Source organism: Pseudomonas nitroreducens TX1, assembly GCF_000313755.1.
GTDB lineage: Bacteria > Pseudomonadota > Gammaproteobacteria > Pseudomonadales > Pseudomonadaceae > Pseudomonas > Pseudomonas nitroreducens_A.
Genome location: NZ_AMZB01000108.1, coordinates 1 through 114,245, shown reverse-complemented (window position 1 = coordinate 114,245; position 114,245 = coordinate 1). Strand labels below are relative to the sequence as shown.

The window sequence follows — 114,245 nt, the reverse complement described above, 5'->3', positions numbered from 1 at the left end:
AGAGACAGCTACCGACCCACATCTGCCCTCATGCAATAGCGCCAGTCCCAGCACCAGCAACTGATGGCCGAAGCACAACCTTGAACAGGCTAATCTACCTGTCACAAGCGTTGGCGTTTGGAAGGGCTATATTTCACCCACTCATCCTCAACTGCGACACGAATGAAGGCTTGCCAGGCGAAGGCAGGCGAGGTGATTTTATGGGCTGTCCCCAGGTCTGTAGCGGCGCGATACTACAGTGCAGTTTCGGAATCACTCCGTCGGTATTCAACGTGCTGCCTGTCAACCGCACCCTCACCAACGCCATGCCGGCGGCCAACCTACAGGACCACATCCCCCTTCTAAATATCTTGCCCTTCGGCATGTGTACCAGCCCATCTAACCCAACGGTGGCCGCCGCTACTGCTGCCGCCCTCGGGGTACTGACGCCAATGCCCTGCATACCGGCCACCGCAGCGCCGTGGGTACCCGGCGGTCCGCCTACGATGCTGCTGGGCGGGATGCCGGCGCTGGACGCCAACGGAACGCTAATATGCACCTGGGGCGGGGTGATCAAGGTGGTATTTCCCGGCCAGGTGCAGATGCTGATTCCCTGATTCCGCTCAGGCCTCGCTGGCCTCGCCACGGCCGCCCAGCCACCAGCGCAGGCGCGAGATCGGCTTGCCGTTGTGGTCCAGCGGACGACCATCCTCGGCATAGGCGCGCGGTTGATCCTGCGGCGCACCTTTCGCATAGCGAGCTTCCTGCGCCAGTTGGCCGTTACCGTGGAAGCGACGGAACAGTCCTTCCAGAACGCCTTCGCGGTAGAAGGCCTGCTCGGCAAGCGTGCCATCGGCGAGATAGCTACACGCCTCGCCGTGCATCAGCCCGTCGCGGTAACTCACCTTGCGTTGCAGCCAGCCTTCGGTCGAGAAGAAGCGGGCCTCGCCCTGCAGGCGTCCGCGTACGTAGGGCAACTGCGCACTGACCTGGCCGTTGGGGTGATAGAGCGTGCTGGTGCCGTGCAGTTCGCCTTCGCGGTAGTCCAGGCTGGCCTGCGGGCGGCCTCGCTCGCTGATGCGCAGCGGGCCTTCCAGCCCGCCGTCTTGCAGGCGGCCCTGCAGGGTGCTGTCGCCGCGCTTGAGGTCGAGGCTTCCACTGTTGGCCATGTCGTCGTCCTCAGTTGACCTTCACCAGGCCGCCCTTGAGGGTCAGCATGCCGCCGCCGTCCACCGTCTGTTCGGCGCTGGCCTTGTTGGTAAGGCTGACGCCGGCGTCGTTGGTCAGGGTGGTGCCGGCCTTGTTGGTCAGGGAAGTTCCCGCCTGGTTGGTCAGGGACGTGCCCGCCTTGCTGGTCACCGAGGTTCCGGCCTGGGCGGCGAGATCGGCGTCGGTCTTCAGCGTCAGGCTGCCGCCGCTCTGCAGGGTGAGGGTGCCGCTGACCTTGATGGTGAGGTTGCCGTCCACCGTCAGCTCGAAGTTGCCGCTGACCTGATGGCTGTAGTTGCCGCCAGTGCTGTGGGTCTGGTCGGCGCCGACCTTCACCGTGCGCGTGTCCTTCACGTCCAGCGTGTCGCTGCCGGTCTGGATGGTCACGCTGCGCTTGCCCTTTTCCAGGGTGACCGTCTCGTCGCCTTCCTTCACCGTACGCGTGCGGGCGTTCTGCACGGTGAGCGTCTCGTCGTGACCGATGGTGGCGCTGCTGTCGTTGAGCACGTTCACCCTCATGTCCTTCTGCGCCTGCAGGAAGACTTCCTCGGCGTCCTTCTTGTCCTCGAAACGCAGTTCGTTGAAGCCGCCGCCCCCCTTGGACGATTGGGTCTTGATACCGGACTGCGTCTGGTTATCCGGCAGCGCATAGGGCAGGGCGTTGTCGCCGTTGTAGACGCAGCCGGTCACCAGCGGGCGGTCCGGGTCGCCGTCGATGAAGGTGACTATCACCTCCTGGCCGATGCGCGGGATGAACTGCATGCCGAAGCCCTTGCCGCTCCACGGCAGCACCACGCGCACCCAGCAGGAGGACGCCTCGTCGTTCTTCCCCTCAAGGTCCCAGGGGAACTGGATCTTGATGCGGCCGTACTGGTCGGTCCAGATTTCCTCGCCGGCCTTGCCCACCACCTTGGCGGTCTGGGTGTGCATGCGTGGCTTGGGCGTGGTACGGGGAGGGCGGTAGGCGGTGGCCTTGGGGATGGCCTCGAATCGGTTGCGATAGTGCTCATGGTCGGCCTCGTGGGTCACCGAGGTGAGCACCCAGTCGATGTTCAGCGCGGCGTCGTCATGCCCGGTCAGGGTGAACCAGTGCCCCGGTACCAGCCAGCGGCAGTCGCTCTCGCCGATCAGCCGCTTGTCCTGGCTGCGCAGGCCGTCCACGCGCTGCTTGGTCAGCGCATCACCCCGTGCCTTGGCGGTGTAGCCGCCGGGGTGCTCGTACTGCGCACGCGGCCCGGCCTCGGCCTGCGCCTGGGAAAAGAGTGAGGTGGCGGGAGTGGTGAACTCATAGTCGGTGGCGCTGTAGGTCCCTGCGACCGCCTGCAGGCAATATTGCGCCGAACGGATGCCGTGCAGTTCGCGCACGCCGATCTCCTGGCCGAGGTACGCCACCTTCGGCCCGTTGGGGATGGGCGGGAAGGCATCGTTGTTGTCCGCCAGCACCAGCCTGTGCTTGCCCTCTTCGTGGGTGAAGAACCAGAAGATGCCTTCCTCCTCCAGCAGCCGCGAGACGAAGGCGAAATCGCTTTCGCCGTACTGCACGCAATACTCGCGGGGCTCGTAGCTGCCGCTCAGCGACAGCTTGAAGTCGGTGAAGCCGTGGGCCTTGAAGATGGTGGTAACGATGTCGCTGGTGGCGAGGTTCTGGAATACGCGGTTGTTGCTGGCCAGGGTCAGCCACCAGAGCCAAGGGCGCAGGACGAGTTGGTAGCGCTCGGCGGTGGCGTCGGCAGGGAGTTGTTGGATTTCAGCGACCAGGGCGTCGAGGGGGCGCTGGCTGGCGTCGTTGTGGAAAGCAATAGTCACCTGGGATGCCACGGCGCTGGATAGCATCAGCGGGCCCACACTGATGCCCTCTAGGGACAGACGGATTAGCTCGTTCATGGATTCCTGACCGGAAACTGCTTGCGGATAGAAATCCAACAGCGCCGATGCCTTGATGGAAAGGCTGGTCGTGATGTCGGCGGGGCGGGGCATTTAGATTGCTCCCCTTACCATCATGGTTTCGCTACTCCTATAGTGGTCCATGGAGAACTGAATGACTGCTGAAGTGGATTTTTATGGTTTCATATTTACTGTTTCTTTTGGTATTCAGTGAACCTCAAGATATGAGCTGTTAATTCTATCTAGCTGGGTCTTTCAGATTTATATTTGGCTTGGCATTCCTTCGACAGGGCCCGCCCAGCGGCATTCGTGTACCGTAAACGGAACGTTGGTTAATTGATTTTTGTTCCCTCCAATTCGTTTGGCGCAAATTTTATCGGGTTCGCCAACTTTCTTTACCTGAAGTTGGACGTCATCCCTATTCACGCTGTCGTTTACTTTGCTCATCTTTTTTTGAACAACCCATGGGAGGTCAAAGATTAATACATATACCTCCGAGAGCTTACTGATGCCTAGCTTCTCCTTTTTTCCTGAAATTTCAGCTGGGGGGATTGTTGTTAAATAAAAGCCCTCTTCATGCTGACGGGTAAACCAAGCCCATTTTTGGGGCTGGTTCATTTGGCAGTTCCATTCTTCCTGAGTTACTTGCTCAAGTTGGTTGTTCGTGATTGATTGTGCCGCTTTTTTTGTTGTATAATGATAGAATCTCATGTTGTTTTCCTTATTGATTTTGGTTCTTTTTCTGAGTTTTGTTCTTGCTGAAACTCGCTCGAGTTACACACCCATAACCCACTCCGCCAACTTCCCCGTCACTTCCGCCATCAACACATTCTCGATATCCCGCGCCCCCGCCGAACTGCACTTGGCGAGCACTGCCTTGACGATCACCGGGTCGAAATCGAACTGCTTGCCGGTCGCCGCCTTGTAGCGCTCCCGAAGTTTTTCCAGCTTGGCAATAACGATGCCCTCCAGCGTCGCTTCCTCCAATGGCCGGTACGGCACCACGGTCATGCGTGCGAGGAAAGCGGCGCGGAAGGCTTGCAGCAGCACCTTGCGCAGGCGCTCGTCGAAGACGGGCGTGGCGATCTGTTCGGGCGGGGTGTCGAGCAGCAGTTCCGCGCCGACGTTGCTGGTGGCGAGGATCACGGTGTTCTTGAAGTCCACCACCAGGCCGGTGCCGTCCTCCATCACGCCCTTGTCGAAGACGTTGTAGAAGGCCTCCAGCACATCCGGATGGGCCTTTTCGATTTCGTCCAGCAGCACCACCGAGTAGGGGCGGCGGCGCACGGCTTCGGTGAGTACGCCGCCGGTGCCATAGCCAACGTAGCCGGGCGGGGCGCCCTTGAGTTGGCTGACGGTATGGGCTTCCTGGTACTCGGAAAGGTTGATGCTGATGAGGTTGCGCTCGCCACCGTAGAGGGCGTCGGCCAGGGCGTAGGCGGTCTCGGTCTTGCCCACGCCGGTGGGGCCAAGCAGGAGGAATACGCCCACCGGCTTGGCCGGGTCGGTGAGACCGGCGCGGTAGGCCTGGATGCGCTGGGCGATGGTGCCCAGCGCGGCTTCCTGGCCCATCACCCGCTGGCCCATGCGCTGCGCCAGGGTACGGATGGCGTGGGCCTCGTCGGCGAGCATCTTGCCCACCGGGATGCCGGTCCAGCCTGCGATCACCGCGGCCACGGTCTTGGAGTCGACCTGTTCGGGCACCAGCGGATCGTCCTCGCGGATGGCGTCGAGGCCGGCTTCCAGACGTGCGAGTTCGGCGGCCAGGTGATCAATGCGGCCGTCGAGTTCTTCGTCGGGCTTGGCGGCGTCGGCGCTCTCGCTCAGGGTGAGCAGTTCGCGGCGTGACTGCAGCAGTTCGCGTACCGCCTCGCGTTCTTCGCCCCAACGTTTTTCCAGGGCGCGGATGGCCGACAGGTTGCCCACCGATTCCTGCTCCAGGCCGGTGATGCGTGCGCTGTGGTCCAGGCCGGTGGCTTGTTCGCGGCGCAGGCGTTGCAGCTCTTCCTCCACCGCGAGTTCACGGTGGCGCAGGTTCTCCAGGGCCGGCGGCACGTCGTGCTGGGCCAGGGCGACGCGGGCGCAGGCAGTGTCCAGCACGCTGATGGCCTTGTCCGGCAGTTGGCGGCCGGAGATGTAGCGGTGCGAGAGCTTCACCGCGTCCTGGATGGCGACGTCCAGCACCTGGACGCCGTGGTGCTGTTCGAGCTTGGCGGCGACGCCGCGCAGCATGTCCACGGCGGTGGCCTCGTCGGGCTCCTCGACCTGAACCAGTTGGAAGCGCCGGGCCAGGGCCGGGTCCTTCTCGAAGTACTTCTTGTATTCCAGCCAGGTGGTGGCGGCCAGGGTGCGCAGCTCGCCACGGGCCAGGGCCGGCTTGAGCAGGTTGGCGGCATCGCTGCCGCCTTCCGTGCCACCGGCACCGATCAGGGTGTGGGCCTCGTCGATGAACAGGATGATCGGCTGTTCGCTGCTGCGCACTGCGTCGATCACCCCTTTCAGGCGCTGTTCGAACTCGCCCTTGACCCCGGCGCCGGCCTGCAGCAGGCCAAGGTCGAGCACGCGCAGGATCACGCCTTGCAGCGGAGGCGGCACTTCTCCGGCGGCGATGCGTAGGGCCAGGCCTTCCACCACGGCGGTCTTGCCGACGCCGGGGGCGCCGACCAGGATCGGGTTGTTCTGCCGGCGGCGCAGGAGGATGTCCACGCACTGGCGGATCTCGCCGTCGCGCCCGACTATGGGGTCGATGCGCCCGGCGTGGGCGTCGGCGGTGAGGTCCTGGGTGTATTGGTCAAGCAGGCTGTCCTGGGCCGGTGCGCTGGCGGCTGCGGCCTTCGCGGATGCTCTCGCGCCGGGGGACTGTTCGCGGGAACCTTCGGTCCATTCCAGAAGCTTTTCCCGCAGCGTTTCGTGGGGAATGCGCAGCAGCGACGAGGCGCTGTTGAGCAGCAGGGCGCGGCGTTCCTCGCGGTCGAGCAGGGCGAGCAGCAGCAGTCCCGAGCGGATCGCCGGTTGGCCGAGCACGCTGGCTTGTACCACTGCGTCCTCCAGCAGGCCGATGGTCTGTGGCGAGAGCGCCGGAGTGCGCGTGCTGCCGATGCGGAACAGCTCCAGCGCGGTGTTGATCTCGCCCACCAGTTGGTCGCGCTCGAGGCCGAAGCGCGGCAGCAGGCGGGCGAGGTCGCCGCCGTCGATGTCCAGCAGTTCCAGCAGCAGGTGTTCGATTTCGACGTAGTGGTGGGTACGTTGCAGGCAGCGCTGCGCGGCGCGTTCCAGGGCGCGGCGGGATTCCGGGTTGAGGCGGCCGATCAGGCTGGCGAGGTCCATCAGGGCATCTCCGCGTGGCGCAGGGTCAGGTCGATGGGTTGCACGGCACCGCCGCTGCGGCGCAGGCCGGTGTTCCAGTTCAGTCGTGGGGCGTTACCGCGTCCCAGGGCCAACGGCCCGCTGACACGTACCAGCAGGCGCAGCCGGCAGTCGAGGTCGGGACCGAAGTACAGCGCGCAGAGATGGGTCAGCAGCGGATGGGCGATGCCGTCCGGGAAAAAGTGTCGCGCCGTGGCTTCGTCCAGCGGGCCGAGGCGCAGGTGGAAGCCGGCGTGTTCGTCCCACACGCGAGTGCCTGCGATGGCGTCTCGGCCAAGACCGAGGTTGGCGCCGCCGCGTTGCAGCACGCTGCGTCGGGCCGGCGGAATCTCGCGCCAGGCGCCGGCATAGGCTTCGCACTCGGCGGGGATGCCGAACTGTTCGCGGAGCAGGGCGGCGAAGCCGGCCAGCGAGCGGCGACTGCCGGAGAAGTGCGCGCTGCGGGCGAGCACGCTGGCATCGGGCAGCGCACCGCGCTCATGCAGGCCTGCTGGCAGCAGGCCCACCAGGGCCCGCAACGGGCGGCGCAGGGGCGCGGCGGCAGGGGGCTGGAAGCCCACGGCCAGCCGGTGTTTGCGCAACACCCGGTAGAGCAGACTGAGCAGGCGGTGCTGGAAAAGGTCGAGGAATTCGGCGGGGGCGTGGTCCTTCTGCCGCGCGCGCTGCTGCAGCCATTCCTGGTAGGCGTAGGGAAGGGCGCCGTCGGCGCCGCCCAGGCCGAAGATGGAGGTGCTCAGCAGCGGCCGGCCTTCCTCGTCATCCAGAGCATCGATCTGGCTCGGGGCGAACACCGGTGTCAGCGGGCCGCGCAGGCGCAGCGCTTCGGCGTCCGGGCGGCTGCCGTGGCCCAGCGGCGTGGCCTGGGGCCGCTCGTGCTCGAGCAGCAGCAGGGCCTGCAGCCATTCGAAGCGGTGAGGCTCGGCGCGCAGGCGCCGGCTCAGAGAGTGATGGGCTGGCCGGCCTGGGGTTGCCATCGGCAGATCTCCTGGTCCGATTGCACCAGCACCGTACGCACGAAGCGGTTGGCATTGGCGTAGAGCGAAAAGAACTGCGCGAGCACGGCGCCGAACAGCACCGCACTGGCACCGACGAAGGCCTGACGCTCCAGGTGCACGCGAACCTCCAGGCCGTTGCGCCAGCCGCGCCAGGCATCGCTGCCGACATGGTCGACCACGCGGGCGCAGTCCAGCCGGACCAGCCCTTCGATCTGCCGGGCGGCCAGCTTGTCTTCACTGAAGTCGTGCAGCGCGAGGATTTCCCGCAGGGCATCGAGGGCCTGCGGGCCCTCCACCAGCGACAGGTGGTTGAGCGTGAGCTGCGAAACCAGTTGCCAGCGTGAAGGGCCATCCAACCCCGGCTGGCATTGCCGGCTTGGTGCGCGCAGCACGCTGGCGCGGGCCACCGGGCCGGGACGTTCGAAGGCCAGCTCGGTGCCGGCCGGCAGGTACTCGGCCAGGCTCCGATTGGTGCACAGGAGTTCGGCGCTGAGGCTGTACTGGGGCGTTTCCTCCAGCGGTTGCAGGCCGGCGTCGACCAGGGTCAGCAGCAGGTCGCTGCCGCGCCGGTTGGGCGTCATGCCTTCGACCCGGCGCGCGTGCCAGTAGAGACCGAACGCACCGGGACGGTGCTGGGTGCCGTGGTAGGGCGCGACCTCGAACACCCCCAACGGAGTGCTGGCACGCAGGGACCGGATGCTGTGAATTTCCACCGAGTTCTCGCGGTGGGCGTCGGCGATCAGGCGGTACTCGCTGCGCGTGCCGTCCGGCCGCAGTGGCTCGGAGGTACGCGGGAACAGGTTGATCGCCGGAACGCAGCCCAACGCCAGGTCGCTGGCCTGCAGGGTCAGGCGGGCGGGCGCGGGGCGGTCGAAGAGGATGTAGAGGTAGAGCTGTTCGCCACTGGCGCGCAGCCCCTGGAGCGGCAGATCGAAGAACGCGAACTTGTCGGGGAAAGCGAAGTACTCGGCGAGCAGGCGCAAGCCGGGATGTACGCGCTCATCCTCCGGCAGCAGGGCCTGTTCGGCGGCGAAGCCGACCCGTTGCGGCAGGCCGGGGAGGCGTTGCGGTTCGGCGCCCTCGGCCTCGGCGATGAGGCCGCAGGCATGGGCGCCGAGCAGGTCGTAAAGGGCGGCCTTGGCGATGGGGTTGGCGGCCAGGTGGATACGCAGGCTATCGATGTCCAGTGAGGCCCAGCCGTCCTTGTCGAGGCAGCGCAGGTCCAGGCGCAGGGCGCCACGCACGCCAGCGCTGCCCGTGGCGGCCTGGGCCTCCTCGGCGCCGAGCAGCACCGCTTGCTCGATGCGCAATGGCCACAGGGTGGCTTCGTCGGTGGTCCGCCAGTGCAGCGTCTGGCCGCGCAGTTCTTCGGGCAGATCGATGCGCTCCTGGCCCTGCACGCTGACGAACAACGGAGTGCCGCGCGGAAGGTGGAAGCCGGCGCTCAGCTTGCCCTTGGCCGGGTCCGGCTCGAAGCGCACCACGGCGCAGGAAGGCAGGGGCCGCAGGGCCAGGGGATAGAGTTGCTCCAGCAGTGCGTCGCTGAACTGCGCATAGTCGTCGTCCAGGCGTCGCTGCAGCCGTGCGGCAAGCAGGGCAAAGCCTTCCAGCAGACGCTCGACGTGGGGGTCGCCGCACTCTCCGGGGCCGAGTTCCAGGCGGCGCGCCACCTTGGGGTAGCGCGCGGCGAAACCGGCGCCGGCATGGCGCAGCCAGGTCAGTTCGCGCTGGTAGTAGTCCAGCAGTTCGGCGTCAATCGAGTCGCTCATGGCGTACTTCCAGTGTTCCGCCAACGGGGATGAGTTCGAACAGCAATGGCGCCTGGTCGACGCCCTGGCGCAGGTTGCCGAGCAGGCGCACGCGCAGGCGCTGCGGCTGCTGCGGATCGGCGTCGACCACCACTTCGCTCAGCCCCAGGCGCGGCTCGAAACGGGTCGCCGCGCGGCGGATCTCCCGAGCCAGATGCAGGCGGTCGGCCTCGCGGCGGGCCTGCAGGGCAGTCCAGTCGGCAATGCCGTAGGCCAGGATGCCAACACCATTGCCGGCAGGGCTGCGACTGTTGAGCAGGCGTGACAGTTCCTGCGCGACCGAAGCCGCCAGGGCGCGCTGGTCGAAGACTGGCTCCGCCTCTCCGGCGTTGGAGAGACGGTCCAGCAACGGTTGCCGTGCGATGCCGTGCAAGGCCGGGCTGCCTTAGCTGGCCAGCTTGTTGGCGGCCAGGTCCCAGGTCGACGCGGCGGTGCCTTCCTTGCTGCCGTCGTCCTTCTGCGCGGTGAGCTCCCATTTGATCTTGGTGAAGTTCAGCGACAGGGTTTCCACCGGCTTGCCACCGGCGCCGCCGCTGACGCTGACGTTCGATAGCACGACGTTGTCCAGGGTGTAGGTAATGAACGGCATGATCTTGCCGTCGCCCTCGGCGGCGTTGCGGCCGATGGTCAGGGTCGCGGAGGGGATGGCCTTGCCGGAGCAGCAGTATTCGTTGAGCGTCGGGGTCGAGGTGTCGACGAACTTGGTCAGGGTGAATTCGCCGATGTGCGGCTTGCCGGAGGTGCGCTCCGAGTTGCTGACATCGTTGGTCACCTGCATGGCGACGTTGTGGCTGTACGACATGATTTCGATCTTGTTTTCGAAGCCGGCCAGCAGGCTGTCGCCCTTGATGTCGTCGCCCAGGTCGAGAAGTATCGCGTCCATGTTGGAAAACTCCGCAGCTTGAAAGAGGTGGAATCTGGTGAAGGGGCCGCCGCTCGGGCGGCCCCCCGGCTCAGGCGGCGACCGGCGGCGGCAGGCTGGCGACCAGGCGGATCGAGGCGGTCAGCTCCTCGAGTTGGAAGTGCGGGCGCAGGAACACCGTCGCGCGGTACACGCCGGGCTTGCCGGCCACCTCGCTGACGTCCACGCGGGCCTCGCGCAGCGGGTACTGCGCCTTGATCTCCTGCGGGGCGTTGTCGTTGATCAGCACGTAGTCGGCGATCCAGTTGTTGAGGTAGGTCTGCACGTTGTCGCGGGTCATGAAGCTGCCCACCTTGTCGCGCATGATCACCTTCAGGTAGTGGGCGAAGCGCGATGCCGCCAGCACGTATGGCAGCATCGCCGAGAGCCGCGCGTTGGCGTTGGCCTCGTTGGTGTTGTACTGGCGCGGCTTGTTGGTGGACTGGCCGCCGAAGAACACGGCAAGGTCGGTGTTCTTCTTGTGGCACAGGGCGATGAAGCCCAGGTCGTTGAGCTCTTTCTCGCGGCGGTCGGTGATCGCCACTTCGGTGGGGCACTTGAGCGACAGGTCGCCCGCCTGGGTGCGGAAGGTATGCGCCGGCAGGCCTTCGACGGCGCCGCCGCCTTCGCTGCCGCGGATCGCCGCGCACCAGCCGTACTTGCTGAAGGCTTCGGTGATGCGCTGGGCCAGGACCCACGCGGCGTTGCCCCAGAGGTACTTGGCGTGGTCGGTGCCGTCCACGTCCTCGATGAAGTTCATGCCTTCCACCGGCAGGGTTTCCGGGCCGTAGGGCAGGCGCACCAGGAAGCGCGGCAGGGCCAGGGAGACGTAGCGCGAATCCTCGCTCTCGCGGAACGAGCGCCACTTGATCAGCTCCAGGCTCTCGAAGACCTTGCTCAGGTCACGGGGCACCGCCAGCTCGGTGAAGCTGCCCATGTCGAACAGGCGCGGGCTGGCCGCAGCGATGAAGGGCGCGTGGGCCGCGGCGGCGACGTTGGAGAGTTTTTCCAGCAGGGCGATGTCCTGCGGGTGGCGGCCGAAGGAGTAGTCGCCTACCAGCAGGCTGAAGGGGTGCCCGCCGAAGGTGCCGTATTCCTCTTCATAGATCTTCTTGAACAGCGCGCTCTGGTCGAACTCGACGGCCTTCTCCAGGTCGTTCTGCAGGTCCTGCTGGCTGACATTGAGCAGGCGCAGCTTGAGACGCGAGCCGGTCTCGCTGTTCTGCACCAGCTGGTGCAGGCCGCGCCAGGAGGATTCGAGCTGCTGTAGCTCGGGATGGTGGAGGATCTGGTTGAGCTGGGCGCTGATCAGTTCATCGATGCGACCGATGCGCTCGTTGATCATGGCCACGGTGTCCTTGCTGACGGCCATGCCTTCGTCGAGGACCTGGGTGGCGAACTCCGCGAGCATGTCGCGGGCGTATTCCTGCTGGCTGTCGTCATGGGCCATGCGGCCGTCGGCGATGATGCGATCGAGCAGGTCGAGGGTCTGGGTACTGCCTTCGGCGCCTTGCGCCGCGGCGGAGCTGGGTTTGGCCATTGCTGTGCTCTCCTGGCGGCGGGATCAGGCTTGCGGTTCGGCAGGCGCTTCGCCTTCGTCGGCGGCGGCCTGGGCGGTGTCGTTGGCGGCACCGGCATCGGCGGTCACCGGATGGGTTGCGCGGATTTCCTGCAGGCCTTCGGTGTTGCTCACCACGTCCTGCAGCAGCTGGTCCAGCTCATCGTTGCCGTCGAGCTTGGTGAGCAGGTCGCGCAGGCGCTGGCGAGCTTCGAACAGACGGCGCAAGGGCACGACCTGATTGACGATGCTGACCGGGTCGAAGTCGTCGATGTGCTTGAAGTTGAGCTCGACATTGAGCCGGCTTCCATCGTTGCTCAGCGTGTTGTCGACCTGAAGCGCCACGCGCGGTCCGATGGACGAGAGCACGGCATTGAAGTTATCGCGGTCGATCTCGGTGAAGCGGCGCTCGCCGAGTTTTGGAAGGGGAGTGACCGGCTTGCCGGAGAGGTCGGCGAGGATCCCCACGACCAGCGGCAATTCCTTCTTCTCGATGGCGTTGCCGATTTCCACATCGTAGGTGATCTGGACCCGGGGAGGGCGCACCCGGTCCAGTTTGTGCTGCGTACTTTCTGCCATGCTGGCGAACTCCACTGCGTAGGAGACGGGCACGCCGCAGCGGGGCTCGCTGTCGTCGCGCTCCTTGGCTGGACCACACGACAGGAAGGGGAAATGCGATACAGGCCTGTCCTTGGCGATCCCATCTGAGCTCGTTTGTCGACGAGCTAACCAAGCACGCTAGATCAGGTTGGTGAAAACGCAAATCCGAAACTAATCTCTGACAGCCATCTCACAAGGACGTTTCATGAAGTCGACGAAAGCCTGCCTCTGTGCTGTGCTCCTGGCAGTTCTCGGAGGCTGTTCCTGGTTCGGTCCGAAGGTCGATGTCGACCGTCTGACCCTCGATGTCGCAAGCAAGGCCAATGGCGATTCGCCTATCGCTGTGGACTTCGTCGCGGTGCAGGATGCGGATCTGCTCAAACTGCTCTCGGCAATGAGCGCCAGGCAGTGGTTCAGCGACCGCGAACAGTATCGCCGCGACTACCAGAAGCAGCTCTCGGTGTGGAGCCTCGAGCTGGTGCCGGGGCAGTTCATGGAGGCCAGGGACTTCCCCCTGGCCGGCAAGCCGGCTTCTGGACTTTTGGTCTTTGCCGGCTATAACACTCCCGGCGCCCATCGCATGCGCCTGGATCAACAGCCCAAGGTGTGGCTGCGTTTCGACAGCAGGGAGATGCGCCTGCTGAGTGCCGAGGAGCACTGAACCACCGCCTTGCAAGGCGGGCCCATGACAATCCAGGACGTCGAAGGGGGAGTGGTGTGAGAGTTCTGCCTGACGCAGTTTGTTGGCACGAAGGGATGCAACTGCTTCCCCAGCACTTCCAGCTCCAGGGGTTGCGCGCCGAAGTACTGTCTGCGCGTTTGGCACATGCAGCCAACCCCTTTTTCTGGGGGCTCGAGCACCTCGAGCTTGACCCCTCCGCCCTGAGCACCGGCGTGGTGCGTATCCTCGCACTGGAAGCGGTCCTGCCCGATGGCCTGCCGGTCAGCCTGAGCCAGGGCGAGACCCTGGTGTTCGACGCCACGGCAGCCATCGCGACGGCCCCCGATGCCAGCATCACCCTCTACCTCGCACTCAGCCCGCTCGCCCGTGGTGGCCAGGTGTTGCCGCTCAAGGGCCGCTTGCAATCGTTGAGCGGGCCGGCCGTGCCGGACCTGGCCAGTGGCGAAAATCCCGAACCCGTTGTCGTCTGGCGACCGGCCCCGCGCCTGGTGACCGAGGCCCAGCGCGCCGACTCGGTGTGCTTGCCGCTGCTGCGTGTCGGCAGGGACGCCGGTGGTTTCGTCGGGTTGCCCTATGTGGCGCCCACTCCGCGAATCGCACCGGCGTCGATGCTGGGGCAGACGCTGGTGGCGCTGTGCGCCCATGCGCGGGAGAAATGCGTGTTTCTCGCTGGCCGTCTGCGCCAGGCGCAGCAGTCGGAGAACACCGAGGACAGCCAGGAAATCCGCCGCCAGCTGGCGGCGCTGTGGGCGCGCCTGCCGGAGCTGGAGGCCGCGCTCTACAGCGGCACAGCGAACCCGGCACAGCTGCATGGCCTGCTGTGCGGTATGGCCGGCAGCTGGAGCGTGCTCGATCCGCTGGGCGGCGTTCCAGCCTTCCCAGCCTTCGATTTCAACGAATTGCTGCGGACCTTCAACCCGGTGATCGAGTGGCTGGAAGTTACCCTTGGCAGGGTGCGCGCCGGCTATCGTAGTCTGGCATTTGAACGGGTCGGCAATGACTTCGCGCTGGCCCTGCCGGACCTGCGATCGCCGGTACAGCGTCTGGTCGTTGGCTTGCGCATGCCGCCCGGTTGCGGTGAGGAACAGGCCCATGAGTGGCTGTCACGCTGCATCGTGGCCTCCGAGGCGAGCCTGGCAATATTGGGGCGCCAACGCATGTCGGGCCTGGAGCACCTGCCCATGAGTCGCGCCGAACAGATCGCCTACAGCGTTGGGGAAGACACTCACCTGTTCGTGGTGCAGGCCGAGGGCGACTGGTTCGATCCCGCCCAGCGCCTGTGCCTGCGGGCTGCCGCGGCAGGCAGCGGCGGTGGCAGTCCCTGGCAGGTGGTGCTGTTCATCGTGGACGGCGCCAGCGGCGCCTGAGGCAGGGAAGCGAAGATGCTTGAAGGGAATCAGGCGATCTACCCGCCGTCGTTCGGCGAAGCGCCCTTGAGTGGCGCTTTCCAGGCTGGGTGGCTGGAGTGGTGCAGGCGCTGGGAAGAACTGCGCGTATCCACCGGCGAAGACCATGCGGCCCTCGAGCGGGTCGCCGACGAAGCCCAGGCGGTGGTGCGTCGCCTTTGGCGCAGCGCCAATGCCCGCGTCGGTGATGCCGCCGGCGAACAGGTGAAGGCCATGGTCTATGCCTTTGTCGCACTGCTCGACGAAAGCCTGCTGTTCGATCCCTGGAATGGCCAGCCCGCGTGGCAGGAGCGGCCGCTGGAATCCCGCTTGTACGGCACGCGCAATGCCGGGGAACGTGTGCCCCAGGCCATTCATCGGCTGCTGGACACCCGTGCGCCGGGTACCCGGGATCTGGCCAACGTCTACCTGCAGTGCCTGCTGCTGGGTTTCCATGGCAAGCTGCGCGGCCCGAAGGGCGAGGCGCTCCATGAGAAGTGGCGGCACGCGCTGTTTGCCCATGCCTGGCAGCGTGACGCCGAGGTGCCAGCGCTGCTGGAGACCCTGGCGCGCCCGGCCGCTGCTGCGCCCCTGCGACTGCCACTGCGACGCGCCTTGCCCGACGGCCTGCGCCTGACACTGATGGTTATCGCCGGCGTCCTCCTGCTCATCGTCCTCGGCCATTGGCTGTGGAGCGACGTGCGCGGTGAACTGGCGCCCCTGCTCGACCTGGCCTGGGCAGCTGCCTTCCCGGAGCTGGCGACTTGAGCGGCTGGCTGGTGCTGGCCCTGCTGTTGCTGCTGGTGGTGGCGCTGGCGGTAGCGGGATTCCTCTGGCTGCGCAGCAAGGGCGGCGAAGCGGTACGCGCCTTCTACCTGACCGTGCGGCAGATGGAGCAGGACCACGATGTCGCTGATCGCTACGACGTGCCCTGGTACCTCCTGCTGGGCGATCCGCTGCTGGGCGAGCGTCTGGCCTCCGGCTGGAGCCTGGCGCCAGTGAACCGCCCGGCCTGGTTCGGCCGCTGGTGGGCCGATCAGGACGGCGCCGTGCTGGCGGTGCCGCAGCCGCTGTTCATGCCGGAAGAGGGTGTACCGTCGTCACTGCACCCCTGGCGGCGGCTGCTCGGCCTGCTGCTGCGGATGCGCCCGCGGCGTGCGCTGGATGGCGTGATCTGGGCGGTGCCGGCGGAGCGTCTGCTGGACCCGGCCAGCCTTGCCCAGGAGGGCATCCAGTTGCGGCGGCGCTTCAACGACCTGCTGCAACGGCTGGGCCTGAGCCTGCCGGTCTATGTGGTGGTCACCGGGCTGGAGGAGCTCGATGGATTCGCTGAACTGCGCGCGGCGCTACCTGCCGAGGTTCGCGAGCGGTCGTTGGGCTGGGCCTCACCTTTGCAGGCGGATGCGGCCTGGCAGGGCGAGCACCTAGAGCGTGGCTTCGATCAGGTATTGCAGGCGTTGCAGGCGTCGATTCTCGAAGCGGGTGTACTCAAGGGGCAATTGAGCGAGGAGCTGTATCGCTTCCCGCAAGCGCTGGACAGCCTGCGCGAAGGCCTGCGTCAGCGGCTGGAACCGGTCTTCCAGGGAAATGCGCTGGGTGAGGCGCCGCGTTTGCGCGGCCTGTACTTCAGCGGCGCGTTCCGCATGGCGGCCGCTGGTGAGCAAGGGGCAATCTCGGCGCGGGAGGAGACACCTGCGCAACTGGTGTTCACGCAGCATCTCTGGCAATCGCGCCTGCTCGCCGAGCGCGGGCTGGCCCAGGCCGTGCCGCGCGTCCTGCGCCTGCGCCAGCGCTCGCAGCGCATGCTGGGCACGCTGGCCGGTGTGATCGGCATCTGCTGGCTGTTGGGAATGCTCTGGGTCTGGCACGTGGATTCCCGCGAGGCGCAGGCGCTGGGGCAGCGCATTCTGTCCATGCAGCGCGGACAGGGCGAAAGCAATCCGGTCGGCGCATCGCCTGAGGAGGCCGCCCGAAAACGCCTGCAGGCCTACTGGGCGCTTCTGCAAGCCGCGCCGCGCTGGCACTTCAGCTCACTGGTGTATCCGAGTTCGTGGTTCTCCGGTTTCGACGACCACATGGACGACCTGCTCCTGGAGCTTACCCGCCGCGAGGTGCTGATACCCCTGCAGCAGGCACAGTTCGCCGAGCTGACCCGGCTGCGCGCCATCCGCAGCAGCGAGCGCCGCGCCAACGTGCAGAGCGACAGCCCGGAGCAGTGGCCGAACTTTGTTGCCGCTCGCGATCTGGCGCAAGGCGTGCTGGCCTTCGAGCAGCGCAACCGCTGGTACACCGAGCTGCGCGCCGGCACCTCGAAGAACGCTCTGGAAAGCCTTGGCAAACTGGGTGAGCAGGCTTACGGCCTGACCCTGGAACCGGGCTCCCTGCGCAATGCCGGCTACCTGCAGTCAGTGCTCGGGCGAGGCATTCCCGATGCACCGGCACCCGTCGACCCCGGTCCGCGCGAGGGCCAGTTGGCGCGCAACTTCGACGACCTGATGAGCCTCTGGCTCGACCAATTCTTCCTCGCCGACAACTTCGTGCGCCCGGCCGGCTTCCTGCGCCTGCACCTGAACGAACTCAAGGCACGCCAGGGCAACAGCCTCGAGGAGCTGGAAGAAACCGCCGCGCAGATCGACGCCCTACGCAACATGGTGGCCCTGACCAACGCCGCCTGGAGTCATGGCAATGCCCAGGAGATCGTGCCGGGCTTTCGCGCGATGCTCGATGACGTACGCCAGTCCTACCTGCTCGGCCCCTCGGCGGAGGCCAGGGTGACCAGCCAGGCCAGCAAGCTGCAGCGCGCCTTCCACGACCAATGGATTTCCGCTGCCGGTTCCCGCGACAACCTGCTGCAACTGCAGCCCGGAGGTACTCTCGCGTTACAGGAGCATGTGGTGGCGCTGGGCAGTACCATCGATTCGTTGTTGCGCCAGGACTTCGCCGGCACTGCTCTGAGCAAGGGCGCGCAGGATATCGACCCGCGCAGCCTGGGCAATCTGGACGCCCATTCGCTGAACGCTGCCCTGGCGTACTACGCCAGCTATCGCAAGTACAGCGATCAGGAGCAGGCGCGGATTCCCGCAGAATACCGCGACGCCCTCGCCGAAAGCGCCGCCGCTGCGGCTGCCAGCGCGATGTGGAGCAGCCTGACGCAATCCATTTCGGTCAGTGGCGCGCCGATGAAGAACACCTTCGATGTTCCGCTGGAGCAAGCCGAACAAGTGCGTTCGGCACTCGAGACCGTGCAGCGGGGCGATCTGGCGAATGCGCTGGATATCCATCTGACCCGAGGTGCTCTGGCCGACGTCGACGAAGTATTGACGTCTATCGACGCGTTGCCACTGTTCCGGGTTCGTTCTGAACCTTCCGGTTGGGATGGCACACGTAAATTCGGCTTGCAGCTGTATCGCTCCACCGACACCCAGGACCTCAAGCGCAATCTCGCCCAGCAATTCGAGACCATGCTCGCGCTGAGCGAAGAGCATGCACCGGCGCTGACTTGGCTGCGTGACCGGGGCAATCTCGGCTTCTCGGACCAGGACAAAGTACGGCGCTTCACCGACCTCAGTGATGAATTGGCCAAGTACAAGGCGCAGAACCCGACCAGCTCACCGATGCTGCTCGATCAGTTGGTGACCCGCGACTTCGTGGAAATGGATGCCGCCACCTGCGGCAACATCCTGCGTACTTCGGCATTGGGGGCCGGGCAGGGCGACGTGGCGCGCTTCGCCCGTGGCCTGCACGCCCAGGCGCAGCAGCGCTGCCTTGAGCTGCAGCAAAAGGAAGCCGCCCAAGCCTGGGCGGCCATCGCCGACTACTTCAACCAATACCTGGCCAACCGTTTCCCCTTCGCCTACAGCCTGCAGGCGGAGGATGCTGACCCGGCGCGGGTGCAACACCTGGTGGAGCTGCTCGACCAGAATCTGGATCGGGCCCAGGAAGGCCTCAAGCTCAGCCAGTCGGTGGACCGGGCAGCTGCCGCGGACTTCCTCCATCGCCTGCAGCTGGCCAGGGCCTGGATGGCGCCGCTGTTCCAGCGCGACAAGGGCGGATCGCAAGGGGTCGACCTCGACGTGCGCTGGCGGACGGATCGCGAGGTCGAGCGCGGCGCTGACCAGGTGATCGCCTGGACGCTCTACGCGGCTGACCGTCCGCTGAGCTTCCCCGGCAGCGACAGCCAGCGTCTGCACTGGAATGTCGGCGAACCGATGAAGCTGATGTTGCGCTGGGCCAAGGACAGTCCGCAGCGGCCGGACATCGACCCGCAGCAGGCGAGCATGGCGGTAGCGGACCTGGAGGTGGGGTGGGAGTACGGAGGGCCCTGGGCGCTGATGCGCCTGCTGCGTTCGCACCTGATCCTGCAGCGCCAGCCCAGCACCGACTACACCGATTTTCCGCTCGCGCTGCAGGTACCGGTCAGGGTGCCGAACAGCCGCGAACCCGAGGCACGGATGTTCCTGCGCATCTCGTTGATGACCCAGGACGCCAAACAGCCCTTGTCTGTCCAGCCCTTGCCCGTACGCGCGCCGCGCACGCCCTTCAGCGGTATCGGCGTAACGACTTTTGCCGACGTTCAGGAGTTGCCATGATTTCAGACGAGGCGCTGCAGGCGCTCCTGCAACCGCTGCCCGGTGAGTTGCCGTGCGGAGAGTCGCTGCGCCATGACCCGGTGATGGATCGCCTGCGCGAGCTGCGGCGTGAGGAGGATACCGAGCTTCCAGCCGGCGTTTGGAAAGCAGAGCCTAAACGCGCGGACTGGCTGGCCCTGGCTGCGCTGGCCGAAGAGGTACTGGTGCAGCGAAGCAAGGACCTGACCATTGCAGGTTTTCTGGGTGAGGCCTGGATCGTCACCCAAGGCCCAGCGGGTCTCGCCGCTGCACTGGGGCTGCTGGCCGACCTTTGCGATGCATTTCCCGAACAACTGCACCCGCAGGCCACCGATGGCGACCAGGAGTGGCGCGCTGCACCGCTTGCCTGGATGGCTCGGCGCTATGACGAACTCCTGCTCACTCGCGTGCCGCTGTGCAGTGGCTTGCCGCAAACCACACTGCATGGCTGGCAGGAGCTTCAGCGGCGGCAGGTGCAGGTCAGCGACAACAAGGTCGACAAGGTGGCCGCGGAGAACGCGCGCCAGGAGCAGAAACGACTGAACGAATCGATCCGCAGCGGTGCGGTGAAGGGCTGGGCGGCGATACTGGCCCAGCTGGACGGCGCGGCCGGTCACCTGCGACGTCTGGATGCCTGGTGCGACCGCCAGCTCGGTGACGCCGCGCCGAGCCTGCATCGACTCGCCGCGTCCATCGACGCTTTCAGCAACGTCATCCAGGGATGCAAGGCCATGGCCCCACAAGAGCTCTTACCCACCGACGCGGCAGTCACTCCCCCAGAACCCGAGTCGGCTCTTGCCTCCTCAGCCAGTTCGCTACCCACAGGCGGCGCTTTGCAGAGTCGCGAGGAGGCCTACCGGCAGCTCTCCGCCATCGCCGAGCACCTGGCGCGAACCGAACCTCACAGCCCGGTGCCTTACATCATTCGCCGGGCGGTGGAGTGGGGCGGTATGCCGTTGAGTGCGCTGATGGACGAACTGGTGCACGCTGATCCGGAGGCTCGCAGGGTGTGGGTCATGCTGGGGGTGCTGCGTTAGGCACAATCAAGGCGCTGACCTGCGTCGAGGATATAGCGCGCCGCGATTGCTTGGCCGGATCATTGGGATTCCTGCGGGAGTGGGACGCTCCAAGCGGCGCGAAACGGAATGATCGACGGTCGGGCGACCGCCGGAACGATGGTCGCGGCCAGCAAATACAGCTCATCACAACGAGCAGGCTGTAGCTCGCTCGTCACTGGCGACATATGTCGAGGGCCAATTCCTCCACGACGTGGACGGCTCAGTTGCTCAATCTGCATCTCGAATTGCCGGGGCACGGATTTTTTGGTCGTTGGCTACGTATCAATTGAAGGTGGCTTTTGATGACGTCAGTGCTCTCAACAGCGCATCGAGCAACAGGAGAACGAGCAAGAGCGAGCGGCGTTTCGTGCGGCAAGCTCGGCCACGTGGTTCTCGACGTGGATTTACGGCATAACATATGATTTAACATAATATACATTATGCGAAGTCACGGATAGGAACGCCTGCGGCGAGACTCACAGAAACGGTTGTCGGCCAGCTTTAAAAAGTGGACTCGCACACTGGCACGATTTTTCTGCTTATAAATCATCAAATTAGACCTCAATTCTTGGTTTCGGCGAGCAGTTTGGCTTGCTTCGATAACCCTAGCCCGTCGAGATTTAAATCTCGGTTTATCATGGGCTTAATGCCTTTCAAGCCCAGGCGTGCGCAGTCGCACTAATTAGTGGATTGGTCGCAGTAATCAGTAGACTGGGCCTACCCCTAGAGCCCATTTTTCTAAGATCTAGTGGCCTTACTGATGCGTTTCTTTCTATAAACCAATCAGTTAACGAGTAAAAAATAGACTTCCTGTGCGCAATAAAAAGTGGACTGGGATGACGCATCTCTGGATGCGTATCGCGTGGCATGAAGGACACTCCTGGAGGCGCGATTTAACTGGACGTCCGCTCACCGTTCACGCTGCTTCCGATCAGCTATCCTCGGCGGACTGTCTGTTCGTTCCCGAGACCGATCTGACTTGCAATGAGTCCTGCCAAGCTGTGGAAGATCGTATCGAGGCACAACGGAGAAGTCGTTTTGCGCTCAATCTTTCACCAATGCATGCCATTGGACTGCACTCTGCTACGGCAAGTCCCGGGTACTCACTTCTACTGAGGACACCATGTGCAGGAATGTAATATCCGATAATCATCAGACCCGGATATTGCGTAACCTACTGAAAACCACCATCCTAGATGGCATAGCACAGTCGCAACGTATGCCATGCCTCAAACACCTCAGCCCTTGTTCGACACCTTCGAACGATTTCACGAACTCAATTTCCTGGGCTTAAGCGCTGAGCTTCCAGTGGTGCTCGGCTACCTGCGAGCCTTGCCAGAGGGAAGCATGGCCATCGATAGCTACGTGGCTGTGCGTGGATTTCTCAAGTCGTATGCCGGCAACCACGCCACGTACAACTCATACCGTACCCATGTGGAGCGCTTGCTTCTATGGTCTGCCTTGATCGCAGAAAAGCCGCTCATCGAGCTCCGACGCCGGGATGCTGAGGCCTTCATGGAGTTCTGCCTCCATCCGCCCGCTGAATGGATTGGCCCGATCGTTAAGTCTCGCTTCGTGCGAGTTGGCGGAAGGAAACGGTCTGAAAGTGACACGTATGGCGTGAATGAGGATTGGCGTCCTTTTGCTACTACTGCTCCGAAACGAGATCGGAAAATCGCTTCGGAAACGCTGACCGCCCTCCCCTCGAGCGTCTACAAAATGTCCCAGGGATCTGTGGCTCAGGTATTTGCCGTGTGCGGCAGCTTCTTTCAGCACGCGATAGACGAAGGGTTCACCGAGGTGAATCCATTCCGGGCAGTCAAACAGAAGTCGGTCTACAAGCAGCGTAACACCCTGGATGTGGCTTCTCGGTCACTGACCCAGCTGCAGTGGAGCTTTGTCATTGAAACTGCCGAGTTCATGGCGGCAGCTGACCCTGCTCATGAGCGCACTCTGTTTATAGTCGCCACTCTGTTCTCTATGTATCTGCGTGTCTCTGACCTTGTGGGGCGTGATAACTGGCAGCCCGTCATGGGGGATTTCCGTCGAGATACGACAGGGAACTGGTGGTTCCACGTTGTTGGTAAAGGGAACAAGGCGGCGAAAATTAGCGTGCGCGACGAGTTCATAGAGTCCTACCTGACCCGGTACCGTAGGCATCTACAGCTGCCTCCCCTTCCCTCTGCGCATGAAAAGCGGCCGTTGCTCAGCACGCTAAAGGGGCGAGGCGGTCTTTCTGATCGTCACATCAGGCTTTTGCTTCAGAAGGTATTTGATCAAGCCCTTCAGAGGATGCGAGAGGAAGGCTGGAGCGATGACGAGGTAGATCAACTTCGTTCGGCTTCACTGCATTGGCTCCGCCACACATCCGCCACCTTCGACGCACCACATCGTGACATGAAGGATCTGCAGGCAGACTTGCGCCATAACAGCTTAAGCACTACGCAAAACACGTATTACAACTCTCTGGATGAACAGCGTGCGCACTCTGTGAAAAAGATGAAAATTAAGAATTGACAATGCACCTGCCGGGCGGGCGGAGCTCTAGGCATCCCTGCCCTCATCATCTGGGGCTAGCCTATGCTGGCAGTTCGTGAAGTGCAGCCGGATCGCTGCTCGAGCAGCCACCAACCTGCGTTTGAACCACCGGTAAGGCCGCTCTCAACTATGCCATGGCGTCCTCCACCGGCATCTGAAAATCGGTACTAGCTCGCCTCCCCTTGCGCCCGCACGGCTCAGCCCTAAGCAAAGGGAGTGCTGGCAACCTGAATCAAGCGATCGTGATTAGTCGGAGAACACGCTCGGCAGGGCGATACTCCAACGCTACGGTTACGCGTTCGGGATATCCGCTAGCTCTGGAAAACTCCAGCAGAATATTGAATTTGCTCAATTGGTAGGTCGGCGTCTCAACCCACTCTAGGTTGTAGAGATAATTCATCCGCAGCTTGCTTCGGATTGCCGCCTCCAGCTCAACCTTCGACAGGTCGGCCAAGCCAGCCCTTTGAAGCTTCCCCAGCTTGGCTGTTTGTAGGTAGTTTTGGAATTTTGCGTCCTCGATAACGACGTCGAATTCCGTCAGAGGTGCGGCAACTGCTGACATTGCCCTGACCGCAATCTCTAGATCATCGTCCGTCTCATTGAGCAGCATTTGCTCAGGCTTGTACGCGAGGAAGGTATTGAAGTACAGGGACTGGACGCTCTTGAGCTGAAAGCCCTGCGCGCAGTAGTCATGCATATGCAAATTGTGATTCTCGGTGTTCGGCCGGTCATCCTCGTGCCCCATGATGACTGTCCTTCCCTGCTTGATAACTAGATTCATCAGGTGCATCGAAGCGAAAGTTTTTGCCAAGCTCGCGTATGTGCATGGCAGATAACCCATGTAAGCCCTGTGGCTTCGTAGCTTAGCGTCGATCTCTGCAACTGCTCCTTCGGAAAGGTTGTTCACATACAGGACGAAACAGTAACTTGGATGACTGAAGGTTAACCCTGACTCACTCACCACAGCAGGGCTTAAGAGCTTGCGGGCGATCTCATCCCGATCATCGACAAGCTCCCCACTCAAAATGCTGTGAGTCGTCTTGGCATCCAGCGCATCGAAGAGTGCCTCAGCACACTCTACCCCTGGGATGAACGTGTTGGAGCAGCGTTGCTCGTCAAACAGAAAAGCCGCTTCGTGTTTCGTTGACTGTGGGGTCAGCGCACTTCTGAGCGAAGCGTAATCAATCCCCTTGTCCCGAAGAACATCCAATAGATCTCGATGGAATAGCTGGATCTCGGAAAATGTGCGCGCATCGCTATAGGCGAAGTACTTACGCATCACCGGAAGCAGCCCGTTACCCCGCGCGTTCAATGTATGGATTGCAGGCATCGGCACCTCGATTCAAGGAGGATGGAACTCCCCCTCGCCTTGCTTAAAGCGCTACTTTTACAAGTTCCTCCATTGTTTGTGCAATCGGCGCCTGCCGAGCACGTGCTCACTTGCTATTTAAGCCATGTGCTTCGTCAGAAGCCTCTTTTGGCCACTCGCCATCATGCCCCCTACTCGATAGGATGGCGCTATGCATGGAAGCGCGCGTCGGGGGATGGCCCGGCTCGAGAGCCTTCCGCCGTCTGGCCATGTTGCCAGGTCTGGATAAGGAGAGCGGCATGAGTGATGAGGTTATTGAGCAGCCTGACAGCGAGCTGCCCCAGGACACGCGAGCAATCGTTCAGGCTGTTGAGCCTGCTCCAATAAAGACAGTCCGCATTCAGACCACACTGATTGCAAAACTTAACCTGGCCGACTTCCAGAACTCGGTACCGGTAATTCGAGAGCTACGCCTGGTCAACGACACCAACCAGAAGCTCAGCAACCTGGAGCTCAAGCTCCTGTCTGACCCTCTTGTCTTCAAGCTGAAGACTTGGCATATCGACGCTCTGGGCCCGGGGACATTCCTCCCCATTCCGGGCCTCGACTTACAGATCGACGGCGCTCTGCTGACCAAGCTGACAGAAGCTGAGCAGGCCACTGCCACCTTTATTCTGACAGCCCAAGGCGCGGACGATGAAGAGCGTTCAGAGGTCGCTCGTTTAGATCTCAGTCTGGAGCTGCTACCCCGTAATCACTGGGGCGGATTATCGCACCTGCCTGAAATGACAGCAGCGTTTGTTCAACCCAACGATATTGCCGTCGAGCGATTGCTTAAGAAGGCAGCCGAGCTACTTCGTGCGCAGGGTAAGGATCCAGCTCTAAACGGATACTCTGGTGGTTCCGCACATGCATGGGAGATTGCATCAGCCATCTGGGCGGCAGTTGCATCGTTCAAGCTGGACTATGCTCTACCGCCAGCCAGTTTCGAGCAGTTTGGCCAGAAAGTCCGTAGCCCGAGCCACATCTTGGAGAGTGGCTTGGCAACCTGTTTTGATCTGTCATTGTTGTTCTGTGCGGCGTTGGAACAGGCCGGCCTGAACCCCTTGTTGATTTTCACCCGGGGCCACGCGTTTTCGGGTTTCTGGCTCAAAGCCGAAGAGTTCTCTAATAGCGCTATCGACGACATAACCGCTCTGCGCAAACGCATAAAGCTTAACGAGCTGAAGCTGTTCGAGACCACGCTGATCACTCAGCCAAACATTCCCTCTCTTTCCTACGCTATTGAACGCGGTGCTCAGCATCTTGCTGAGGGGCAGGAGCACGATTTCGAGCTTGCGCTGGACATCCGTCGCGCCCGTCTGCAGAGGGTCAAACCCTTGGCCAGCGCGGAAGCTGCTCCGGCCCCGAGCGGAGCAAGCCAGGAGCTGAGCCCAGATGGTCAGGATCTCCTTATCGACCTGCCGCCAGAGCTTCCTGATGTCGCCCCCGTAGAAGTCGATATTGCTTCGCTGGATCCGAAAGACCGCCTTGCGCGCTGGCAAAGAAAACTGCTCGATCTCTCTTTGCGCAACAACCTGCTGAACTTTAAAGCAGGGAAAAAGGCTGTGCGGCTGGAGGCCCCTGATGCTGCCGCGCTTGAGGACATCCTCGCTAGCGGACAACACCTGAAGCTGCAGACGCGACCAGACCTCATGGATGGCGCTGATCCTCGCGACCAGGCCTTGCATGAAGAGCGCGAGCGCGAAAACCTACGACGTCAGCACGCCCTGGATGCATTGAAACGCAATGAGGTGTTCGTTGGGCTGCCGGTCGTAGAGCTCGACACCCGACTCACAGAACTGTATCGCGGCGCCCGGACAAATCTACAAGAGGGTGGTTCTAACACGCTGTTCCTGGCACTGGGCTTCCTAACCTGGACGCGCGAAGATAGAGAAAGCCAGCGCTACCGTGCCCCACTGATCCTTGTGCCGGTCACGCTAGAGCGAAAAAGCGCCCGTTCAGGCTTTACTCTGGTAATTCATGACGACGAACCCCGCTTCAACCCAACCCTGCAAGAAATGCTTCGCCAGGATTTTGAGCTGAATCTGGGTATCGGGGAAGGCGAGCTTCCGAAAGACGACTCCGGCCTGGATGTTGCACTGATCTGGAGAACGGTTGCTCACGCAGTCAAGGACATTAAAGGCTGGGAGGTCAGCGAGGACATCGTACTGTCGATGTTCTCGTTCGCAAAATACCTGATGTGGAAAGACCTCTCTGAGCGCTCTGAAGCTCTCCGCCAGAGCCCGGTGGTCAAGCATCTGCTAGATACGCCCCGTGACGCGTTTATCGGGGGCGGTGGCGGGGCATTCCCTGAGGAGCGAAAGCTCGATTCCCAATACAACCCGCAGCAGGTCTTCTGCCCTCTCCCATCGGACTCTTCACAACTCTCAGCAGTGCTGTCGGCCGCTCAAGGGCACGATTTCGTGCTCATCGGGCCGCCTGGCACCGGCAAGAGCCAGACGATCGTGAACATGATCGCCCAATTCATTGCACAGCAGAAACGGGTGCTCTTCGTCTCGGAAAAGATCGCCGCACTGGATGTGGTGTACCGACGGCTGCGCGAGGTAGGGCTTGGCGAATTTTGCCTCGAGGTTCACTCGAACAAGTCGAAGAAAACCGAAGTCCTCTCCCAGTTGAACTCAGCGTGGGAGGCTCGCGGTACCGCTGATGCAACGACTTGGCAAATCGAGGCCAAACGCCTGCAAGGACATCGCGATGCTCTGAACCTGTATGTCGAACGGCTGCATGAGTGCTACCCCAACGGATACACGATCTATAACGCTATCGGCATCGTCAGCACCAACCTGGATCTCGCCACGATAAACCTCGCGTGGCCATCGCATTCACAGCACCAGTCCTCCGACATGCTCGCAATGCGAGAGATCGCTGATCGCTTGGAGGTAAACGCGCAATCTGTCGGTTTCAATACGCTGAACCAGCACCCGCTACACCTGATTGGAAACAATGACTGGTCTCCAACCTGGCAGCACCAGATTATCGAAGCCGCACGCGAGCTGGCCCCAGCCATACATGCAGTGCATAAGGCAAGTGAGCGCTACACCCAGATGTCCGGCTTGCCCTCGTTGCCGGCTAATAGCAGGACACTCAAGGGACTGGGGGCTTTGGCAAAGATTCTTCCCGCTGCGGCAGGACAGAATTGGAGCTTCGTGCTCCGCCCGGACGCACGAGCTATTGGACAGCGCCTAGAAGCGGGCGTGAAACTCCTCGAGCAACACCGCACGATCAATAAAACGCTCCCTGCATTCTGGACATCCAGCACGCTGGAAGACTGTCAACGTGGGCTAGGCCTGTTAGCCCGGTATGCTGAGCTCCGATCCGGCCTTCCTCAACCATGGCCAGTGGCAAACATGATTTTGCTCAACCAAGGATTGGAAGCTCTCTCTGAGGTCGAGCGGGTCAAGCAGTCACTATCTGTTGGCTACAACGAAACGATCGAGGCCTTGGATGTCCAAGCCTTACTGAAAGAATGGGAGCTAGCCGGCAAGTCATTCTGGCCGAAGTCCTGGTTCGTCCAGCGTAGAATTCGTGGCCAGTTAGCGAGCACGCAGACGTCCCCTTCCCTCACGTCCGTCGCTGAAGATCTTCAACGCTGGATTGCCATTCGCGAACTCCGTGCTCGATTGGACGCAATCGATCCGGGGCAATCGGGTAGCCCCGTCTGGAAGGGTTCCCAAACCGATCCAGCCCTGCTCGCTGTGACTATGCGTGTACAAGCCGCACTCGCAGCATCTGCCGAAGGGCGCCCATGGTCGGATGAGGGTTTTGAACTCATTAGTCAGGGGCAAGCAGGCATCGCGATCAAAGAGACACTTGAGCGCATACGAGAGATTCGGATTGTCGAGGGCGAGATTTCTACGCTTGAGCCACTCACTAAAGCCACCGGATCAATCTGGGCCGGCCTGCAGACTCAAGCTAAAACGCTCAATGCTGCTGTGGCATTCCAACGCGCGCGGCGAGCCATTCAGCAGGAAGGTCGTCTGGAGGACGAACATGAACTCGTCGGCAGTGGCGCTTGTGGCGAATGGCTCCAGGGCGAGCTGAAGATTCTCAAGCAACGTGAAGCAATCGAACGAGAACTGGGCGATCTGACCGACCTGCGTGAACTGACATCAGGTCTGTGGTTGGGGCTGCACACGAAAGAGGACGCTGTCTCCCGTGTGCTGAAGTTCCATGCTCATTTGGCAGGAGCAATCTCAGCACTTGTCCAAACACCTGAGCATGTCGAAGGCGTGAAGTCTGCTCTGGCGCGCTTGCTAGGTGACGCAAATGCTCTCCTCGAGCCAGAAGGCCAGTTGGCTCAAGCGGGGCGAGAGCTGTTGGAGTCGATCGAACGCTACATAGCCCAGACACACAAGCTCGTCGAGGCTGGGCATTTTCTGGCCGAGGACGCTGCAGGATTCACCGAGCAGGAACTCAGCCAGCAGAGCCTCCAGTGCGAACAAATTGTGCAAGCCGGAAATGGATTACACGCCTGGTGCGCCTGGAAGAAAGCATGCGATGAAGCATCAGCGCTTGGCCTACTTCCGTTAGTCGATTCCCTGAAAGCTGGCCATATTCCGCAAGGATTGGTACGCAAGACGTTCGAAACGAACTATGCCCGCTGGTGGTTGAATACAGCTGTTGATCACGAGCCGGTCATACGTACATTCGTAAGTGTCGAACACGAGCAGCGTATTCGCGATTTCCGTGCGTTGGACGACCGTTTCACCTCTCTGACACGTGACCTATTGCGTGCACGCCTTTGCGCCGAGCTTCCCACCCAGGACTCCGTGAGCAAGAACTCGGAATGGGGTGTGCTTCGACATGAGATCACGAAGAAGACACGCCACCTTCCATTGCGCGAGCTGATGTCGAAGATCCCCGACGCGCTCACCAAACTGACGCCGTGCTTGTTGATGAGCCCCCTCTCCATCGCCCAGTATTTGGCGGCGAACTCGAGCGTCTTCGACGTAGTGATCTTCGACGAGGCGTCGCAGATTCCCGTATGGGACGCGATCGGCGCAATCGCTCGTGGCAAGCAAGTGGTGATGGTCGGCGACCCCAAACAGCTTCCGCCGACCTCATTCTTCGATCGAGCCGAGTCCACTCAGGATGACGCTGATGTCGAGGCTGATCTCGAGAGCATCCTGGACGAGTGCATCAGCGCGAACCTGCCGATTCGGAACCTGAACTGGCACTACCGTAGCCGGCATGAAAGCCTGATCGCGTTCTCGAACCAGAGGTACTACGAATCCAAGCTGGTGACCTTCCCTTCCCCCGTTACCAGCGATCGAGCAGTGAGTTTGCACATTGTTAACGGGGTGTACGAGAAAGGCTCTGCGCGAACAAATCCGGCCGAGGCAAAAGCCTTGGTCAACGACTTGATCAGTCGGCTGCGCAGTCCTGGATTCAAAGAGAGCAAGCTGACTATCGGTGTCGTGACGTTCAACGGCGAACAGCAGAAGCTGATTGAGGATCTCCTCGACACTGAACGTAGGAAAGATCCAGCCCTGGAAAGCTACTTCTCGGAGAATGAGCTCGAGCCAGTCTTCGTGAAGAACCTGGAAAGTGTGCAGGGCGACGAACGAGACATCATGTATTTCTCGATCACCTACGGCCCAGATGCAGCTGGCAACGTCGCGATGAACTTCGGCCCACTCAACCGTACTGGCGGCGAACGCAGGCTCAACGTGGCCGTAACCAGAGCCCGCCACGAGCTCCGCGTCTTCAGCACACTTCGGGCCGAAAAGATCGACCTGGCACGCACCCAGGCACTAGGCGTACGCGACCTGAAGCACTTCCTCGAATTTGCTGATAGAGGCGCCCGCGCGCTTGCAGAAGTAGACGCAGGAAGTCTGGGCGGGTACGACAGCCCATTCGAAGAAACCGTCGCGAACTCGCTGCGCCTGAAGGGATGGCAAGTTGTTACCCAGGTCGGCGTGTCTTCATTCCGAATCGACCTCGCGGTTGTAGATCCTGATGCTCCTGGGCGGTATCTCGCTGGCGTGGAGTGCGATGGGGCGACTTATCACCGCAGCGCGACAGCTCGCGATCGGGACAAGCTCCGCGAGCAGGTTCTCAGGGGATTGGGATGGGAAATTCTGCGCATCTGGTCGACAGACTGGTGGATCGACGCCATGGGTACCGCTAAGAGGATCCATGAGCGCCTTGAGGCATTGCTCATCGAAAGCCGCCAGCAACGCTCTGCACGTGAAGTACAGGAACAATTGGCGGCCATTGCAGCTGAAAGCGTAGCTCCCGTCGAAGACAACGTCGTTGAACTGCCAGTCGACCGATCCCATTTCAAAGTACTTGGTGACTTTGCAGAATCTGAATCGGAGCTCGAGGAAGCCGAAATGCCGATCGTGCGCTACGCACGTAGTCAGACTAACGCAGAACGCCCTCTGGCTGCCTTCGCCCACTACCGTGAAAGCGATCCGTTAAGCGCAGTGGAAGGCGTAGATCCAGACGCCTTCTTTGACGCTAGCTACGACAGCGTCCTGGACATGATGATCAAGCACGTGATCGAAGAGGAAGGCCCTATTCTCGACACCACGCTCGCGCGCCGAATCGCACGTGTTCACGGATGGACACGAACCGGAGCGAGAATTCGTGATCGAGTAGCGACCGTGGCAGATCGCGAGCACACCAAGGTTGAAGACGAGCCTGGGCAGTTCTACTGGCCCCGACGCTTACCGAATCACGAAGCCATTGCGTACAGGCAACCTGCAGATGCCGACAACATTCGACCAGTTGATGAGATCTGCAGCTTGGAGCTGCTTGCACTCGCTCGCACTCTTGCCGACCAAAGCCTGGTTGGCGATGACTTGCTTTACGCTATGGCCCGCGAGATCGGACTAAGCAAAGTATCTGCGTCAACCAGAGCCAGGATCCAAGGAGTGATCGATAAGCTGTTCTCCTGAACAGCTTGATGCCTCATCAAACTCGAATATCGCGCACAGCTGGGCCTAAGTGGCCCAGCCAGGCGCCCTACTCGCTCATTGGCGATAGACGTCTTCGTACGCCAGATGAGCTCATGTATTCGACGCGTAAGTCCTGCCGCCCAACGATCGTAGCGAGCATCGGGCGGCCGTCCCGGCGCCCTTTTGCAAGCCTTTGCCATTCGCTAATGTCGAGCCCTGAGGGTGTGGGGATGTCTTCAGGGTGCGTATGCCACTCACCGAGATACCGGATCAATCTGTTGCTGTCCTTCCATCGTATCTCTGCAATCCGCTGATGGCCATGAAGCATCCGTTCAAAGAAGTATTTTAGCCGTTGATCCCTGGGGGTGGGTACGGTGACCTCGAGAACCTCTACGTGAATACCTCGAACATGGCCAAGCAAGATGCCCCCGGCCTCCGCATCCTGCTCTCCTTGAATGTATCGCTCGAATACTTCGAGTACAGCAGGAGCAAAATAGACCAGGCCATCACCGCTGACGTCTCCCCAAACACTCAAGAAGCGCATGCAGGGCATCCCGGTCTTGGAAGGATGGTGACATCACCAGTCATGGGGTCGTGCTCGCGACTAATAATCCGTGTGGAAAGCGACGTCCACGGTTTCTCATTGGCCCAGGCCAAGGCGGTGTCCAATCCCAATGCTGCGGCCTGAACCGATACCGATGCGGGATATGCCACGTATTGCCCCTCACACCCCCCGCCGGCGAGCACCGGACGAATGCCGCCAAGCACCGACAAGAACTGCCCCTCAGCTTCATAGTCGCACAAGCACCGGTAGCATCCTTCTGAGGGCCGTTGTCGTATGAGCGACCTGACAGCCTCGCCCGCCCCCTCAATCCAGACATGGAGTAACGGCGTAGTGGACTCTTCCCCCCTCATACCCATCATGCGCCCTGCGGCTTGCTCACCTGCAAGCCATTGACTTAGCGGCTGCTCTCCAGTGGCATCGATGACCAAGTCAAACCCATTCAAGCTCAGCGAGTAAGCATCGACGGCAAGGGCACTGACATTCGAAGAAGGCATCCCTGTCTTAATCTCTGCCACCAGCCCTACGGCCTTATTAATGTCCAGCCGATTTATTCCTAGACGGTGGCGGCCGATGTTCCCAGCGGCAAGCCGCTGATTGTCGACGAGCCGGAGCTCCCCTCCATCGGTGCCTGCACCCGCCTTCACAAGCATATCTGCCAGGTAACCACCGATAGTTCCGCACCCAATCAGCAGAAGTCGTTTACCTGAGAGCGTCTGTTGACCTGGAATATTGCGACTCACAATGTAGCGATCGTCCACCCGGGCCAGTGGCATCAAGACTATCGGGGCATCGTAGACCGGCGTGCTCTGGTCGATTTTGTCCTTCCGGCGATACTTCTGAAGGTCATAAATCAAGGCCCCGATCTGGCCGACTGGCGTTTCGAGTACAACAACATATCCGTTAGCGCCGCTCCGGTAGCCCTGAACGATGCGTTTGAGAATCTTCTTCCGACAGCTAGGATCCAAAGCACCTTGCCAGTCCAGCAGGGCTTTCACCGTTGTAGGGGGCCAAGCGTCAATGAGAGGCCTGGGCGGAACCCTGGTGGTAACCTTGGCAGAGAGTCCAACCCTTTCGTCCACACTGCTGAAGAGATGGCCGATCTTGGCTTGAGTCCTTTCCGAATCATCGGAAAACGCCAGCCCCCTCTCGCCGTCTTTGCCCAACGTCAGGGCGAGTATTTCTGTGGAGTGCGCGATTTCGATGTCGGTATAGCAACTGGTGCCACGCCAATACGCGTAAAACTCCTCCTGCAAGTCATCGACGAGCTCATGCGCCATGAGCTGATCGAGCACTTCTGCGGCTCTTCGCAATGCAGCAATCGTCTGAGTCACCGGCTTATAAATGTCGAAGACTGCAGTCGACGAAGACACGTAGCACAACATTCCTGACGGCCCAACATGTGGAGCGATCGGAAGCAAGCTCGGTGGCAACGGCTGCTTCAGATACACCTCTGGGAATGAGCGAAGCTCACGGTCGACATATACATCGCATGGTATAGAGCCAAAGCGGCCAGTTCTCAGAGCGCCTTCCAAGTGAAGGAAGCCCGAGGTGGTTTGGCGCGGTAAGCGGCGGAACCCCATCGGCTCTAGTGACCTGAGCAGTTGTGGGATCACCATGTCTGCTAACCCGACTTCGAGCGTTTCAGGATTTCCAGCTCACCAGGCTCTGGCTCAACCGCCGCAAGCGCAGCGGGCAAACCAGCAGACGTCTCCTCGACCAGATCCGGACGGTTCGGGAAACGGCCCCCCAACATCTCACGCATCCAGTGGCACGCTTGCTCTTTTGCGGCTGTACTGGCGGACATCGCGGCTTCCAAGTACTTTGCGAAGGTTTCGAATTTCTCTGCTGCCACTTCGACCTCTTCTTTCGAGAGTGCCGCCGTGAGGTAAACGTCTTGGTCAATCGGGCTCAGGACACCCCCGCGCAGAGCTGCCGGAATCCCCTTCACAACGGTCAAAAGCGCCTCGTCATCGCGCTTGTACTCGAACTCAAAGAGGGGGCTGGCCGCTGCCATGAGAAGAATAGAGCTCGGCCCTTTTTCGTCCCACTGTTGATCACGGAATCCCTTGATGTAGCGGATGATCCGACGCAATTGCTGCCCTTTGTCTTGCACCTCCTGCTCAAACCACTCTTTCATGGAAAGGGGGTCGGATTTGATCCAACCACGGTCACACGCAAGGAGAATCTGGTCGGAGGGCAGCTTCTTCCAGGTTTGGGTGGCAGCAGTAGCATTGATGCTATCGAGCGCCCTAGCATTCCGATCCTCCATCGCAGCCTTGAGAAGCAAGTACTGCTCATCCGGGATTGCATAGAGCGGTAGATCGATATGCGCGTACTGCGAAATGACAATCCGCATGCAATTGGCTTTGCGCTCCAATTTCCAGCCGTTATCAGTGCAGAGTGGCTGCAGCACCTCCGTCACTGCCTCGAAGAAGTCATCTATCGCGAGGTGAGGCTTCGCCTCCTCTTTCATGATGCTCAAGGGTAGGTAGACGCCATCATCAACGTCCGACTGTTGCGGTGGGGTCTGACACGGGCGATTCAGCGTTTTATACGCCCAAGAGCCCTGGATATAGAATTTCGGCTCACACATCCCACCCGTATAGCCCTTCTCACGCAGAGCCGTCGGGAGATCGGCGCGAAGCGCGTCGCGGATTTCCTTTCGGGCTGTATCAATGCTCTGTTTCTCCTCTGCAGTGAGATCAAGAGCTTTCAGGAAGGTCGGGTGGTCGACACTACGGCCGTCCTGATCAGGACGATCCTTAGTGGTGTACAGTAGGGGGCTCAGGTTAAGCATGAAGATTCTCCAGTCGATGGCTAACGAGCACCGTGCCTGGCTTCATGCTGAGTCTTGCAATGAGAGTTGGCTCAACTCCAACCCCTTCCGTAGGCCAGTTCCCAATACTCGATCTGGCTAACGACGCATACCTGTAGCGAAGCGGACACAAGCTGGACTGGATACTGGCACATTCCTAGATGTAGATCAATCTATAGAAGAAAACACTACATGTAGTGGATTTATGTGCCATCACGCCATAGCCACGCCCTTCAACACAGCCTGATCTGAGCAAAGCGCAGGCCTGCTTTACTGTCGCTCGAACGTAATCAAGCCAGCTGTATTCAGGCCCTTGTTCCAATTGCGATTCGTCCAGTACTCCCCTTCAAGAGAGACCAGACCATTCTCGTCGTGCACCTCTACCCTGGCTGCTCCATAGTGGCAGCCGCTATCCGTCGCCTCCGGGTTTCGAGTGACATTGTGGTAGCAGTAGTTGAGCTCGATTGTTCCGTACTCTGGATCTCGACGAACCCCTACGATCGTCGTCGTCGACTTCGAGTATTTGTCGTTGGACTGAAACGTCATTCGCACACTAAATAGGCGCGATGTGATGGTTACCTTCCCTTCTTTGGAGAACAGCGCCTCCCCCTTGGCCTCACCCACTAGCTGCTGCAGGACATTCCAGTTTGACTGAAGCGCGACCTGCCATTTGCCATCGATTGGCGGGAAGTAACTCCTCACCCAAGGGAGCTGGCAGATCCAAGGAAACAGAGGGGTCTGGCCCAGCACGAACAAGATCACAGTCGTTATGGTCACAGAGAGCTTGACCAGTGACCAATAGTCTCCAAGTTCACTTGGCGGAAAGTAGAAAGCTAGCCCCGCGAAAACGAATAGACACAGGAAAAGTAGAGAGGTCAGGCACCTCTGAAAACCTAACACCTGGTACATGGAGCCACCTTTTTTAATGGTCTCTAACAGCATTACTGTGTTATGTGCGACCAGCGCATCACACCGATCACCCAAGCAGGCAGCGTCGCTGGTCGCACCCATCTCGACGCACACAGGACTTCATACTCGTCATCTGTGTCGCCGCGAGCCGCTTGTGAGCCCATGCAAGGTGAAAGGCAGAGTCGCCGGGTATCTACGCCTGGGGCCAGCCGATACATGACCAAGAGCTTCACCTACGACAATGACCTTATATGCGCTGAATTGCTAGGCGCATCGGGGCAGGCTTGGTTCATCGAGCCAACTCGGCGAACTGATTCAGTGAGCAGGTTCGGTGGTGCGCTGGTACGGCGGGTCGATGTGCGGGAAGCAATCTTCGAACTCGCTGTAGATTGCGGTCATCTTGCCCGCTTCGGCGGGGATGCCAGCGATGATCAGCAGTAGGTTGCTCGCGAGCCCCAATAGCCCGTTGGAGTGCCGAACCTGCATGTAGGCGAGTTCCAGAGGGAAACCTCTCCCATGCCGGTTCACAGCATGGAGGCCGCCATGGACAAATGAGCTCAGTGGTTTCCAAGAGTAGTGCTTGAATTCTTTCAGATGACTCACCGGGACGTGAGGGGCCTTCTCTTCAATCTCCAGCAACATTTGGCTGAGCATGGGAATCTTGCTGGCCTGCTTAGCAGTCTCACGGGTCAGTTCCGCAAGCATCAGATCCACGTCTTTATCCGATGCGCAGTGGTGCGTCCAGATCGCCCGGACGAGCGATTCGTACTGCACACGCAGCAGTGCCGCTGCTGAAGTACCGAGTCCTGCGGCTGTTAGCAGCTTGAGGCTTCGGGCGTGCTCGAAGCCCAAACTTGCCATCGCACGAACTGCCTTGAGGCGGTTCGTGTCGTCGAACAGCGGCAGTCCGAGGAAGCTGGCTAGGTGTTCTTCCAGTAGTGCTGAGCGCACGAGTAGTTGGTCTAAATCCATGACGGCCTTAGTGGGTTACCTGTTGGTATGATGAGGAGGCTGGGACGTCCTCTTCACCCTGTTCGCCTATTCTCCCTTTTCCGTTCTCGGGCTTGGTAGGACAAGCCTTCTAAGAGTCCGTAGATCTGATCGTCTTTAAGGGCAAATTGGGTACGAACTCCATCCCTGGTGGCAAGTTGTTCAGAGCGCACATCAGTGCGCCTTTTCCTGCACCGAAGTGTCGTGTGATAAACGCTTTGAGGTTGCTCGGTTGCTGAGGGGCATAGGCACTCCGGAAGATCGACAAGTCGCAGATTACATCACCCAGGCGTGGCCGTCCCAGGTCGCATTTACGACCTCGCCATCATAGGTCACGCCTGGGAGGTTGCCTCGACCCTGGAAGGCATAGTTGCCCTCGCCGCCTCGAACGTGAAGCACAACGCAACGTCGAGTTGACCACCCATTTCCTCACCAAGACGCTCAACCGCGTAAGCACGGAAATGAGCCTGCATGTGCCCGCCTACAACTTCAAACGGGTGCTGAACCTGCTGGGCAATAGTGCACTGATAACGGCAATGAAGGCCTGAAACCCCATTGGCAGCCCTCCGAACGCGTCGCACAGAATCGTGGAAGCAGCACTTGCCGAATCAACTGAATGCCTAGGATGGACACACCACGCGTCCAGGAGGCCGCTGGATATCGTTAAAACCAATCCATATCCGGCTACCCAGCGCTCGCTGTGTTTTTACACGGCCTGGGCCAGAAGCCGCCACTCTGCTCATTCCACTTTCGATCCAATTCAATCTTTCGGCGTGCCGAGGAAGGCCGTTCGCCTAGCCCATGTTGTGTAAACCGCTGGTGTGCAGCTCTGAAGTAGGTACCTTAGGTTGCGCGTCTCGTCTCGGTTAGCTCAACATCCAGGTGTATCAAGCTTGTTGCTCGAGTCTGCGTGGACTGCCTACAGGATGGCCATAGGTGACCTCGACACTGGACTTACCACCAAGCTCCTCGTAACTAATTTTCAGGCATGCAATGGAATCCTTTCTTAACGCGACACTAGGCTCGTTTCTAACTCCCCGAATGGAAATGCGCCTCTTCGACAAGACCGAGAAATTCACAGCAGATGCTGCAACGATCGGGAATGTGCTGACCTACTTCCATGAACACGTCCACTACTTCCAAACGCTGTTCACAGGTTATGGCCACATTCAATGGAGTAGCTATAGGCAGGCTTCAGGCTTCATTCGAAGTAAGTGGGATGAGATGCGGCCGGTCATGGGAGGGCCGAGGATTCCGCTAGCTAACTGCAATACGCGAAAGGACGTTCACCAGTACGCCCATTACCTTTACCAGGTGTTCTCAGAACAGAACAGAATCAACCAAGCTCGATTCGTCACTATCCCCGGTGCCAAGACGATTGACGCCCTGAAACTCAAGCTCATGAAGCAGCCTTGGCAGATCAACCCTGAGATCGCAACAGCCCAGGGCCCACGAGAGTTGTGCACCAAGGATATCTTGGAAGGCCATGCTTTTTTTCTTGAGCGCTCGTTCGGAACGCAGATCCTCGCAATGCCGCAAGACGCCGCATGGGATAGAGCAGGAATTTCTGATGTCTACACCGCAGCATACGATTGGTTTGTGGAGCGGTGCGGAGAGTCCGCTCGTGAGCTGTTCCCTGTCCTGTGCGATCTTTCTTTGCAGACAAGCTGGGTGCCTGTGATCCCGACCACAGTTGATGAATGGCAGGCGTCGAACCCATCATGGCGTTTCTATTCGCTCACCGAAGCGCTCGCAGCAGCGCCTGAGTTAGCCATGAATATGAAGGGAGCTTGGCAAGAACGTTATGTAGCGTTCTGCGATCGGTTGCTTGATTCCTGCCAATTTAAAGGACTCAATCAGATTCTGACCGAACGATTGCAGGCACTGGTCGATCTTGAGCGCCATCCGGGAATCACGCCAATGCAGCGCATCATGAAAAAAGCCCTGGAGCACAGGGTCGAGCAGCCATGGCTATCGGTCTACCCCACCTGCTCCCCAGTTGAGGTCATGAAGCTCTTCGATGAATTTCGCGTTCCGGCTGTGATAGTTGAAGGGCGTTATCAGGCTCAGTCACTGTTAAGCGACGACATCGTCACAGAGCTGATCGCAGAGCTTCACTATCAAGCGTTCAATGATCAGCTACTCGGCAACCCATCTGCACTCGCACGCGACACCAACAGTATCGAATGTGGGTTCTTGAGATTTGGGGTTCCCAACGGATGCCCCTTCCAAGTGAGCGGAGAATGTATCGGGCGGTTTGATCCCAAAGAGGGCCTACCGATACCTCTGTCACATGATCCCACGGGGAAAATTGAAGGATGTACGTTTGGAGCATATTTCCAATACTCGGGTATCAACGTTGAGGATCTGATGGTGGACTATGGAGCCCGATTTGGGGCTTGAATGCGAGACCTGTGGCGACGATCTTCTAGGCTAAGGGTTCAGACAATCTGATTTTCCTTTTCGCTAGCAATCACTTCTGAAGAGCGAAGGCGAGCGATAGCCGAATTGTCGTCCTCACGCGGAGTCCGTCAGTTCGTGCGATGCACACCTGTCCGCCTCTAGCGCTCACCTGCTATCGGCCGATTGCTACCTGAGCATGGGCAACGTCGCAGTGACGGAGAAGGTTGTGCACTACCTCGGTGACCTCTTCCCCAAGAAACTGGCTTCGGTAGATGCAGGCATCCACCTCCTGCCCTCCCCGAAGCCAGCTAGGGCTTGGAGCGTGGAGCACCGCGCACCTGCTCGCATCCTAGGACAGGAATCGCTCCGCATGCTGGAAAGAATCGACCGCCTGAAACTGCCCTAGAGTGTGCATTAGGCTCAAAGCCGCTACCGAACTTTCGACTTTCGCTCATGGCCAGCAACCGCTGAGGCTCTCTAGATCGGTGATTTCGTAGGGGTTGTAAGCTCATTTACTCCTATGTAAACCCGAGACGTTTACATGGACAAAAACTGGTTTACATGCGCTCTTCAGATCCGCCAACTGTGTCCCTGACAGGTGTGGAAAATCTAGGAACTGGGCCGAATGTCCGAGCGCTGCCCCCAAGTAGCTCTACGCAACGTTGCCACTCCATTGCTGACCTCAAAAGGCCTCTTGCCATCACTTAATGTAGTGCTATCATCATTAAGTAAGCACTACATATTGTGTCTTTCAGCAAGGGGGGACATATGGAAAACTCTGAAGAGTTTGAGGCTGCGGACTGGCTACAGCACCAGCTTTGGAACGCTCGCAAGGTGATTTGGCCCAACAGGCAGCCATCCCTGAAGGAGCTCCTGGATCCCGGTGTCGCTGCTGAGATGCTGGGCATCGACTTCCGTGTGGTTCCCAATCTTGGGCAAACACGTTTCAATCGAAGCTCAGTGCCGTTCCGCACCGCTGGGATTCTCGACAGGCAACGACGCCTGATCGCGATCTCGCAAGAGTTTTCCCCAGAGATTCAACGGTTCACTGCAGCGCACGAGCTTGGGCATTGGCTCCTTCATGATGATCATATTATGCATCGTGACCGCCCTATGGATGGAGCAGCACTCCATACCTCTCGCCCCAAGGAGGAGCTTGAGGCTGATCGCTTCGCCACCTTCTTCCTGATGCCAGCGAAAGCGGTTCGCACGCATTTTCAACGAATTTTCCGTGTGCCCGGCGCCTTGCACTTTACGGACGTGACCTGTTTCCATTTGAGTCCCCGCGATCCCAATACGCTTCTCTACGCCGAGGAAAGCTCGCTCGAGCGCGAGCTGGCAGTGGCAGGGTGCTCGCGCTATGCCGATCGGCGCTTCAACTCCTTGGCCAGTGAATTTGGAGTATCCGTCACAGCAATGGCCATACGTATAAAAGAGCTTGGACTCACCCGCTGGCCTTGAGCAATGTGAAAAATCATCTTCAAAGCTAACTAGCCTGGAGGTCACCGGTGACGGGCCGCCCCCACGACGAATACTTGAGCTGGATTAGACCGGCCACCCCATTGCTATTTGGCATTCTTTCGCTGGCAATAACAACGCTAGCTATTTTCGTTTTCGACCCTAATGAAAAGCACGCCACTTGGTGGATTAGCTTGTCCATGCAGGTACTTGGATTATCACTAAGTGCTGGTGCACTCTGTTTTTCGGCCATCGAAAACGCGGTTGCAGCGCCTTGGAAAATACTCGGGGAATGGCTATCTAAATTCCCCGCCTGGAGAAAAAAGCCTATTCAAATCGTAGGTTCGGCGGGGATCGTAGCGCCAGGTGTGAGCCTATTTGCTCGCGGAACCACTACGCCGCCCCCATCAGCCACGACAGAGGAAAAGTTTGTTTGGCTGAATGAGGTAGTGAATGGCTTGCACAAAGCGTTAGCCGAGTCCGTCACCAGCACAAATGGCAGATTAGCCTCTGTGGAAGCTCAGCTAATAACGGTCTCTGACCGAGTAGATCAATCATCAGCTCAGATTGAGGCAAAGATCCGAAGCATAAGTGTCGCTAACTTCTATCAAGTATTCGCGGGGCTGACCCTTCTCTCGCTTGGATCCATTATTAGCTTGTTTGTGCCATAACCATGGGGCTCTAGCTGTCGATATGCGTCCGTACTTTTCCATCTCGAGCTTTTCCTGACGAGATGAATACGCTATCTAACCGGGCCCCTCTAAACTCGCTTTCATAGGATGCAGCAATCCCTGTCCCACGGTGACGGGGCTGACCCCGGCGACACCTACGGGTCTTTGCCCCGCGCGTCAGATTGGTCATCAGTGCGTGTTCGCGGCAAAGTCATCTGAAAATTATCCCTTGTCTTTAATCGCTCGGGATCGCTGGGGTTTCGCCGCCCAAGCGTCAGATACAAGCCAAATTTCTTGAATATCGATTCCAGCGTTCGCACGGTTGGATTTCCGGTTCCTGATTCGATGTGTACCAAGGTTCGTTGAGAAATCTTGCAGATCCTCGCGAACTCGCGCTGGGTGACGTCGAGCGTATCTACCCGCAATACCCGCACTGCCTCGCCCAAGGTGATAGATCTCTCAGCGATGTCGCCCTGGATCTGCTGTAGCACTGCAAGGCGCTCGCAGATGCCGGTCTCGCGTCTACGTAGACGATCCGCCGTAGGCTTAGATCCATCGTTACTCATCGAACGATGCTCTAACGGCCGAGATCGTTATTCTCTCTATGTTCTTCATTAACGGATGCTGTTCACAGTGCCCATCGATGTTGTTCTCCTAGCCCCGCGCCCCATCAGCACGTACCGAGTGTTGCGGGTCTCGAAGATGAACTCCTCCGCCAGCCTCACAAGCAGGGTACTCCTCACCCAGCTCCCCGGAGGAAATCGGTGGCGACTATCGAACAGCACATTGCCTGCATAGAGGAGCGCAGGACGGCCATCAGAATCTAGACATAGATGCTGAGAGTCGACAGGAACTTGAATATCTAACCAACACCAACTGGCAACCAGACAGAAAGGGCGGTACGGTTCCATCAAGCTAAGCCAGGCTTTGGCTTCCTCAACCGACAGTGAGCAACCGGCCATCGGCTCGCCTTCTGCGTGAATGATCGAGGTGAATTCATTAAGCGTTTCAGACAGCTGCATCAGGGGCTTCCATTAGTGGCAGGAGCTTTACAGCGCCTTGAGAAATAGGTCGCATTGAGTTCGATGCTAAGCGTGGGCGCGCTCCGAGCGGGCTCCCATCAAGCTAGAGCGCGCACGTCTCTCAATGCATACGCTCTACTTTGCAGAACTCTTGCAGTCGCTGTTGAGCTTCTAGGTCTTCAGCTACTAGGTGGATCGCAGACAGGTAGATCTCCTTACGCTGCTTTGGATTGGCCAACAGAATTGCCGCTCGAGCTACCTCATCAGTCAGACGCTCTTCACACTCGATTGGGCCAGCCCTACGCTCTCCCTCATGAGCAAGAATCTCATCCACAATTCGACTGAGCAGCGAGGAACAGATCAGGGCCATGCGGCGATCCGTCGACAGCAGTTGCGCAATATCCCAAGCGTTCAGTTTCATGAGCTGCAGGAATCGGATCTCGATGGTTGAGATAGTCAGCGGCACGTTCATGCTATGCATGCTCAATGCACCTTAAGGCTACGGGCCGCTGTAACCGGATAGATCTGTATGAGGTTCTGAAGGTCAGACTCATCTTCTCCTTCGTCAGCGTGATAGACATAGGTTTCGCCTGTTTTCAGGCGCAAAACATAGGCGTTACGGCCCAGTCTGCTTTGCCCTACCCAGAGCGTGTCTAGCGGGGACATGACGCACAGCCCTTGCTGGTTCATCCACCCCGGCGTAACGGCTTGAACGTTCTCGATACGCATCCCGGAGCTCTGCTCGCCGAGCAGTTGCTTAAAAATCGCAACATCTCCCGCCATCATTCCTCTCCGGCGAATTCTTCCGTCTTCCTTCGTTACCAAGGTCATTTGGAACCAAAGGTCATCAAGGTGGAATGCAACGTGCCAGCGGCGAAAGTTCCCAGCGCCAACCTCGGGGAAAAAAACTTCGGCGGTGAGTGGTGTTTTGAACATTCGGAGCAACCTCAAGAACAAGCAAAAGCGACAAGCGCAAAGGGGTCACTCAGCTCGACCTGACGAGTCGCGCGATCAGAAAAAAACGAGCGCACGACCCACCAGGCAGCATCTGTAACCGATGAAGGAATTAGGTATGTATTGACAATTTGGGGGCCGGCTAAGGCTAGGTAGCGATGGTCGCTTCGATTTTTTTGGACTCGTCCTGTAGGGCAGGAGCGCGTCATAGCCGGCTTAACCTCGATTGCGGAGGGCGGCAGAAGAATAGGCGCCCCAGGGGTATATGACCGATCGATCATAGCATTTTTTGGGGCAAAGTGGATTTATCGTTATCTTTGCGTGAAGAGAAGATGCGATGGAGTTGAGAACTGCCTTCGGGAACGTCCTGCGAGATCTACGAGTGCGAAACGGCATGGCGCAAGATGAGTTGGGGCCTCAAGCCCATATAAGCCGGATGGAAGCAGGGAAGAAGGATGCAACGCTCAGCAGCATTGAGAACCTAGCCAGGGCGCTGGGCATGCACCCGGTCGAACTGCTAGCTAGGGCCGCCTGCTGGCAAGCCGATCAGGATCCTGTTGATTTCCTGCTAAAGTTGGCAGCCGAAATTCGGTGCAGAAATGGCGAGCTGCCAGCTCCCATCAGGCCGATCACAAGCCCTCCCTTATGACATAATCCGATGCTGCGAAAGGATTTATGTTATCGACATACCAATCAGGCTGCGACGGCCACGCAGCCCTAGCTGTTACACTGAACAGAACGACTCGCAGGCCAGGCACGACATGATGTAGTGTAACGTGCTCATGGCTACCCCTAGAGAAAATGATGATAGAAAGAGAAAAGCGGATGAAAATTGTCGAGTACGTTTTGTCAACAAATCGACTATCGGCACGCGAGCCAAGTGAACATGTAATGCGCCTCCTTGCCCTATATGAGAACGGCTTAATTACTTCTGAAGGATTGTTAGCAGAAGTAAAAGAAAAATATAGTAGTAATGGGAAGCAGTGAGCCCCATAAGGATTTTATTAGAGAGTTCTTATGTAAAAGTATTCTTTATGCCGCAAAGCAGGGGATCCAGCCTTTCTCGTACAAATTCGCTTAGCATCGGCATACGCAAGATACTTAAAAGATTTTGATACTCCCCTCTTCCGACCGTGGGCGCGATCCAGGCACCAAGTTCATACAAGGATGCCGGCCATTCGATATCGTCTTCAAGCGCACATCTCTGGATCGCCGCAAGATCTTGCTCAGTTAAAGCATCAAAAATCCAGGCGGTCAGGATCATCGCCATCATGCGTTGATACGGGGTGCTATTTCTCGCTCCGTACCTAAGACGATCTATAAAGCGAAGATTCACCCTTACAAAAAAACGGCGCCTTTGACCGCCAAAAGAATATCTGGCGATCCCGCAGTCAACCTGCAAGAGAAGCGCGAACAGAACTTGAGCGGCGACCGCCGAAGCTATAGATTCCTGATTACTGCCCCCTTGGGTGCTGGAGACCTCCAAAATCTTCAACAGCCAGCGCTGTGACTTTATGCCTACTTCATTGCGCACCTCACTAGAATGCAACATCCATTTAGTAGGATACTGAAATACTCCATCGTCTTCAGCACACTCCCAATTATACTCGATTCGGTGAGCCCAGAAAGCTCTCTCAAAATTTCGAGAAGAGGTCGAGATAAGCAGTAATTTACTATGCTTCAGACAAAATGGGCACTCAACAAAACACCATGACTTCCTCCAGGCAGGTCGAATCCCATTGGCAAAATCTTCTGACAGACAAAGATCGCAGTAAGAAAAACGAAACCTAGGGTCGAGCGGAGTATGAAAGGCTGGGCCAAAAATAGACTCAGCTTTTTCCGGTGGGATTTTTATTTGTGCCAGAAGCACCTTGGTATTGGGCGAGTAGAAGTCAAAATCATAGTCCTCATACTCGCTACGGCCTGTGCATTTAAGAGGGATTTTCTCATACATGTGCATAACGTGCTCTTGGCGCACGGGTGAACGTAAGTCATGAAGCCCCCTGTATATCCACGATGAAAAAAGCTCGTCATAGATAGGTTCTATCATTTTTGCCATAGCAGCGAATAAAATTCTTTTGCAGCCAAGTCATTTTTCTCATCGACCTCTTTTCGATACAGAGACCGTGCAATAACCGCCTCAAAAGAATTATCCTCATCGTAAGGTTCCAATATCTGCGGCCACACCACGCCGCGCCTACGCATATCCACCTTAAGCCATTCGACTTCCTTCGAACTGAAGAAATCAAAAACAACCCCTACAATCAATAACGCAGCTAAACGCTGCAGCGGAGAGCTGTTCCTTACCCCCATCAGCATTGCATTAAGACAGCTTCTCTCTTCCCCCAGTGATACATAGCCATCTTTAATCAAGGCAGATCTAGCCACCCCTTCGGCACTGGTGCTTTTCACTCTTAAGAACCAAGAGTATATATAAAGCATACGAAAGAACCCGGCTCGTGAGGCGAGCCCTTCGCCAGACTCCATTGAGAGCATCGATCTTTGCACCTTTACTCCCAATCGATTTCTGATCTGCTCACGAACTGTACGAGCTCCAGGGAATCCGCCTGCGCTACTAACTACAAGAGCCTGCCATCTAGCAGCCAAAAAATCCTGACCAGAAACGGTTAAAAGAGGCCGTTTATGCTGAAAGCAACATGCCGAATAAATTCGATTCCAATGCTTCCGCCAAGCAATCCCCCTGCCAGCCTTGTCGTCAGCAAGCACGCACTCAGGACAGAAATAGCGCCAATTAAATACACTATCGACGCTCGAGTTATGATCTAAAATTGCGAATTGGACAAGATCCAGCAAGCTGGACTGAGAATTACGACAGATAATATCAGAGACAACCAATAGTACAGAGTCGAGAGAAACTTCTTGGGAATGAAAAATACCCGAAATATCAGACCATTTTATTTTCGAGCAAAATTTCGACTCTGCACACCTAACAAGCCAAGATGAGATATTCTCATCCAGCAGAGGGCGTATATAGCCTTTAATCTTCATTTGCCTGATAGTACCATCTATTTTCCCAGCCTCGATCAATCATCTCTATGGTTATTCTCTCCTCTCCTGTTACAATTGCCTGAATGGCAGCCCATCGAATTGCCTTTACTACCAAATCCATTTGGCCCTTTGTTATCTTTAAGATGTGCTTGGAAATTTTTGGAGTATCCAGCTTGGAATCTAGAGCGAGAGGAATGTTTGCATTCCAAGAATTAAGAAATGATCGAAATTCGTTGCCAAATGTCCAGCGTTCCAAGCGCACGACCTCATATCGCCGCGCAAGCTGCATATCGAAGCCTAGAGCTTGGCCGGCCTCCTCAGTCCCAACCGCCATGACTGCCAGGGAGTATGGCGGGGCCGCCAACATTTTTAAGAACTCCATTGAAATATCCTGCTCTCGCCGACCGTCCTTAATCCCGGCGTGGATTTCATCAATTATTATTAGACGGACATCTCTCTGAGATATTATTTTCGCCAAATCCAGTGGCAAAACACTTGGGCGAGCATGTTTTAAATCGTGCGGGAGGCCAAGCTCATGGAATACCAGCTGTTTGAATTTCAAGCCAGCAGGATTATCACCCATTGACAGGGATGCAACCTTTCCAGGCCATTTAATTGACTCTAAAACTATTCTCTTGATAAGAGCCGTCTTTCCAGATCCGCCCTCCCCTATAATCAGCAGGCATGGCGCAGGATTCATACCTTTAGCACATACCATGTTCTTAGCGATAACCAGAATTCTGTCAGTGCTCGGGCAGTCAAACCATATATCTTTTAATATTGCCGAAATCCTATGCTTCCTGTCTTTTCCAAGCAGGGCTCGGCCTCTTGGGGTTAAATGCTCGCCGGCCATCCAAATCACTCCTCCATGTTGTAGACAACTGGACGGTAGAAATCATCATCAGATGAGTTTGCATCAACCTCTCGACTAAAGTCCTCCCCTTTACCAATGATCGCGGCTACACTTTGAGAATAGCCACTAATCTCATTTCTTTTTTTTGCCTCCCTTTTAGTTTCATCAATGGCCTTAGTCACAATTAACTTGGACTCTTGATTTAATCCATCCATCCGCCCTATATCATCCCAAGGCAGGGTAGGCCGACCGTTTCGAGACTGCCTAATTTGTTCAAGCGACATTTCCTTCCGCTCAATTTCGTAGCTAGCGCAAATATATTCACCACCTACTTTTACCCATATCTTTTTCATAAAATATGGGTCATACTTTACTACAACATTCTTGGTGCCAACCCAGTATATTAAATTTGGCGAGCTATAAAAATTTCCCTCCAACTGAACCCCTTTCCTCCCAATCGTACGCCTAGTCTCAGGCATGAAATCGAGACGAAATTGCGCTGCATCTTTAACCTCATCAGTCTTATAAGACTGATCGGGATTCGCTGCAAAATACTCAGTCCAGGCTCGTGACGGCGACTTCCCCAGCCCCTTGTGATGCTTATTGTGATAGAGTTCAATTTGAATGACGAACCAGCGCTGGAACTCATCAAAGGTAAGTGCAGCCTTGCCTTCGCTATCATAATCGCCTCGCTGTTTAACATTTGAATAAGTTGAGCCCGGCAGGAAGTGAACCGTGGACATCATAGTCCCAACAAGCCGCTCAACATGCCCACCGTAGTGCTTCTTACCTATCGGCCTCCACTCCACTGAAATTCCGTTAGCAGCGCAAGCTGACACAAATGCTGGAGACCTAAATTCTGCCGCATTATCCATATGAATCAGTTTTATCTGCCCATGGTATGGATATTGGACGCTACTAACACCCATGCACTCCAGATATTTATCTTTGGGGAATGTAGCCATAGTTAACGCAGAGGCAACGGATAGTGCACTGGGCGCATGCATGGAAATATAGAACCCCAAGATAATCCTAGAATACACATCCAATACGAAAGTGACCCAAGGGCGCCCAATTGGCTTTCTGGTAATTTCATCCACTAGAATTACATCAACTCGGGTATGATCCATCTGCACGCGTTCAAATGGAGTATTTAGCTTGATATACCCGGGCTTCAGGCCAAACTTATCAGCCGCATCGGCCGAGCCATGTTTTGCCTTATGAAGCTCCTTTGGAGGGATGAGCTTTATTCTCCTTAATACAGTGTCGTAGCTTGGCGATTCAAGTCCTTCCCGACTGCATAAAAAAACCACCTCGCGATAAACATGTGCACATGTTGTTGACTTCCCGGAGTATTCCTTCTGAACAGCTGAACTAATAATCTCCTCCACCTGCGTTGAAATAACTTTAGTGCCAGCTTTCCTTCCGCGCACAGCCCTTGAAGCCGAAGATATGCTATGATCTGGATTATATTTTCTGTACGCACGGAAGAATCCACTACGACTTAGTCCGAGGAGACCTAGAGCCTGCTGCAATGTAATCTCATTGGCGCGATAACTTTCGAAAACATTGGCTCGATTATTTGCGATCAGATTTTCCGATATACTTCCACCTCTTCCATCCATGAAGCTATATCGATCTAGGGACTGAGCGGTCGCATCCAACTGGAGTGGCTTTTTGAGTTCAGAGGACTCGACATCCTCATATATACTCCTGCCATCAACCAGCGACCGGAGGTGCAATAGCCGACCATGCCGTATTGAGCTTACGACAAAATGCTCTCCGCCCAACACAACAATATCCTCAATATTATAGTCAGTCATAGAGTGCCACCGCCAACTTATGATATTGACTATATAGTCCTCATTGCGTGCATCGGCAAGTCTTGCGACACATTAGTCTATGAAGATGATTATTCGCAAAATGCTAAAACAGCCGACACGCAGGATTGAGATAGACAATATTTGCATTAATCACTTTCTGCGAATTACACATATATTGACTTGGCATTGGTCGCATTAAAAGATGGAAAAAAATTAACACCCAGGGAGAAAGTCCAATCTTTACTGCGAGATTCAAGAAAACATACAGAATATCAATAAGATGCGGAGGTTCACTTTTTAAAGCTTACTGACAACGGTCGACGTTTCCCAGAAAAATGCACGTTCGTTTTTTGGTAAATGGACTTCCTCCTTTCGGAGACCTCTGCGTGATTTCGCCACTGAAACCTTGCCAGTGAGCTACAGGAATCCGTACCTCGATCATTTGGGATACACCCGAGAAAACCACTGTCGTGGAGTGGATCGCCATCGATGCATCTGGTTGGGAGCTTTCATCGCTGCCGAGTGCATGTGGGTCACGAATGCATCGGAGTAATAGACGATCCTCAGCGCATGGCGCTACCCATCAGCATCCCATCGCCGTATCAGGTGATGTGGTCCTGGCGGGGTCGTACCATCGTTTCCATAACTGGTAACGCGTTACCATTCATGGCGCTTATTTCTGGTAACGCGTTACGAAAAACAAATATCGCTTGTCCTGTCAGCCGGCAGCGTCTAGTCGGTCAGCTCAGCCAGCACGCCCTGCAAACGCTCCAGTGTTGTGGACGTGCAGGCCTGCATCGGTTCGCGAACTTCATCGGCAATCAGTCCCTGCAAGGCCAGCGCTCCCTTCACGGCGGCCGGGTTCGGCTCGGCGAAAGCCGCTTGCATCCAGGGCAGCAGTCGATGGAAAGTCTGGCGCGCAGAGTTCACGTCACCCTCCTCCATCTGTTGGTACATCTGCATATACAGGTCAGCGCGGATATGGGCCGAAGCCGAGATCGCGCCCGCGCCGCCCAGGCACAGGTGGGTGAATATCTGCAGGTCTTCCCCGGTCAGGACCTGAACTTCTCCATCGCCAATGAGCGCCAGGGTGGTTTCCAGGTCGCCGGCGCAATCCTTGATGGCGAGGATGTTCGGATGGCGCACGATGCGGCGCAGCGTTGCGCGCTCGATGCGCACACCGGTGCGATAGGGAATGTCGTAGAGCACCACCGGCACACTGGCGGCGTCGGCGACGGTACGGAAGAAGACTTCCAGCGCGGCCTGCGACGGGCGGATGTAATAAGGCGCCGGCACCAGCACGCCCGCCACCGGGCGACGCTGGATATCCTCCAGGCAGGCCAGCAGTTCGCGCTGATTGTTTCCCGCCAAGCCCATGATGACTTGCTGCGGCGGCAGCCATTGCAGCACGGCATCCAGCACTTCGAGCTGTTCGTCATGGCTCAGCGCGGCGGCCTCGCCAGTGGTGCCGCAGACCACCAGGCCGGTGACGCCCTGTTCGAGCAGATGACTGACCAGCGCTTGCAGCGCCGGGTAATCCACTACGCCATCACGAAAGGGAGTGACCAGCGCCACCCAGATCCCACGAAAATTCGACATGCAAAACTCCTGTTGGCTGACCGTCAGGTCGCCGTCAGGGAGGGGGGCGGGAATCAAGCGAGGGAGGTTCGACCTTGCGCCATGTGTCCTGTCAGCCCATCTGACGGGACAGCGCCCCGGTCAAATGAGCGACTGTTTCTTCGATTTCTTGGCGACGACAACGCACGCGCAGGCCTGGGCAAGGAAGCCCGAAGCGGAGAGCGAGTGGTTGAAGATGGAGAACATGAACTCTCTTGCCCCAAGATAGGATTGCGTGAAACTCCTGACGGATACTGCTGAAGGAGCGGGAGAACTGTCAACTCCCCCGCTTCGCTTTGCGTGTCCGCAGGCAGTCAGGATCAGTCCTTTGCGCAGCGGCTCTCATCGTGTTGCAGGCTGGCCTGGCTGACCTGACTGCCCGGCAGCACGCTGCGGGTCAGCCAGACGTTGCCGCCGATGGTCGAACCCTTGCCAATGGTCACGCGGCCGAGAATGGTCGCGCCGGCGTAGATCACCACATCGTCTTCGACTATCGGGTGGCGCGGCTCGCCCTTGTGCAACTGGCCGGTTTCGTCCGAGGTGAAGCGCTTGGCGCCCAGGGTAACGGCCTGGTAGATGCGCACCTGCTTGCCAATGATCGCGGTTTCGCCGATGACCACGCCGGTGCCGTGGTCGATGAAGAAGCTGCTGCCGATCTGCGCGCCGGGGTGGATATCGATGCCGGTGGCCGAGTGCGCCAGCTCCGAGATCATCCGTGCCAGCAGCGGCAGGCCGGCGTTGTACAGGTGGTGCGCCAGACGATGGTGAATGATCGCCACCACGCCCGGATAGCACAGCAACACCTCGTCGACACTGCGCGCCGCCGGGTCGCCCTGGTAGGCGGCGAGCACGTCGGCATCGAGCAGCTTGCGCATCTCCGGTAGCGCGCGGGCGAAGTCACGCACCAGCGCCACGGCGTGCTCGTCGATCCGACTATCCACCACGTCGCCGCGCTGCCGCGCGCTGTAACGCAACTCCAGGCGGGCCTGCACCAGCAGCGCGTTCAGCGCGGCATCGAGGGTATGGCCTACGAAGAAGTCCTCGCTCTCCTCGCGCAGGTCGTTGGGCCCCAGGCGCATCGGGAACAGTGCGCTTGCCAGGCGCTCCACCACTTCCTCGATGGATTGGCGCGAGGGCAGCTCCCGGCCACCCTGTTCCGGATGGCGGCCTGTGCGCGCGCGCCATTCGCTGCGTGCACTGCGCAGGTCTTCGACGATTTGCGCCAGTTGCCAGTTCACCGGGCCGTTTTCGTTCAGTCGCTTGGCGTCGTTCATCGCTTGCTGTGTTCCTTGGTAGGCAGGGGCTTTCACGTCGCCCTATCCTGATCGGTCGCGCTTCGTAGGACAAATCGCCGGAAGGCATAACCTAATGCTTTTTTTGCAGGACGACTGATGAGTGAGCGGCCAGCCAATCACCCTGTATTGCTGGCAAACAGCGCGCCCGCCTCGGACATCGCGTCATTCGTCGCTGGCGGCCTGCCGTAGCGCGGATCCTTCCCTGCTCGCCCGCCTCTCTGCCCTGAACAGAGCAACGGCAAGGCGGAATCCGCTGCAGAAAACCGTGCAACCTGCGCATCGCTGGGCGACCGTTCATGCAACCTGCATGGTCGCATTGCCTGCTCGCTGTGTAAGTCATTGAAATTGAAGCTGTAAATATTTTGAAATGGCTGGCACGTCAGGTGCAAAAACAGCCTCGGACCCCTCCGAGGAGCAACACCATGATTTCCAGCACTGACGCTACTGCCACTGCCCTCGCCTCCGGGCACGACCGTTCCGGCGTGTCCTGGGCGGCGATTCTCGCCGGCGCCGCTGCCGCCGCGGCGCTATCGCTCATCCTCATCGTTCTAGGGTTTGGTCTGGGCTTTTCGGCCGTATCGCCCTGGCCCGGTGACGGCGGCACCTTCAAGCAGATGAGCATTTCGACCTTCATCTGGTTGGCGATCACGCAAATCCTGGCCTCGGGCCTGGGCGGCTACCTCGCTGGCCGCTTGCGGGTGAAATGGGCCAGCCTGCATGGCGACGAGGTGTATTTCCGCGACACCGCCCATGGCTTCCTCGCCTGGGCCATCGCTACGCTGGTCACCGCCACCCTGGTGATCGGGTCGGTCAGCACTCTGGTGGGTGGCGGCTTGCAGGCCGGCGCCACAGTGGCTGCCGGGGCAGCGGCCAGTGCTGCCGACAGCGCGTCTTCAAGCAACGATAATGACTCGGCGTACTTCATCGACACCCTGTTCCGCGACGACCGCCCGGTGTCGGTCAGCGACGATGCGGCCCACGCCGTGGCTTCGCGCATTTTCCTGCGCGGCCTGGCCGATGGGCAGCTCAACGCGCAAGACCGGACCTACCTGGCGCGGGTGATTGCCCAGCGCACCGAGATCAGCCAGACCGAAGCCGAGCAGCGCGTCGATGCGGTGTTCGCCCAGGCCCAACACGCCAGGCAGCAGGCGCTGCAAGCCGCCGACACGGCGCGCAAGGTGGCCGCGGGCTCGGCGCTGTGGATGTTCGCAGCGCTGCTGTGCGGCGCCTTCTTCGCCAGCTTCATGGCTATCCACGGCGGTCGCCGTCGCGATGCCGACCTGCTGCCGGTCCACACCACTGCCGGCGTCTACGCCACTACCCATTCCATCCGCTGACAGGAGATTCACCATGCGCTCGATCCTCCTTTACTTCCTCGGCGTACCGATCCCGATCATCATCCTGATCGCGCTGTTCTGGCACTGATCGCCACCTGCAGGAGGGCGGGCCGCCCCGCTCTCCTGTGCCGTCACCCCTGAGCTGCCCGCGCCGCTCGCACAGCTCAACTGAACTTCCACCCGCCCTTCGCCCCAAAACCTACTCCTTTCACCGTCGATAAGGAGACCCCATGGCGTCGCTCAATTCCTGGCTGGACCTGACCCAGCTCGGCCAACTGGCCCTGGTAGTACTGGCCGCTGCCGCCGGATTCGCCATCCTGCGCTTTCTGATCGGTTCGGCGCGCAAGCGCCTGGAGGGCCGCACCAGCCACTGGGCGCGCTACGCCTCGGCGATCACCGCGCGCACCAGCAACCTGCTGATCTTCGTCTTCGCCCTGATGCTCGCGCTCAAGCTGACCCGCCTGCCGGACAACTGGAGCGCAGCGCTGTCCCACGCCTGGTTCGTGGTGCTCGCACTGCAGGTCGCCTGGTGGATGGACGCCTGCGTGCGGCTCTGGACGCGCGACCTGTCACTGGTGCGCTTCGGCGGCATGCACAACCCGGTGATGGCGTCGATCATCTCGGTGGTCGTACTGGTGGTGGTCTGGGCGGTGATGCTGCTGTCGATTCTCGCCAACCTGGGCGTGGACATCACCGCGCTGATCGCCAGCCTCGGTGTCGGCGGCATCGCCGTGGCACTGGCCGTGCAGACCGTCCTCAGCGATATCTTTGCCTCGTTGTCGATCGGCTTCGACAAGCCTTTCGAGATCGGCGATTTCGTGGTGTTCGGCGACGTCGCCGGGACCATCGAGCACATCGGCCTGAAAACCACGCGCATCCGCAGCCTGAGCGGCGAGCAGATCGTCTGCTCCAACGCCGAACTGCTCAAGCAGACGCTGCACAACTACAAACGCATGAACACCCGGCGCATCGTCTTCCAGTTCGGCATCAGTTACCGCACCCCGGCCGAGAAGGCCAAGGCGGTGGCGGACCTGGTGAAGCAGATCGTCGACGACATCGAGGAAGCCAGGTTCGACCGCGCGCACTTCCTCTCCTTCGACGAAAGCCGCCTGCTGTACGAGGTCGTCTACATCATGCAAACCGCTGACTTCAATCGCTACATGGACGTGCAGCAGCAGATCAACCTGCGGCTGCTGGCCGGGGTGAAGGAGATGGGCGTCGACTTCGCCTTCCCGGTGCGCGAGCTGGTCAATCGGGAGGAAGCACTGCGTACGCCGCGCGGTGAGCCCTACACCCTGGCGCCTCAACGGGGCGCGCACGGCTCGGCCAGCCATTGACCAGGCGTCAGTCCTCGGGCGCGGAGCGCTCGTAGCGCGCATTGAACGCCTGGATGAAGGCGTTGCGCAGAATGCCAAGGAAGGCCTCGAAAGCGCTGATGTCCTGGCGGTGGACATTACCGCTCAGCTCGACGCGCGTGGCGAACTGGTCCCTGCGCTGGTTCTTCAGCACGGTCTCGCCGCCGCCGACCAGCGCCTCCCAGATGGAGCGGAACAGGCTCTTGTCCTTCTCTTCCACATCCTGCTGCCAGTTGAACACGTCCACGTCGTGCAGCAGCGGCTTGATGTAGCCGCTGAGCTGGCCCTTGTCCGCGCGGGCCTCGATGACCACGGTGCCGCTGCCCCGGTTGAAATCGAACTTGCCATAGGCTGCGGCGAAGTCGTTGACCCGCCGCAGTTCCACATCACGTGCCCGCAGGCGCAACTCGAAGTCCTCGAAGTTGCTGAAGGGATCAAAGGTGGCCTCCGCTTCCAGCGGCGCCTGATCGAACAGCCGGGCGCGGCCCTCGAAGCGGGCGACCCGATCCCCCTTTTCATCCGCCACGTTGGTGAGGTTGTAGAGGCTGGCGTTTACCGCGCTGGCGGCCAGGTGCACCGGTGGTTTGGACTGGTAGTTATGGAAGCGGATGCTCCCGTCGGCGATGCGCAGTTCGTCCAGGGTGATCGGTAGCAGCTTGTCCAACTGCTCGCGCCAGTCCGTGCCGGCGCCGCTCTGGGACTCCTGGCGGCCACCGCCGTCGACGAAGTTCAGCTCCGGGCGGAGGAACAGCACACGCGCCACGATGCCGTGTTCGTACCAGAGGGCGTGCCAGCTCACGGAAAGGTCGATTACCGGCGCGTCCAGCAGCGGCACCGGCACCTTGCCGTTGACCTTGACGATCTTCAGGCCATTGATCCGATACGCGCCGCGCCAGAGCGCCAGGTCCACGTCAGTGATCTGGCCGTGGTAGTCGCCCATGCGATCCAGCTTGCCGTTGAGGTAATCGCGGATCACATAGGGCAACGCGATATGCGCCACCAGCAACACCAGTGCTATCGCCACGAGGGTCGCCATGGGCAGGCTATAGCGTCTTTTCATCCTGGCCTCCGAAGCCTTCTCTGGCAGTGGACTGGCGCAGCTGCGCGCGAGTTCAGGCGAGATATCCGCCGGCACATGCGATGGCAAGCAGCATGGCGAGCGATATCCAAATGCCATTATTTTGTGCTTTAGTCGTGCTTCCCCGGTTCGGGAAGGAGGCGCCGTGGCCCCGCTCTACAGCAAAGGCAGTTATGAGGTTTACACCACCGGTGGGGTGGGCAGGCACATCGGCGTGCTGCGCAATGGCCGCATCGAATTGCACAACAGCCCGGACCGCTTCCGCGTCTATGCCAATCACCTGTTCATCGAACTGAACGACCAGGACCTGGGCCAATGCATCGGCGAGATCGACGCTCTTGGCAGCGCCCGATGGCTGGACGGCCGCGCCATGTTTCGCCTTACGCCCAGTTCCCTCTGAGCGCTACCCAGCGCCTACCCCTCCGCAATCCGGCGTTTCGCCGTAGATAGGCTCCGGTTCGCCGCGCCGCCTCGAACAATTGCTTGGAACATTTTTCCCCGCCTCCCACTCACAGTTCGTATCGCGCTGCGCTTGCCCGCGCCCGCGCAGGATCCGGACGATGGGGGAATGGATGACGACGAGAGCGCCGGGGCTGGCCTTCTTGGTGATGATGACGCTGACCGGTTGCGGCCAGGAAAAGCCGGCCGAGCACCTGCCGCGCGTGCTGGTGCGCGAAGCGACCACCACCGATTACGCTGCGCGGCCCAGCGTGGTGGGCGACATCCAGGCGCGCGTCGAGGCGCAGCAGGCCTTTCGCGTGGGTGGCAAGATCATCGAGCGCAACGCCGAGGTAGGCGATGCGGTGAAAGCCGGCCAGGTGCTGGCCCGTCTCGACCCGCAGGACCTGCGCACCCAGGTGCAGAACGCCCGCGCCGCCGTCAGCGCAGAGCAGGCACGGTTGCGCCTGGCCCAGGTCGGCTTCGAGCGCCAGGCGCAATTATTGCCCAAGGGCTACACCAGCCGCAGCGAATATGACCGCGCCCAGGCCGAACTGCGTTCCGCGCAGAGCTCGCTGGGGGCAGCACGTGCGCAGCTCGCCTCGGCCAATGACCAGCTTTCCTACACCGAACTCAAGGCCTCGGCCGATGGCGTGATCACCCAGCGCAGCGGCGAAGTGGGCCAGGTGGTGCAGGCGACCATGCCGATCTTCACCCTCGCCCGCGACGGCGAACGCGACGCCGTTTTCAACGTCTACGAATCGCTCTTCCAGAACTCCCAGGGCGATCAGGTGGTAAGCGTTTATCTGCTGTCGAACCCCAAGGTGAGGGTCGACGGCCGCGTGCGCGAAGTGACACCCACGGTGGACTCGCGCAGCGGCACGCTGAAGGTCAAGGTCGGCCTCGACCAGGTTCCGCCGGCAATGGGCCTGGGCGCCGTGGTCGGTGCCGAGCTGCCGCAGGCGGCCCAGCCCCGCGTGGTATTGCCCTGGTCCGCCTTGTTCAAGCAGGGCAAATCCCCCGCCGTGTGGGTGCTGGATGACCAGGGCCGCGCGCAGCTCAAGCCGGTCGGCCAGGTCAGCTTCGCCCGCGAGCAGGTGATGATCGGCGAAGGCCTGCAGGCTGGACAGCGGGTGATCGTCGCGGGCGGTCAGTTGCTGCACCCGAACCAGAAAGTCGAGGTTGCCCCAGCCGAACAGGCTGCCGAACCGGTAGACAGCAGCGCCCAGGCAGAACCCCGCGCCCGCGTACGACCGCAGGTGCAGCCATGAAACCCGCATGGCTCGCCCTCGCCCTCCTCGCCTTGGCCGGCTGCTCCAAGGAGCCGCAAGCGCCGCCGCCGCGCCCGGTGCTGTTCGTCACAGTGAAAGCCGATGAGGTGCGCCAGGTCGGCCGCTTCGCCGGCAGCATCCAGGCGCGCTACGAGACCACCCTGGGTTTCCGTACCAATGGGCGTATCGCCGCGCGTAACCAGGATGTCGGTGACAGCGTGGAGAAGAACACCCTGCTCGCCACCCTCGACCCCACCGACCAGCAGAACGCCGTGCTCAGCGCCCAGGGCGATGCCTCGCGCGCGCAAGCCGAATGGATCGACGCCCAGGCCGACGAGCGCCGGCAGAGCGAACTGCTCGCCCGCGGCGTAGGCGCCCAGGCCAATCTCGACCGCGCCCGCACGCGCCTGAAAACCAGCCGCGCCACGCTGGAGCAGGCGCGCTCAGCCACCCAGCGCGCGAAGGATCAGTTGGGCTACACCGAGCTGCGCAGTGATTTCGCCGGCGTCATAACTCAGTGGCACGCCGAGGCCGGCCAGGTGGTGCAGGCCGGGCAGGAGGTGGTGACGCTGGTGCGCCCGGACGTGAAGGAAGCCGTGGTCGACCTGCCGGACGAGTTGGTGCACCGCCTGCCGGCTGACGCGCATTTCGAAGTCAGCGCCCAGCTTGCCCCGCAGGACCGCACCACTGGCACCGTGCGCGAACTCGCGCCCCAGGCCGACGCCTCCACCCGCACCCGGCGCATCCGCCTGACTCTGGCCGACGCGCCCGCCAGCTTCCACCTGGGCACCACGGTCAGCGTGCTGCTGACCAGCCAGGTGGCGCCACGCAGCAGCTTGCCGGCCACCGCGCTGATTGGCGACACCACGGTCACCGGCAAGGCATTCGTCTGGGTAATCGACCCGCAGAGCCGCCAGGTGCATCGGCGCGAGGTGGAGGTGCTGCGCAACCGCGACGGCAAGCTGACCATCGGCCAGGGGCTGGCGGACGGCGAACGGGTGGTCAGCGCCGGGGTGAACAGCCTGAAGGAGGGCCAGGTGGTCAGGATCGACGAGGGGACACAACCGTGAGCGAACAGGACAAGGCAAAGAGCAGGTTCAACCTGTCCGAATGGGCGCTGCGGCACCAGTCCTTCGTCTGGTACCTGATGGCCGTCTCGCTGGTGATGGGCGTCTTCTCCTACTTCAACCTGGGGCGCGAGGAAGACCCGTCGTTCACCATCAAGACCATGGTGATCCAGGCCCGCTGGCCGGGCGCGACGGTGGACGACACCCTGCTGCAGGTCACCGACCGCATCGAGAAGAAGCTCGAGGAACTGGACAGCCTCGATTACGTGAAAAGCTACACCCGTCCCGGCGAGGCGACGGTCTACGTCTATCTGAAGGACACCACCAGCGGCAAGGCGATCCCGGACATCTGGTACCAGGTGCGCAAGAAGATCACCGATATCAAGGGCGACTTCCCCCAGGGCCTGCAGGGCCCGGCGTTCAACGACGAATTCGGCGACGTGTTCGGCAGCGTCTACGCCTTTACCGCCGACGGCCTGAGCTTCCGCCAGTTGCGCGACTACGTGGAGAAGGCGCGGCTGGACATCCGCAGCGTAGACAACCTGGGCAAGGTCGAGCTGATCGGCGCCCAGGACGAGGTCATTTACCTGAACTTCTCAACCCGCAAGCTGGCGGCCTTGGGCATCGACCAGCGCCAGGTGCTGGAGAGCCTGCAGCAGCAGAACGCGGTGACGCCCTCCGGCGTGATCGAGGCCGGCCCGGAGCGCATCTCGGTACGCACCAGCAGTGAGTTTCGCTCGGAGGCGGACCTGGCCGCGGTCAACCTGCGGGTGAACGATCGCTTCTACCGCCTCTCGGATCTGGCGGACATCCAGCGCACCTATGTCGACCCGCCCAGCACCCAGTTCCGCTACAACGGGCAACCCGCCATCGGTCTGGCCGTGGCCATGCGCAAGGGTGGCAATATCCAGGAGTTCGGTGAGGCGCTGCGCCAGCGCATGGACCAGATCACCAGCGAGCTGCCAGTGGGCGTTGGCGTACACACGGTGTCGAACCAGGCCGAGGTGGTGGAGAAGGCAGTGGGCGGCTTCACCAGCGCGCTGTTCGAGGCCATCGTCATCGTGCTGGTGGTGAGCTTCATCAGCCTCGGCGTGCGCGCCGGGCTGGTGGTGGCCTGTTCGATTCCCCTGGTGCTGGCGATGGTCTTCGTGTTCATGGAGTACACCGATATCACCATGCAGCGGATTTCCCTCGGCGCGCTGATCATCGCCCTCGGCCTGCTGGTGGACGACGCCATGATCACCGTGGAGATGATGGTGACCCGGCTCGAACTGGGCGACTCGCTGCACGAGGCGGCGACCTTCGCCTATACCTCCACGGCCTTCCCCATGCTCACCGGCACCCTGGTGACCATCGCCGGGTTCGTGCCCATCGGGCTGAACGCCAGCTCGGCCGGCGAATACACCTTCACACTGTTCGCGGTGATCGCCGTGGCGCTGATCCTTTCCTGGATAGTTGCCGTGCTGTTCGCCCCGGTGATCGCCCTGCACGTGCTGCCGAAAACCCTGAAACGGCACGAGGAGAAGAAGAGCCGGCTGTTCGACGTCTTCGACACGTGGCTGCAACGGGCCATGCGGCGCAACCTGTTGACCATCGTCTTCACCGTGGCGCTGCTGGGCGTTTCGCTGTACCTGATGCAGTTCGTCCAGCAGCAATTCTTCCCCTCCTCCGACCGCCCCGAACTGCTGGTGGACCTCAACCTGCCGCAGAACAGCAGCATCGACGAAACCCGCCGGGTGATGGACAAGATCGAGACACAGCTCAGGGACGACGAGGACGTCTCGCGCTGGAGTTCCTACATCGGCCAGGGCGCGATCCGCTTCTACCTGCCGCTGGACCAGCAACTGCAGAACCCCTTCTACGGCCAGCTGGTGATAGTCGCCAAGGACCTGGAAGCCCGCGAGCGCCTGGCAGCACGCCTGCGCGAGAACCTGCGCCGCGACTTCGTCGGCATCAGCAGCTACGTACAGCCGCTGGAGATGGGCCCGCCGGTCGGCCGGCCGATCCAGTACCGCATCAGCGGCCCGGACGTGGACCGGGTCCGGGACTACGCCATGCAACTGGCCGGCCTGCTGGACGGCAACGCGCACATCGGCGAGATCATCTACGACTGGAACGAGCCGGGTAAGGTGCTGCGCATCGAGATCGCCCAGGACAAGCTGCGCCAGCTGGGCCTGGGCTCCGAGGACGTGGCGCAGATGCTCAACAGCGTGGTCACCGGCACCACCGTGACCCAGGTGCGCGACAACATCTTCCTGATCAACGTCGTCGGCCGCTCGGAGAGCGCCGAACGCAGCTCGCCGGAAACCATCGAGAACCTGCAGATGGTCAACGCCAGCGGCACGTCGATTCCGCTCAAGGCCTTCGCCCGCGTCGGCTATGAACTGGAGCAGCCGCTGGTGTGGCGGCGCGACCGCAAGCCGACCATCACGCTCAAGGCCAGCATCACCGATGACATCCAGCCCACCGACCTGGTAAAGGTCCTCAAGCCGGAGATCCAGCAGTTCGCCGCCCAGTTGCCGCCCAACTACAGGCTCGCCACCGGCGGCACCGTCGAGGAAAGCGGCAAGGCCCAGGGCCCGATTGGCCAGGTGGTACCGCTGATGCTGTTCCTCATGGCAACCTTCCTGATGATCCAGCTGCAGAGCGTGCAGAAGACCCTGCTGGTCGCCAGCGTGGCGCCGCTGGGCGTCATCGGCGTGGTCGCCGCGCTGCTGCCCACCGGCACGCCCATGGGCTTCGTGGCCATCCTGGGCATCCTCGCGCTGATCGGCATCATCATCCGCAACTCGGTGATCCTGGTGACCCAGATCGAGGCGTTCGAAGCCGAAGGCCGCTCGCCGTGGAGGTCGGTCATCGAGGCGACCCACCACCGCACCCGGCCGATCCTGCTCACGGCCGCTGCGGCCAGCCTGGGCATGATCCCGATTGCCCGGGAAGTGTTCTGGGGCCCCATGGCCTTCGCCATGATCGGCGGAATCATCGCCGCCACCCTGCTGACACTGTTCTTCCTGCCGGCGCTGTACGTCACCTGGTACCGCATCCGCGAGGACTGAGGAGGCACCGCGCGAGCGCCTGGCCCGTGCTCGCGGCGCCTCCTCCAGGCGAGGCGGACGGGAGCGTGCCCCTCCCCCGCTGATACGAAGACTCGGTGGATCAGTTGGCAGTGATGCCGGTCAGCGTGATGCCGTAGCGGCGCAGCAACTCCAGCGTTGCCTCGCTGCCGTGTTCATCCTGCTGGTCGCCGTAGTCGCCGGCGGGAAGGTTCCTGTGCGCCCACTGCAGCAGGAATTCCGCCGCCTGCTCCGGGCTCGGCTGTGTCTGGCCGGGCATGTCCAGGGTACTGGTGTTGTTGTCCTTGCTGTAGCTGATGAGCCAGGCAGTCATGGGCTTCTCCTACTCCTTTGCATGGTCTGGGTGTGAACTGCGTGGCCGCGGCAAGTTGCAGCCGAGCGACGGGCGGAGCCCGGCGCAGAGCCCGGCGCGCCACTGGGCAAGTTCTTCGAACCAACCTTCTGTGCGTCTGCCTACGTTGTGTATCCGGACGCCGCAGCCCGCGGCGAGCCGGGTGAAACCGACCCAGCAGGAGGACAGCATGGCAGAGCAGAAGAATCTGAGCGGATGGGAACGGGCGACATCGATTGCCACGGGGTTGGCCGCCATCGGCATGGGCATTCGCAAGGGCGGCCTCGGCGGCTGGCTGGGCGTCGCCGCCGGGGTGTTGGCGGCCAAGCGCGGGCTGACCGGCCACTGCGCCATGAAAGCGGCAATTACCGGCCAGCATGATGACTTGCCCGAACACCTGGCGCCGGTGACTTCACCGGGCCCGGCGAACCCCACGGTAGCCGAATCGCGGATCGATCACGCGCTGGAAGAAACCTTCCCTGCGAGCGACCCGATCTCACCCTGAAACCATGGCCCGCTGTCGTATGCCACTGGCGGCGCCTGGCACGGCGCCGCCAGTGGCCGGGCTCAGACCTTGGCGACCTTGAGGTCCGCCGCCACACGCTGCAGGGTTTCCAGCGATACCGGTTTGCTGACGTGGGCGTTGAAGCCCGCTTCGTAAGCCAGTTCCACGTCCGCTGCCGCCCCATAGCCGGTCAGCGCCACTGCGGGTGTCTGCGCATGCTGCGGCAGCTGGCGAACACGGCGGATCAGCTCATGGCCATCCATGCCCGGCATGCCGATATCGGAAAGGATGAGGTCGTAGCGCCCGTCCTTCAGCACTTCGAGCGCGGTCTCGCCATCCTCCGCGGTGGTCACGGTCGCACCCTCCAGCTCCAGCAGCGCCTGCATCACCGTGCGAATGTCCGGCGAGTCGTCGACGATCAGCAGGCGCGAGCCGGCGAAGTAGCCGTCGGTGTCCTCGCCGGCAGAGGCGGCCTGCCCGGCGTACTGGTACGGCGGCAGCCAGACGCTGAAGGTGCAGCCAAGGCCAAGCCCTTCGGACATTGCCTCGATGCGCCCGTGTTGCGCTTCCACCAGTTCGCGCACCAGCGCCAGGCCGATACCCAGCCCGGCCTTGTGGGTCGGGTGATGCGTCTCGGTGGCCTGGCCGAACAGCTCGAATATCTTCGGCAGCGCCTCGGCACTGATGCCTTGCCCGTCATCACTGACGCTGATGCGCAGCATGTCCCCGTCCATCCCCAGCGCCACGCGGATCGTGCCTCTCTCGGGGGTGAACTTCACCGCGTTGCTCAGCAGGTTCCAGATGATCTGCTCCACCCGCACGGGGTCGCCTTCGGCCACCAGCGGGTCGGTGCCGCGCGGCGGCAGGTCCAGTTCGATGGCCAGGTCCTTCTCGTGGCTCTCGGCTGCCAGCACGCCGACCACTTCCTCGATGATGTTCTGCACGATCACCGGCCCCAGCTTGAGCTTGAGCTTGCCGGTGTTGACCCGGGACAGGTCGAGCAGGTCGTCGATGATCCGCGCCTGGCTGCGCACCGAGCTCTGGATACTCTCGATGGCCCGCGCGGCAATGGCATGGCTGCGCACCGAGGACAGACGGCCGATCAGCTCGGTGTTGAGCTGGATGAGGTTCAGCGGATGCTTGAGTTCGTGAGACATCATCGCGAAGAACTCATCGCGCAGGCGGATGGTCGCCTGGTTCTGCTCCAGACGTGAAACCTGCTCGGTCTCCTCGCACTTCTTGGTGGTAATGTCGCGGCCGATCTTGGCATAGCCGTGCGGGCCGGCGTTGGGCAGCGCACTGGTCACGCTGCTGCAGAAGAATCGCGAGCCGTCCTTGCGCACATGCCAGCGGTCTTCTTCCGCCCGGCCGTTCTCGCTGGCCACGCGCAATTCTTGCTGGAATACCCCGGAACGGCGGTCCTCGCCGCTGTAGATGAGCTCGGCGCTCTTGCCCACCACGTCCTTTTCCCGGTGACCGTAGGCGCGCTCGGCCCCTTTGTTCCAGCCGGTGATGCAGCCGTCGCGGTCCAGCGTGATGATGATGAAGTCCTGGGTGCTTTCCGCCGCCTGGCGCAGGCGCTCCTCGCTCTCGCGCATCTTCTCTTCGGCGACTCGGCGCTGGGTGATGTCGATGAAGGTCAGCACCGCGCCGTCGATCACGTTCTCCGTGGTGCGGTACGGCAGCATGCGCACGATGTACCAGCGCTCATCCTTACTCGCCACCTCGCGTTCGATGGTGCGCAGCGACTCGAAGACCTGGGCGGCGTCGCTGGCCAGGTCCGGGTAGATAAGCCGGTGGGTGATATCCAGCAGCGAGCGCCCGGTGTCCGAGGCGATGATGCTGAAGATCGCGGCGGCGCGCGGGGTGAACGACTTGATGCGCATGGCGCGGTCGACGAACACCGTGGCGATGTCGGTGGAGGCGATCAGGTTCTGCAGGTCATCGTTGATCTTGCTGGTTTCCTCGACCTTGGTCTTGAGCTCCTGATTGACCGTGATCAGTTCCTCGTTGATCGACTGCAGCTCTTCCTTGCTGGTTTCCAGTTCCTCGGTGGTGGAGCGCAGCTCCTCGTTGATCGCCTGCAGTTCCTCGTTGGACGCCTTGAGCTCCTCGGTGGAGGTTTCCGACTGCTCGATGGTGATCTGCAGCTGTTCCTTGTTGCGCTGCAGCTCGCTTTCCAACTGCGAGAGGACGTTGTCCTTGAGGTCGATCTTCGAGGGGTCGACGTCGTTGCTCATGGTTTCCTCGACCTCGTCGAAGATCACCAGGGCGAAGTCGGCTTCCATGTCGCGGAACGGTCGCACCACCATGTTGATGTACGAGCTGGCGCCGTCGCGCTCGTGCTTGACGCGCCGGGCTTCGACGCTTTTGCTGGTCTGGAAGGCCTGGAACAGCGCGGTGCGCAGTTCCAGGCGCAGCGACGGATGGATCAGCGACAGCAGGTTGTGCGACGGCTCGCCGCCGACGTAGCGCAGGTAACGCCCGGCCTGGTCGGACATGTGCACGATGTTCGACTCGTGGTTTACCACCACGCTGGGCGGCGCATATTGCTCCAGCACGCGCTGGTGCACCTCGGCAAAGGAGATGCGCCGGCGCTCCACGGGGCGTTCGTTGGCCGCCGGCACCGTGTCGGTCTGGGCGATCAGCGGCAACGCCGCGGCGGAGCGGCCCAGGGCCAAGGTCGCCTTGGCGCGATAGATGCGGTTCTTCTTGTCCACCGGGGCGAACAGGTCCATGCACACGTCCGCCGACTCGGAGCTGCCCAGGAACAGGTAGCCGCCCGGCGCCAGGGCGAAATGGAACATCTGCAGGATGTCCGCCTGCACTTCGCGGTCGAGGTAGATCAGCAGGTTGCGGCAGGAGATCAGGTGCAGCTTGGAGAACGGCGGGTCGCGCAGCAGGTTGTGCATGGCGAACAGTACGCGCTCGCGGATTTCCTTCTTCACCCGGTAGCGGGTCTGCTCCTTGGTCAGGTACTGGCGCAGGCGCTGTGGGGTGATGTCCGGCAGGATCGCCTCGGGGTAGACGCCGCTGCGGCCGATGGCGATGGAATGTTCGTCGATATCGGTGGCGAACACCTGGAACTTGCGGTCGGTCTGGCTGTACTCGACGTACTCCGAGAGCAGCATGGCCATCGAGTAGGCTTCCTCGCCCGAGGAACAGCCGGCGCTCCAAACGCGGATCTGCGATTCGCTGTCGCCGGGCATTTCGAACAGCCGTGGGATGATCTCCCGCTCCAGCGCCTCGAAGGCTTCGCGGTCGCGGAAGAAATTGGTCACGCCGATCAGCATGTCAGCCAGCAGGTGCTTGGTTTCTTCCGGGTTGGACTGCAGGAAGGTGCGGTAGCCCGGCAGGTCATTCAGGCGGTTGACCTGCATGCGCCGCTCGATGCGGCGCAGCACGGTGGCGCGCTTGTAGTGCTTGAAGTCATGCCCGGTGCGCGTGCGCAGCAGGGTCAGGATATCGAGCAGCGCCGATTCCGCCACGCGGGCCTGTTCCGGGTCCTCGATGGACTGGATCGGCGCACTGACTTCCGCCTCGCGCGGCAGCTGGATGCTGCGCATGGTTTCCCACAGCTCGATTAGCTTCTGCGGGATTTCCACCACTGGCAGGATGAAATCCACCCGCTTGGTGGCGATGGCACTGCGCGGCATGTCGTCGAATTCGGCATCGTCCGGCGTCTGGGCGATGGTCATCCCGCCTTGTTCCTTGATCCGGCACACTCCGGAGGAGCCGTCGCTGCCATTGCCGCTGAGCACTACGCCGACGGCGCGCTCGGCATGCGCGTCGGCCAGGGTGCGCATGAACAGGTCGATGGCGATGTGTCGCGGCTGGGTTGAGCTCAGCTCGCTGACGCGCAGGTAACCGTCGTTCATGGTCAACTGCATCGCTGGGGATATCAGGTAGACGCAGTTCTGCTCCACCGGCGTCGCCTCGGTCACCTGGCGCACCTTCATCCTGGTGGCTTTCTGCAGGATCGTGTGGGCGCTGCTTTCGTGATTGGGGGACAGGTGCATCACCACGACGAAGGCCATGCCATTGTCATCGGGCATGTTCTCGAACAGCCGCAGCAGCGCTGCCAGCCCGCCAGCGGAGGCGCCTATGCCCACGACCGGGAATTTCAGGTGGCTGGGCTGCACATCCTGGGCGTTGCCTTGTTTTGTTGTCCGTCGCTTGCTCACCTGGCTGGCCTCGTTCCGAACTCTACTCCGAGAGAGCTGGAGATTATCGACGGTGAATTCACGCAGTTCCACAACCCTGTCAAGAAAAATGCCCGTCCAAATCATGGCCTTATGCCTCGCGCCAGGACCGGGGCGGTGACCATGTGACCCTCCAGGCGGCCCTTGATCAGGCGGCCCTTGATCCAACAATCTTACCGCCGGGCCGGCCCTGCCCCTGCGCAATGTTCCGAACGGCGCGAGACGCGCCGGCTCGCGCAGCCCGCGGCCGACGGGCAGTTTGTGGCAGGCTGCCGGGGGCAGGTGCGCAGGGTGCCAGACGGGCCGTCGATGCCGCGGCTGCAGCTTTTTCGCGCCGCGCCAGGCATCAAACGCGGGGTTTGCGGTGCAGGCCGGCGCGTACCAGGGCGAACTCGTCCTGCAGGGTCTGGCTGATTTCCTGGATGCGCTGCTCGTTCGCCAGCCGCTCCGGGGTGAGCCCCTGGATGGTGAAGTGCGCGTCCGAGGTCACCCGGCTGTCGAACTGCAGCGTGATCGAGCCCCGTGAGCCGGGACTCGCATGGCATTCGTAGCTGGGAATGAAGTCTTCGAATAGCCCGGCAATCTGCTTCATGTTCATCGGTGTCTTCCTCTGTTCGGGTCCATCACGCCATCACTGGCTTTGCGGGCTGGATGTGCGGGCGACCTGCCGGTCATGGTCAGGGACGCGGACTCTCCGTGGCGCCGGGGTCGCTCCCTGGGTCGGTCGGGCCGCCTTCATGGGAGTGTTCGGGGGAATCGTCGGGTTGTCCTCGATTGTTGCGGTCGCCGTCTTCGCTGCGAACCGTCCTGCCGTCTTCGGTACGCACGGTCCCGTGCTTGTCGCGGTAGGTATCGAGCGTCTGCTGGTTGGCGGTGCCGGAGGATTGCCCGCGGGGCATTTCCCGGGTCGGCTCGTTGGCCTTGGGTTGCGGGGATTCGGCCAGGGCAACGTTGCTGGCGAGCAGCCCCAGGCCGCCGATAATGCCCAGCAGCTGTATCGCCGCGGCCAGTCGTCCGGGGCGCGAGACCCTCGCGCGGATCAGGAAATTCTGGCTCATCTGGCTCATATGCGTCATCTCGCGTCGTGGTCGGTTGCGGTGAGAGATGACCCGGCCGGCAATGGCCGGGTCTTTCGCCTGCGCATCCCCCGCGGAAAACCCGCGGGAGAGCGTGGAGCACTCGGCTCAACTGGCGTTAGCTGCGGCCGCCGCCATGGCTGTGCTGGCCGCCTTTCTTGCCGGCCTCGGAGGCCTTCTCGCGGTCATTGGCGAAGTTGCCTCCGCTGTTCTGGCCGCCTTTCTTGCCTGCTTCGCTGGCTTTCTCACGGTCGTTTGCAAAGTTTCCGGGGTTCTTGTTGCTAGTCATTTTTCAGTACCTCTTGGGCAGTGAATGATGAATGCAAGGTCGAGAAATCGATGCCTTACACCGGGTCTGAAAAAATGCCCTCCTCGTCGTTCAACTTGTTTGCCCCGATTCGATGAACGGAATAGCCGCAAACCCGCGGGCTAGCCGCTTCGCTTAGCAATAGGCCAGTAGCAGATTGCACGGCATTTCTGCCGTCTCGCGTGCAAATTCCGAGGTAGCTCAACGACAGATCAAGCACTTACGGTGTTTTTCGGCTGGCCCGCCAGTTGCTCCGTTACTGGAGCCAACAAGGAGGAACCCGCCCATGTCATTCGATTTCGAGACCACCCAGGAACTCATCTGCCAGGCGCTGCCGGAGTACTGCATCAGTTTTTCCCGTCGCCCGGACAAGGCGCTGCTGTGTTCCTTCCGCAGTCATGCCGGCGAGCATCTGTTCGATCGCGTCATCACCGGCCAGGACCTTCAGCACCGGCAATTGCTCGACGACCTGATCGGGCGCATCAAGCGCGATCTGATCCTGGGCGATGGCCCGCTGCCCGACGAGCATGTCCCGGTCTTTACCAAGCGCATTCCGCTGCCCACCTTCCAGCCCGGCCATGGCAAGCACCGTCAACGCAAGATCGTGGTTGCCGGCGAGCGCCTGCGCCAACTGGCGAGCGCAGGGTCGCGCCTGCACGCCTGCTGAACCTTTCCCCGGCCTGATCGCGGGCCGCTGCCGGCGGCCCTGTAGGAATGCCCATGGACAACCCCGAAATACGCCACCCCGCCGATGCCTCGCGGATCAACCTCAACGAGGCGTACGAACGACGCTACTGGGCCGAGGCCTTTGGCGTCAGCGAGCAGCGCTTGCGCGAAGCGGTGCAGACGGTTGGCGTGTCGGCCGAGGCCGTGCGGCAGTTCCTCCTGCGCCACCGCGATTGACCGGAACGCTTGCCCATTCGTGGCCCCTCCATGCCTGACCACGCTGCCGCGGCTCGTGGCGCAGGGGCCACACCCGTGCTTCCGTCGCTGCGCGGCGCCATCCGGTCCTGGGGTCGGCTGGTTCGCGCAGCGGCGGAACCCAAGAGCCACCCTAGCTCGCTTTCACACCCCACAGGAGAACCACCATGGCTGAACACAGAGGCGGAAAAGGCAACTTCGCGGCGGATCCCAAGCGCGCCTCCGAAGCTGGAAAAAAGGGCGGCCAGAACAGCGGCGGCAACTTCAAGAATGACCCGCAACGTGCATCGGAGGCCGGCCGCAAGGGCGGACAGCGCAGCCACAGTGCTACCCAGGATTGACCGCGGCGGCCATGCCGCGTCGCTTCAAGGATGAAGGCTCAAGGAAAAGCGGCACGCCTGCCTGGGCGTGCCGCTTTTTCGTATCGGGGAAACCAGGGGTTATCGGTCCGCAAACAGAGGAGCGGACGCTGAGCGCTCAGCGAGCAAGCTCGCGCCGCCGGAGAACCGCGCATGGAGCGTGGCCCCCGTACTCAAGGCTGCCGGTAATGTCCCGGCGTGGTGTCGCGTTCCTGGCTGCGTTCGTTGCGGCTCAGCTGGATGTCAGTGATGTGACTGGGGTCGATAGGGCTGTGCAGCGAAAGCACGTAGCGGCGGGCATCTTCCAGGGTCAGCTGGTCCTGGTGGAGCACGGTGCTCATCGGCTGGTTGTCGAGGATGTAGCTGATCACATAGGCAGGCGTGGTCATGGCGCTGGCACTCCGGGCGGGCCGTTGCCCCCGCGCCTTGCGGGGGGAACGGGGTTCGGCTCAAGCGGCGCGCTGCTCCCAGCTCGCCTTGATGTCTTTCTTGAGCTGCTGCATGGCAGTGGCCAGACGGTCCAGGGTCGCGTGGTCGAGCAGCTCCTCGGCGCGCGGGAACATCTCGCCCTCCTCCTCCTCGATGTGGTGCTCCAGCAGCTCCTTGAGCACCTTCACCCGGCCGGCGAACTCCACGCTGTCCGGCTGGGTTTTCTTCAGGTCCGGGAGTACCAGCGAATCCACCGTCCGGTGTTCCTCCTTGGCTTCGAAATACATCTTGGCGTCCTCCTTCTCGCCCGCCTGCTTGAGCGCCGGGTAGAAGATCTCCTCCTCGATGGCGGTGTGCTGGGTCAGTTCCAGCTCGATCCTGCGCAGCAGTTCGGTACGCTTCTTCACCGCGCGCTCGGTGCTTTCGCTCAGCTCGGTGAGCAGTTTCTTGACGACTTCATGGTCATGCTTGAGCAGTTCGATGGCGTTCATCTTGGGTCTCCTCTCAGGGCTTTCCAGGCTTGTGGTGGTTCAGTCGCGTTGCCGTGGTTATTCACCGCCGGGCGCCTCAGCGTCTTTCGCCGAGCAACGCCCTGCGGTGGAATTCGGGTATCAGTTCCAGGGCGTGGCGGATGGTCTGCCGACGCATCCATTCGGGGTCGCCGGTAAAGCGCATGCGCCGGGTGAACAGCGCCACGCCGTCGGGCATGCGGAAACCCCAGCCCAGGCACACCGTGCCCGGCGCAATGCCGTCCTTGCCCTCCTCGCCCAAGAGGCCGGTGACCGACAGCACGGCGTTGACCTCCTCGTAGCGCAGCGCGGCCTCCGCCATGGCGCCGGCGACTTCGACGCTGGTCAGGTTGAAATCCTCCAGCCACATGGCTTCAACCCCCAGCAGCTCGCGCTTGGCGCTGGGTGAATAGACCACCAGGCCGCCTTCCATCACCTCGGCGCTGCCAGGCACGGCGGATAGCACGGCGGCGATGTGGCCGCCGGTGCAGGACTCGGCGGTCAGCAGGCGCAGGCGCCGGCTGCGCAGGTAGTCCACCACCCGCTGGCCGGCTTCACGCAGATCGGCTTCGAACATGTTCAGCACTCCTGCCAGGGCGTGATGGCCGGGCGGCACAGGGCGCCTTCGATGGCCCGCTCCAGTTCGTCCAGGCGTATGGGTTTGAGCAGGACCGGGTACGGCGCGTCGTCGGCACCGACCCGCGATTCGGAGGACGACAATCCCAGCACGCGCATCCGTGGCCGCCTTGGCAGGCAGGCTTCGACCAGAGCCAGCGCGGTGCAGGGTTCGGCCAGTTGTTCGTCGAGCAGGAACAGGTCGATCACCGCACCGGAGTTCAGGTGCTCCAACGCCGCTTGCAGGGACGAGGCGCCCAGCACGGCATGCCCTTGATCGAGCAGGTACTGCTCGATGCGCCAGAGTTCGTCGGCCATTTCTTCCAGAATCAGGATCGATGCTTCTCGCAGGCTCATCGCCGCCTCCTTGGTGTTCAGGAGGCTGCAGCAACTTTCAGGCCCAACCGGAAAAAACGCCCGCAGACCCGGCCAGCGCGCCTCTCGGCCAGCGCCGGGGCGCCGCGGCAGTGGCAGAACGCCCGAACGCCGGCAAAAGCCGATGCAATTCGCCCGAACGAAGCGGCAGGGAAAATCGTCGGCACCAAAGCGCGCCGGTGCCGGTCGCAAGCAGTAACGGCAATGCGAGAGCCAGGCCATGGGTGAGCAGCAGAAGAACAACACGGATTTCAGCCAGCGGGAGTATCCGGTGCCCGAGCGCATGGAAAACCAGCGCCGCGCCTGGAGGCTGGAGCGCATTTCGCTGGTCGTGCTGATCGGCATCGTGCTGCTGGCGCTGACCGGGGTGTTTTCCAGCGGCCCGTTGAGCAGCGCGCGAGCAGCCAGTGCCAACGGGCGCCTGGAGGTGGAGTACGAGCGATTCGAGCGCCTGGGCTCGAGCAGTCGATTGCACATCACCCTGCGCGGCGACGCGAACCAGCCGGCGCGGCTGCGCCTGGGGGGCGACCTGCTTGCCGCCCATGACCTGCAGAGCATGCAACCTCCGTTGCCGGCGCGCAGCTGGCAAGGCGGCATGGAACTGCAAGGGCAACTCGATGAGCGCGGCGAACTGCATCTCTACCTGGCACTGCTGGCCACCCGCGCCGGACTGCTCTCCCACCGCCTCGAATATGCCGGCGAGCAACTGCCGTTGCGCCAGTTCGTCTACCCCTGAGCCACCGGAGGAAACGTCATGGATTCGGTCCTGCGCGCCGTCACCCTCTACCTGTTCCTGGTCATCCTGTTCCGCCTGGTGGGCAAGCGCGCCCTGGCGGACGTCAGCACCTTCGACCTGCTCCTGCTGATGATCATCAGCGAGGCCACCCAGCAGGCAATGCTCGGCGAGGATTTTTCCACTACCAACGCGCTGCTGGTGATCATCACCCTGGTAGTGATGGACGTGCTGTTCTCGCTGCTCAAACTGCGCCACCCGTTCATCGACCGGATGATCGAGGGCACGCCCACCTTGATCGTGGAGTACGGCCGGCCGCTGAAGGAGCGCCTGCTGGAAGCGCGCCTGCGCGAGGAGGACGTGCTGCTGGAGGCGCGGCAGTCACAGGGGCTGGAACGCATGGAGCAGATCCGTTTCGCCATCCTGGAGAAGAACGGCAAGATCTCGATCATTCCCGAGCCGGACTGATCGCCGCGCGCCACGGCGAGGCGGTCGCGTCGGCTTCCGCTAAACGAGATGCAGCATGGTGCGGCGCAGCGGCCGCGAAACGTCGAACTGGCGTTGCGCTGTGCCGGACTGGTCCTGACGGCCAGGCATCTGGCGCGGATGCGGGTGCTGCCACCCTGACCGTATATGGGTGTCGCTTGTTGTGCACGTCAGCGTCCGTCGCCAGGCGAAACGGCACCTTTTCCGAGGCCCGAAAGGTGGAGAAACCCTTTGGCCGATAATTCACAACGTCTCGCAAATGCACGCTGCGCTTGCCGTTTCGCTGTCTTACCGCCCGGCGAAGAAAACTGAACAGCGAGGCTTGGGGTGGTTCACAGGGACACAACCCAACCGAGGAGACCTCGCCATGACAAGCAAAAAAGACAACCTGCTGGACTGGCTGCGCGACGCCCACGCCATGGAACAACAGGCCGAGAAAATGCTCGAGGCCCAGGCCGGCCGGCTGGAGAACTATCCGCAGCTCAAGACCCGCATCCAGCAGCACCTGGAGGAGACCCGCGGCCAGCAGCGTCTGCTCGAGGGTTGTCTGGAACGCCTGGGCAGCAGTCCGTCCACGCTCAAGGACATCGGCGGCAAGCTCATGGCTTTCGGCCAGGCGATGGGCGGCATGACCGTGAGCGACGAAGTGGTCAAGGGCGCCATGAGTGGCTACGTCTTCGAGAACATGGAGATCGCGGCCTACACCGTGTTGATTACCGCCGCCCAGGAAGTCGGCGACAGCGCCACGGAAGCGGCACTGAAGGAAATCCTGCCGCAGGAAGTGGCGATGGCCGACTGGCTGCGCGAGCACCTGCCGGAAATCACCCGTGCCTTCCTGGCGCGCGACCACGCTGATGCGGACGAGGCCAAGCGATGAATTCACGCCTGTTCACGGCGTGTTGCAGTTCATCCGATAAGCCGGCGCCGTTGCTCAAGACCTGCACCTTCGCCGTGCTGCACTTCTCCATTGCCTTTTGCGTGGCCTACCTGCTGACCGGCTCGATCCTCACCGGAGGGCTCATCGCCCTGGTGGAGCCGGCCTGCAATACCGTTGCGTTCTATTTCCACGAGCGCATCTGGAGCCGGTTCGGCGTTTCGCCGAACCGGGAGGTCGGGCTGGGGCACGGCAACCTGCTGTCGGGGAATGAAGAGCAGGACCGCGCCGATTAGTTTCGCGGGCCTGCGCTTCCAGCCCCCAGGGCGCATGAGGCGCCAGCGTCATGCGCCCTGGCGGCAGGAAGCTCAGTGATAGCCACTCTCCACGGTCGTCTTGCCGCGGAACACGTAGTAGCTCCACGCCGTGTACCCCAGGATGAACGGGATGATGAACAGCGCGCCGACCAGCATGAAGCCCTGGCTCTGGGGTGGCGCGGCGGCGTCCCGGATAGTCACCGAAGGCGGCACGATGTGCGGCCAGATGCTGATGCCCAATCCGGCGTAACCGAGGAAGATCAGCGCCAGGGTCAGGACGAAGGGCCTGGCATTATCGTCACGGGCCACCGAGCGCAGCAGCATCCAGAAACACAGCAGCACCAGCAACGGCACCGGCGACAGCAGGAAGACGTTCGGCAGGCTGAACCAGCGGCTGGCGATCGCCGGATGGGTCAGGGGCGTCCACAGGCTGACGATGCCGATCACCGCCAGCAGCACCAGAGCCAGCGGCCGCGCCAGTTCATGCATGCGCGCCTGCAACCTGCCCTCGGTCTTGAGGATCAGCCAGGTGCAGCCCAGCAGGCTGTAGGCGACCACCAGGCCCAGCCCGCAGAAGACCGGGAATGGCGCCAGCCATTCGAAGGCGCTGCCGGCAAAGCGCCCGTCGCGCACCTCGAGCCCGTCGATGAAGGTGCCCAGCACCATGCCCTGGCAGAAGGTCGCCAGCAACGAGCCGACGATGAAGGACTTGTCCCAGAGGTGGCGTTTTTCCTCCCTCGCCTTGAAGCGGAATTCGAAGGCCACGCCGCGGAAGATCAACCCCACCAGCATCAGGACCAGCGGCAGGTACAGCGCCGGCAACACCACCGAATAAGCCAGCGGAAAGGCGCCGAACAATCCCGCGCCGCCGAGCACCAGCCAGGTTTCGTTGCCGTCCCACACCGGCGCCACGGTGTTCATCATCACATCGCGGTCGGCGCGGTCGGGGAAGAACGGATAGAGGATGCCGATGCCCAGGTCGAAGCCGTCCATGACCACGTACATCATCACGCTGAAGATAATGATCACCGCCCAGATCAGCGGAAGGTCAATGCCCATGGTTCAGCTCCTGTGCTGTTCGTGTGGAATGTCTTAGGAAGCGTCGCCGGGGTTGCCGGCGGCGGACAGCGGCCGCGCTGGCGTCCTCTGCTGCCCTGCCCCGCCAGCGCTGGGCGTCTGGCCCTCGGCGGCCTGCGGGCCCTTGCGCACCAGGCGCAACAGGTAGGCGAAGCCGACCCCGAACACGGCGAAGTACACGGCCACGAACATCGCCAAGGTGAAGCCCAGTTGGGCTGCGCCATGGGCCGATACGCCTTCGCTGGTGCGCATCAGCCCGTACACCACCCAGGGTTGTCGCCCCATCTCGGTGGTGACCCAGCCGGCCAGCAGCGCCACCAGGCCCGACGGCCCCATCCACAGCACCAGGTGCAGGAAGGGCCGGCTGTCGAACAGCCGGCCGCGCCAGCGCAGCCACAGGCTGCACAACCCAACGAAGATCATCAGCAAGCCCAGGCCGACCATCAGGCGGAAGGTCCAGAAGATCACCGTCGAGTTGGGCCGGTCCTCCCGCGGAAAGTCCTTCAGCGCCGGGATCGGCTCACGGGTGCTGTGCCGCAGGATGAGACTGCCGAGTACGGGCAGCTCGACCTTGAAGCGGGTTTCCTCGCGCTGCATGTCCGGCCAGCCGATCAGGATCAGCGGGCTCGGCCCGCCCTCAGTGTTGTCCCAGTGGCCTTCGATGGCCGCGATCTTCGCCGGCTGGTGCTCCAGGGTATTGAGGCCGTGGGCGTCCCCCACCAGGGCCTGCACCGGGGCCACCAGCAAAGCCATCCACATGGCCATGGAAAACATCTTGCGCATTGCCGGTGTGTTGCGTCCCCGCAGCAGGTGCCAGGCGCCCGAGGCCCCGACGAAGAAGGCCGTGGCGAGAAATGCGGCGATGCTCATGTGTACCAGGCGATACGGGAACGAGGGGTTGAAGATCACCGCCAGCCAGTCCGCCGGGACCACCCGGCCGTCGACTATCTCGTGGCCTTGGGGCGTGTGCATCCAGCTGTTGGAGGCGAGAATCCAGAAGGTCGAGACCAGCGTGCCGACGGCGACCATGATCGTGGCGAAGAAGTGCAATCCCGGCCCGACCTTGTGCCAGCCGAAGAGCATCACGCCGAGGAAACCCGCTTCGAGGAAGAACGCGGTGAGCACTTCGTAGGTCAGCAGCGGCCCGGTGATGCTCCCGGCGAAGGCCGAGAACCCGCTCCAGTTGGTGCCGAACTGGTAGGCCATGACCAGGCCGGACACTACGCCCATGCCGAAGTTGACGGCGAATATCTTCGACCAGAAGTGATAGAGGTCGCGGTAGACCTCTTCCTTGGTGCGCAGCCAGAGGCCTTCGAGCACGGCGAGATAGCTCGCCAGGCCAATGGTGATGGCCGGAAAAAGAATATGAAAGGACACGGTGAAGGCGAACTGCAGCCGCGCCAGGTCCAATGATTCCAGGTTCATCGCGAAGCCTCTCGGGTTGCGGGAGCCGCCTGCCGGCCGCGCTCGCGCAGCGGCCAGGTCGCCAGGGCGTATTCGGCTGGGAGCAAGGCTATGTGCATTGGTTCAGGACAATTGACGAGGGGCTCGGGTTGGCCGAGCCCGGCGCGCTGCGTTGCCCTGGCATCGGCATATGCCGCGCAGCGCAGCGGCCTAGCACAGGACGATCCTTCGCTGTGCCCGCCAACCTGCTAGGTTGAAGGTGGCGTCTTCTCCATGTCTCCTGCCCTCGCTTGCGAGGGCATTTTTTTGCGCCGCTGTTGCGCCCTGGTGCATGGAGGCTGGCGGCGCTTCACGGGCGCGAACGTTGCCCGCTCGATCCGCACGCCGAATCCCGAGTGCCGTACGGCAAGCATTGCGGCCGTGCCCGTTCATCGAACTCGCTGAACTTTCCCCCACCACAATCCTTCGCACCTGTATGCCGGCCGTTGCCGCCATCTGTACGCCTGCGGAGGTTTTTTCAGCATGTCCGATCTTCCTGATCAGGGCCGCCGTGCCTTTCTGCGTCATTCGCTGACGCTCATCCCGGTGGTCTCCCTGGGTACCAGCGTGCCGTTGCTCGCCGCCGGCGACAGCGCGCCGGACTACAAGCCGACGTTTTTCTCGCCGCCGGAGTGGAGCTTCCTGCAGGCCGCCGTGGCGCGCCTGATCCCCGCCGACCAGCTCGGCCCCGGTGCGCTGGAAGCGGGTGTGCCGGAGTACATCGACCGGCAAATGCAGACGCCCTACGCCGCAGGGGAGCAGTGGTACATGCAGGGCCCGTTCGATGAGCAGGCGCCCGCCAGCATGGGTTACCAGCTGCGCCTGAACCTCCAGCAACTGGTGCGCCAGGGCATCGGCCAGAGCGACGCGCTGGCGCAATCGCGGCACGGCCGGGCTTTCGCCTCGCTCAAGACCCAGGAGCAGGAAGCGTTACTGCGCGAGATCGAGTCGGGCAAGGTGGATTTCGAGGGCGTGCCCGCTTCGGCGTTCTTCTCCGCCCTGCTGCAACTGACCCGCGAAGGCTTCTTCTGCGACCCGGTACACGGCGGCAATCGCGGCATGGTCGGCTGGAAGCTGGTGGGCTTCCCCGGCGCCCGCGCCGACTTCATGGACTGGATCGAGCGCGGCGAGCGCTATGCCTATCCGCCCGTATCCCTTGACGGCCGGAGGGGTTGAGCATGGCGAAGACGATGAAGAAGGCCGACGTGGTGATAGTCGGCTTCGGCTGGACAGGCGCCATCATGGCCAAGGAACTGACCGAGGCCGGGCTCAACGTGGTCGCCCTGGAGCGCGGGCCGATGCAGGACAGCTACCCGGACGGCTCCTACCCCCAGGTGATCGACGAACTCACCTACAGCATCCGCAAGAAGCTGTTCCAGAACCTTGCCAAGGAAACCCTCACCGTGCGCCACACGGTCAACGACACCGCGCTGCCCTACCGGCAACTGGGCGTGTTCCTGCCCGGCAACGGCGTTGGTGGCGCGGGGCTGCACTGGTCCGGCGTGCACTTTCGCGTCGACCCGGTAGAGCTGCGCCTGCGCAGCCATTACGAGGAGCGCTACGGCAAGGCTTTCATTCCCGAGGGCATGACCATCCAGGATTTCGGCGTCAGCTATGACGAACTGGAGCCGTACTTCGATTTTGCCGAGAAGGTCTTCGGCACGTCCGGCAGTCCCTGGTCGGTGAAGGGCGAGGTCATCGGCGAGGGCAAGGGCGGCAACCGTTTCGCGGCCGACCGATCCGACCACTTCCCGCTGCCGGCGCAGAAGCGCACCTTCTCCGCACAGCTGTTCGACAAGGCCGCCAGCGAGGTCGGTTACCACCCCTACGACCTGCCGTCGGCCAACACCAGCGGGCCCTACGTCAACCCCTACGGCGCGCAGATGGGCCCGTGCAACTTCTGCGGCTTCTGCAGCGGCTACGTCTGCTACATGTACTCCAAGGCCTCGCCGAACCTGAATATCCTGCCGGCGCTGCGCCAGGTGCCGAACTTCGAGCTGCGGCCCAATTCCCATGTGCTCAAGGTCAATCTCGATGCCAGCAAGCGCCGCGCCACCGGCGTGACCTACATCGACGCCCAGGGCGCGGAGACGGTGCAGGCAGCGGACCTGGTGATAGTCGGCGCCTTCCAGTTGCACAACGTGCGCCTGATGCTGCTCTCGGGCATCGGCAAGCCCTACGACCCGCGCACCGGCGAAGGGGTGATCGGCAAGAACTTCGCCTACCAGAACATGGCCACCATCAAGGCCTTCTTCGATACCGATACCTTCACCAATCCCTTCGTCGGAGCAGGCGGCGCGGGCGTCGGCGTGGACGATTTCAACGCCGACAACTTCGACCACGGCCCCCACGGTTTCGTCGGCGGCTCCCCCTTCTGGGTCAACCAGGCCGGCACCAAGCCCATCTCCGGCATCACCGTGCCGCCGGGCACGCCTGGCTGGGGCACGGCGTGGAAGGCCGCCGCCGCGACCTCCTACACCCACCACCTGTCCATGGACTCCCACGGCGCGCACCAGTCCTACCGTGGCAATTACCTGGACCTCGACCCGACTTACCGCGACGCCTTCGGCATGCCGCTACTGCGCATGACCTTCGACTGGCAGGAGAACGACATCCGCATGAACCAGTTCATGGTGGAGAAGATGCAGGCCATCGCCAAAGCGATGGATCCCAGGCAACTGATGATCATCGGCAAGAAGCCGGGCGACCACTTCAACACCACGGCCTACCAGACCACCCACCTGAACGGCGGCGTGATCATGGGCGAGTCGCCGCGCACCAGTGCGCTCAACCGCTACCTGCAGAGCTGGGACGTGCCCAACGTCTTCGTGGTCGGCGCGTCGGCCTTTCCCCAGGGCCTGGGCTACAACCCCACCGGGTTGGTGGCCGCCCTCACCTACTGGTCGGCACGGGCAATCCGCGAGCAGTACCTGAAGAACCCCGGCCCGCTGGTGCAGGCCTAGGACAGGAGACCGACATGAAAGGGCCGCTGGTACTCCTGCTGCTGATCGCCGCGAACCTCGCACAAGCCGAAACCGATTCCCGCGCAGAACCGGTACGACGGGGCGCATACCTGGCCCGCGCGGCCGACTGCGTCGCCTGCCACACGGCGCCCGACGGCAAACCGTTCGCCGGCGGCCTGACGATGCAGACGCCGATCGGCGCGATCTACTCCACCAACATCACGCCGGACCGTGACACCGGCATCGGTGACTACAGCTTCGAGGATTTCGACCAGGCCGTTCGCCATGGCGTGGGCAAGCGCAGCGGATCGCTGTACCCCGCCATGCCCTTCCCTTCCTACGCACGCATCACCGACGACGACATGCAGGCGCTCTACGCCTACTTCATGCAGGGTGTGCCGGCGGTCAAGCAGGCCAACCGCGACAGCGAGATTCCCTGGCCGCTGTCCATGCGCTGGCCGTTGGCGATGTGGCGCTGGATGTTCGCCCCGGAGGTGGCAGACTTCCGCCCCGGCGACAGCCAGGACGACGTTAAGGCGCGCGGTGCGTACCTGGTGGAAGTGCTCGGCCACTGCGGCGCATGCCATACGCCGCGCGCCATCACCCTGCAGGAAAAGGCGCTGGATGCGCGCGGCGAGGCCTTCCTCGCCGGTGGCGCGCCGCTCGAAGGCTGGGTTGCGGGCAACCTGCGCAGCGATAACCGCCACGGCCTGGGCAGTTGGAGCGAGGATGAGCTGGTGGCCTTCCTGCGCAGCGGGCGAAACCAGCGTACCGCCGTCTTCGGCGGGATGACCGAGGTCATCCGGCACAGCACCCAGCACCTGAGCGAAAGCGACCTGCGCGCCATCGCCAGGTACCTGGCCGCCCTGCCGCCCCGCGAGCCGAATCTGGGCCCCTACCAGTATGATGACGCGGTCGCCAAGGCACTTTGGAAAGGCGATGACAGCCAGCCCGGCGCGGCGGCTTACATCGACAACTGTGCCGCCTGCCATCGCACCGACGGCCAGGGCTACAAGAATGCCTTCCCGGCGCTGGCCGGCAACCCGGTCCTGCAGGACGCCGACGCCACCTCGGTCGTCAACATCATCCTGCGCGGCAGCAAGTTGCCGGGCATGCAGCATGCGCCGTCAAGCCTGACCATGCCACCCTTCGGCTGGCGCCTGGATGACCAGCAGGTCGCCGACCTGACCAACTTCGTGCGCAACAGCTGGGGCAACGGTGCGCCGCCCATCGACGCCGACGCGGTGCGCAAGGTCCGCAGGGAACCTGCCAGCGGGCATATCGTCAGCCCCGTGGGGATCATTCCCTGACGCCAGGGCGAAAACCTCAATCCCACCCATGACAACAAGGGAGCCTATCGGTGTCGCGGCTGATCACCGCTCCAGGCGAAGAGCCGGAGCCCGACAACATCCACATGTTCGGCACGCCCAAGGAGCGGCTGGATTTCTACCGGCGCGAGATCCACTACGAGATGGGCATGCTGTCCAGCCGGACCAACGCCTACCTCACCGCGCAGTCGTTCCTGGTCATCGCCTATGCCTCGTCCATGGCCAACCTGAATCCGGCCTGGGGCGAGGTGTTCACCCTGGTGATTCCCGGCCTGCTGGCCCTGCTGGGGCTGGTCAACTCGCTGCATGCCTGGCCGGGCATCCAGGCTTCGTCCGACATCATCCACCACTGGCATTTCAAGCAGACACAACTGCTGCGCAGCGAGCCGAAGATGGGCCGCGCCTACGACGAATCACCCTTGTTCAGCGAGCGGGAATCCGACCGGGCTAGCTTCGACAAGTCACTGTTGTTCTCGCGGCGCACGCCCTTCCTGTTCGCTGGCTTCTGGGGACTCATGGCGCTGTTCTCGCTGTGGGTGCAGATCAGCTAGCCCGGCTGCCAGCGGACTCGCCGCCGGGGAAGAAATCTGAACAGCTGTCCCGGCCGTGGTTCACAGCAGTCATGGGCGCGCTGCGATGTCAGGCCGCACGTCCCTCCTCCGGGCGCCCCGCGCCTCCCCACCGAGCAGGCGCACTCCCCAGTCGCCTGCGACAGGAGACTTTCATGCGAGCACTGACCTACCACGGCAGCCACGACGTACGCGTCGACAATGTACCCGACCCGGTCCTCAAGGAAGCGGACGACATCATTCTCAAGGTCACCGCCACCGCGATCTGCGGCTCGGACCTGCACCTCTACCGCGGCAAGATCCCCAGGGTGGAAAGCGGCGACATCCTCGGCCACGAGTTCATGGGCATAGTCGAGGAAGTCGGCAGCGGCGTCACCGCCGTGCAGCCGGGCGACAGGGTCATCATCCCCTTCGTCATCGCCTGCGGGCAGTGCTTCTTCTGTCAGATGAACCTGCACGCGGCCTGCGAAACCACCAACGACGGGCGCGGCGCGATCCTCAACAAGAAGCAGATTCCACCCGGCGCGGCGTTGTTCGGCTACAGCCACCTCTACGGCGGCGTGCCCGGCGGCCAGGCGGAATATGTGCGGGTGCCCAAGGCCAATGCCGGGCCCTTCGTGGTGCCGGACATCCTCGACGATGAACGCGTGCTGTTCCTCACCGACATCCTGCCCACCGGCTACCAGGCGGTGATCAATGCCGGCGTCGGCCCCGGCAGCAGCGTGGCGATCTACGGCGCGGGCCCGGTCGGGCTGATGGCTGCCGCCTGTGCGCGGATGCTGGGCGCCGAGCGGATCTTCATGGTCGATCACCACGCCTACCGGCTGCATTTCGCCGAGCAGACCTACGGCGCCATTGCCATCAACTTCGACATCGATGACGACCCGGCGGCGACCATCATCTCGCAGACGCCCGGGCATCGCGGGGTCGACGCGGTGATAGATGCCGTGGGCTTCGAGGCCAAGGGCAGCACGACCGAGACGGTCCTTACCGCGCTGAAGGTCGAGACCAGCAGCGGCAAGGCGCTGCGCCAGTGCATCGCGGCGGTGCGACGTGGCGGCACGGTCAGCGTGCCGGGTGTGTATGCCGGCTTCATCCACGGCTTTTTGTTCGGCGATGCGTTCGACAAGGGGCTCACCTTCAGGATGGGCCAGACCCATGTACAACCCTTGCTGCCAAAACTGCTGGAGGCGATCAACGAGGGCAGCCTGCGCCCCGAGGAAATCATCACCCACCGCATGACGCTGGACGAAGCCGCCCAGGGCTACGACATCTTCAACCGCAAGCTGGAGGATTGCCGCAAGGTCATCCTGCGCCCCTGAGCGAGCCGCCCGGCGCAAGGCCGGGCGGCTGTGGCGCGGGCATCAGCCGGGACGGTTCTCTTCTCCGATCCCGGCGATGTCCGGGTCACTGGGAGAGACCTCGGGTTCTTCGCTGGGCGGCTGGTCGGCGCGGTCGCCGTCCTTTTCCCATTCTGGATGCAACTCGCCGGGAATGTTCTGGCGGCCGGCCTCGGTGCCCTGGCGGGGCGAATCGTTCTGCGGGTTCATGGGCAATCTCCTGCGATGGTTACATCAGCGTGGAGCCGCCGGCGCACAGGGAGTTCGACCTTGCCGACGGGCGAACTCGCCGGTCGCGCCCGGGTAACCGGCATGCTCGTCATTCCTCGTAGCGTTTGAGTTGATCTCTCTCCGGGGCCAGCGGATTGTCCGCGGCGGGCCTGGCAGGCTCGAATCGCTGGCTCATCTGCTCGATTCGCGCGGCCAGGGCGTGCAGGCGTGCGGCGACCTGGTGCAACTCCCGCCCCGGCTCGCGCAACAGCGCTTTGGCATGGCAATGCCCGTAGGCGCCGCGCAGGCCGAACAGGACACCGGCTGCTATCCAGGGCAGCGCAACCCGCCGTTGCAACACCGCAGCGGTCAGGACCAGGCTGGCGCCGATCGACAGGGCGCGCTCGGCGCCTTGCAAGCGACCGGTGTCGGATGGGTGCGAGTTCATGGTCGATGTTCCTCCAGGTGCGATGGCTGATGATGCCGTGCTGCGCGGTGGCAACGCAGCAGTTCCTCCAGGTACGGCAGGACCGCGAACAGCAAGGTGGCGACGATGATGCTGGCCACGTAAACGTCAGGCAGCGCCGGTTCCTTGCGGCGCAGGGCGAATTCCGCGCGCTCCCAGTTGCCGGGCAGCAACGCGCTGGCCTGATCCCAGTGCAGCAGGCACACGACGCTGATGGCCATGAACGGGATCAGCTCCAGGAAGCTGTGCACGTGCTGCTCGAAGGGCGAAACCCGACGCCGTTGCACGGCCATGCTCACATCCCACAAGGCCGTCAGTTCATGGGCGAGGAAGCAGGCCAGCATCAGCAGGATCAGCCCGGCATTGATCTGCAGGAACAGGGCAGCCTGCAGCGGCACGCCAACCTCCAGCAGCATCAACAGGTGCAGCGCCGATTCGCCGGTGCCACTGGTATGGGCAATGGCCGTCCGGCGGTGGCACAGCCAGTCGGCAAAGCCTGCAACCAACCAGAGCGGCAGCAGGAAATACATCAGGTATCCGGTCGAATGCGCGGCTTGCATGAGGTCCTCCGACACCCGTCGTCTTCGGCTGACTGGGGGCGGCCAGCAAGGTTCAGCCGCCCTGCCCGAAGGTCCTGTGCGTCACCGCCGGGGCAAATCTTTGAACTCGGCGGTGCTGCGCTTTTCGCAACAGCATGGACCGCTACGGCAGTGATCCCGCTGCCCGAAGGAGACGTGATGAACATCCGCCCGCGCCACGGCGAGGCGCCGGAGAAGATCGACCGCGCGACCTTCTCCGCGCGTTTTCGCGAACGCTTCAAGGACCCCGCCTACCGCGCCGAGGACGCCGCCCTGCAGCGCATCGAACGCATCGCCTGGGAGGCCTACCAGGACAGCCGCAAGGCGCCACTCAAGCGCAGGGCCGGGCCTGGCTACGCCGACCCGGAGTACGAACTGGCGCTGGACTGGCTCGAGGCGCGCCAGGCGATCCATGCCGCCGAGCGGCAACGCCTGGCGCGCACCCTGCCGCCGCGCGTGCTGGTGGTCACCGGTTCGGCGCGCAATGACGGCAGTTGCCCCGGCGAGCTGTCCAAGAGCTGGCGCATGGCGCGCCTGGCGGAGGTCGAACTGCGCCTGGCGGGTATCGAGGCGGATCTGCTCGACCTCAGCCTGCTCACCTCCGAATACGGTCAGCGCATCTTTCCCTGCAAGGCCTGCGTATCCACTGCCATGCCGCTCTGCCACTGGCCGTGCAGTTGCTACCCCAACCACTCGCTGGACCAGGTGGGCGACGTGATGAACGCCATCTACCCGCGCTGGGTCGCGGCCGATGGCGTGCTGCTGATTACACCGGTGTACTGGTACCAGTCCCCCAGCCCACTGAAGCTGATGATCGACCGCCTGGTCTGCGCGGACGGCGGCAACCCCGACCCGACCAGCACCCACGGCAAGGATGCGGCCCAGGCCAAGCGCATCGAACTGGACGGCTGGCCCTATCCCAAACACCTGGCGGGGCGCGCTTATGGCGTGGTGGTGCACGGCGACGTGGCCGGTATCGAGGGTGTGCGCCATGCACTTTCGGACTGGCTGGACTGGATGGGCCTGGTGGATGCCGGCGCCATCGCGCGCCTGGATCGCTACGTCGGCTACTATCGCCCGTATGCCACCAGCCACGATGAACTGGACTCGGATACGGCGGTACAGGAAGAAGTGCGCAATGCCGCCCGCGCGCTGGCCATGGCCGTACGCGATCTGCGCGAGGACAGGCTGTCCCGTCCCGGCGCGCGGCTCCAGGCCCCGCGGCCGAAGTGAATCAGCCGGCCGCCTCCTCGAAGCTCACGTCGCGCACGTTATGCGCCTCCACGTGACGGCGGATGGTGTGGTAGAGCAGCTGGAAGCCTTGCAGGTCGTTGACCGGGATGCGCAAGTGGCGGGCCACGTGGAACCAGGCGCGGGCTTCGCTCATCACGGGGTCGTCGGTATGGAATTCGAATGCCTGGCCGTTCCTCACAAAGTGGACGCGGTACCGCTTGGCCAACGACTCCTGCTGCATGGCGCCTCCGATTCATGGCTCTGCTCCAAGCACTGACTGGCGTGGCCGCCGAGCGGTTCCATCTGAAAAGCTCGGTCGGCTCGCCCGGCCGATCGGTTGAACCTCGGCGCCGCCCGGCGAGTCCTCCGCTCAGCATCACTGACAGGAGTAACGCCGATGGAAGCTGTTCATCCCACCCCGCCCGGCAGTGGCAACCGCCTGCTCGATGAGCTGCTGTTCGCCCGCGGCCCTGGCGGGCAGGAAGACGAGGTGCGCGCTGTCTGCCATGGAGAGCTGGTGAAATCCTGCGACCGCGTCTGGACCGATCCCGCCGGCAACCTCATCGGCCTGATCAAGGGCGCGCCGGACAATGGCCCGGCGGTGAAAGTCATGGCGCATCTGGATGAAATTGCCATGATCGTCAAGCGTGTCGAGGCGGATGGAGGGTTGCGGGTGGTGGCGTTGGGCGGCGCGAACCCGGTCAACTTCGGCGTCTGCCCGGTAGACATTCTCGCAGAGGCTGGCGCGCTGCCGGGGGTGCTGTCGTTTGGTTCGATGCACGTCACCCGCGAGTCGCCCCAGGGCAAGGATGTGCAAAGCGGCGCGGTGCAATGGGCGGACGTGCACGTGGTGACGCGCCTGAGCAAGGACCAGCTGCGCGAAGCCGGAGTGCGGCCGGGGACACGGGTGGTGTTGTCCCGGCATTGGCGCCAGCCTTGGCGCGTCGGCGATGCCATCGCCGCGCACTTCCTCGATGACCGTGCGCCGGTGGCCGCCTGCATCGAATGCGCCGCGCTGCTCGCGGCGCGCCGGCATGAGCTGGGTTGCGACGTGTATTTCGTCTTCACCACCATGGAGGAGGAATCCAATTCCGGCGCCATGTATGCCGCCAGGGTTCTGCCCGGCGACGTGACGCTCGCCATCGAGGTCGCCCCGGTACTGCCGGAGTACGCGACGCAATTGAGCGTCGACCCGGTGATCAATACCGGCGACCAGAAGGCCTATTACACCCGCTCGGTGGCCGAGCAGCTGTATCGCGCCGGGGTGCGCAGCGGCTACCAGCCGCAATACGCACTGCTGCTGGACTTCGCCTCCGACGCCAGTGCCGTACTGGCCAGCGGCATCTCCCCGCAGACCGGTTGCCTGGGCATCCCAACGGAGAACACCCACGGCTACGAGATGGTGCTGGCCGACGGCATTTCTGCCTGCGCGCGCACGCTGGCGCAATACCTGGCGGATTTCGCCTGATGGCGTGACATTCGGCTGTCGCCTGTCGGCGATTCCCGGGCATGGCCCGCCTGCCTCAACATCGCGCCGCGCGCCGAAGGCAGAGGAACGGAACTTTCAGAGAAAGACAGTGGTTCCTGCAGTTGACGCCGGGCATCGGCATGGCCTTCCGCCGGCAGGAGCGGAGCCTCCGCAAGGGTTGTCCGCAACGCCTACCCATCGGGCTCATCAATGCCGCATTCGTCGTTGCTCCTCGCCAAGCCGGATCACCTGGCGGGCGAACTCCAGTGGGGCGATTCCGGTGCGCTGGGCCGAATGGCACAGCTCTGCCCAGCCTTTCTGCTGCCGGTGAAGAGCGTGTTCTGCCGCCGTGGCGCCGAGGGGCACGCTGCGCTCGATTTCCTCGGCCAATGCGGGCACGAGACTCAGGAAAGCGGAGACCGCCGCTTCCATCAGCTGAGAATTGTCTTCACTCACGATCCGGCCTTGCCTCTGGCTCACTCCCTGCGGTGTCGCCCCCGGTGGACGGGGCGGCTGACCCTTGTCCGGGCGGAAAAAATCTAGCGCAACGCGGCGGCACGTTCAGCGTCATTGGACGAGCGGCAGGCCAGGCGGCAAGCCTGTGCAAACTGCAATGCGTGCGGGGGGCCACCTTGCAGATTCCGAGCGTGCTGCACGGTGCCATGCCGCTTGCGCCGGCGCGCAGGGTTGGCCTGCTGATTGCTCCCTGAATGGTTTACCCAAGCGTGCCCGACAAGCACCGACAACAAGGGGGCAATCATGCAGGAATTCATCCTGGCCAAAGACGTACTGGAAGCCTGCTTCGCACATCTGGATTGCGAGTGCACGCTGGAGCGCGACGCCACGCTCTCGGTGCGTCTCGCGGCGCTGGACACCGGGGAAATCATTCTCGCCGCCGCGCGCATCCAGCCTGAGCACTGGGCCAGCGTGACGGCGGTTGCGTCGTTGGCGCTGACCTTGCGTCGCGCCCTGGCGCTCACCGACTCCGCCTCGATGATCGGCGCGCCGCACTGAGATCGGCAGAGACGGACTCTCCGGGGGCGAAGGGCAGCCCTGCGGGTCGGCATGCCCGGTGCAGAAGCGGATTCATCCACGATTGACTCCGCCTCACGCCGCTCCCCTCCAACCGTCGCCCCCAGGGTTTGCCCCTATCCGCCCTTGGCACTGGGTCGCCGCAAACTCACCCAGGTCGGCGCGTGGTCGCTGGCGTGCTCCTCCCCGCGCACCCAGGTGTCCACTCCCGCATCCAGAAGGCTGTCCGCCAGGCTGCGGCTGAGCAGCAGGTGATCGATGCGCAACCCGGCGTTGCGCTGCCAATGGTTACGGAAGTAGTCCCAGAAGGTGTAGATGCGCTCCTCGCGATAGCGCTGTCGCAGTGCGTCCGTCCAGCCCTGCTGCAGCAGCCGGGCGTAGCATTCGCGGGACTCGGGCTGCAACAAGGCGTCCTTCTTCCAGGAGCGGGTGTCATAGATGTCGAAGTCGGTCGGCACCACGTTGAAGTCCCCGGCGAGCACTATCGGGTGCCCGCTGTCCATGAGGTCGGCGGCATGGCGGATGAGGTGCTCGAACCAGTCCAGCTTGTAGTCGAACTTCGGGCCCGGCTGCGGGTTTCCGTTGGGTAGATAAAGGCAGCCCACCAGCACGCCGTGCACGGCCGCTTCGAGGTAGCGGCTTTGGCTGTCCGCCTCGTTGCCCGGCAGGCCGCGGCGCACCTCCAGCGGTTGCGCACCGCGGGCAAGGATGGCTACGCCGTTCCAGGAGGTCTGGCCCTGCCAGATCGCCCCGTATCCGGCCGCTTCCAACGCCTGCACGGGGAATCGACTGTCGGGTGCCTTGAGTTCCTGGAGGCACACGACATCCGGTGCCTCGCGCTCAAGCCAGGCGAGCAGCCCGGCCAGGCGCGTCTGGATGCCATTGACGTTGAAGGTGGCGATACGCAGCGCCGAAGCTCGCTTGGCCATGCCTCAGGCCGCCTGCAAAGCCTTGCCGATGGCTTCATTGAAAGCTGGCAGGTCGCCGGGGTTGCGCGAGGTGATCAACGTCCAGCCCTGGGCCGGGCAGACCTGCACCTGGGCGTCCACCCAATCGGCGCCGGAATTCACCAGATCGGTGCGCACGCTGGCGTAGGAGGTCAGCGATTTTCCGTCGGTGACGCCGGCATCGATCAGCAGCCAGGGGCCATGGCAGATGGCCGCGACCGGCTTGCCAGCATCGCGGAATTCCTTCACCAGGCGCTGTGCATCGGCGTCCTGGCGCAGGGTGTCGGCGTTCACCGTGCCGCCGGGTATCACCAGCAAATCGTAGTCGCCGGCCTTCAGGCCCTTGAGCTGGGTATCGGTGTTCACCGTCACGTCTTTCTCGCTGTCCTTCACCCAGGTCTGCGCTTCGCCGCCTTTCACGCTGGCGTGGGTGACGCTCGCGCCCTGCTCTTTCAGCGCCTGCATCGGCTTGAGCAGTTCGTCGCGCTCGATGCCGGAGTTGGCGGTGATGATCAGGACATTCTTGCCTTGCAGGTTGCTGCTCATGGTGTACCTCCGCTGACGCGCCAGTCTGGCGCAGGGAATGGGCGACGCCGAAGACGCCGCTGACCGTGTTGAAAACAGGAAGCGGGTGTGAGTTCGAATCAGTTGCCCAATGGCGACTCGGCCCATCACACGGGCCATGGTGAAATATTGGTAACGCGTTGCCATTTCCAGGCACAATCAACCGTAACGCGTTACCAAGCCCGAGGAGCTCAACGTGAAAGACGCCAAGGACAGAGCGACCCGCGACGCCTTCGAGGCCACACGCAAGGGCCGGCCGCGCAAGGAAGGCGCGATGACCAATGCGGAAAAACAGGCCGCCTACCGCAAGCGCCGCGCGGAGTCCGGCGGCGGTGCGGTGATGTTGAACAACGAAGAAATCTGGCTGATCTGCCACGCGCTGGACGGCAAGGTCTGGGAAGCGGACACCGAGCAACGGCAGAAGCTGATCGCCCGGCTGCGCAAGCGGGTCGTGTGAGCCGAAAGAGCGCGCAGGCAGCCAGACGCTGAACACTTGCCGGCTGGATTTCGCCGACAAGGCCCGCTCCTGCAGGAACGGACCTCGGCAGTGCTCGACGGGCAACGTCCATCAGTGCGCCCGCGCCACCCCGCGCAGGAGGTTGGCACTGACCTTGTCGGCGTTGCAGCTGGCCACGTTGGCCAGCGAAACGATGCCTACCAGGCGTTTCTCTCGATTGACCACGGCCAGGCGGCGCTTTTCGATCTGCGCCATGTTCCTGGCGACGTGGTCGACCGATTCGTCATCGAAGCAGTAGCAGACCTCGCCGCTCATGACTTCGCTCACCGGTGTCCGCGCATCCAGCCCATCGGCCAGGGCGCGTATCACCAGGTCGCGGTCGGTCACGATGCCGCTGAGCTGGTCGCCTTCGTTGACCAGCAAGGCGCCCACATCGATCTGCCGCATCAACACGGCAGCCTCCTGTAATGTGGTGTCCGGAGAAATTGTCCTGACTTCGCGGCTCATGATCTCGCGCACGGTCATGGCACCGTGCTCGCCGGAGCGGTCCTGCATGGATTGTGCTCGCATGATGGGTCCTCCTCTGGGTTGATGTCCCTCGGTGGAAAGACCTCGGCGGCAATGGTTCGGATTTTTTCCCCGGTGGCGCTCAGGCGTGGACGCTCCACTGGCAGGCGGCATCGTCGATCGGCAAGGCATCGATGGCGTGGATCAGGCCACAGGCCAGCGCCTCTTCCGGATCGAGGATCTTCGACTGCCCCGTCAGGCAACGGGGGATGTCCAGGTGCTCGGGGGCGCCGCGGGTGTGCTGGCTGACGATCTGGTCGTACAGGCGCAGGTCGTGCTCGAGGCTCGCGGCGTACTCCATCATGCGGGCGTGATCGACTGATCCGTGCAGGGTCCAGTGGAAGGGATGGAACAGGAACTTGCTCAGCGGGCAAGCCGTGCGGTGCTTCCCGGCCAGGAACAGGATATTGCCCATGGACTCGACCGTGCCGAGGTTGTGCGTGTCCACTTGCACCGGCAACGACAACAGGTAGTTGTACAGGCTGAAACCGTACGCACAATCACCGCCCATGGTGACGATGTTCAGTTGCAGGTGCGTGGCGCCCTGCTGCAGCGCCCGCGTGCAGGTACCGATGAGATTGCCGCAGGTGGACGAGTTGATCGGGCCGGTGAAGTGGATGATGTGCTTGGCCATGGCCTGCTCCTTTCTGGCGGACGGGTCTACTCTGCTGAGTCCCGGCAGGCGGCGCAGTCACCATCGGCGCGACGAATGGCACCGGGTCAATGCGTGCAGAGCACCTCGCTGACGCGGATGTCCGCTGGCGAATCACGTCCCACAGGCCCGTGCAGTGCGCGCAAGAAGCGCTCGGCCTGCTCGCGGTTCAGGCTTTCCTGGAGAAGTACGGTGCTCATCGGCTGGCCGTCGCGGCTGTAATGGATCAGGTAGGCGTGCATGGATGCTTGCTCCCGTTCAGCGCTGCAGGGGTGGCGACGGCAGGCTTGCCTGTCATCGCGACGCTTTTCGCAAGGCAGATTAGTTCAGCAGCCAGGGTTGCACCGGCGGATTGCGCAGGGTCCGCTGAATGGCGCCGTCCAGCTTGTCGAGTTCGATGGATTTGGGCAGTACCGGATAGGGCGCACCCTCCTCTTCCGCTTCTGCCCAGGGCGACAGCACCAGCACGCGCATGCGCGGGCGCAGCGGCAGGCAGGCTTCGATCAACGCGGCGCCGCTCAAGGGACCGGTCAGCTGTTCATCGATCAGGAACAGATCGATGACCGAGGACGATACCAGGTGCTCGATGGCTTCTTCTTCGCTCAGCGCACTGAGCACGGCGTGCCCCTGCCCCAGCAGGTGATCCTCCAGGCGCTGCAGTTGTTCGGGAGTTTCTTCCAGCACCAGGACCATCTTGTTGTTCAGCGTTTGCATGTTGCGTATCTCCCACTGTCGAGACAGGGAGCACAGCAAGTTCCACGCCGGCTTGGCGGTCCAGCCGGATGCCCGAAAATGGCGGGCTGCAGGCCGCATGATCGCGCAATGACATCAGCGAAATGCCCGAAGCGCAAAGTCCGGCAGATGCACAATGCCCGATGCGTTTCAGGTATCGCCATCGCCTGGCCGGTCCTGTTGCTCACGCCGCGCGACGTCCTGGGGCGTGCCGTCCCCGGCACATCCCTCACCCATCTTTTCGTAGGTCTTGCGCAGCTTCTGCAGTTCCTTGCTGTCCATTTCGTCCAGGCCCATCAACCTGTCGTGGGCGCGCTTGGTGGTGCGCAGCAGTTCGTCGATCTTGATGTGCAGCGCGTCGGTGTCTCGGTTCTGTGTGCTCTGGATGAGGAACACCATGAGGAAGGTGATGATGGTCGTCGAGGTATTGATCACCAGTTGCCAGGTGTCGTTGTAATGGAACAAGGGACCGCTCGCGGCCCAGATGAGCAGCAGTCCGCAGGCCAGGGCGAAGGTCAGTGGGCGGCCGGACCATTGCGACAGGGTCTGGGCGAAGCGCGAGAAGCTCATGCCGTGCTTCTTGCCGCCGTTGTCGTCCGTCGCGGACTTCGGTGGTTGGGCGCTCGCACGGGTGGGCTCGCGCGGTTCGGCCGAGGCGGTCTTGTCGGAACTCTGCGGACTCTGGCCTTCCCTGCCGGCAGGCTCGTTGTCGGGGACATCAGGATGCGGGGTCGACATGGCTGGGAAGCTCCGGAACGGTAATGGTCACCTCTCGCGGCGGGGTGGCTCTGTCGGGCGACTTGTCGCGAGGCGAGGCAGGTATGACGGACTTGGCTGGGGATGGGTGTGGCTGGCCTGTCATGGCGCGTTCTCCGCAATGAGGATGCCTGATCGATAGAGGTCCGGGAGCGCACGGAGTTCAGGAAAAGGCGCGGAAAGCTGGGGTACCCGGCAGCAGCGCCGGCAGGCGACTTCGCGACCCTGGCCCGCTACAGGCCTGCGCGGCGTCTGGTTCGGCCATATGCCGCTCACCGAAGCGGCCTAGATCGACAAGTTGCTTGGCGGATCCGTTCAGGCTGGTAGGGTGGAGATGGCTCCGATAGTTTTTCCTCAGGCCCCTTTCCGACGGGGCCTTCTTTTTGCCCGTGTTCCGCCCTGCCCACCGCTTCAGTTCGAAGGCGTGGCCTTTTCCTGGCTGTCCCGGGTCTGGCTCTTCTGCTTCTGCCGGCTTTCTTCGGACTGCACCTGGCTGTTGTCATCGGTGCGGCCTTCATCCTTCTGCTTCTGCTGCGAAGCCGGTGGCGTCGGTGCCTGGCCGGGGCTCTGGCCGTGAGGCTTCTCGTTGGTCGGCACCGGTTTGGTCGCCTCAGCGGCATGGGCCGGGATCAGTCCGATGGACAGCCAGGCCAGCAGCACGGCGGCGAAGGGTCGGGCAAGTTTGGCTTTGTTCATGGCTTCTCTCCTGGGTGGGTTCACTTGCGCGCCAGCAGTTGCCGAGCGCTCTGGCGCAGCACGCCCCAGCGGCGCGGGTCATCGAGCAGGGCGCCGAGCAGCTTGCGCGCCTGGTCGAAGCTGATGTGCGGCGGCAGGGGCGGCACGTCGGGGTCGGTCAGTACTTCCAGCAGCACCGGCCGGTCGGATTCGAAGGCCTCCTGCCAAGCGTTCTGCAGGTGCGCGGCATCGGTCACGCGGATGCCGCGAAAACCCAGCAGCTCCGCGTAACGCGCGTAGGGGAAGTCGATCACCTCCTGCGCGGCGGCAAACTCCGGGTCGCCGGCCAGGGCGCGCTGCTCCCAGGTGACCTGGTTGAGGTCGCCGTTGTTGAGCACCAGCACGATGAAGGTCGGGTTGTGCTTCCAGCGCTTGCAGTACTGCTGCACCGTGACCAGCTCGGCGTTGCCGTTCATCTGCATGGCGCCGTCGCCGACCATGGCGATCACCGGGCGGTCCGGATGCGCCAGTTTCGCCGCCAGCGCATAGGGCACGCCGCTGCCCATGCTGGCCAGCTTGCCGGACAGCGAACCGAGCATCCCCGGTCGCACGCGCAGGTCGCGAGCGTACCAGTTGGTATGCGAGCCGCTGTCGCCAGCGAGGATCACGTCTTCGGGCAGCTGCGCGGAGAGCTCCCAGAACACCCGCTGCGGATTGATCGGTTCGGCAGGCTGCATCGCCTGCGCTTCGAGTTCCTTCCAGCTGTCTTCCACCGCCCTCTCGATGCGGATGCGCCAGGTACCGTGGCGCTTGGGTTTGAGCAAGGGCAGCAAGCGCCGCAGGGTTTCCCCGGCATCGCCCAGCAACACCTGGTCGATGGGGTAGCGCATGCTGACGTTGCGGGCGTGCAGGTCGATCTGCACTGCCTTGGCCTGTCCGGGGCTGGGCAGGAATTCGCTGTACGGGAAGGTCGTGCCGATCAGCAGCAAGGTATCGCAGCGCTGCATCAATTCGGCGCTCGCGCGAGTGCCGAGCAGGCCGATGGAACCGGTGACAAAAGGCAGATCATCGGCAATCGCCATTTTCCCCAGCAGTGCCTTGGCGACGCCAGCCGATAGCGCTTGGGCTACCGCTTCGACTTCGTCGTGGGCGCCCAGCGCACCGGCGCCGACCAGGATGGCGACCTTGCGTCCGGCATTGAGGATTTCCGCCGCAGCGGCCAGCTCGTCATCACGGGCATAGGGGCGCGGAGTGATGAAGCCGACGCCGGAATACACGTGGCCGTGCTTGTGCGGCGGCTGCTCGGCGGGCATCTGCTGCACATCGTTGGGAATGATCACGGTGGCGACCTGGCGCTCGCTGCAGGCCACGCGCAGGGCGCGGTCGATGACATGCAGCAGCTGGCCGGGGTTGGCCACGGTTTCGACATAATTGCTCACGTCGCGCAACAGCGTGTGCAGATCCACTTCCTGCTGATAATCGCTGCCCAGGGACGTCACCGCCTGCTGGCCGACGATGGCAACCACCGGCTGGTGGTCCATGCGCGCGTCGTAAAGGCCATTGAGCAGGTGGATAGCCCCCGGCCCGGATGTCGCCAGGCAGACACCCACTTCGCCGGTGAACTTGGCGTGGGCGCCGGCCATGAAAGCGGCCATTTCCTCGTGGCGAACGCGGATGTAATCGAAATCTTCGGCGCGCCGGCCGAAGGCGCCCATGATCCCGTTGATGCCGTCGCCGGGGTACCCGAAGACGCGGTGAACGCCCCATTGCGAGAGGCGTTCGAGCAGTTGATCGGCGACCGTCTGGGACATGGTTTCCTCCTGTAGCGAATGCGAATGGGGCTTGCGCCCCTGTCTGGACCGACCCACGGCCCGCCAGCGGGTTCAGAAGAATTCCCCGGCGGGCCTGCTGGCCGGATGCGCTGAACTCCAGGGCAGCTACAGGGCCGAAACCTTCAGAAGAACCCCGCGCCAGAACCGATCAGAAGGAGCCGCGCCATGCCCGTCACCGCCACGCCGACTTCCGCTTCCACCATCAACGCCGTCCTGCGCCGCTATGCCGAGCCCCTGGCCGACCCCGGCACCGCGGAGTTCGCCGCGCCCTTCGCGCGGCTGGGCGACGCCCGTGTCGTGCTGATCGGCGAAGCCAGCCACGGCACCGCCGAGTTCTACCAGGCGCGCGCGGCTATCACCCGTCTGCTGATTGAACGACAGGGTTTCAACATCGTTGCCATCGAGGGCGATTGGCCGGATGCGGCAGTGGTCGACCGCCAGCTGCGCGCAAACGTAAAGCCGGCCGGTGAGACGCCGTTCACCCGCTTCCCCTCATGGATGTGGCGCAACCGCGAGGTGAAGGCTTTCCTGGCCTGGCTGCGTGAGCACAATTCGCGCCTCTCGGCGGACCAGCGCGTGGAATTCCGCGGACTGGACATCTACAGCCTGCGCGGTTCCATCACCGAGGTGCTGCGCTACCTGGACCGCCACGACCCACAGCAGGCGGCCGAGGCACGGCGCCGCTACGCCTGCCTGACACCCTGGCAGGACAATCCGGTGAGCTACGGGCGCGCGGTGCTCGAAGGCGATGAGTCGCCCTGCGAGGAAGCGGTCATCACCCAGCTCAACGAATTGCTGATGGCGCGCCTGGAAGCCCTCGACCCTCACGAAGACTCTTTCGATGCCGCGCAGAACGCCCGTGTGGTTCGTGCCGCCGAGCACTACTACCGGGCCATGTACCGGGGCGGTTCGGACTCCTGGAACCTGCGCGACAACCACATGTTCGATACCCTGCGCCAGGTGCTGCGTCGGCGTGGCCCGCAGGCCAAGGCAGTGGTCTGGGCGCACAATTCCCACGTCGGTGACGCCGCCGCCACCGAGATGGGCTGGAACGGGCAGTTCAACCTCGGCCAGCTGTGCCGGATGACCTGGGGCGACTCCGCGGCGCTGGTCGGCATGGGGACCGACAGCGGCCTGGTAGCCGCCGCGGACGAGTGGGACGGTGAACTGACCCTCAAGCAGGTGCGCCCTTCGCTGCCCGACAGCTGGGAGCGCCAGTTCCTCGAGACCGGCCTGCCGATGTGCCTGGTGGACTGGCGGCAGCGCCCGACCCTGCGCCAGACCCTCGAGCAACCGCTGCTCGAACGCGCCATCGGGGTGATCTACCGGCCCGAGAGCGAGCGCCGCAGCCACTACTTCACCGCCCTGCTGGGCAGCCAGTTCGACGCCTTTCTCTGGTTCGCCCGAACCCGCGCGGTCACGCCGCTGGACAGTGGAAGCACCCAGGGAGAAGACCAGACCTATCCCTTCGGGCTCTGATCTTCCGGCGTCGACGTCTCGCTCAGCAGGCGGGCCAGGCTCTGGCGATCGACCGCCTTGCTGAACAGGAAGCCCTGCACCTCGCCGCACTGCTCGTCCTCGAGAATGCGCAGCTGGCCTTCGGTTTCCACGCCTTCGGCCGTCACCGCCAGGTTCAGCGCCTTGCCCAGGCCGATGATCGCCTGGACGATGGAACGGTCGCGGCCGGTGGTGTCGAGGGTGGCGATGAAGCGGCGGTCGATCTTGATGCTGTCGAACGGATAGGCACGCAGATAGCCCAGGGACGAGTAGCCGGTGCCGAAGTCGTCCATGTTCAGCTTCACGCCCAGGTCCTTGAGCTCCTGCATGGTCTGCAAGGCGCATTCGACATCATTGAGCATGCTGTTCTCGGTGACTTCCAGTTCCAGCCGTTCCGCCGACAGCCCCGAATCCATCAGAGCCTGCTTCACCTGGCCGACTATGTCGGCATGGGCGAACTGGGTGGGCGAGATGTTCACCGACACCAGCATCGTCTCCGGCCAGCCGGCAGCCTCGCGGCACGCCTGCTGGAGCACCCACTGGCCGATGTCGACGATCAGGTCGCTCTCCTCGGCCAGCGCGATGAACTCATCCGGCCCTACCAGTCCGCGGGTGGGGTGGTTCCAGCGCAGCAGCGCCTCGGCCGAGACGATCGCAAGGTCGCCAACGCGATAGCGCGGCTGGTAGTAGAGTTCGAGCTGACCCAGGCGCAGCGCGTTGCGCAGCTCGGTTTCGCTCCGTTTCTTGGCCAGCAGCTGGCGGTCCATGACCTCGGAATAGAAGCGCCAGGCGTTGCGCCCGGCGGTCTTGGCCTCGTACATGGCGACGTCGGCGCAGCGCAGCAGGTTCTGCGCATCACCGCTGGCGTCGCCCGAGAGCACGATGCCAATGCTGGTGCCGACGTGCAGCGAATGCCCTTCGTACTCGATGGGCTGGTTGATGATTTCCACCAGGCGCCGGCTGAACGCCTCGGCGTCCTCGCGGCCTTGGGACTGGCTGTCGACGATGACGAACTCATCGCCGCCCAGTCGCGCCACCAGGTCCTCGCCACGGATCGAATCACGCAAGCGCTCGGCGACTATCTGCAAGACGGCGTCGCCGGCGGGATGTCCCAGGGTGTCGTTGATCGGCTTGAAGCGATCGAGGTCGAGCATCAGCACAGCCAACTGCTGCTCGCGACCGCTGCCGAGCAGTTCGTCCATGAAACTCGCCAGCTTGCTGCGGTTGGGCAGACCGGTCAGCGCGTCGTGCAGGGACAGGTGCTGGATGCGCGCATGGGCCTCGACTTCATGGGTGATGTCCGCGCTGGTGCCACGATAGCCGCGGCCGCCCGCACCGGATGCGGTGAACTTGCAGATGCGCCGCAGCTCGTGGGCATCGCGGAAGCCACAGGTCAGCGTGGTGGAATGGCCCTGCTGGGGAATCTTCTCCAGCCAGGCGATCAGGCTGGTGGTGTCGCAGGTGATCAGGTCGTCGATGCGCCGTCCCAGCCAGTCACCGATCCGGTAGCCGGTGAGGGTCTCGAAGCGTGCCGAAAGGTAGGTCAGACGGAAGTTCTCGTCGGTCTCCCAGATCCAGTCGGAACTCGCTTCGGCGATGGCCTTGAAGCGCTGCTCGCTGGTTTCCAGCGCCAGGTTGCTGTCTTTCAGGCTGCGCTGGTAGTGATCCACCACCCGCGCATTGGCCAGCGCCGTGCGGATCAGCCAGACCAGGAAGATGAACATCAGCACCACCACCGCTGCCCAGGCGCTTGCCAGGCGATGCAGCATGTCGGTGCCCGGGGTCGGGGTGTGCCAGCTGATCTCGAAGCCGGAGTTGCCCAGGGTCACGGCATTGCCGGTGTTCGCGCGCAGGTCATCGGGCTGGATCTGCAGGCCGCCGACGCCGAAGTCGCGGCCCAGCTTCTGCAGCTTGGTGGGTGTCAGGCGATCGACCAGGATCATCAGCGGGCCGTCCAGCGGAGCGCCGTCGCGTGAAGGCTTGACCAGTGCGGCCGATGCGATGGCCGGCGCGTCCTCGACGCCGACGTAGCGGCTTACGGCGCGGTCCCGTCGGGCAGCGGCGGCAGCGTCGTCGCGCAGCTCGTCGAGGTTGATCGGCATCAGGCTGGTGCAATGGTTGCGCGACACCCTGCCCTCCTCCATGACGTACTCCTCGCCGCCCTGGTTGAGCACGCAGACCAGCTCGTAGCCGTTGGCGCTGTACAACTGCGGGCCGATGTTGTCCTCGTTGTAGGCCCAGGCGAGGTTCAGCGGTGGGCTGAGGTTGCGGTAGGCATCGTTCCAGAAGGCGTTGTTCCTGAGCAGCAGTTCGGAAGTTGCGATGCGGTTCTGCAGCGCCTTGCCGACGTAGAAGCGCGTCTGCTCGCGGGCCATCTGGTCCTGCAGGTTGGCGATATGGCCCATCACCGCTGCGCTCACGCCCAGGGCGCCGATGAGGATCAGGATGAACAGCGTCAGGTGCCGGGTGACAGTGCGCTGCGCGGATATCTCGCGCGGCGCGGCGAGGGGCTTCACGGAGATGTTCATCGGCGTCTCTTCTGGGAGGACTTATCACTAGGAGTGACGCCCGCGTGCCGTCGTTCAAACCGAAGGAGCGGCGGTGAATTTCGTCTGAACCTGCGCGCGCCATTCGCAGTCCGGATGATTAAGGAAACTCCACCGGGGAAAGCCATGACTCAGGATCGTCTTCATTTCTTGCGCGACCTGCTGCGCGATTTCGAACTCCCGCTGGATCCCGCCCAGCATCCCGCCTTCCTTGGCGCCGCGCTGCGCCAGCTCAGCGACGATGGTCTCGACCGCCTGCCCCGCCCGGGTAACGGCGAGACCCTTCGCCGCTGGCAGGCGCTGGCCACGGTAGCCGGCGCCGATCTGTCGCTGCTCAAGCTGTACGAGGGCCATACCAATGCGCTGGCGATACTGGCCGAGCTCGAAGGCGAAGCACTGCCCGGCCCCTGGGCCGTGTGGGCCGCCGACCCGATGGGCACAGGCATGCAGCTCACTGCGCGGGAGTCTGGCCGGGTGCGCATCAGCGGCAACAAACCCTGGTGCTCCGGTGCCGCCGTGGTGCAGCACGCCCTGCTGACTGTGAAGGATGAGCAACAGCGCCCACAGCTGGTCGCAGTGACGCTCGACCAACCCGGCGTACGCATCGGCCGCAGCGGCTGGAACGCAGTGGGCATGGCGGCCACCAGCAGCGTGCAGGTGGACTTTGATCATGCACTGGCGCGCTGCATCGGAGGGCCGGGCGAATACCTGGAACGCCCCGGCTACTGGCACGCTGGCGCGGGCATAGCGGCCTGCTGGTACGGCGCCGCCAGCCGCCTGGCCAGTTATTTGCGCAACGGCCACATCGACAATCCCCATGCCATGGCGCACCTGGGAGCAGTGGACGCCGCGCTGGCCGGCGCCGCCGGTGCGCTGCGCGAATGCGCCGGGTGGATCGACGAGAACCCGGCATCCCCCTCGGAGCTGGCCGCGCGGCGGGTACGCGCCCAGGTGGAGGGCGCCGTGGAAGCGGTGCAATGGCACGTGGGCCGTGCACTGGGCGACACGCCCTTCTTCCACGACCGGCGTTTTGCCCGCCTGGCAGCGGACCTGCCGGTATTCCTTCGGCAGAGCCATGGCGAACGCGACCTGGCCCACCTCGGCCAGCACCTCGCGGCAAAGAGCGAAGAAGCCTGGGCATTGTGAGCGGGCGAACGGCCTGGCGGCTTCGGCAAGGCGTGTCCGGTTGCCATGCCGGCTGCCTCGCCCGGTGACCGCTCGCACGGTTTTTCCGAACCAACGCCCGGAGGCCCACTCACACGCCTGGCAAAGCGCTGAATCCCTCGGAGGCCCCGATGCCCGCGAACCGCGAGCCGTCCATGGCGGCACAGACGATCCAACTGACCCTCAACGGCGAGGACCGGCAGTTGCAAGTACTGCCCTGGACCACCACCCTCGACCTACTGCGCGAGCAGCTTGAGCTCACCGGCAGCAAGAAGGGCTGCGACCACGGCCAGTGCGGTGCCTGCACCGTGCTGCTCGACGGCCGCCGGGTGAACGCCTGCCTTTTGCTGGCGGTGATGCTCGACGGCCACCGCCTGACCACCATCGAAGGGCTGGCTCGCGATGGCGAGCTGCACCCGATGCAGGCCGCGTTCGTCCGCCATGACGCCTTCCAATGCGGCTACTGCACGCCAGGGCAGATCTGCTCGGCGGTCGCCCTGGCCCGAGAGCCGGCGCCCCACGACCGCGATGAACTGCGCGAACGCATGAGCGGCAATCTCTGCCGCTGCGGTGCCTACCCGAACATCCTCGACGCCATCGAGGATGCCCTGCCCGCCAGCCGCCTGGAGGACCTATGACCCCCTTCGCCTACAGCCGCCCCGCCGCCATCGACGAGGCCGTGGCGCTGGCCGGCCCGCACAGCCGCTTCATCGCCGGCGGCACCAACCTGGTGGACCTGATGAAGGAAGAGGTGGAGCGCCCACAGCGGCTGATCGACATCAACGCCCTGCCGCTGCGCGAACTTCGCGAAACCGACACCGGCGGCCTGTACATCGGCGCACTGGTGGACAACGCCAGCCTCGCCGCCAGCCCGCAGATCCTCGAACGCTACCCGCTGATCAGCCGCGCCATTCTTGCCGGCGCCTCGCCCCAGCTGCGCAACATGGCCACCACCGGCGGCAACCTGCTGCAGCGCACCCGTTGCCATTACTTCTACGACCGCGCCGTGCCCTGCAACAAGCGCGAGCCCGGCAGCGGCTGCCCGGCGAAGGACGGATTGAATCGGCAGCACGCCATCCTTGGCGCCAGCGAGCACTGCGTGGCGGTGCACCCCTCCGATCTGTGCGTGGCCCTGGCCGCGCTGGATGCCGTGGTGCACGTACGCAGCCCGCAGGCGGGACGCTGCCTGTCCTTCGAGCAGTTTCACCGCCTGCCCGGCAGCCGGCCGCAGGAGGACAACATCCTCGCCGCCGATGAACTGGTACTGGGCATCGAGCTGCCCGGCGAAGGCTTCGCCGATCACTGCGCCTACCTCAAGGTGCGCGACCGCGCGTCCTATGCCTTCGCCCTGGTCTCCGTGGCCGTGGGCCTGCTGCTGGACGGCGCCGGGCGCGTGGCCCAGGTCAATCTCGCACTCGGCGGTGTGGCCCATAAACCCTGGCGCGACGCCGAAGCCGAGGAGATGCTGCTGGGCAAAGCGCCCGAGACGGCGCATTTCAAGCGCTGCGCCGATCATCTGCTGCGTCTGGCAAGGCCCCTGAACGACAACGCCTTCAAGGTGGAACTCGCGCGCCGCAGCATCGTGCGCGCGCTGCAACTGGCGGCAGGAGGTGAGCGATGAGCAGCAAGCTGCACCACGCCATCGGCACGCCGCTGGATCGGGTCGACGGCCCATTGAAGGTCACCGGCGGCGCGCGCTACGCGGCGGAATACAGTACCGCAGGTCTGCTGCACGGCGCGGTGGTCAGCAGCACCATCACCCGCGGCCGCATACTCGGCATCGACAGCGATGCCGCCAGCGCCCTGCCCGGCGTGCACCTGGTGATGACCCACCTCAACCGCCCGCCCCTGGCCGCCGACGACGACAGCTACGAAGACCAGGATTCCGCCGAGGGCTCCTCTTTCCGCCCGCTGTTCAATGATCGTGTGTTGTACAACGGCCAGCCGGTGGCCCTGGTCGTGGCCGAGAATCTGGAAACTGCACGGCATGCCGCATCGCTGGTTCGCGTCCAGTATGACGCCGAACCGCACGCGACCGACCTGCGCAGGAGCCTGGCGCAAGCCGTCCCCGCCCCCGCCGAACTGCCCGGCCCGCGCGGCGATGCCGACGGCGCGTTGTGCAGCGCGCCGGTGCGCGTCGAGGCCGAGTACGAGCTGCCGGTGGAACACCACAACCCGATGGAGCCCCACGCCTCCACGGTGATCTACCGACCCGATGGCAGCCTGCTGGTGCACGACAAGACCCAGGGCTCGCAGAACAGCCAGGCCTACCTGTGCCAGGTACTCAAGCTTCCCCCGGCGCAAGTTCGGGTTCGGGCGGCTTACGTCGGTGGCGCATTCGGCTCCGGGCTGCGTCCGCAATATCAGCTGCCGCTGGCCGCCATGGCTGCGCTCAAGCTGCAGCGCTCGGTGCGCGTGGCGCTGACCCGCCAGCAGCAGTTCACCTTCGGCTATAGGCCGCGCACGGTACAACGCCTGAGCCTGGGCGCCGACGAAGAAGGCCGCCTGCTCGGGCTGGTGCATCAGGTGACCGGCCAGACCTCGCGCTTCGAGCAGTTCACCGCCCACGTCGCGGAGTGGTCCGGCATGCTCTACCACTGCGACAACGTCCGCCTGACCTACCGCCTGGTGCCACTGGACGTCTACACCCCCCTGGACATGCGCGCCCCCGGCGCTGCCGAAGGGGTGTACGCGCTGGAATGCGCAATGGACGAACTGGCCTGGGCCGCGGCGATCAACCCGCTGCACCTGCGCCTGATCAACTTCACCGAGGTCAACCAGAACCTCGGCAAGCCGTACTCCAGCAAGGCGCTGCGCGACTGCTACAGCGAGGGCGCGCGGCAGTTCGGCTGGCCCACGCGGATGCCCGCCCCAGGTTCGCAGCGCGAAGGCGAGTTGCGCATCGGTTTCGGCATGGCCACCGGTGTCTGGGAAGCCCTGCAGATGCCGGCGAGCGCCAGCGCGGCACTGGCAGCTGACGGCAGCGTGGTGGTAGCCAGCGCGACCACCGATATCGGCACCGGCACCTACACCGCGATGACCCAGATCGCCGCGCAAACCCTTGGTCTGCCGCCAGAGCGGGTGCGCTTCGTGCTGGGGGATTCGGCCTTGCCGCAGGCGCCGCTGCAAGGCGGTTCCTTCACCGTGTCGTCGGTGGGCAGTGCGGTGCGCGAAGCTTGCCTGGCGCTGCGCCAGAACCTGTTGGATGCGGCGCGCCAGTTGCCATCGGCGCCCTTCCAGCGCTTCACCGACGGCCAGGTCGAATGCAGCGACGGCCACTTGCAGGCGAAAACCGCCGAACACCGGGTCAGCTTTGCCGAGCTGTTCCAGCGCTACGGCAGCCTGCAGGGCAACGCCACGGCACATCCGGCACCGCTGCGCAATGGCTATGCGACGGCCACCCATTCGGCGGTTTTCGTCGAAGTGGCGGTGGATGAAGCGCTGGGCACGGTTCGGGTCCGCCGGGTCGTCAGTGCCATCGCCGCGGGACGGGTAGTCAACCCCAAGACTGCGCGCAGCCAGATTCTCGGCGGTGTGGTCTGGGGTGTGAGCATGGCGCTGCACGAAGCCAGCCTGATGGACCATCGCCTGGGCCGATTCATGAACCACAACCTGGCCGAGTACCACATTCCGGTGCAGGCCGACATCGGCGATATCCGCGTGCTGTTCGTCGACGAGCCCGACGCGGTGGTCAACCCGCTGGGCTCCAAGGGCGTCGGCGAGATCGGCGTCATCGGCGTGGCGGCGGCGGTCGCCAACGCGGTCTACCATGCAACCGGTAAACGCATCCGCGAGCTGCCGATCACGCTGGACAGGCTGCTGTGACCCGCGAAAGGAGGTTCAGATGCCCAGCCCGCGCTACACCAACCGTCGCCATGCCGGAATTTCCCTGGCAATGGTCCTGCGCGAGATGCCCCTGGTCGACCCCCTGATCCTCGCCCTGCCCCGCGGCGGCGTGCCGGTTGCCAAGGAAATCGCCCGCATCCTCGGTGCCCCGATGGACGTGCTGCTGGTGCGCAAGATCGGTGCGCCGGGCAACGAGGAATTCGCCCTCGGCGCCATCGTCGACGGTCCCGAACCGAACTGGGTGGTGGACGAGCAGATGCTGGCGCGTTTCGATCCGCCGCCCGAGTGGTTCGAGCAGCAGGTGCTGGAGCAGCTCCGCGAACTGGAGCGCCGTCGTTTGCTCTACCGCGGCATGAAAGCTCCGGCGCAACTGGAGAACCGCGACCTGATCCTGGTCGACGATGGCCTGGCCACCGGCAGCAGCATGCGCGCCGCACTCAAGTGCCTGCGGGCGCAGCATCCGCACAGGGTAGTCCTGGCCGTGCCGGTGGGCCCGGCGGCAACCGTGCAGAAGTTGCGCGAGGAAGTGGACACGCTGATCTGCCTCGATACGCCAACGCCCTTTCGCGCCGTCGGTGACCATTACCGCGACTTCCGCCAGCTGAGCGATCAGGAAGTGATCGATCTGCTGGCGAAGTGACGCTGCGCGATTCGAACCTGGGGTAGGGCCAACTGTCTTCTTGCGAGGTCGTGTCTGCGATTTTCCCTCTCCCCAGCCCTGGCTGCGCGCCCCGCTCCGAAGGGAGAAGGACCTGCCCGTGCCGGCTGACGTCAAGGTTTCATGCTGCGCCGTACGGTCCCCTCTCCCGCTTGCGGGAGAGGGTTAGGGAGAGGGGCCTTCGGGCTCGCAGGAGCGGACTCTGTCCGCGGTTGACTCACCGCCGCACCCGGCCGAACAGGGAGCTGGGTGGAATCATCGCGGACGGAGTCCGCTCCTACGTACAAGGAAATTCCATGTAGATGGTTATTTATGTGGTTTTTTATATTTTTTCCGGTTATTAGCTAGACCAATTCATTCCTTCTCCGCCCCACCGCCTCGCTGCCACACTCGGCACCGCCGGTGGGCCATCCCCGCCGCTCTGGAACGGGCCTTTCCCCACCCTCGAAGGCCCGCACTCGATCATTGCGGGAACCCGTCGCACGAACGGGCCCGAGAAGGAGCTGGATACTCATGAAGAAACTCACTGCCGTTACCGCCCTCGCCCTGGCCGTCGTCTCCGGACTGGCCCACGCCGACCGCCTGGAGGACATCAGGAAAGCCGGCGTGCTGCGCGTCGCCGCTTTCGACAGCAACCCGCCGTTCGGCTTCGTCGATGCCAAAAGCAAGCAGATCGAAGGTCTGGACGTGGATTACGCCAAGGCCCTGGCCGACAAGCTGGGAGTGAAGCTGCAGGTGCTGCCGACCAACCCGGCCAACCGCATTCCGCTGCTGACCGCCAACAAGGTCGACCTGGTACTGGCCAACTTCACCATCACCCCCGAGCGCGCCGAGCAGGTGGATTTCAGCATCCCCTACTTCTCGTCCGGCCAGCAGTTCATCGTGCGCAAGGGCAGCCTGAAATCCCCGGACGACCTGAACAAGTGGCGCGTCGGCGTCGACAAGGGCACGGTCAACGAGGGCGTGCTGCGGGACAAGTTCCCCGGCGCCAAGGTCATCGCCTACGACGACACGCCCTTCGCCTTCACCGCCCTGCGCAATGGCCAGGTCCAGGCCATCACCCAGGACGGCCCGAAGCTGATCGGTCTGCTGGCCAACGTGCCGGACAAGGACAAGTACGAAGTGCCGCCCTTCACCATCTCCAATGACCTGATCGGCGTCGGCATTCCCAAGGGCGAGAAGGCCCTGACCGAGTTCGTCAACCAGAGCCTCACCGAGCTGGAAGCCAGCGGCAAGGCGCAGAGCATCTACGACGCCTGGTTCGGCCCGACCACCAGGACGCCCCTGGCGCGCCTGTACAGGATCGGCGACAAGAGCTGACCCACTGATACCCGCCTGACCGCGCGCCCCGCATCCGTGGGGCGTTGCCGTTTCCCTGCCCTGTCGATGGAATACTTCCGATGTTCGGCGAACTGCTCGCTCCGACCTACCTGAGATGGCTGCTCGACGGTTTCCTGCTCACCCTCGGTATTTCCCTGTTCTGCTGCGTCCTCGCCACCCTGTTCGGCGCGCCGCTGGCCATCGCCCGCCAAGCGAAGTCGCGCTGGCTGTCGTGGCCGGCACGAGCCTATCTGGCGCTGTTCCGCAATACGCCGCTGCTGGTGCAGCTGTTCTTCTGGTACTTCGGCGTGCCGGCGTTGCTGCCGGAGGCTTTCGTCTTCTGGCTGAACACGCCCCACGAGCTGGGCTGGCTGGCTTGGCCATCCTTCGAATTTCTCGCCGCCGCCTGGGGCCTGACGCTCTACACCACGGCGTTCATTGCCGAGGAGTTGCGCGCCGGAATCGACTCGGTACGAGCCGGGCAGCGTGAAGCCGGCATGGCACTGGGGCTGCGCCCGCTGCAGGTGTGGCGCTGGATCATCCTGCCGCAGGCGCTGCGCACCGCGCTGCCGCCGCTGATGGGGCAATACATGAACGCGCTGAAGAACTCGTCGCTGGCGATGGCCATCGGGCTGGCTGAGCTGTCCTACGCTTCGCGTCAGGTGGAGACACAGACCTTCAAGACCTTCCAGGCCTTCGGCATCGCTACCCTGCTCTACATCGGTGCCATCGCCCTGATCGAGGTGCTGGGCCAGGCGCTGCAGCACACCCGCAGCTACCGCCAGGGAGCCTGACATGGACTTCTCCGTCATCCACGAGAACCTCTCCTACTTCCTAGTCGGCGCCTACCCCGACGGCCCGCTGGGCGGCGCCGCACTGACCGTCATCCTGGCGCTGGCCTCCGGGGTCACTTCAGCGGTGATCGGCCTGGCGCTGGGTATCGCGCTCTCGGTGCTGCGCGGCAAACCGCGCCTGCTGCTGGTGGCCTTCCTCGGCTTCTTCAGGGCGATCCCGGTGCTGATGCTGATCTTCTGGAGCTACTTCCTGCTGCCCATCGTCTTCCACTTCGACGTGCCAGCCCTGGGCACCGTGGTTTGCGCGCTGTCGCTGATCGGCGGGGCGTATCTGGCGCACTCGGTGCATGCCGGCATCGAAAGCCTGCCCAAGGGACAGTGGGACGCCGCCCGTGCGCTGGGCCTGCGCCCGTGGCAGGTGCTCAGCCTGGTAATCCTGCCACAGGCGCTGCCGGTCATGCTGCCGTCCTTCCTCAACCAATGGGTCTCGCTGATCAAGGACACGTCCCTGGCCTACGTGATCGGCGTCGGCGAGCTGTCATTCGTCGCCACCCAGGTGAGCAACCGGGTGATGGTCCATCCCACGGAAGTTTTCCTGTTCGTCGCCCTGCTGTATTTCCTGCTGTGTTCGGCGCTGGACCTGGTGTCCGCATGGCTGGCGAAGTGGCGACCGGACTACCGCAAGGCGGCATGAGGCTCAGTACTCGTCGTGCCGGCGCCACCACATGCGCTGTTCGTTGCGTCCCAGCGGCGCGCGGTCGAGCCACTGGAACAGTCCCCAGAGCACATCCAGCCCACGGGCGTAGGTGGAATAACAGTGATAAATCCTGCCCCCTTCACGCACGAAGCTGCTCATGCCCGGCAGGTCGCGGGTGAAGGTCGCCACGTCGGTGCCGCAGCAGGCCGCAGTCGCCACCACCGGTTCCGGCGCCGGGCCGCTGGCCGGGCCCTCGCGGCGGAAGTTGTAGTCGACCTCCCCGCCGCGCTGCTGCGCCTCGGTGAAGGACACGTTGAAGTCGTAGTTGAAACCGCTGCCGTGGGATGACGCCCAGGGGAAGCTCCAGCCCATGCGCCGGCGGTACGCCAGTAACTTCTCCAGAGGCGCGCGCGATACGGCCAGCAGCGTTACGTCATGGTTTGCCAAGTGAGTGGCGTAGCCATCGAAGCCGTCGGCGATGTTCGAGCAGGACGGGCAACCGGCCCGGTAATCCGGCCCGAACATGAAGTGGTAGACCAACAGTTGCGAGCGGCCGGCGAACAAATCGGCGAGATTCGCCGGGCCCTGCTCGGTGTCGAAGCGGTAGTCCTTGTCGATCTGCACCCAGGGCAACGCCTGGCGCTTGCGCGCCAGCTCATCGCTGCGCCGGGTCAGGGCCTTTTCCTCGGCCAGCAGCTCCAGGCGCGCGGCCAGCCATTCTTCACGGGTGGCAACAGGATGGGCATTCATGGTAGTTCTCCTCCGCCTGCGGCGGCTCGGTGGGCATGGCTTAGACTAGGCAGCGAGCCGAGGTCGAGGGGAGTGACAAAGTTGGCAGGATTTCCATGGATTCGCTGATCACCGCGGCAGCCCGTGCCCTGGCGGCGGGCGATCCGCTGGGCGCGCTCAACCGTGTGGCGCTGCGCGAAGATCCGCCGGCGCTGGCCTTGCGTGGCATCGCCATGGCCCAGCTGGGCGACTTCCCCCGTGCACGCACTCTGCTACGGCGGGCTGCCCACGCTTTCGGTACCCACGAGCCGATGGAGCGCGCCCGTTGCCGGGTGGCCGAGGCGGAAGTGGCGTTGGCCAGCCGCGAGCTGAACTGGCCGATCGAACCGCTGGAAGACGCCGCCGTGCTGCTCGCCCGCCATGGCGACCGGGGCAACGCGGCCCACGCGCGCTATCTGCTGATTCGTCGCGCGCTATTGCTCGGCCAGGTGGACGAGGCCGAATCCCTGCTCGGCGGCGTCGATCCCGGCTCGCTGCCACCGGCCTTGCGCGCCGTGCACTGGCTGATTGTCTCAGGCATCGCCGTTCGCCGACTTCAGGCGGCTGCAGCGCGCCAGGCGCTACGGCAAGCCACGCAAGCAGCGGCGGCGGCGGGCATTCCCGCCCTGCGCGCGGAGGTCGACCAGGCGACGCGCATTCTCGAAGCGCCGGCGGCACGGCTGATTGCCCAACAGACCTCGCGCCTGCTGTCGCTGGAGGAAGTGGAAAGCCTGCTGCACTCCGATGCTCTGGTGGTGGACGCCTGCCGCAACCGCATCGGCGCGGTGTCGCTGAGCAGCCGTCCGCTGCTGTTCGCCCTCGCCCGCACGCTGTCTGAAGCCTGGCCCGGGGACGTATCGCGAACGGATCTGATCGGTCGGGTGTTCCGCACCCGCCACCCCGACGAGACCCACCGCGCACGCCTGAGGGTGGAAATCGGCCGCTTGCGGCAACTGCTGCAGCCATTGGCGGGTATCGAATCGACGTCACGCGGTTACCTCCTGAGCGCCGCCAATCCGCTGGTCCTTGCACCGCCGCGGGAAGAAGCCAACGCTGAAGTGCTGGCCCTGCTCAGTGACGGCCAGGCCTGGTCGAGTTCAGCGCTGGCGCTGGCACTGGATACCAGCCAGCGCACCGTACAGCGCGCCCTCGAGGCGCTGGCCGAAGCCAGCCGCGTGCAGGCGCTGGGGCAAGGGCGTGCGCGGCGCTGGATTCTGCCACCGGCGCCAGGATTCGCGACGACCTTGTTACTCCCCGCCGCCTTCGGCGCCTGAATAGGCTGAAGGCTCACCCACAACTGGCAGGGCTACAAAATGACGACTCCCTACAAACAAACTCCCGCGCAGGTACTGCAGGAGTACGGCCCTTTTCCAGGCGTCGAATCCGTCGCTGGAGTGACCTTCGACGGTCAGCAGGTCTGGATCGCAACGGGCGACAAACTGAGCCGCCTCGACCCGCAGAGCGGGCAGCTGGGCGCGTCGATCCAGGTCCCGGCCCACGCCGGCACCGCCTTCGACGGCACGCACCTGTACCAGATCGGCGAGAACGTCATCCAGAAGATCGACCCGGCCAGCGGCAAGGTGCTCTCCACCATCCCGGCGCCGGGCGCCGGGGGCGATTCCGGCATGGCCTGGGCGGAAGGCTCGCTCTGGGTCGGCGAGTATCGCGCTCGGAAGATTCATCAGATCGACCCGGAAACCGGTGAAGTCCTTCGTACGATTGATTCAAATCGTTTCGTCACCGGCGTGACCTGGGTTGAAGGCCAACTCTGGCATGCCACCTGGGAGCCGGAAGCCACCTACAGCGAGCTACGCCGCATCGACCCGCAGTCCGGCGCGGTTCTGGAGCAGCTGGACCTGCCCGAAGACGTGCATGTTTCCGGCCTGGAAGCCGACGGCGACGAGCGTTTCTACTGCGGCGGCGGCAACAGCGGCAAGGTCCGCGCGGTTCGTCGACCGCGCTAAGGGCGTCCATCTGCGCTAGTGTTGGCACCTCACTGGAGATGGCCGCACTGGCCCGGAGACCGAGCATGGACTGGCTGGAACACCGTATCCCCCCGCCCCTGGTGGCGTTCATCACCGGCGTGCTGATGTGGCTGGCGGTACGCCCGGTGGCGCCATTGGGTCATCGACTGTGGCTGGCTCTGCTGGTGGCGCTGGCGGGCGTCGCGGTCTGCCTGGCGGGCGTAGCGTCGTTTCGCCGCGCGCGCACCACAGTCAATCCGCTGAAGCCGGAGTCAGCCTCTTCGCTGGTGGTGTCCGGCATCTACCGGCACACGCGCAACCCCATGTACCTGGGCTTCGCCATCATGCTCCTGGGCTGGTGCGTGTTCCTCGGTTCGACGCTGGCAGTGCTCGGCGTGGCGGCCTTCGTGCTGTACATCGGGCGCTTCCAGATCCGCCCGGAGGAACGGGCGCTGCGCGCGCTGTTCGGTGCGCAATTCGATGCCTTCTGCACGCGGGTACGGCGCTGGGTCTGACGCCGTTTCAGACAGACACCCGGCAAATCGCCATTGCCTTCTGACAGAAAAGGATGGGATATTTGCAAATGGTAAATATTCGCATCAAGGCCTGCCGTGTCCCCTTCGCTCCTGCTGGTGGAAGACGATTCCCGTCTTCGCCTGGACCTCGAACGTCATTTCTGTCAGCGCGGTTTTGTCGTCACGACTTGCGCCAACGGTGACCAGGGGCTGGTGGCCGTCCACCAGACCGACTTCGACCTGGTTCTGCTGGACATCCTGCTGCCCGGCATCGATGGTCTGTCCCTGCTCGATAAGCTGCGCAGTTCCCGGGCCACGCCGGTGATGCTGATGTCCGCCCTGGGGGCGGAGCAGGATCGCATCACCGGCTTCACCCGCGGCGCCGACGACTACCTGCCCAAGCCCTTCAGCCTGGCGGAGCTGGATGCGCGCATCGATGCACTGCTGCGCCGGGTCAGCCTGGATCGCACCCGCACCGGGCCGGCCGAGCTTCAACGGCACAGCTCGCTGCAGTTCGACAATGAACTGCAGGACGTTTCCCGTAACGGCGAATACGCGGGCCTGACTCATTCCGAGTACCGCCTGCTGGCGACGCTGCACGCCCACGCTGGCGAGGCGCTGAGCAAGAACTTCCTCTACCAGAGCGTGCTGCACCGCCCTTACACGCGGCTCGACCGCGGGCTGGACGTGCATGTCTGCAACCTGCGCCGCAAGCTGGCGGCCATCGGGGCGCAACAGGTGCAGATCCAGGCCGTGCGCGGCCAGGGCTACATCCTGGTGGACGCGGATCGCCACTGATGCGCCGTCACCCGCTGCTGTGGAAGATCGCCGCGCTGCAGGTCGGGTTCTGCCTGCTGCTGACCTGGCTGATCTGGACCTGGGGCCTGTCGCTGGAGCGCAGCACCTACTTCCTCGGCAGCGAGGACCGCGATTATCTGGCGCGCCATGCCGAGCAGGCCGAGAGCGTGCTGGAACAACAGGGTGCCGAGGGTGTAGAGCGCTTTCGCCGCGAACTTTCCGCCGCCGAGCACACCTGGGTCGCGGTGATCGGTTCGCACCTGCAGAGCCTGGGCACCACGCCGCTGACGGCGGAGGAGTCCAGCCACCTGACCTTCATGCGCAAGCTGGACTGGCCGATGAGCCGGCGCCTGCAGGATGAGCTGCCCTACGTCAGCATCGAGTTTCCCCGGCACCCCGAGCGCGGCCGGCTGGTCATGCAGTTGCCCGAACGCCTGCTGCCCGGCGGCCTGACGCCCTGGACGCACCTGTTCAGCCATGGCGTGGTGCCGACTCTGCTGGCCGCCCTCCTCGGCCTGCTGATCTATCGCCACCTGGTGCTGCCGCTCAACCGTCTGCGCGCCCGCGCCGATGCCCTGCGCGCGGATGATTTGGACAGCGAAGGACCCGGCACGCCGTTGGCCAATCGCCGCGACGAACTGGGCGAACTGGCGCTGGCATTCGACCATATGGCCGACCGCCTGCGGCACAGCCTGGCGCAGCAGCGGCTGCTGTTGCGCACGCTGTCCCACGAGTTGCGTACACCGTTGGCGCGCCTGCGCATCGCCCATGACAGTGATCTGCCGGTGGACCAGTTGCGACAGCGCCTGGACCGCGAGATCCAGGACATGCAGCGCCTGCTGGAAGACACCCTCGATCTCGCCTGGATGGACACCGAGCGCCCGCAGCTGGAACGCGAGCCGGTGCTGGTGCTGTCGGTGTGGGAAGCGCTGCGCGAGGACGCCTGCTTCGAGAGCGGCTGGGAGCCCGAGCGGCTGCCCTGCTCGCTGGGCACCGACTGCGTGGTCGAGGTGCACCTGGACAGCTTCGCCCAGGCTATCGAGAACCTGCTGCGCAACGGCATTCGCCATTCGCCGTGCAACGGCCAGGTGCGCCTGGACGGCTGGCGGGAGGGCGAATACTGGCACCTGTGCGTCAGCGATGACGGCCCGGGTGTGGCACCAGCCGACCTCGAACGCATTTTCCAGCCCTACCAGCGCCTGCAACCCTCGGAATCCAGCGGCTTCGGACTGGGCCTGGCCATCGCCCGGCGCGGCGTCGAGCTGGCCGACGGGCGCCTGTGGGCGGAGAACGGCACGCGCAACGGCAAGGCCGGGCTGTGCCTGCACCTGCTGCTACCGGCGGTGTTGACCGAGCCAGAGGCCGCAAGTGTTTAGAAAGTTAATGCGCTTTACTAGCAAATAGCAGTCATTATCATTTGTGATCTCTTAGTAATCGCCCTCCTCCGGAGATCACCGATGTCGTCCCGTCCGATGCAGTTCCTACCGCCCTTCCTGCTGCTGTCCAGCTGCCTGCTGTCCTTCGCCGTGCAAGCTGCCAGTGCCGACTCCGCGCCTGTCGAACTCGACAGCGAGACCATAGTCGCCACCGCCGCAGAAGAAGCCAAGCAGATGCCGGGCGTGTCGATCATCACCGCCGAGGACATCAGGAAGCGCCCGCCGGCCAGCGACCTGTCGCAGATCATCCGCACCATGCCGGGCGTCAACCTGACCGGCAACTCCACCAGCGGCCAGCGCGGCAACAACCGCCAGATCGACATCCGCGGCATGGGCCCGGAAAACACCCTGATTCTCGTGGACGGCAAGCCGGTCGCCAGCCGCAACGCCGTGCGCTACGGCTGGCGCGGTGAGCGTGATTCCCGTGGCGATACCAACTGGGTGCCGGCGGACCAGGTGGAGCGCATCGAAGTGCTGCGCGGCCCGGCTGCTGCTCGCTATGGCAATGGCGCGGCGGGCGGCGTGGTGAACATCATCACCAAGCAGGCGGGCAAGGAAACCCACGGTGACGTCACCGTCTACAGCAGCTTCCCGCAGCACAGCGACGAAGGCGCCACCCAGCGCATGACCTTCGGCCTCAACGGCCCGCTGACCGACGCCCTGAGTTATCGCGTGTACGGCAACGTCGCCAAGACCGACTCGGACGACTGGGACATCAACGCCGGCCACGAATCCAACCGCACCGGCAACCAGGCCGGTACCCTGCCCGCCGGTCGCGAAGGTGTGCGCAACAAGGACGTCAATGGCCTGCTCAGCTGGCACCTGACGCCCGAGCAGACGCTGGACTTCGAGGCCGGCTTCAGCCGCCAGGGCAACATCTACACCGGCGATACGCAGAACACCAACAGCAACGCCAACGTCAAATCCATGCTCGGTCACGAGACCAACCGCCTGTACCGCGAGAACTACTCGATCACTCATCGTGGCGAGTGGGACTTCGGCAGCTCCATGGCCTACCTGCAGTACGAGAAGACCCGCAACAGCCGCATCAACGAAGGCCTGGCCGGCGGTACCGAAGGCATCTTCAGCAACACCGACTTCTACACCGCCACCCTGCGCGACCTGACCGCCCACGGCGAAGTGAACCTGCCGCTGCACGCCTGGCGCGACCAGACCCTGACCCTGGGCAGCGAGTGGGTGCAACAGAAGCTCGACGACCCGAGCGCCAATACCCAGACCACGAGCGAAGGCGGCTCGGTGCCGGGCCTCACCAGCAGCAACCGCGATACGTCCTCGCAGGCGCAGATCTTCTCGCTGTTCGCCGAGGACAACATCGAACTGTTGCCTGGCACCATGCTCACCCCGGGCCTGCGCTGGGACCACCACAGCATCGTTGGCGACAACTTCAGCCCGTCGCTGAACCTGTCCCACGCGCTGACCGACAGCGTCACCCTCAAGGCCGGCATCGCCCGCGCGTACAAGGCGCCGAACCTGTACCAGCTGAACTCCGGCTACCTGCTCTATAGCCGAGGCCAGGGCTGCTACGGCCAGACCACCAGCTGCTACCTGCAGGGCAACGAAGACCTCAAGGCGGAAACCAGCGTCAACAAGGAGCTGGGCATCGAGTTCAACCAGGACGGCCTGATCGCTGGCCTGACCTACTTCCGCAACGACTACAAGAACAAGATCGAGTCGGGCCTCTCGCCCATCGATCAGGCCAGCGGTGGCACCGGCAGCTACGCCAACGCAGCGATCTACCAGTGGGAGAACGTGCCCAAGGCGCTGGTCGAGGGCCTGGAGGGCACCCTGACCATCCCGCTGAACGAGCAGCTGAAGTGGAGCAACAATTTCACCTACATGCTGCAGTCGAAGAACAAGGAAACCGGCGACGTGCTCTCGGTGACGCCCAAGTACACCCTGAACTCCATGCTCGACTGGCAGGCCACCGACGCGCTGTCGCTGCAGGCCAGCGTCGCCTGGTACGGCAAGCAGAAGCCGAAGAAGTACGACTATCACGGCGACCGCGTCACCGGCAGCGCCAACAACCAGCTCTCGCCCTACGCCATCGCCGGCCTGAGCGGCACCTATGTGTTCACCAGGAACCTGAGTTTCACCGCCGGGGTGGACAACGTCTTCGACAAACGCCTGTTCCGCGAGGGCAACGCCCAGGGCGTGAACGGTATCGAGGGCGCCGGCGCCGCCACCTACAACGAACCGGGCCGCACGCTGTACACCAGCCTCACCGCGTCGTTCTGATTAGAGAAGAGCCTGATGAAACTTCGCCTCCTGCCCCTGGCACTGGCATTCGCCGTGCCAGGGCTGGCAGCGCACGCTGCGCCTGCCCCCGACCAGAAAATGGATACCCACCTGCTGCAACGCCACGACCTGGCCTACCGCTTCAGCGAGCTGAAGCTGGACTCCGCCGACGGCCAGCGGCACTACCAGCTGTGGATCGCCCGCCCCACC

The 114,245-nt window shown here is 62.7% G+C and carries 105 protein-coding genes and 2 pseudogenes; 53 read left to right on the top strand and 54 right to left on the bottom strand.

Features of this window, described 5'->3' with window-relative positions; all coding sequences use genetic code 11:
* Positions 1-200: 200 nt before the first annotated feature.
* Positions 201-596, top strand: a complete 396-nt coding sequence (locus C167_RS0113455; protein WP_017518806.1) for a DUF4280 domain-containing protein — start codon at positions 201-203, stop codon at positions 594-596.
* Positions 597-602: 6 nt separating this feature from the next.
* On the opposite strand, the gene C167_RS0113450 is transcribed toward C167_RS0113455, so the two are convergent.
* The 10 genes from C167_RS0113450 to tssB form a co-directional block, all read right to left on the bottom strand.
* Positions 603-1,148, bottom strand: a complete 546-nt coding sequence (locus tag C167_RS0113450; RefSeq protein ID WP_017518805.1) for a toxin-antitoxin system YwqK family antitoxin — start codon at positions 1,146-1,148, stop codon at positions 603-605.
* Between the two features lie 10 nt (positions 1,149-1,158).
* Positions 1,159-3,165 (bottom strand): type VI secretion system tip protein VgrG, encoded by a 2,007-nt coding sequence (gene tssI / locus C167_RS0113445; RefSeq protein WP_017518804.1) that lies wholly within the window; start codon positions 3,163-3,165, stop codon positions 1,159-1,161.
* A gap of 168 nt (positions 3,166-3,333) precedes the next feature.
* Positions 3,334-3,783 carry a hypothetical protein gene (locus C167_RS34500; RefSeq protein ID WP_157791842.1) on the bottom strand — a complete coding sequence of 150 codons (450 nt, stop codon included), beginning with the start codon at positions 3,781-3,783 and terminating at the stop codon, positions 3,334-3,336.
* 63 nt (positions 3,784-3,846) lie between these two features.
* Entirely contained in the window at positions 3,847-6,399 is a 2,553-nt protein-coding gene (gene tssH, locus C167_RS0113440) for a type VI secretion system ATPase TssH (RefSeq protein WP_017518803.1), read from the bottom strand.
* Complete coding sequence (gene tssG, locus C167_RS0113435) at positions 6,399-7,412, bottom strand: type VI secretion system baseplate subunit TssG (RefSeq protein WP_017518802.1); 1,014 nt, start codon at positions 7,410-7,412, stop codon at positions 6,399-6,401. Before tssG ends, tssH begins: the two co-directional genes overlap by 1 nt.
* Positions 7,376-9,202: a type VI secretion system baseplate subunit TssF gene (gene tssF / locus C167_RS0113430; protein WP_017518801.1), complete on the bottom strand. Its 1,827-nt coding sequence runs from the start codon at positions 9,200-9,202 to the stop codon at positions 7,376-7,378. The genes tssG and tssF overlap by 37 nt, the downstream gene beginning before the upstream one ends.
* Positions 9,186-9,614, bottom strand: a complete 429-nt coding sequence (gene tssE, locus C167_RS0113425) for a type VI secretion system baseplate subunit TssE (RefSeq protein WP_017518800.1) — start codon at positions 9,612-9,614, stop codon at positions 9,186-9,188. Before tssE ends, tssF begins: the two co-directional genes overlap by 17 nt.
* Positions 9,615-9,626: 12 nt before the next feature.
* Positions 9,627-10,124 carry an Hcp family type VI secretion system effector gene (locus tag C167_RS0113420; protein ID WP_017518799.1) on the bottom strand — a complete coding sequence of 166 codons (498 nt, stop codon included), beginning with the start codon at positions 10,122-10,124 and terminating at the stop codon, positions 9,627-9,629.
* A gap of 70 nt (positions 10,125-10,194) precedes the next feature.
* Positions 10,195-11,682, bottom strand: coding sequence for a type VI secretion system contractile sheath large subunit (gene tssC / locus C167_RS0113415; RefSeq protein WP_017518798.1), 1,488 nt, complete (start codon positions 11,680-11,682; stop codon positions 10,195-10,197).
* Between the two features lie 24 nt (positions 11,683-11,706).
* Entirely contained in the window at positions 11,707-12,279 is a 573-nt protein-coding gene (gene tssB / locus C167_RS0113410; RefSeq protein WP_026079019.1) for a type VI secretion system contractile sheath small subunit, read from the bottom strand.
* A 226-nt stretch (positions 12,280-12,505) separates the two neighbouring features.
* Here tssB and C167_RS0113405 point away from each other — a divergent pair, with 226 nt between their 5' ends.
* From C167_RS0113405 to C167_RS0113380, 6 genes are all read left to right on the top strand, one after another.
* On the top strand, positions 12,506-12,961 hold the full coding sequence (locus C167_RS0113405; protein ID WP_017518796.1) for a hypothetical protein: 456 nt from the start codon (positions 12,506-12,508) through the stop codon (positions 12,959-12,961).
* A gap of 56 nt (positions 12,962-13,017) precedes the next feature.
* Positions 13,018-14,349, top strand: coding sequence for a type VI secretion system baseplate subunit TssK (tssK, locus tag C167_RS0113400; protein WP_026079017.1), 1,332 nt, complete (start codon positions 13,018-13,020; stop codon positions 14,347-14,349).
* 15 nt (positions 14,350-14,364) lie between these two features.
* Complete coding sequence (locus C167_RS0113395) at positions 14,365-15,135, top strand: DotU family type IV/VI secretion system protein (protein WP_017518794.1); 771 nt, start codon at positions 14,365-14,367, stop codon at positions 15,133-15,135.
* Positions 15,132-18,956, top strand: a complete 3,825-nt coding sequence (locus C167_RS0113390; RefSeq protein ID WP_017518793.1) for a type VI secretion system protein — start codon at positions 15,132-15,134, stop codon at positions 18,954-18,956. The genes C167_RS0113395 and C167_RS0113390 overlap by 4 nt, the downstream gene beginning before the upstream one ends.
* Entirely contained in the window at positions 18,953-20,011 is a 1,059-nt protein-coding gene (gene tssA, locus C167_RS0113385; RefSeq protein ID WP_017518792.1) for a type VI secretion system protein TssA, read from the top strand. Before C167_RS0113390 ends, tssA begins: the two co-directional genes overlap by 4 nt.
* Positions 20,012-21,256: 1,245 nt before the next feature.
* A complete protein-coding gene (locus C167_RS0113380; protein ID WP_026079016.1) occupies positions 21,257-22,549 on the top strand; it encodes a tyrosine-type recombinase/integrase in 1,293 nt (430 codons plus the stop codon).
* A 253-nt stretch (positions 22,550-22,802) separates the two neighbouring features.
* Here C167_RS0113380 and C167_RS0113375 read toward each other — a convergent pair whose 3' ends face one another.
* On the bottom strand, positions 22,803-23,900 hold the full coding sequence (locus C167_RS0113375; protein ID WP_017518790.1) for a hypothetical protein: 1,098 nt from the start codon (positions 23,898-23,900) through the stop codon (positions 22,803-22,805).
* Between the two features lie 278 nt (positions 23,901-24,178).
* On the opposite strand from C167_RS0113375, the gene C167_RS0113370 reads away from it, so the two are divergent.
* Positions 24,179-30,844 (top strand): DUF3320 domain-containing protein, encoded by a 6,666-nt coding sequence (locus tag C167_RS0113370; protein ID WP_017518789.1) that lies wholly within the window; start codon positions 24,179-24,181, stop codon positions 30,842-30,844.
* A 67-nt stretch (positions 30,845-30,911) separates the two neighbouring features.
* Here C167_RS0113370 and C167_RS0113365 read toward each other — a convergent pair whose 3' ends face one another.
* The 5 genes from C167_RS0113365 to C167_RS33305 form a co-directional block, all read right to left on the bottom strand.
* Positions 30,912-31,388: a Mov34/MPN/PAD-1 family protein gene (locus tag C167_RS0113365; RefSeq protein ID WP_017518788.1), complete on the bottom strand. Its 477-nt coding sequence runs from the start codon at positions 31,386-31,388 to the stop codon at positions 30,912-30,914.
* Positions 31,376-32,989 carry a ThiF family adenylyltransferase gene (locus C167_RS32535; RefSeq protein WP_235154320.1) on the bottom strand — a complete coding sequence of 538 codons (1,614 nt, stop codon included), beginning with the start codon at positions 32,987-32,989 and terminating at the stop codon, positions 31,376-31,378. Before C167_RS32535 ends, C167_RS0113365 begins: the two co-directional genes overlap by 13 nt.
* A gap of 41 nt (positions 32,990-33,030) precedes the next feature.
* Positions 33,031-34,206, bottom strand: a complete 1,176-nt coding sequence (locus C167_RS0113355) for a CBASS cGAMP synthase (protein ID WP_017518786.1) — start codon at positions 34,204-34,206, stop codon at positions 33,031-33,033.
* 288 nt (positions 34,207-34,494) lie between these two features.
* Positions 34,495-35,133, bottom strand: a complete 639-nt coding sequence (locus tag C167_RS0113350) for a hypothetical protein (protein ID WP_026079015.1) — start codon at positions 35,131-35,133, stop codon at positions 34,495-34,497.
* A 315-nt stretch (positions 35,134-35,448) separates the two neighbouring features.
* Positions 35,449-36,105 carry a DUF6988 family protein gene (locus tag C167_RS33305; RefSeq protein ID WP_017518784.1) on the bottom strand — a complete coding sequence of 219 codons (657 nt, stop codon included), beginning with the start codon at positions 36,103-36,105 and terminating at the stop codon, positions 35,449-35,451.
* A gap of 437 nt (positions 36,106-36,542) precedes the next feature.
* Here C167_RS33305 and C167_RS35095 point away from each other — a divergent pair.
* The 4 genes and pseudogenes from C167_RS35095 to C167_RS34495 all read left to right on the top strand — a co-directional run.
* Positions 36,543-36,671, top strand: a pseudogene (locus C167_RS35095) (hypothetical protein); the annotation flags it as partial.
* A gap of 499 nt (positions 36,672-37,170) precedes the next feature.
* Positions 37,171-38,526, top strand: a complete 1,356-nt coding sequence (locus C167_RS0113335) for a hypothetical protein (protein ID WP_017518783.1) — start codon at positions 37,171-37,173, stop codon at positions 38,524-38,526.
* A gap of 768 nt (positions 38,527-39,294) precedes the next feature.
* Positions 39,295-39,987 (top strand): ImmA/IrrE family metallo-endopeptidase, encoded by a 693-nt coding sequence (locus tag C167_RS0113325; RefSeq protein WP_017518781.1) that lies wholly within the window; start codon positions 39,295-39,297, stop codon positions 39,985-39,987.
* 74 nt (positions 39,988-40,061) lie between these two features.
* A complete protein-coding gene (locus tag C167_RS34495; RefSeq protein WP_157791841.1) occupies positions 40,062-40,655 on the top strand; it encodes a hypothetical protein in 594 nt (197 codons plus the stop codon).
* A 155-nt stretch (positions 40,656-40,810) separates the two neighbouring features.
* Here C167_RS34495 and C167_RS33690 read toward each other — a convergent pair whose 3' ends face one another.
* The 4 genes from C167_RS33690 to C167_RS0113310 form a co-directional block, all read right to left on the bottom strand.
* Positions 40,811-41,221 carry a helix-turn-helix domain-containing protein gene (locus tag C167_RS33690; RefSeq protein ID WP_081596669.1) on the bottom strand — a complete coding sequence of 137 codons (411 nt, stop codon included), beginning with the start codon at positions 41,219-41,221 and terminating at the stop codon, positions 40,811-40,813.
* Positions 41,222-41,269: 48 nt separating this feature from the next.
* Positions 41,270-41,677: a DUF6957 family protein gene (locus C167_RS0113320; protein WP_017518780.1), complete on the bottom strand. Its 408-nt coding sequence runs from the start codon at positions 41,675-41,677 to the stop codon at positions 41,270-41,272.
* A 121-nt stretch (positions 41,678-41,798) separates the two neighbouring features.
* Positions 41,799-42,158 carry a hypothetical protein gene (locus C167_RS0113315; protein WP_017518779.1) on the bottom strand — a complete coding sequence of 120 codons (360 nt, stop codon included), beginning with the start codon at positions 42,156-42,158 and terminating at the stop codon, positions 41,799-41,801.
* A 2-nt stretch (positions 42,159-42,160) separates the two neighbouring features.
* Entirely contained in the window at positions 42,161-42,613 is a 453-nt protein-coding gene (locus tag C167_RS0113310) for a hypothetical protein (protein ID WP_017518778.1), read from the bottom strand.
* 355 nt (positions 42,614-42,968) lie between these two features.
* Here C167_RS0113310 and C167_RS35470 point away from each other — a divergent pair, with 355 nt between their 5' ends.
* Both C167_RS35470 and C167_RS34490 read left to right on the top strand, forming a co-directional pair.
* Positions 42,969-43,280 carry a helix-turn-helix domain-containing protein gene (locus C167_RS35470; protein ID WP_015477230.1) on the top strand — a complete coding sequence of 104 codons (312 nt, stop codon included), beginning with the start codon at positions 42,969-42,971 and terminating at the stop codon, positions 43,278-43,280.
* A 176-nt stretch (positions 43,281-43,456) separates the two neighbouring features.
* The gene (locus C167_RS34490; RefSeq protein ID WP_157791840.1) at positions 43,457-43,618 is read left to right on the top strand and encodes an antitoxin VbhA family protein; all 162 of its coding nucleotides are present in this window, start codon (positions 43,457-43,459) and stop codon (positions 43,616-43,618) included.
* 28 nt (positions 43,619-43,646) lie between these two features.
* Here the strand turns inward: C167_RS34490 and C167_RS34485 are convergent, their stop codons facing one another.
* The 6 genes from C167_RS34485 to epsC form a co-directional block, all read right to left on the bottom strand.
* Positions 43,647-44,585, bottom strand: a complete 939-nt coding sequence (locus C167_RS34485; RefSeq protein ID WP_157791839.1) for a hypothetical protein — start codon at positions 44,583-44,585, stop codon at positions 43,647-43,649.
* Positions 44,586-44,677: 92 nt separating this feature from the next.
* Positions 44,678-45,640 carry a hypothetical protein gene (locus C167_RS34860; RefSeq protein ID WP_200860154.1) on the bottom strand — a complete coding sequence of 321 codons (963 nt, stop codon included), beginning with the start codon at positions 45,638-45,640 and terminating at the stop codon, positions 44,678-44,680.
* Positions 45,630-46,493, bottom strand: a complete 864-nt coding sequence (locus C167_RS34855) for a TniB family NTP-binding protein (protein WP_080636221.1) — start codon at positions 46,491-46,493, stop codon at positions 45,630-45,632. The genes C167_RS34860 and C167_RS34855 overlap by 11 nt, the downstream gene beginning before the upstream one ends.
* A gap of 5 nt (positions 46,494-46,498) precedes the next feature.
* Positions 46,499-48,316: a Mu transposase C-terminal domain-containing protein gene (locus tag C167_RS33680; protein ID WP_081596668.1), complete on the bottom strand. Its 1,818-nt coding sequence runs from the start codon at positions 48,314-48,316 to the stop codon at positions 46,499-46,501.
* Positions 48,317-49,048: 732 nt separating this feature from the next.
* The gene (gene dapA, locus C167_RS0113280; protein WP_017518775.1) at positions 49,049-49,915 is read right to left on the bottom strand and encodes a 4-hydroxy-tetrahydrodipicolinate synthase; all 867 of its coding nucleotides are present in this window, start codon (positions 49,913-49,915) and stop codon (positions 49,049-49,051) included.
* Between the two features lie 338 nt (positions 49,916-50,253).
* A complete protein-coding gene (gene epsC, locus C167_RS0113270; protein WP_017518773.1) occupies positions 50,254-51,207 on the bottom strand; it encodes a serine O-acetyltransferase EpsC in 954 nt (317 codons plus the stop codon).
* A gap of 443 nt (positions 51,208-51,650) precedes the next feature.
* Here epsC and C167_RS0113265 point away from each other — a divergent pair, with 443 nt between their 5' ends.
* Both C167_RS0113265 and C167_RS0113260 read left to right on the top strand, forming a co-directional pair.
* The gene (locus C167_RS0113265) at positions 51,651-52,565 is read left to right on the top strand and encodes a hypothetical protein (RefSeq protein WP_017518772.1); all 915 of its coding nucleotides are present in this window, start codon (positions 51,651-51,653) and stop codon (positions 52,563-52,565) included.
* Positions 52,566-52,795: 230 nt separating this feature from the next.
* The gene (locus tag C167_RS0113260) at positions 52,796-53,902 is read left to right on the top strand and encodes a mechanosensitive ion channel family protein (protein WP_017518771.1); all 1,107 of its coding nucleotides are present in this window, start codon (positions 52,796-52,798) and stop codon (positions 53,900-53,902) included.
* A 7-nt stretch (positions 53,903-53,909) separates the two neighbouring features.
* Here C167_RS0113260 and C167_RS0113255 read toward each other — a convergent pair whose 3' ends face one another.
* On the bottom strand, positions 53,910-54,980 hold the full coding sequence (locus C167_RS0113255) for a DUF748 domain-containing protein (protein ID WP_026079012.1): 1,071 nt from the start codon (positions 54,978-54,980) through the stop codon (positions 53,910-53,912).
* 163 nt (positions 54,981-55,143) lie between these two features.
* On the opposite strand from C167_RS0113255, the gene C167_RS0113250 reads away from it, so the two are divergent.
* The 4 genes from C167_RS0113250 to C167_RS0113235 all read left to right on the top strand — a co-directional run bounded on the left by C167_RS0113250 (position 55,144) and on the right by C167_RS0113235 (position 60,830).
* Complete coding sequence (locus tag C167_RS0113250; RefSeq protein WP_017518769.1) at positions 55,144-55,398, top strand: hypothetical protein; 255 nt, start codon at positions 55,144-55,146, stop codon at positions 55,396-55,398.
* A gap of 172 nt (positions 55,399-55,570) precedes the next feature.
* A complete protein-coding gene (locus C167_RS0113245) occupies positions 55,571-56,707 on the top strand; it encodes an efflux RND transporter periplasmic adaptor subunit (protein WP_100227276.1) in 1,137 nt (378 codons plus the stop codon).
* A complete protein-coding gene (locus tag C167_RS0113240) occupies positions 56,704-57,777 on the top strand; it encodes an efflux RND transporter periplasmic adaptor subunit (RefSeq protein ID WP_017518767.1) in 1,074 nt (357 codons plus the stop codon). Before C167_RS0113245 ends, C167_RS0113240 begins: the two co-directional genes overlap by 4 nt.
* Entirely contained in the window at positions 57,774-60,830 is a 3,057-nt protein-coding gene (locus tag C167_RS0113235; RefSeq protein WP_017518766.1) for an efflux RND transporter permease subunit, read from the top strand. Before C167_RS0113240 ends, C167_RS0113235 begins: the two co-directional genes overlap by 4 nt.
* A 100-nt stretch (positions 60,831-60,930) precedes the next feature.
* Here the strand turns inward: C167_RS0113235 and C167_RS0113230 are convergent, their stop codons facing one another.
* Positions 60,931-61,161 (bottom strand): hypothetical protein, encoded by a 231-nt coding sequence (locus C167_RS0113230; RefSeq protein WP_017518765.1) that lies wholly within the window; start codon positions 61,159-61,161, stop codon positions 60,931-60,933.
* 208 nt (positions 61,162-61,369) lie between these two features.
* On the opposite strand from C167_RS0113230, the gene C167_RS33295 reads away from it, so the two are divergent.
* On the top strand, positions 61,370-61,684 hold the full coding sequence (locus C167_RS33295; RefSeq protein WP_017518764.1) for a YgaP family membrane protein: 315 nt from the start codon (positions 61,370-61,372) through the stop codon (positions 61,682-61,684).
* Between the two features lie 62 nt (positions 61,685-61,746).
* Here C167_RS33295 and C167_RS0113220 read toward each other — a convergent pair whose 3' ends face one another.
* The 4 genes from C167_RS0113220 to C167_RS0113205 all read right to left on the bottom strand — a co-directional run bounded on the left by C167_RS0113220 (position 61,747) and on the right by C167_RS0113205 (position 67,251).
* Positions 61,747-65,868: a CheR family methyltransferase gene (locus C167_RS0113220; RefSeq protein WP_026079010.1), complete on the bottom strand. Its 4,122-nt coding sequence runs from the start codon at positions 65,866-65,868 to the stop codon at positions 61,747-61,749.
* Positions 65,869-66,232: 364 nt separating this feature from the next.
* A complete protein-coding gene (locus C167_RS0113215) occupies positions 66,233-66,484 on the bottom strand; it encodes a hypothetical protein (RefSeq protein WP_017518762.1) in 252 nt (83 codons plus the stop codon).
* Between the two features lie 79 nt (positions 66,485-66,563).
* Complete coding sequence (locus C167_RS33290; RefSeq protein WP_157791838.1) at positions 66,564-66,944, bottom strand: hypothetical protein; 381 nt, start codon at positions 66,942-66,944, stop codon at positions 66,564-66,566.
* Positions 66,945-67,080: 136 nt separating this feature from the next.
* Complete coding sequence (locus C167_RS0113205) at positions 67,081-67,251, bottom strand: general stress protein (RefSeq protein ID WP_017518760.1); 171 nt, start codon at positions 67,249-67,251, stop codon at positions 67,081-67,083.
* A 304-nt stretch (positions 67,252-67,555) separates the two neighbouring features.
* Here C167_RS0113205 and C167_RS0113200 point away from each other — a divergent pair, with 304 nt between their 5' ends.
* From C167_RS0113200 to C167_RS0113190, 3 genes are all read left to right on the top strand, one after another.
* A complete protein-coding gene (locus C167_RS0113200) occupies positions 67,556-67,936 on the top strand; it encodes a DUF3509 domain-containing protein (RefSeq protein WP_017518759.1) in 381 nt (126 codons plus the stop codon).
* A 53-nt stretch (positions 67,937-67,989) separates the two neighbouring features.
* Entirely contained in the window at positions 67,990-68,172 is a 183-nt protein-coding gene (locus tag C167_RS0113195; protein WP_017518758.1) for a DUF3606 domain-containing protein, read from the top strand.
* Positions 68,173-68,357: 185 nt separating this feature from the next.
* The gene (locus tag C167_RS0113190; protein ID WP_017518757.1) at positions 68,358-68,531 is read left to right on the top strand and encodes a general stress protein; all 174 of its coding nucleotides are present in this window, start codon (positions 68,358-68,360) and stop codon (positions 68,529-68,531) included.
* 191 nt (positions 68,532-68,722) lie between these two features.
* On the opposite strand, the gene C167_RS0113185 is transcribed toward C167_RS0113190, so the two are convergent.
* The 4 genes from C167_RS0113185 to C167_RS0113170 form a co-directional block, all read right to left on the bottom strand.
* Positions 68,723-68,938: a hypothetical protein gene (locus C167_RS0113185; RefSeq protein WP_017518756.1), complete on the bottom strand. Its 216-nt coding sequence runs from the start codon at positions 68,936-68,938 to the stop codon at positions 68,723-68,725.
* 60 nt (positions 68,939-68,998) lie between these two features.
* Positions 68,999-69,469, bottom strand: a complete 471-nt coding sequence (locus C167_RS0113180; protein ID WP_017518755.1) for a hemerythrin domain-containing protein — start codon at positions 69,467-69,469, stop codon at positions 68,999-69,001.
* Positions 69,470-69,545: 76 nt separating this feature from the next.
* A complete protein-coding gene (locus C167_RS0113175; RefSeq protein WP_017518754.1) occupies positions 69,546-70,064 on the bottom strand; it encodes a CinA family protein in 519 nt (172 codons plus the stop codon).
* A gap of 2 nt (positions 70,065-70,066) precedes the next feature.
* Positions 70,067-70,459: a response regulator gene (locus C167_RS0113170; RefSeq protein WP_017518753.1), complete on the bottom strand. Its 393-nt coding sequence runs from the start codon at positions 70,457-70,459 to the stop codon at positions 70,067-70,069.
* Between the two features lie 238 nt (positions 70,460-70,697).
* Here C167_RS0113170 and C167_RS0113165 point away from each other — a divergent pair, with 238 nt between their 5' ends.
* From C167_RS0113165 to C167_RS0113150, 4 genes are all read left to right on the top strand, one after another.
* Positions 70,698-71,213 carry a hypothetical protein gene (locus C167_RS0113165; protein ID WP_017518752.1) on the top strand — a complete coding sequence of 172 codons (516 nt, stop codon included), beginning with the start codon at positions 70,698-70,700 and terminating at the stop codon, positions 71,211-71,213.
* 18 nt (positions 71,214-71,231) lie between these two features.
* Positions 71,232-71,678, top strand: a complete 447-nt coding sequence (locus C167_RS0113160) for a DUF421 domain-containing protein (RefSeq protein WP_017518751.1) — start codon at positions 71,232-71,234, stop codon at positions 71,676-71,678.
* A gap of 385 nt (positions 71,679-72,063) precedes the next feature.
* On the top strand, positions 72,064-72,573 hold the full coding sequence (locus C167_RS0113155; RefSeq protein WP_017518750.1) for a ferritin-like domain-containing protein: 510 nt from the start codon (positions 72,064-72,066) through the stop codon (positions 72,571-72,573).
* Positions 72,570-72,866, top strand: coding sequence for a DUF2061 domain-containing protein (locus C167_RS0113150; protein WP_017518749.1), 297 nt, complete (start codon positions 72,570-72,572; stop codon positions 72,864-72,866). Before C167_RS0113155 ends, C167_RS0113150 begins: the two co-directional genes overlap by 4 nt.
* Before the next feature lie 72 nt (positions 72,867-72,938).
* Here C167_RS0113150 and cydB read toward each other — a convergent pair whose 3' ends face one another.
* Entirely contained in the window at positions 72,939-73,946 is a 1,008-nt protein-coding gene (cydB, locus tag C167_RS0113145; RefSeq protein ID WP_017518748.1) for a cytochrome d ubiquinol oxidase subunit II, read from the bottom strand.
* A 33-nt stretch (positions 73,947-73,979) separates the two neighbouring features.
* Complete coding sequence (locus tag C167_RS0113140) at positions 73,980-75,389, bottom strand: cytochrome ubiquinol oxidase subunit I (protein WP_017518747.1); 1,410 nt, start codon at positions 75,387-75,389, stop codon at positions 73,980-73,982.
* Between the two features lie 501 nt (positions 75,390-75,890).
* Between C167_RS0113140 and C167_RS0113135 the strand changes: the two genes are divergently transcribed.
* The 5 genes from C167_RS0113135 (at position 75,891) to C167_RS0113115 (ending at position 81,589) form a co-directional block, all read left to right on the top strand.
* The gene (locus C167_RS0113135) at positions 75,891-76,583 is read left to right on the top strand and encodes a gluconate 2-dehydrogenase subunit 3 family protein (protein ID WP_017518746.1); all 693 of its coding nucleotides are present in this window, start codon (positions 75,891-75,893) and stop codon (positions 76,581-76,583) included.
* A 2-nt stretch (positions 76,584-76,585) separates the two neighbouring features.
* Complete coding sequence (locus C167_RS0113130; protein WP_017518745.1) at positions 76,586-78,370, top strand: GMC family oxidoreductase; 1,785 nt, start codon at positions 76,586-76,588, stop codon at positions 78,368-78,370.
* A 14-nt stretch (positions 78,371-78,384) separates the two neighbouring features.
* Positions 78,385-79,680: a cytochrome c gene (locus C167_RS0113125; protein ID WP_017518744.1), complete on the top strand. Its 1,296-nt coding sequence runs from the start codon at positions 78,385-78,387 to the stop codon at positions 79,678-79,680.
* Positions 79,681-79,730: 50 nt separating this feature from the next.
* Complete coding sequence (locus C167_RS0113120) at positions 79,731-80,249, top strand: hypothetical protein (protein ID WP_017518743.1); 519 nt, start codon at positions 79,731-79,733, stop codon at positions 80,247-80,249.
* A gap of 173 nt (positions 80,250-80,422) precedes the next feature.
* Entirely contained in the window at positions 80,423-81,589 is a 1,167-nt protein-coding gene (locus tag C167_RS0113115; RefSeq protein ID WP_017518742.1) for a zinc-dependent alcohol dehydrogenase, read from the top strand.
* Between the two features lie 42 nt (positions 81,590-81,631).
* On the opposite strand, the gene C167_RS0113110 is transcribed toward C167_RS0113115, so the two are convergent.
* From C167_RS0113110 to C167_RS0113100, 3 genes are all read right to left on the bottom strand, one after another.
* Positions 81,632-81,817, bottom strand: coding sequence for a hypothetical protein (locus C167_RS0113110; RefSeq protein ID WP_017518741.1), 186 nt, complete (start codon positions 81,815-81,817; stop codon positions 81,632-81,634).
* Positions 81,818-81,926: 109 nt separating this feature from the next.
* Complete coding sequence (locus C167_RS0113105) at positions 81,927-82,265, bottom strand: DUF2892 domain-containing protein (protein ID WP_017518740.1); 339 nt, start codon at positions 82,263-82,265, stop codon at positions 81,927-81,929.
* Positions 82,262-82,843: a hypothetical protein gene (locus C167_RS0113100; protein WP_017518739.1), complete on the bottom strand. Its 582-nt coding sequence runs from the start codon at positions 82,841-82,843 to the stop codon at positions 82,262-82,264. Before C167_RS0113100 ends, C167_RS0113105 begins: the two co-directional genes overlap by 4 nt.
* 177 nt (positions 82,844-83,020) lie before the next feature.
* On the opposite strand from C167_RS0113100, the gene C167_RS0113095 reads away from it, so the two are divergent.
* Entirely contained in the window at positions 83,021-84,094 is a 1,074-nt protein-coding gene (locus C167_RS0113095; protein ID WP_017518738.1) for a flavodoxin family protein, read from the top strand.
* 1 nt (position 84,095) lies between these two features.
* On the opposite strand, the gene C167_RS34480 is transcribed toward C167_RS0113095, so the two are convergent.
* Positions 84,096-84,248, bottom strand: coding sequence for a hypothetical protein (locus C167_RS34480; RefSeq protein WP_157791837.1), 153 nt, complete (start codon positions 84,246-84,248; stop codon positions 84,096-84,098).
* Positions 84,249-84,491: 243 nt separating this feature from the next.
* Between C167_RS34480 and C167_RS0113085 the strand changes: the two genes are divergently transcribed.
* Positions 84,492-85,562, top strand: a complete 1,071-nt coding sequence (locus tag C167_RS0113085) for a M28 family peptidase (RefSeq protein ID WP_017518736.1) — start codon at positions 84,492-84,494, stop codon at positions 85,560-85,562.
* Between the two features lie 207 nt (positions 85,563-85,769).
* Here C167_RS0113085 and C167_RS0113080 read toward each other — a convergent pair whose 3' ends face one another.
* The gene (locus tag C167_RS0113080) at positions 85,770-86,018 is read right to left on the bottom strand and encodes a hypothetical protein (protein ID WP_157791836.1); all 249 of its coding nucleotides are present in this window, start codon (positions 86,016-86,018) and stop codon (positions 85,770-85,772) included.
* 303 nt (positions 86,019-86,321) lie between these two features.
* Here C167_RS0113080 and C167_RS0113075 point away from each other — a divergent pair, with 303 nt between their 5' ends.
* A complete protein-coding gene (locus tag C167_RS0113075; RefSeq protein WP_017518734.1) occupies positions 86,322-86,576 on the top strand; it encodes a DUF1652 domain-containing protein in 255 nt (84 codons plus the stop codon).
* A gap of 134 nt (positions 86,577-86,710) precedes the next feature.
* Here C167_RS0113075 and xth read toward each other — a convergent pair whose 3' ends face one another.
* On the bottom strand, positions 86,711-87,523 hold the full coding sequence (gene xth, locus C167_RS0113070) for an exodeoxyribonuclease III (RefSeq protein WP_017518733.1): 813 nt from the start codon (positions 87,521-87,523) through the stop codon (positions 86,711-86,713).
* A gap of 3 nt (positions 87,524-87,526) precedes the next feature.
* Positions 87,527-88,087 (bottom strand): type 1 glutamine amidotransferase domain-containing protein, encoded by a 561-nt coding sequence (locus C167_RS0113065; RefSeq protein ID WP_017518732.1) that lies wholly within the window; start codon positions 88,085-88,087, stop codon positions 87,527-87,529.
* Between the two features lie 214 nt (positions 88,088-88,301).
* On the opposite strand from C167_RS0113065, the gene C167_RS0113060 reads away from it, so the two are divergent.
* A complete protein-coding gene (locus tag C167_RS0113060; RefSeq protein ID WP_017518731.1) occupies positions 88,302-88,562 on the top strand; it encodes a hypothetical protein in 261 nt (86 codons plus the stop codon).
* A 111-nt stretch (positions 88,563-88,673) separates the two neighbouring features.
* Here the strand turns inward: C167_RS0113060 and C167_RS0113055 are convergent, their stop codons facing one another.
* The 7 genes from C167_RS0113055 to C167_RS0113025 all read right to left on the bottom strand — a co-directional run bounded on the left by C167_RS0113055 (position 88,674) and on the right by C167_RS0113025 (position 93,755).
* The gene (locus C167_RS0113055) at positions 88,674-89,087 is read right to left on the bottom strand and encodes a CBS domain-containing protein (RefSeq protein ID WP_026079006.1); all 414 of its coding nucleotides are present in this window, start codon (positions 89,085-89,087) and stop codon (positions 88,674-88,676) included.
* A gap of 124 nt (positions 89,088-89,211) precedes the next feature.
* Positions 89,212-89,763, bottom strand: a complete 552-nt coding sequence (locus C167_RS0113050; protein WP_017518729.1) for an ATP-dependent Clp protease proteolytic subunit — start codon at positions 89,761-89,763, stop codon at positions 89,212-89,214.
* 86 nt (positions 89,764-89,849) lie between these two features.
* A complete protein-coding gene (locus C167_RS34100; protein WP_017518728.1) occupies positions 89,850-90,023 on the bottom strand; it encodes a hypothetical protein in 174 nt (57 codons plus the stop codon).
* A gap of 79 nt (positions 90,024-90,102) precedes the next feature.
* Positions 90,103-90,495 (bottom strand): response regulator, encoded by a 393-nt coding sequence (locus C167_RS0113040; protein ID WP_017518727.1) that lies wholly within the window; start codon positions 90,493-90,495, stop codon positions 90,103-90,105.
* A gap of 168 nt (positions 90,496-90,663) precedes the next feature.
* Positions 90,664-91,083: a low affinity iron permease family protein gene (locus tag C167_RS0113035; RefSeq protein WP_026079005.1), complete on the bottom strand. Its 420-nt coding sequence runs from the start codon at positions 91,081-91,083 to the stop codon at positions 90,664-90,666.
* A 597-nt stretch (positions 91,084-91,680) separates the two neighbouring features.
* Positions 91,681-91,965 (bottom strand): hypothetical protein, encoded by a 285-nt coding sequence (locus tag C167_RS0113030; protein ID WP_017518725.1) that lies wholly within the window; start codon positions 91,963-91,965, stop codon positions 91,681-91,683.
* Positions 91,966-91,985: 20 nt separating this feature from the next.
* Positions 91,986-93,755 carry a thiamine pyrophosphate-requiring protein gene (locus C167_RS0113025; RefSeq protein ID WP_017518724.1) on the bottom strand — a complete coding sequence of 590 codons (1,770 nt, stop codon included), beginning with the start codon at positions 93,753-93,755 and terminating at the stop codon, positions 91,986-91,988.
* A 186-nt stretch (positions 93,756-93,941) separates the two neighbouring features.
* On the opposite strand from C167_RS0113025, the gene C167_RS0113020 reads away from it, so the two are divergent.
* Positions 93,942-95,255, top strand: a complete 1,314-nt coding sequence (locus C167_RS0113020; protein WP_017518723.1) for an erythromycin esterase family protein — start codon at positions 93,942-93,944, stop codon at positions 95,253-95,255.
* On the opposite strand, the gene C167_RS0113015 is transcribed toward C167_RS0113020, so the two are convergent.
* Positions 95,237-97,801 carry an EAL domain-containing protein gene (locus tag C167_RS0113015; RefSeq protein WP_017518722.1) on the bottom strand — a complete coding sequence of 855 codons (2,565 nt, stop codon included), beginning with the start codon at positions 97,799-97,801 and terminating at the stop codon, positions 95,237-95,239. The two genes, C167_RS0113020 and C167_RS0113015, sit on opposite strands and share 19 nt — an antisense overlap.
* Positions 97,802-97,945: 144 nt before the next feature.
* Between C167_RS0113015 and C167_RS0113010 the strand changes: the two genes are divergently transcribed.
* From C167_RS0113010 to C167_RS0112975, 8 genes are all read left to right on the top strand, one after another.
* On the top strand, positions 97,946-98,965 hold the full coding sequence (locus tag C167_RS0113010; RefSeq protein WP_017518721.1) for an acyl-CoA dehydrogenase: 1,020 nt from the start codon (positions 97,946-97,948) through the stop codon (positions 98,963-98,965).
* Between the two features lie 149 nt (positions 98,966-99,114).
* Positions 99,115-99,621 (top strand): (2Fe-2S)-binding protein, encoded by a 507-nt coding sequence (locus tag C167_RS0113005; RefSeq protein WP_017518720.1) that lies wholly within the window; start codon positions 99,115-99,117, stop codon positions 99,619-99,621.
* Positions 99,618-100,604 carry an FAD binding domain-containing protein gene (locus C167_RS0113000; RefSeq protein WP_017518719.1) on the top strand — a complete coding sequence of 329 codons (987 nt, stop codon included), beginning with the start codon at positions 99,618-99,620 and terminating at the stop codon, positions 100,602-100,604. The genes C167_RS0113005 and C167_RS0113000 overlap by 4 nt, the downstream gene beginning before the upstream one ends.
* Positions 100,601-102,808 (top strand): xanthine dehydrogenase family protein molybdopterin-binding subunit, encoded by a 2,208-nt coding sequence (locus tag C167_RS0112995; RefSeq protein WP_017518718.1) that lies wholly within the window; start codon positions 100,601-100,603, stop codon positions 102,806-102,808. The genes C167_RS0113000 and C167_RS0112995 overlap by 4 nt, the downstream gene beginning before the upstream one ends.
* Positions 102,809-102,827: 19 nt before the next feature.
* Positions 102,828-103,469, top strand: a complete 642-nt coding sequence (locus C167_RS0112990; protein ID WP_017518717.1) for a phosphoribosyltransferase — start codon at positions 102,828-102,830, stop codon at positions 103,467-103,469.
* 531 nt (positions 103,470-104,000) lie between these two features.
* Positions 104,001-104,807, top strand: a complete 807-nt coding sequence (locus C167_RS0112985) for an ABC transporter substrate-binding protein (RefSeq protein WP_017518716.1) — start codon at positions 104,001-104,003, stop codon at positions 104,805-104,807.
* A gap of 80 nt (positions 104,808-104,887) precedes the next feature.
* Positions 104,888-105,601, top strand: coding sequence for an amino acid ABC transporter permease (locus C167_RS0112980; RefSeq protein ID WP_017518715.1), 714 nt, complete (start codon positions 104,888-104,890; stop codon positions 105,599-105,601).
* Between the two features lies 1 nt (position 105,602).
* Complete coding sequence (locus C167_RS0112975) at positions 105,603-106,295, top strand: amino acid ABC transporter permease (RefSeq protein WP_017518714.1); 693 nt, start codon at positions 105,603-105,605, stop codon at positions 106,293-106,295.
* A 3-nt stretch (positions 106,296-106,298) separates the two neighbouring features.
* Here C167_RS0112975 and C167_RS0112970 read toward each other — a convergent pair whose 3' ends face one another.
* Positions 106,299-107,048 (bottom strand): DUF899 domain-containing protein, encoded by a 750-nt coding sequence (locus tag C167_RS0112970; RefSeq protein ID WP_017518713.1) that lies wholly within the window; start codon positions 107,046-107,048, stop codon positions 106,299-106,301.
* Positions 107,049-107,143: 95 nt separating this feature from the next.
* Here C167_RS0112970 and C167_RS0112965 point away from each other — a divergent pair, with 95 nt between their 5' ends.
* The 7 genes and pseudogenes from C167_RS0112965 to C167_RS32510 all read left to right on the top strand — a co-directional run.
* Complete coding sequence (locus C167_RS0112965; protein ID WP_017518712.1) at positions 107,144-108,340, top strand: hypothetical protein; 1,197 nt, start codon at positions 107,144-107,146, stop codon at positions 108,338-108,340.
* Positions 108,341-108,379: 39 nt separating this feature from the next.
* On the top strand, positions 108,380-109,030 hold the full coding sequence (locus C167_RS0112960; RefSeq protein WP_026079003.1) for a DUF5074 domain-containing protein: 651 nt from the start codon (positions 108,380-108,382) through the stop codon (positions 109,028-109,030).
* A gap of 65 nt (positions 109,031-109,095) precedes the next feature.
* A complete protein-coding gene (locus C167_RS0112955; protein WP_017518710.1) occupies positions 109,096-109,545 on the top strand; it encodes a methyltransferase family protein in 450 nt (149 codons plus the stop codon).
* Positions 109,546-109,641: 96 nt separating this feature from the next.
* Positions 109,642-110,343, top strand: a complete 702-nt coding sequence (locus C167_RS0112950) for a response regulator transcription factor (protein WP_017518709.1) — start codon at positions 109,642-109,644, stop codon at positions 110,341-110,343.
* Complete coding sequence (locus C167_RS0112945) at positions 110,343-111,719, top strand: sensor histidine kinase (RefSeq protein WP_017518708.1); 1,377 nt, start codon at positions 110,343-110,345, stop codon at positions 111,717-111,719. The genes C167_RS0112950 and C167_RS0112945 overlap by 1 nt, the downstream gene beginning before the upstream one ends.
* Positions 111,720-111,815: 96 nt before the next feature.
* Positions 111,816-114,035 carry a TonB-dependent siderophore receptor gene (locus tag C167_RS0112940; RefSeq protein WP_416775172.1) on the top strand — a complete coding sequence of 740 codons (2,220 nt, stop codon included), beginning with the start codon at positions 111,816-111,818 and terminating at the stop codon, positions 114,033-114,035.
* Between the two features lie 15 nt (positions 114,036-114,050).
* A pseudogene (locus tag C167_RS32510) lies at positions 114,051-114,245 on the top strand (alpha/beta hydrolase); the annotation flags it as partial.

Coding starts and splice junctions, on each gene's coding strand:
- C167_RS0113455 (WP_017518806.1), top strand. CDS start 201: ATGGGCTGTCCCCAGGTCTGTAGCGGCGCGATACTACAGTGCAGTTTC.
- C167_RS0113450 (WP_017518805.1), bottom strand. CDS start 1,148: ATGGCCAACAGTGGAAGCCTCGACCTCAAGCGCGGCGACAGCACCCTG.
- tssI (WP_017518804.1), bottom strand. CDS start 3,165: ATGCCCCGCCCCGCCGACATCACGACCAGCCTTTCCATCAAGGCATCG.
- C167_RS34500 (WP_157791842.1), bottom strand. CDS start 3,783: ATGAGATTCTATCATTATACAACAAAAAAAGCGGCACAATCAATCACG.
- tssH (WP_017518803.1), bottom strand. CDS start 6,399: ATGGACCTCGCCAGCCTGATCGGCCGCCTCAACCCGGAATCCCGCCGC.
- tssG (WP_017518802.1), bottom strand. CDS start 7,412: ATGGCAACCCCAGGCCGGCCAGCCCATCACTCTCTGAGCCGGCGCCTG.
- tssF (WP_017518801.1), bottom strand. CDS start 9,202: ATGAGCGACTCGATTGACGCCGAACTGCTGGACTACTACCAGCGCGAA.
- C167_RS0113420 (WP_017518799.1), bottom strand. CDS start 10,124: ATGGACGCGATACTTCTCGACCTGGGCGACGACATCAAGGGCGACAGC.
- tssC (WP_017518798.1), bottom strand. CDS start 11,682: ATGGCCAAACCCAGCTCCGCCGCGGCGCAAGGCGCCGAAGGCAGTACC.
- tssB (WP_026079019.1), bottom strand. CDS start 12,279: ATGGCAGAAAGTACGCAGCACAAACTGGACCGGGTGCGCCCTCCCCGG.
- C167_RS0113405 (WP_017518796.1), top strand. CDS start 12,506: ATGAAGTCGACGAAAGCCTGCCTCTGTGCTGTGCTCCTGGCAGTTCTC.
- C167_RS0113395 (WP_017518794.1), top strand. CDS start 14,365: ATGCTTGAAGGGAATCAGGCGATCTACCCGCCGTCGTTCGGCGAAGCG.
- tssA (WP_017518792.1), top strand. CDS start 18,953: ATGATTTCAGACGAGGCGCTGCAGGCGCTCCTGCAACCGCTGCCCGGT.
- C167_RS0113380 (WP_026079016.1), top strand. CDS start 21,257: ATGCCTCAAACACCTCAGCCCTTGTTCGACACCTTCGAACGATTTCAC.
- C167_RS0113375 (WP_017518790.1), bottom strand. CDS start 23,900: ATGCCTGCAATCCATACATTGAACGCGCGGGGTAACGGGCTGCTTCCG.
- C167_RS0113370 (WP_017518789.1), top strand. CDS start 24,179: ATGAGTGATGAGGTTATTGAGCAGCCTGACAGCGAGCTGCCCCAGGAC.
- C167_RS0113365 (WP_017518788.1), bottom strand. CDS start 31,388: ATGCGCTTCTTGAGTGTTTGGGGAGACGTCAGCGGTGATGGCCTGGTC.
- C167_RS32535 (WP_235154320.1), bottom strand. CDS start 32,989: ATGGGGTTCCGCCGCTTACCGCGCCAAACCACCTCGGGCTTCCTTCAC.
- C167_RS0113355 (WP_017518786.1), bottom strand. CDS start 34,206: ATGCTTAACCTGAGCCCCCTACTGTACACCACTAAGGATCGTCCTGAT.
- C167_RS0113350 (WP_026079015.1), bottom strand. CDS start 35,133: ATGTACCAGGTGTTAGGTTTTCAGAGGTGCCTGACCTCTCTACTTTTC.
- C167_RS33305 (WP_017518784.1), bottom strand. CDS start 36,105: ATGGATTTAGACCAACTACTCGTGCGCTCAGCACTACTGGAAGAACAC.
- C167_RS0113335 (WP_017518783.1), top strand. CDS start 37,171: ATGCGCCTCTTCGACAAGACCGAGAAATTCACAGCAGATGCTGCAACG.
- C167_RS0113325 (WP_017518781.1), top strand. CDS start 39,295: ATGGAAAACTCTGAAGAGTTTGAGGCTGCGGACTGGCTACAGCACCAG.
- C167_RS33690 (WP_081596669.1), bottom strand. CDS start 41,221: ATGAGTAACGATGGATCTAAGCCTACGGCGGATCGTCTACGTAGACGC.
- C167_RS0113320 (WP_017518780.1), bottom strand. CDS start 41,677: ATGCAGCTGTCTGAAACGCTTAATGAATTCACCTCGATCATTCACGCA.
- C167_RS0113315 (WP_017518779.1), bottom strand. CDS start 42,158: ATGCATAGCATGAACGTGCCGCTGACTATCTCAACCATCGAGATCCGA.
- C167_RS0113310 (WP_017518778.1), bottom strand. CDS start 42,613: ATGTTCAAAACACCACTCACCGCCGAAGTTTTTTTCCCCGAGGTTGGC.
- C167_RS35470 (WP_015477230.1), top strand. CDS start 42,969: ATGGAGTTGAGAACTGCCTTCGGGAACGTCCTGCGAGATCTACGAGTG.
- C167_RS34490 (WP_157791840.1), top strand. CDS start 43,457: ATGAAAATTGTCGAGTACGTTTTGTCAACAAATCGACTATCGGCACGC.
- C167_RS34485 (WP_157791839.1), bottom strand. CDS start 44,585: ATGTATGAGAAAATCCCTCTTAAATGCACAGGCCGTAGCGAGTATGAG.
- C167_RS34860 (WP_200860154.1), bottom strand. CDS start 45,640: ATGAAGATTAAAGGCTATATACGCCCTCTGCTGGATGAGAATATCTCA.
- C167_RS34855 (WP_080636221.1), bottom strand. CDS start 46,493: ATGGCCGGCGAGCATTTAACCCCAAGAGGCCGAGCCCTGCTTGGAAAA.
- C167_RS33680 (WP_081596668.1), bottom strand. CDS start 48,316: ATGACTGACTATAATATTGAGGATATTGTTGTGTTGGGCGGAGAGCAT.
- dapA (WP_017518775.1), bottom strand. CDS start 49,915: ATGTCGAATTTTCGTGGGATCTGGGTGGCGCTGGTCACTCCCTTTCGT.
- epsC (WP_017518773.1), bottom strand. CDS start 51,207: ATGAACGACGCCAAGCGACTGAACGAAAACGGCCCGGTGAACTGGCAA.
- C167_RS0113265 (WP_017518772.1), top strand. CDS start 51,651: ATGATTTCCAGCACTGACGCTACTGCCACTGCCCTCGCCTCCGGGCAC.
- C167_RS0113260 (WP_017518771.1), top strand. CDS start 52,796: ATGGCGTCGCTCAATTCCTGGCTGGACCTGACCCAGCTCGGCCAACTG.
- C167_RS0113255 (WP_026079012.1), bottom strand. CDS start 54,980: ATGAAAAGACGCTATAGCCTGCCCATGGCGACCCTCGTGGCGATAGCA.
- C167_RS0113245 (WP_100227276.1), top strand. CDS start 55,571: ATGACGACGAGAGCGCCGGGGCTGGCCTTCTTGGTGATGATGACGCTG.
- C167_RS0113240 (WP_017518767.1), top strand. CDS start 56,704: ATGAAACCCGCATGGCTCGCCCTCGCCCTCCTCGCCTTGGCCGGCTGC.
- C167_RS0113230 (WP_017518765.1), bottom strand. CDS start 61,161: ATGACTGCCTGGCTCATCAGCTACAGCAAGGACAACAACACCAGTACC.
- C167_RS33295 (WP_017518764.1), top strand. CDS start 61,370: ATGGCAGAGCAGAAGAATCTGAGCGGATGGGAACGGGCGACATCGATT.
- C167_RS0113215 (WP_017518762.1), bottom strand. CDS start 66,484: ATGAACATGAAGCAGATTGCCGGGCTATTCGAAGACTTCATTCCCAGC.
- C167_RS33290 (WP_157791838.1), bottom strand. CDS start 66,944: ATGAGCCAGAATTTCCTGATCCGCGCGAGGGTCTCGCGCCCCGGACGA.
- C167_RS0113205 (WP_017518760.1), bottom strand. CDS start 67,251: ATGACTAGCAACAAGAACCCCGGAAACTTTGCAAACGACCGTGAGAAA.
- C167_RS0113200 (WP_017518759.1), top strand. CDS start 67,556: ATGTCATTCGATTTCGAGACCACCCAGGAACTCATCTGCCAGGCGCTG.
- C167_RS0113195 (WP_017518758.1), top strand. CDS start 67,990: ATGGACAACCCCGAAATACGCCACCCCGCCGATGCCTCGCGGATCAAC.
- C167_RS0113190 (WP_017518757.1), top strand. CDS start 68,358: ATGGCTGAACACAGAGGCGGAAAAGGCAACTTCGCGGCGGATCCCAAG.
- C167_RS0113185 (WP_017518756.1), bottom strand. CDS start 68,938: ATGACCACGCCTGCCTATGTGATCAGCTACATCCTCGACAACCAGCCG.
- C167_RS0113180 (WP_017518755.1), bottom strand. CDS start 69,469: ATGAACGCCATCGAACTGCTCAAGCATGACCATGAAGTCGTCAAGAAA.
- C167_RS0113175 (WP_017518754.1), bottom strand. CDS start 70,064: ATGTTCGAAGCCGATCTGCGTGAAGCCGGCCAGCGGGTGGTGGACTAC.
- C167_RS0113170 (WP_017518753.1), bottom strand. CDS start 70,459: ATGAGCCTGCGAGAAGCATCGATCCTGATTCTGGAAGAAATGGCCGAC.
- C167_RS0113165 (WP_017518752.1), top strand. CDS start 70,698: ATGGGTGAGCAGCAGAAGAACAACACGGATTTCAGCCAGCGGGAGTAT.
- C167_RS0113160 (WP_017518751.1), top strand. CDS start 71,232: ATGGATTCGGTCCTGCGCGCCGTCACCCTCTACCTGTTCCTGGTCATC.
- C167_RS0113155 (WP_017518750.1), top strand. CDS start 72,064: ATGACAAGCAAAAAAGACAACCTGCTGGACTGGCTGCGCGACGCCCAC.
- C167_RS0113150 (WP_017518749.1), top strand. CDS start 72,570: ATGAATTCACGCCTGTTCACGGCGTGTTGCAGTTCATCCGATAAGCCG.
- cydB (WP_017518748.1), bottom strand. CDS start 73,946: ATGGGCATTGACCTTCCGCTGATCTGGGCGGTGATCATTATCTTCAGC.
- C167_RS0113140 (WP_017518747.1), bottom strand. CDS start 75,389: ATGAACCTGGAATCATTGGACCTGGCGCGGCTGCAGTTCGCCTTCACC.
- C167_RS0113135 (WP_017518746.1), top strand. CDS start 75,891: ATGTCCGATCTTCCTGATCAGGGCCGCCGTGCCTTTCTGCGTCATTCG.
- C167_RS0113130 (WP_017518745.1), top strand. CDS start 76,586: ATGGCGAAGACGATGAAGAAGGCCGACGTGGTGATAGTCGGCTTCGGC.
- C167_RS0113125 (WP_017518744.1), top strand. CDS start 78,385: ATGAAAGGGCCGCTGGTACTCCTGCTGCTGATCGCCGCGAACCTCGCA.
- C167_RS0113115 (WP_017518742.1), top strand. CDS start 80,423: ATGCGAGCACTGACCTACCACGGCAGCCACGACGTACGCGTCGACAAT.
- C167_RS0113110 (WP_017518741.1), bottom strand. CDS start 81,817: ATGAACCCGCAGAACGATTCGCCCCGCCAGGGCACCGAGGCCGGCCGC.
- C167_RS0113105 (WP_017518740.1), bottom strand. CDS start 82,265: ATGAACTCGCACCCATCCGACACCGGTCGCTTGCAAGGCGCCGAGCGC.
- C167_RS0113100 (WP_017518739.1), bottom strand. CDS start 82,843: ATGCAAGCCGCGCATTCGACCGGATACCTGATGTATTTCCTGCTGCCG.
- C167_RS0113095 (WP_017518738.1), top strand. CDS start 83,021: ATGAACATCCGCCCGCGCCACGGCGAGGCGCCGGAGAAGATCGACCGC.
- C167_RS34480 (WP_157791837.1), bottom strand. CDS start 84,248: ATGAGCGAAGCCCGCGCCTGGTTCCACGTGGCCCGCCACTTGCGCATC.
- C167_RS0113085 (WP_017518736.1), top strand. CDS start 84,492: ATGGAAGCTGTTCATCCCACCCCGCCCGGCAGTGGCAACCGCCTGCTC.
- C167_RS0113075 (WP_017518734.1), top strand. CDS start 86,322: ATGCAGGAATTCATCCTGGCCAAAGACGTACTGGAAGCCTGCTTCGCA.
- xth (WP_017518733.1), bottom strand. CDS start 87,523: ATGGCCAAGCGAGCTTCGGCGCTGCGTATCGCCACCTTCAACGTCAAT.
- C167_RS0113065 (WP_017518732.1), bottom strand. CDS start 88,087: ATGAGCAGCAACCTGCAAGGCAAGAATGTCCTGATCATCACCGCCAAC.
- C167_RS0113055 (WP_026079006.1), bottom strand. CDS start 89,087: ATGACCGTGCGCGAGATCATGAGCCGCGAAGTCAGGACAATTTCTCCG.
- C167_RS0113050 (WP_017518729.1), bottom strand. CDS start 89,763: ATGGCCAAGCACATCATCCACTTCACCGGCCCGATCAACTCGTCCACC.
- C167_RS34100 (WP_017518728.1), bottom strand. CDS start 90,023: ATGCACGCCTACCTGATCCATTACAGCCGCGACGGCCAGCCGATGAGC.
- C167_RS0113040 (WP_017518727.1), bottom strand. CDS start 90,495: ATGCAAACGCTGAACAACAAGATGGTCCTGGTGCTGGAAGAAACTCCC.
- C167_RS0113035 (WP_026079005.1), bottom strand. CDS start 91,083: ATGAGCTTCTCGCGCTTCGCCCAGACCCTGTCGCAATGGTCCGGCCGC.
- C167_RS0113030 (WP_017518725.1), bottom strand. CDS start 91,965: ATGAACAAAGCCAAACTTGCCCGACCCTTCGCCGCCGTGCTGCTGGCC.
- C167_RS0113025 (WP_017518724.1), bottom strand. CDS start 93,755: ATGTCCCAGACGGTCGCCGATCAACTGCTCGAACGCCTCTCGCAATGG.
- C167_RS0113020 (WP_017518723.1), top strand. CDS start 93,942: ATGCCCGTCACCGCCACGCCGACTTCCGCTTCCACCATCAACGCCGTC.
- C167_RS0113015 (WP_017518722.1), bottom strand. CDS start 97,801: ATGAACATCTCCGTGAAGCCCCTCGCCGCGCCGCGCGAGATATCCGCG.
- C167_RS0113010 (WP_017518721.1), top strand. CDS start 97,946: ATGACTCAGGATCGTCTTCATTTCTTGCGCGACCTGCTGCGCGATTTC.
- C167_RS0113005 (WP_017518720.1), top strand. CDS start 99,115: ATGCCCGCGAACCGCGAGCCGTCCATGGCGGCACAGACGATCCAACTG.
- C167_RS0113000 (WP_017518719.1), top strand. CDS start 99,618: ATGACCCCCTTCGCCTACAGCCGCCCCGCCGCCATCGACGAGGCCGTG.
- C167_RS0112995 (WP_017518718.1), top strand. CDS start 100,601: ATGAGCAGCAAGCTGCACCACGCCATCGGCACGCCGCTGGATCGGGTC.
- C167_RS0112990 (WP_017518717.1), top strand. CDS start 102,828: ATGCCCAGCCCGCGCTACACCAACCGTCGCCATGCCGGAATTTCCCTG.
- C167_RS0112985 (WP_017518716.1), top strand. CDS start 104,001: ATGAAGAAACTCACTGCCGTTACCGCCCTCGCCCTGGCCGTCGTCTCC.
- C167_RS0112980 (WP_017518715.1), top strand. CDS start 104,888: ATGTTCGGCGAACTGCTCGCTCCGACCTACCTGAGATGGCTGCTCGAC.
- C167_RS0112975 (WP_017518714.1), top strand. CDS start 105,603: ATGGACTTCTCCGTCATCCACGAGAACCTCTCCTACTTCCTAGTCGGC.
- C167_RS0112970 (WP_017518713.1), bottom strand. CDS start 107,048: ATGAATGCCCATCCTGTTGCCACCCGTGAAGAATGGCTGGCCGCGCGC.
- C167_RS0112965 (WP_017518712.1), top strand. CDS start 107,144: ATGGATTCGCTGATCACCGCGGCAGCCCGTGCCCTGGCGGCGGGCGAT.
- C167_RS0112960 (WP_026079003.1), top strand. CDS start 108,380: ATGACGACTCCCTACAAACAAACTCCCGCGCAGGTACTGCAGGAGTAC.
- C167_RS0112955 (WP_017518710.1), top strand. CDS start 109,096: ATGGACTGGCTGGAACACCGTATCCCCCCGCCCCTGGTGGCGTTCATC.
- C167_RS0112945 (WP_017518708.1), top strand. CDS start 110,343: ATGCGCCGTCACCCGCTGCTGTGGAAGATCGCCGCGCTGCAGGTCGGG.
- C167_RS0112940 (WP_416775172.1), top strand. CDS start 111,816: ATGCAGTTCCTACCGCCCTTCCTGCTGCTGTCCAGCTGCCTGCTGTCC.